Consider the following 115,343-nt stretch of genomic DNA (forward strand, 5'->3'; position numbering starts at 1 on the left):
CGGTAGCATTAGCGGCAATAGAGGATCAACAGTTTTTACAAGATTGTGTGAAGAAAAATACCGAAGGATTAAATCAATATTATGCATTTTGTAAGGAATATAACGTGTTCTATTATCCATCCCAAACGAATTTCATTTTCTTGAAACTCGGTATACCTGGTAATGAAGCTTTCGAACGATTAATGAAAAAAGGATATATCGTTCGCTCTGGTGCAGCATTTGGTATGCATGATGGTATTCGTATTACTGTTGGATTAAAAGAAGAAAATGATGAGATTATTGAATTGCTTACGGAACTTGTAAAAGAACAAGTGAAGAAAGAAGAAACGTATTCTTAAGAAATAGTGAAGGCTCCTATTACAGGGGTCTTTTTCATTTGAGCTGCAATAAGGGGAGTTGTTTGCACGTTCAAGAAATAAAACGTTACAATAGAAGTAGACGTATAAGAAGAACTATTGTACATATAACTTATTTAAAATGTGAGGAGGATACAGTTTGAAACTAGTAGGACGAAAAAATAGTTTGAATGGGAAAATTGTTGTTCCAGGAGATAAATCTATTTCGCATCGCTCTGTTATGTTTGGGGCGATAGCAGAAGGGACGACGAAGGTATCAAATTTTTTATTAGGAGAAGATTGTTTAAGTACAATTGCATGTTTTCAAAAACTAGGTGTCAAGATTGAACAGAGTGGTAACGATGTCACGATTTACGGTAAAGGATTACATAATTTACAAGAACCGAAAGAAGTATTAGATGTGGGGAATTCAGGGACGACTATTCGTCTTATGCTTGGGATTTTAGCTAATACGCCGTTCCATAGTACGATAATCGGTGATACATCAATTGGAAAACGTCCTATGAAACGTGTTACAGAACCGCTTAGTATGATGAACGCTCAAATCGACGGTAGAGAAAATGGACAATATACACCTTTATCTATTCGTGGTGGAAAGGTGAAAGGTATGCATTATCATTCACCAGTAGCAAGTGCACAAGTGAAATCAGCAGTTTTACTTGCAGGTTTGCAAGGAGAAGGTGTAACTACAGTAACAGAGCCTATGCAGTCTCGTGATCATACAGAAAGGATGTTACGTGCATTTGGGTGTACAGTAGATGTTAATGAACGTACCGTGTCATTACAAGGTGGTCAACAACTGAAAGGAGCAGACATAGAAGTTCCAGGGGATGTTTCTTCAGCTGCATTTTTCTTAGTAGCTGGTGCAATTGTTCAAAATAGTAAGCTTGTATTGGAAAATGTCGGTTTAAATCCAACGCGAACAGGGATTTTAGATGTTTTAACAAAGATGGGTGCACTTATTTCTATCGATAATATGAGAAATGAAGAGTTTGAACCGTGCGGGGATATTACGATTGAAACATCGAAACTAAAAGGAATAGAGATTGGCGGATCGCTTATTCCGAGATTAATTGATGAAATTCCTGTAATTGCTTTATTGGCAACACAGGCAGAGGGAATTACCGTTATCAAAGACGCTGAGGAGTTAAAAGTAAAAGAAACAAATCGTATCGATACTGTTGTGGATGAGTTAGGAAAATTAGGTGCGAAAATTGAAGCTACACCAGATGGTATGATTATATACGGTAAACAAAATTTAAAAGGAAATACCGTTAATAGTCACGGCGATCATCGTATTGGGATGATGCTAGCAATCGCATCTTGTATTATAGATGGAGAAGTAAAAATAGAGAATAGTGATGCGGTCGCTGTATCGTATCCGAACTTTTTTGAACAATTAGCTGCGCTATAAGAGAAAGCATAGGAAGAGGCAGTTCATCCAAAAGGTTGCGTTCTTACATTTAGTTGCTTATGATAAATGAACAGAAGAGAAATATTTTTTTGAATTAAAGGAGACGTTTATGCAAAATTTTGAACAAGCTGTTTCTTATATTGAAAACGGTGAAGCAGAAAAAGGATTACAATTATTAAAAGAACAACTACGAGTTGCTAATGATGAAGAGAAGTATGATATTGCTCGTTACTATCATACACTTGGGTTTATGGATGAGGCGTTAGCAATTATAGATGATTTACGCTTGCTATATCCGGAAGAAAGTGAGTTTACGCTATTTTTAGCAGAATTATATATTGATTTAGATAAAGAAGATGAAGCGATCGAGGTACTTCATGATATTCCAGAAAATGATGATTTATATGTTCAATCGCTATTACTTGTTGCGGATTTATTCCAAATGCAAGGTTTTGATGATGTAGCTGAACAAAAACTATTAAAGGCAAAAGAAATGATGCCAGACGAACCTGTTATTACGTTTGGATTAGCAGAATTATATAGTAGTAAAGGTGAAGAGCAAAAGGCGATTACTTATTATGAATCGTTACTAGCAGAACATAAAGTTATGGGTGGTGTTGTCATTGCTCTTCGTCTAGCAGAAACTTTAAGTGCGATTGGAAACTGGGAAGAGGCGATCTCTTACTATGAAGCTGGGCTAGAGGAGCAAAAAGATATTCACTCGTTATTTGGATATGCTTTCACTTTATATCAAGGGGAAGAATATCAAAGAGCAATTGGTGCTTGGCAAGAATTAAAAGAATTAGATCCTGAGTACGCTTCTTTATACATGTATTTAGCGAAAAGCTATGAAAAAGAAGGTATGCTTCAAGAAAGCTATGAAACACTTCACGAAGGAATTAAGGTTGATGAGCTTTCGGTTCCTTTTTATGTAGAATTAGCGAACATTTCAGCGAAATTAGGTAAAATAGCGGAGGCTGAAGAAGTGCTTCAAAAGGCGCTTGAGCTAGACCCAGGACATTTAGGCGCGACATTAAAATATGCGTATATTTTAAAAGAACAAGAGAAATATGAAGAGCTAATTGCAGTTGTGGAGCGTACAATTGACAGTGGAGAACCAGATACACAACTACTTTGGGATCTTGCATTTGCAAAAAAACAATTAGAAATGTATTCTGATGCATTAAAACACTATGAAAGTGCATATACTTCTTTTAAGAATCATCCAGATTTCTTGGAAGAGTACGGTTATTTCTTATTGGAAGAAGGAATGCGAAAAGAGGCGAAAGAAGTATTTACTCAGTTAATACAACTAGACCCGACACAAATTCATATTGAAGAATTGTTATATAATTTAGAGGATTTTTCGTAAGTTGGAAGGAAACTGAATGCCGCTTCTTGAATCTAAAAAGAAAAGAGAAAGACAGAGGAGGGACTTAATCGCTATGAATACCCCTGTTTCTGTAAACGAGAAGAAGGACTTTGTAAAATGGTTTTTGAATAATTACCAACTGAAACAGCGTGAATGTGTATGGATTTTGAATTATTTAATGAGTCACGATCAATTAATGCATAAAGTCCACTTCGTAGAACATGCAAAATATTGTCCACGTGGCTTAGTGATGTCAGCGAATTGTGTGAAAGACACACCGTTTCACTTTTTCAAACAAAATGTAATGACAACAGATGCAGAAAAGTCGTTTCATGATATTCGTTTGAATCGAGATGAGGATATTTATATTCAACTTAATTTTAAGTCATCGTTCCAAAATGCAAATTATGTAGCTGTATTAGAAGAAAACCCATATTTGCCAAAGCACATTGAAGTGAATGAAAAAGATCGATTGCTTGCAGAACGATTTTTAGAAGAAAGTGTATTCTCATTTAGAAGAGATCGTCTTTTGAAACAAATTGATGAAGCCTTGGATAAGCAAGATAAGGAAGCGTTTCATAAGTTAACAGCAGAGTTAAAAACGTTATAGAATTCATTTTAATTATTAAATCTTTACAAATTTCGGTCTTTTTAAGAAAAACTACCTAATAAATAGGTAGTTTTTCTTTTTTTACCTCTTTTAGTATGGTTTAATATATATAAAGTGAAAGTTCTGTCATTTCGAATGAGGGAGGGAAGAAATTTGAAATGGATTGTAAAAGATGTGGAACAGTTTGAGCAAGCAAGAGAGTATGTAGATACAGGGATTATACCCCTTTTGTCTATTTCGACAGCAAAAGAAATGAAAATGGTTGTAGAACAAGGTGAATTTATTGAGGCTTTGAGTATGGAGCTGGAAAGGGAGTATAAAGGAAGAGTGCTTTTACTGCCCGCATTTACGTATTTAGTAGAGAGCCAAAAGAACGAAAAAGATCGTTTGCAAGAATGGACAAATCATTTGCAAAGACAAGGTTTTAAGCATATTGCCTATGTGACAAGTGATTTTTCATGGAAAGAAGATATGCAAGAGTTGCAGGGGGATTTATTTTGGTTTCCATCGTTATCATTAGAGCAATTTAGTGACCAGGCGAAAAGAGAGGTTATTCGTGCCCACATAAAAAATATTATGGTAATGTTGGAAGAAAGATGGGTAAAATAATAATAAACAGAAAGTTCTTATTATTATGAGTAGTATGATATTGACCTATACAAGAGGGTATTATATCATGATAGTGTCCTAGTTTTTATTTTTTATATAATATTTTCACGAGGGGACAATTTCTGATAGAGGGGGGAAATTTTCGTGAGCGAGAAAGAACATCGTGTGTCAAGAAGACAATTTTTAAATTACACACTTACAGGGGTAGGAGGCTTTATGGCAGCGGGTATTTTAATGCCGATGACGCGGTTTGCGCTTGATCCGGTGTTAAGAAAAGAAGCGGGAACAGATATGGTTGCTGTTGCACAAGTAAAGGATATTACAACAGAACCGAAGCGCTTCGATTTTAAGGTGAAGCAGGTTGACGGATGGTACAAGTCTGAAGAGCCAAAATCTGCTTGGGTGCATAAAGATGAAAGCGGAGACATCGTTGCATTTTCTCCAGTGTGTAAACATTTAGGTTGTACAGTGAACTGGAATTCGGACAAAGCACATCCTAATCAATTCTTTTGCCCATGTCACGGGGGACGTTACACAAAAGATGGGATGAACATTAAAGGCACACCGCCTCTTGCTCCGCTTGACGTATACGAATCCAAAGTAAAAGATGGAACACTTTATTTAGGAAAAGCGAAGCCAAAAGGGGGTGCAAAGTAGATGTTAAATAAAATTTATGATTGGGTGGACGAACGTTTAGATATTACACCGATATGGCGTGATATAGCTGATCATGAAGTACCTGAGCATGTTAACCCGGCGCATCACTTTTCTGCATTCGTCTATTGCTTTGGAGGACTTACCTTTTTCGTTACCGTAATTCAAATTTTGTCTGGAATGTTTTTAACGATGTATTATGTGCCTGATATTAAAAATGCTTGGGAATCGGTTTACTATTTACAAAATGAAGTTGCATACGGGCAAATTGTTCGTGGTATGCACCACTGGGGCGCTAGTCTCGTAATTGTAATGATGTTTTTACATACACTCAGAGTCTTCTTCCAAGGTGCGTATAAAAAGCCTCGTGAGTTAAACTGGATTGTTGGTGTTCTTATTTTCTTTGTTATGTTAGGTCTTGGTTTTACCGGATATTTATTACCATGGGATATGAAAGCGTTATTTGCTACGAAAGTAGGGATTCAAATCGCAGAGCAAACGCCGCTCATTGGTCCTTATATTAAAACATTACTCGCTGGTCATTCCGAAATTGTTGGCGCTCAAACATTAACTCGCTTCTTTGCTATTCACGTCTTCTTCTTACCAGCAGCACTTCTAGGTTTAATGGCCTTCCACTTCATCATGATTCGCAAACAAGGTATTTCCGGTCCGTTATAAGAGATTGCTAAATTAAAGGGGAAAGAACAAAAGGAGGGAGATTATGCATCGCGGCAAAGGGATGAAGTTTGTAGGAGATTCTCGAGTACCAGTAGCTCGGAAACCAAATATTCCAAAAGATTATTCGGAATATCCAGGGAAAACAGAAGCGTTTTGGCCAAATTTCTTGTTAAAAGAATGGATGGTTGGTGCAGTTTTTTTAATCGGTTATTTATGTTTAACAGTGGCGCATCCGTCACCGCTTGAGAGAATGGCGGATCCTACAGATGCAGGGTATATACCACTTCCAGATTGGTATTTCTTATTCTTGTATCAGTTATTAAAGTATTCGTATGCTTCAGGCTCATTTACTGTAATTGGAGCATTTATCATGCCTGGGATTGCGTTTGGAGCATTACTGTTAGCTCCATTTCTTGACCGAGGCCCAGAAAGACGCCCGTTGAAACGGCCTGTGGCAACTGGATTTATGCTTTTAGCAATTGCATCAATTATCTTTTTAACTTGGGAATCTGTAGCGCACCACGACTGGGAAGCTGCAAAAAAACAAGGAGCAATTGTAAAAACAGCACCAGTTGATAAAAATGATGACGGCTACAAGTTAATGCAAAAAAATACTTGTTTAACATGTCATGGTGACAATTTACAGGGCGGGGCGGCAGCACCGGCTTTGCAAAACTTAACTTTAAAGCCAGAAGAAATCGCTAAAATTGCGAAAGATGGAAAAGGTTCAATGCCTAAAGGGGTATTTAAAGGTACAGATGAAGAACTGAAAAAGCTTTCGGAATTCGTTGCAAAGTATAATAAAAAATAATCGAAAAGCTGACTACAAAATCTGTAGTCAGCTTTTTATTTTGATGAAGGAAAGTTTGCTATATAATAGAGTAGAGTTCGATGAAAGAATTACTTTGTTTGAAAGGTGTTGGACATGCAGCTTGGTTTACTTGTATGCAATGTTAAGGCAACGTTCGGTACTATTAGTTTTATTGGTTGTTAACATATTAGGTACAATTTACGGATTCATATGGTATGGAAATCAATTAAAAGAAACCTCACCTATATTTTGGCCGTTTGTACCAGATAGTCCTATGGCGAGTCTCTTTTTTGTCTTTGTTCTAATTGCTTTTTTGATAAAGAAGAACTGGGGATTAATAGAGGCGTTAGCGATAGTTACTTTAATAAAATATGGTATTTGGGCTGTTGTTGTAAATGGGGTTATGATTTATGTAAAAGGCCCTATTGGTCTTATGGGATATATGTTAATGTTATCTCATTTTGCAATGGCGGTGCAGGGAGTGTTATATGCTCCGTTTTATCGGATAAAAAAATGGCATTTCATTGTAGCTGGTATATGGACGTTACATAATGATGCAATTGATTATTTATTTTGGCAAATGCCGAGATACGGAATTATGCATTTGTTTGTAGAGAAAATTGGTTATTTTACGTTTTGGCTAAGTATTGCTGTACTGTGTATCACATATTATTATTGCTTACGTGAGAACCGAAAACAGTTTTCTTTATGATGGTGAGGACATTTAGGGGGAGAAAATGAAGAAAAATAAGAGTGGTATAAACATATTGGATCGATTGATCACTTTAGTTGTTTCATATAGCATAGCATTTTCTATTTTCGCTCTCGCGACAATGGTAGTTGTATATGGAAAATGGCTGTATTATTTTGAAATTGATTTCTTAAATATTCCAGACTTAGCGGATATGACGAAAGATGAAATTAAAAGAAACTATGATGTGCTTATTACATATTTATCTCCGTTTTATGAAGGTGCATTACAATTGCCGACATTAGACATGTCTACAAATGGTCGCATTCATTTTGTGGATGTTAAAAATATTTTAGTAAAGATTCAATATATAATGTATGGAACGATTGTAATTGCTTTATTAGGAGGAACGTATTTACTAAAAAAGAAAAAAGAAAAGTTTTTACTTCACGGAGCGATTCTTACAATTCTTTTTCCGATAGCTCTTACGTTACCGATTGCCATTGATTTTGAAAAGAGTTTCGTATTATTTCATAAGCTTTTATTTAGTAATGATTATTGGATGTTTGATATTGAAACAGATCCGATTATTTTAATGTTACCGGAAGAATTCTTTATGCATGCTGCATGTATTATTTTATTATTGATTTTAAGTGGAAGCATACTTTGTTACGGTGTGTATAAATATTTAGTGAAAAAGAAAAGGGTTTCAAAGAAAAAATTCTCTGTTTAAAGAGAATTTTTTTGTTTTCATAGAGATAATATATTTTTTGATTTTGTTCTGTTCTATTCTTGTCCAACTCCACATATTTTGTACTAGTAGTTATAGGGGGGACCGGGATGAAGAGAACATTAATTGGACTGATAGCATTTCTAATTATAATGTTTCCAGTACGTATATATGCTGAAGAGTGGAGTGAACTAACTGGATTGCTAGATGACTCTTTACAGTTAGTAAAGAAAAATGAAGATGAGAAGGCAATACAAGTACTGCACCATTTCTCAGAGCAGTTTCTATCAAAGGAAAATGAAAAAAATTCAAAAGTAACTCCGGGACAAATTAGAGTCGTTTCTTTGGCGTACGACAGGGCGAAACAATCTCTCGCGGAAGATTTAGATAAGCAAGTTAAAGTTGATAATATGTTAGCGTTACAACTTGCTGTTGATGCACAAGTATCTAAATATCAGCCACTTTGGATGGAAAGAGAAAGAAAGATAATGGATGCTTTTTCTCAAGTAGAAAAAGCGATGAAAAAAGAAGATGATGGACAGTTCCAACAGACGCTAAATACATTTTTAAATGAATTTAATATTATTTATCCGAGTTTAATGATTGCCCTGCCAGAAAACGAAGCACAGCGTGTAAATGCACATTTATCTTATTTGGATGAATTTCGTAACGTTATGTTAAAAACGAAAGGTGGACAAATGCAACTAGGGATTATTAAAGGTGATTTGCAAAAAATATTTCATACAGTAAAAAAAGATGAGATTGCTCCCTCTCTCATTTGGTTTATGACTATTACTGGAGGACTTATTTTGTTCACTTTAACGTATGTTGGATGGAGAAAGTATAAAGGCGACAGAGAGAAACGGAGAAGTAACTTGCATTCTAAAGATAGATAATGTGTATAAATAAAGATACGGATTGTAAGGTTTATTTATTGACAATGGTGTAAGAAAAAAATAGAATGAGAAGTACTATAATTAAAACTTCAATGGAGGTTTATGATGTTTTATTTAATTTACTTCGCGATCATTTTGATCATACCGTTGTATGCACAGTCAAAAGTACGTAGTGCCTATAGCAAGTATTCACAAGTTTATTCAACTTCAGGTATGACAGGAGCGGAAGTTGCTCGGAAAATTTTAGATGAAAATGGATTGTACAATGTAGCTGTAGAAGAAACGCCGGGTCATTTATCGGACCATTACGATCCAACTGCAAAAACAGTTCGATTATCAACAGATAACTATTATGGACATTCAGTTGCTGGTACAGCTGTAGCAGCACACGAAGTAGGACATGCAATTCAAGATGCGAAAGATTATAACTTCATGCGTGTACGCCATTCGTTAGTGCCAGTTGCTAATTTTGGTTCAAACATGTCATGGGTTTTTGTACTAATTGGTGTATTTGCACAAATGTCTGGTTTGTTGTTACTAGGAATTATTTTAATGGCAGCAGGTGTTATTTTCCAACTTGTTACATTACCAGTTGAATTTGATGCATCAAAACGTGCAATGCAACAAATTGAAGCACTTGGTATCGTATCGACAGATGAGTACGGTCAAGCTCGTAAAGTATTAAATGCGGCAGCATTAACATATGTAGCAGCAGCTGCTGTAGCAGTATTTGAATTATTACGCCTTGTATTAATTTATACTGGTATGCAGCGTAGCGACGATTAAAGACTATCAATTATGATAGTCTTTTTTTTGTTTCGTGGAATGAATCTTATAACATGTTACAAATGGAAATAATAGAAATAATATGGGGTATAGAACTATTTAAAAAAGTAAGTATCTAATGTTGAAAGAAGGTGACAGACATAGAATATCCAGAGCATTTAGTTAAACAAGTGAGGGAGCGAAGTGCTACATACCAATTAGAAGGTTTTTTAAGTGGACAGGGTCCTAGAGATCCGAAATTAATGCTTGTTGGAGAAGCGCCTGGTGAAACGGAAATTCATAATGGTATCCCGTTTAGCGGGAGAGCCGGAAAACATTTAATGGAGTTTTTAGAACGTATTCACGTTACAAGGGAAGAGGTATATATTACGAGTGCGGTTCGGAGTAGACCTTATAAATGGCGAGAGAAAAGGGAACGAAATGGCGAAATAATACAGAAGAAGTACAATAGAACACCAAATCAAGGAGAAATACTAGCTCATGCACCTTTGTTAGACTATGAGTTGGAACTTATACATCCGCCTGTTATTGTGACACTTGGTAATATTGCATTACAGCGTTTAGTTGGTAAAAATAATAAAATTACGAGTGTTCATGGTGAATTGTTAAAGCAACCCGTGCAGCAATTGAAAGATAGTAGCGATACAGAGTTTATATGGACAGAAAAAGAATATTATATTTTTCCGACCTTTCATCCAGCTTCAATTTTTTATAATCGGAGTTTATTGGAGCTTATTTATGAGGATTTGGAGGAACTTAAAAGGTTTGTAATAAAAAACTAGAAAAGCTAAAGAGCTTTTCTAGTTGAATTTAATTATGTAACGGATTTTTATTTTCATCTAGTGTAAATCCTTCGCCAACGACATCATGTACATCACTTACAGCAACAAAGGCGTGAGGGTCTACAGAAGTGATGATATTTTTTAATTTCACGATTTCGTTTTTTGCAACGACACAATATAGTACATTTCGTTCAACTTTTGTATAGGATCCAACTGCTTTTAAAAAGGTAGCTCCGCGCTCCATTTCTGATAAAATTTTTGCAGCAATTTCATCGTTTTTATCAGAAATAATAGTTGCTCCTTTTGCTGCATAAGCTCCTTCTTGCATAAAATCAATAACTTTAGCCCCGATAAACACAGCAACTAACGTATACATGCCCTCGCGGTATGATAAATATGTAAGAATAGAGACAATAATAACGACCGCATCAAACATAAACATCGTTTTTCCCATACTCCAGCCAACATATTTGTGGGCTAATCTTGCGATAATATCAACGCCACCAGTAGTCCCGCCATATTTAAATATAATTCCAAGTCCTATACCGATAAATGCCCCTGCGAATAAAGCAGCCAGTGTCATATCATTTTGCAAGTTTAAATGTAAGTTGAGTACTTCGTAGCGCTGGAAAATCCATAGGAATAAAGATACGCTAAATGTACCGATTAATGTATATAAAAATGTTGTTCGGCCGAGTAACTTCCAACCAATAAAAAATATAGGGATATTTAAAATTAAGTTTGTATAGGAAGGGTCAAGCGAAAATAGAAAATATAATAATAGCGTAATACCGGTAAACCCACCCTCTGCAAGATGGTTTTCAATATTGATATTTACAATACCGAAAGAAAAAATAGCGGAACCGATTAAAATAAAAATGATATTTCGAATCTTCAAGTTTGCTTTCATATAGAAATCCCCCTAATTATGTAGATTGCATTGCTCCGCTGATACGGTAAAACATAATGATAAGTAATTTCTAGTTGTTAGTAAAAATAGTGCAGGCTGTAAAATCGCAAAAGAAAGTTTCACTTTATTCCTTTAGGCAAGAAGATTCCATCTGATTTGTGTTACGGGTGAAACCCAACAATTAAGGTGGAGAGGAATTGCCGTCAGAAGGTAGACCAAACACTTTTTTTCGTTCATAACAATTTTTTTGAGGGCGAATATTTGTTTCTTTTTATCTTACGATATAATCTGTCGTAGATAAAGAGGGAATATATCGTAAGAAAACGAAATTGGATAATAATAATCATTCGGTTACTTGAATCAAAAGGAATCACGATGAAGACTATGTTCACATTTTGTTCCGTTCAGTTCCAATATTGATTTGTCAATAGTAATGAACCTTCTAAGAAAGGTGGTGAAAACAATGGCTAAAAAGAAAGCAGTGAAAGTATTACGTAAACAAAAGAAAAGTGAAAACCTGCAACGATTCACTCAAAAACAAAATATCGGACGAGCTTGCCTTACTGCGAAAGAATTCCGTTTACTGCAACGCATGTCACATAGTTCAAAAGCATTGCGAAATGTTGGATTGTACACGATTAAACAAAATTATTTGAACCATAATAAAATGGCTACTGTAAAAGAAGTAGACACTGCTATGCAAGCCGATATGAACTACTCGGGCATTCAATCAAACTCTGTTCAAGCGATTCGTAGAGCCTTATTTACAGAAGTGAAGAGCTTTTTTAAAGCATGGGAACAGTGGAAGAAAAAACCTGAAACCTACACAGGTCGTCCTAAGTTTCCGAATTATTCTCGTTCAACTGACAAACGTATCATTGAAATCTATCAAGTTCCAAAAGTGGATGATAACGGGTATTGGATGATTCCGATGAATGTTGCATTTAGAAAAAAATTCGGTTCCATTAAAATACGTATGCCTAAAAACTTAAGAAATAAAAAAATCTCCTACATTGAGATTGTGCCGAAGCAAAAAGGCCGGTTCTTTGAGGTGCATTACACATATGAAATGCACGTTTCTCAAATGAAGAAACACTCCACGACTACTAGTAACGCTTTGAGTTGCGATTTAGGTGTAGATCGGTTATTAAGTTGCGTAACAAATACAGGTGATGCATTTTTAATTGATGGAAAAAAATTAAAATCCATTAACCGGTATTTCAACAAAATGATACGTAATCTACAACTGAAAAATGTGGAAAATGGACTTTCTAAACGCGTTGTAACGAACAAAATGGCTGCACTTTGGCATAAACGGGAAAGACAAATAAATGGTTACATTTCACAAACTGTAGGCCTGTTGTTCAAAAAAGTGAAAGAATGCAACATAGATACAGTTGTCGTAGGGTATAACGCTGGTTGGAAACAAAAATCTGATATGGGAAAAAGGAATAATCAAACATTTGTTCAAATCCCATTTCATAAACTGGTTGCCGCAATTGAGAATAAATGTGTAAAAGAAGGCATCCGATTTTTGAAACAAGAAGAAAATTATACTTCAAAAGCCAGTTTCCTAGACAAAGATAGGATTCCTGTTTGGTCTAAGGATGATAGGACACATTATAGATTTAGTGGCAAACGAATCACTCGTGGTCTGTACCAAAGTAAAGCAGGCACATGTATCCATGCTGATATTAATGGTGCATTGAATACATTGCAAAAATCAAAAGTTGTAGAATTGGATGGCAATCTTAAAGTGAAAACGCCGGTTCTATTAGAAGTACAAAAACGTAAGGCTGTTGCTTCGTGCATAGCTTAGTGGGTGCGTCAACCATCCATGTGTACTCGACTTGTCGGGGCTTGTAGCACACGCCGGAGTCATCTGAGTGGTGGCTTCTTCCATAAGGAAGAACTGCTCTTGATAGACGAAAAGACCTAGCGTTCTAACTCAAGCCTCTACTGAAACGTTTCAACTCAGTGGGAGGAGTTGACTATAGTCTATCCAAAAAAGGGTAGCAAATATGTGTTTTGCGGGGAATAATATTTGTCAAATCGCGATGAATTGGCTAACATGAAAGAGGAAGGAATAAGAGGTGACTAGTATGGAAGCAAAAACGATGAAAGATATGCAGAAGGAAGTAGATGCATATATCGGTCAATTTAAAGAAGGTTATTTTAGTCCGCTTGCAATGATGGCTCGTTTAACGGAAGAAATGGGAGAGCTTGCAAGAGAGGTTAATCATTATTATGGTGAGAAACCGAAGAAAACGACTGAGATAGAACGCAGTATTGAAGAAGAGCTTGGAGATGTATTATTTGTTATGATTTGTATGGCAAATAGTTTAAATATTGATTTAGAAACAGCGCATAACATTGTAATGGAAAAATTTAATACACGTGATAAAGATCGCTGGACACGTATTGATGAGGGAGAGAAAGAATAATGAAAGAAATTAAAGTAATTATCGCTGGACCAAGAGGGCGTATGGGACATGAAGCAGTCCTTCTAATGGAAAGAACAGCGCATTTCAATTTAGTAGCAGCAATTGATTATAAGCATGGCGGAGAAAAAATTTCTGATTTACCTGGAATGCCAGCGCTAGATGCACCTATTTACGCGGATTTACATACTTGTTTAGATGAAGTAGAAGCAGATGTATTGTTAGATTTAACAACACCAGAAATTGGAAAGAAACACGTGACACTTGCAGTTGAACGTGGGCTTCGATCTGTTATTGGTACAACTGGATTTACTGAAGAAGAACTAAAGCAATTAACAGAAAATGCAAAAGAAAAAGAAGTAGGAACAATTATCGCTCCAAACTTTGCAATTGGTGCAGTTCTTATGATGAAATTTTCACAAATGGCAGCGAAGTACTTCCAAGATGTTGAAGTAATTGAATTACACCATGACCAAAAATTAGACGCACCATCAGGTACGGCTGTAAAAACAGTAGAATTAATCCGTCAAAATCGTGTGCCAAAAGAGCAAGGACACCCTAATGAAACAGAACAATTAGAAGGAGCACGTGGTGCAAATGTAGACGGTATTCACATTCATAGCGTACGTCTACCAGGGCTTATTGCACACCAAGAAGTCATGTTCGGCGGAGATGGACAAATGTTAACAGTTCGTCATGATTCATTCAATCGTGCATCATTTATGTCAGGTGTAAAACTATCAATTGAAACAGTAATGAACCTTGATCATCTTGTGTACGGTTTAGAAAATATTATCGACTAAAGGGGAGACAACGGATGAAAATTGCCTTAATCGCACATGACAAAAAGAAAGATGATATGGTTTCGTTTGCGTACGCATATAAACCAATCTTTGAAAAACATGAACTTTTTGCAACAGGAACGACAGGCCTTCGTATTATGGAGGCAACTGGTTTAGTTGTAACAAGATATCAATCTGGTCCTCTTGGTGGCGACCAAGAAATTGGTGCTATGATTGCAAAAAATGAGATGGATATGGTGATTTTTTTCCGGGATCCACTAACAGCGCAGCCGCATGAACCTGATGTCAATGCGTTACTTCGTTTATGTGATGTATACGCCATCCCACTAGCAACGAATATGGCAAGTGCTGAAATGCTAATGCATGCATTAGAGCGGGGAGATTTAGATTACCGAAAGTTAAGAAAATGAGGGGAACAATTATGAGTGGATTACATATATTAGCGTTTGGTGCTCATGCCGATGATGTTGAAATCGGCATGGCAGGTACCATTGCAAAGTATACGAAACAAGGATATGAAGTAGGTATTTGCGATTTAACAGAAGCTGATCTTTCTTCAAATGGAACGGTAGAACTAAGAAAAGAAGAAGCAAAAGCTGCAGCTCGTATTATGGGAGTAAAAACGAGAATTAATTTAGCAATGCCAGACCGTGGTTTGTATATGAAAGAAGAATATATACGTGAAATTGTAAAGGTTATTCGTACATATAAACCGACGCTAATTTTCGCACCATATTACGAAGATCGTCATCCAGACCATGCTAATTGCGCGAAACTTGTGGAAGAAGCTATCTTCTCAGCGGGAATTCGTAAATATATGCCTGAGATTTCGCCGCACCGTGTAGAGTCTTTTTATAATTATATGATTAATGGTTTTCATAAACCGAATTTTTGTATAGATATTAGTGAATACCTTTCTGAAAAGGTGGAGGCGTTAGAAGCGTATGAAAGTCAGTTTTCAACAGGAAGTGATGGTGTTAAGACACCATTAACTGAAGGTTACGTTGAAACAGTAATTGCTCGTGAGAAGATGTTTGGGAAAGAAGTTGGAGTGATGTATGCCGAAGGATTTATGAGTAAGAAACCGGTTTTATTACATGCTGATTTAATAGGGGGATGTAAATGAGATTGAAAATAGGTATTACATGTTATCCTTCTGTAGGTGGTTCTGGTGTGGTTGGAACGGAATTAGGAAAGCAATTGGCGGAACGTGGGCATGAAATTCATTTTATTACATCGGGTGTACCATTCCGGTTAAATAAAGTGTATCCAAACATTTATTTTCACGAAGTAGCAGTAAATCAATATTCAGTATTTCAATATCCACCTTACGATTTAGCGTTAGCAAGTAAAATGGCCGAGGTTGCTCAAAGAGAAAATCTTGATATTTTACATGTGCATTATGCAATCCCTCATGCTATTTGTGCATATTTAGCAAAACAAATGATTGGAGAGCGTATTAAAATTGTTACAACCTTACATGGAACAGATATTACTGTGTTAGGTTCCGACCCTTCGTTAAATAATTTAATTCGCTTTGGTATTGAACAATCTGATGTAGTTACTGCTGTGTCACATTCGTTAATTGAAGAAACGAATGAACTTGTAAAACCAGATAAAGAAATTGAGACGGTATACAATTTTGTAGACGAACGTGTGTATTTCAAACGTGATATGTCTCAATTAAAAAAAGAATATGGTATACGAGAAAATGAAAAAGTGTTGATTCATATTTCAAATTTCCGAAAGGTTAAGCGTGTACAGGATGTTGTGCAGTCATTTGCCAAAATTGTAAAGGGAGTAGATGCGAAATTGCTTCTTGTTGGGGATGGACCAGAGTTCTGTACTATTTTACAATTGGTGAAAAGTTTACATATTGAGGAACGTGTCTTATTCCTAGGAAAGCAAGATAATGTTGCAGAGCTTCTTGCGATGAGTGATTTAATGCTACTTTTATCAGAAAAGGAAAGTTTTGGTCTCGTTATATTAGAAGCGATGGCGTGTGGTGTGCCTAGTATCGGAACGAGGGTTGGGGGCATTCCAGAGGTCATTCAACATGGTGAAACAGGATATATATGTGAAGTTGGAGATACAGATGGAATAGCTAAGCAAGCAATTCAACTACTAGAAAATGAAGAACTTCACCGTAATATGGGGGAGCGGGCGATGAAATCTGTATATGAGCAGTTTCGTTCGGAAAAAATCGTTTCACAGTATGAGGCGATTTATTATGACATACTAAGGGATGACAAGAATGGAAAGATTTAAAAAAGCTAGTTCAATTATTGAGATATTAAAACAGCACGGACATGAGGCTTACTTCGTTGGTGGAAGTGTACGCGATCTTATTATCGATAGACCAATTGGAGATATCGATATCGCAACCTCTGCCTTACCAGAAGAAGTAATGGCTATTTTCCCAAGACATGTTCCGGTTGGTCTTGAGCATGGAACTGTAATTGTTGTAGAAAATGGTGAACCGTATGAGGTAACTACTTTTCGAACAGAAAGCGAATATGAAGATTTTCGGAGACCTAGTAGTGTTCAATTTGTCCGTTCATTAGAAGAGGATTTAAAACGACGTGATTTCACAATGAATGCAATTGCAATGACAGTGGAAGGCGAAATGATTGATTTATTTGCTGGGCAAGAAGCGATTCGTCTGAAGGAAATTACAACGGTTGGAGATGCTGCAGACCGTTTTCAAGAAGATGCACTGCGAATGATGCGTGGTATTCGGTTCGTAAGTACGTTAGGTTTCTCTTTGGAAACAAAGACGAAACAAGCAATTGAAACGTATGGGCATTTGCTCGAACATATAGCGATTGAAAGAATTACAGTTGAGTTCGAAAAGTTATTGACGGGTATGTATTGTGTGAAAGGGCTTCAAGAATTGGTAGAAACGAAGCTATTTTCTCATCTGCCATATTTACAAATGTCAGAAGAAAGGCTCTTGAAAGCTACGCAGTATAAATGGGATTCTTTTGAAACAGATATTGAGGCGTGGGCATTTTTCTTATATTGTATCGGAGAAGAGCATCCAGCTGTCTTTTTACGTCAATGGAAGTTCTCGAATAAAAAGATTAAGGATATTGTAGCGGTTTTATTAGCAATTCGTTCTAGAAAGGAGAAGGAATGGGATACAGTCCTTCTTTATAAAACTGGAATTCACATCGCTGAAATGGCAGAAAGAGTATATGAAGCGATAATAGAAAGTTATAATAGCGCGTCTGTTAAGCAAGTACAATCATTATTTCATGCATTGCCGATAAAAAATCGTCAAGAAATGAATGTGACTGGTAACGATTTATTAAGCTGGGCAGATAAAAAGCCAGGTCCGTGGGTTGCCGAAGTGCTTCAAAACATTGAAGAAGCAATCGTACAAGGAGATTTAGTCAATAAGAAAGAGAATATAAGGGAGTGGCTAGAAAAATGCAATCTACTATAAGAAAGCAGTTATTACAAGTTTTTTCTGAAGCAGATGGTGCATTTGTATCTGGTCAAACACTTAGTGACAAACTTGGCTGTTCGAGAACCGCTGTATGGAAGCATATGGAGGATCTTCGTAATGAAGGGTATGAACTAGAAGCTGTACGCCGCTTAGGGTACCGAATTGCTAGTAAACCAGATAAAGTAACTGCTAATGAGATTCAATTAGGATTACAAACAGAGCGTATCGGTAGAACGGTTTATTTTGAAGAGTCGGTTGAATCTACTCAGCATATTGCAGCAAGACTTGCTTATGAAGGCGCAGAAGAGGGAACAATTGTTGTTGCTGAACAACAAACAGCAGGTAGAGGGCGTCTAAGTAGAAAATGGTATTCTCCAAAAGGAACAGGAATTTGGATGAGTATTATTTTGCGTCCATCTATTCCAGTTCATCACGCCCCGCAGCTTACTTTATTAGCGGCTGTTAGCGTAGCGCAAGCAATTGAAAAATGTACCGGTGTAAACGTAGGGATTAAATGGCCAAATGATATTTTAATTCAAGGGAAAAAAGCTGTCGGTATATTAACGGAGATGCAAGCTGATCCAGATAAAATTAATGCTGTTATTATGGGAATTGGCATTAATGCAAATCAGAAACAAGAACATTTTGATGAGGAAATTCAGCAAATTGCAACTTCATTAGCAATTGAATCGGGTAAGCCGATTGTTCGTGCGGAACTTATGCAACAAATTTTCTTGCAACTAGAGAAATTGTATGAAGAGTATTTAAAAAATGGCTTCTCTGTTATTAAAATTCTGTGGGAAAGTTACGCAGTAAGTATCGGAAAAGAAATTACAGCTCGAACGATGAAGGAAACTATTAATGGGCTAGCAAAAGGGATTACGGAGGATGGTGTATTGTTACTTGAGGATCATCAAGGACAAGTGCACCACATTCATTCTGCCGATATAGAAATTAAGTAAAAGAAGTTCCTATTTTGGAGCTTCTTTTTGTCATTTAGATACTGATAAATTTCACATACCGTAATAGGAATAGAAAATTATTTTTTCAAAAAAATGTAGCAATTCCTTTTCAGAGTTTGCTATAATTAGTTCGAATATGGGCAGTATCAAAGCGAACTGCACCATTATTTTACGCAGTATGAAAAAATAATAATTTGGATTCTGCCTTGATCCAATAACGGACTGGGACAGAGGGATGAATAATGCCGACTAACACACAACCCTTCTGCCCTTTTATGGCCAGAGGGGTTTTTTATATGATTTCGGCCATCTCCTCTCTCCTGCATAAAGGAGGAGTAGTTTTTGAAAACAAAAACAGATTTTTTGAAAATGAAAGAGCAAGGTGAGCCGATTACAATGCTAACGGCGTATGATTATCCATCTGCTAAATTAGCAGAAGAAGCTAAAGTCGATATGATTTTAGTGGGTGATTCTCTAGGAATGGTTGTACTTGGGTATGATTCAACAGTTCCAGTAACAGTAGAGGATATGATTCATCATACGAAAGCTGTACGCCGCGGAGCGAAAGAGACGTTTATTGTAACTGATATGCCATTTATGTCTTATCATGTCTCATTGCAGGATACGATGGTTAATGCACGTCGCATTGTTCAAGAGAGCGGGGCACATGCATTAAAGGTAGAAGGTGCTGGAGAAGTTATATCAACTATTCATTACTTAACGAATGCGGGAGTTCCCGTTGTGGCGCATTTAGGTTTAACTCCTCAATCTGTAGGAGTGCTAGGTGGGTATAAAGTACAAGGGAAAGATGCTGAAAGTGCAAAAAAATTAATAGAAGATGCGAAGAAATGTGAGGAAGCTGGTGCAATAGCACTTGTGTTAGAGTGTGTGCCAATGCAATTAGCAGAACTTATTTCAGAGCAGTTAACAATTCCTACAATCGGAATTGGAGCAGGAAAAAAAGTAGATGGGCAAGTTCTTGTATACCATGATCTTATCTCGTACGGCGTAAATCGTGTTCCGAAATTTGTGAAGCAATATACGTCTGTTCAAGAGGAGATTGTGCGAGGGATTTCGCAATACGTTACTGAAGTAAAGACAGGGCAATTTCCTGAAGAAAAACATTCATTCACAATGAAAGAGGAAGAATGCTTAGCGTTATACGGAGGAAAACAATAATGAAAATCATAACTACAGTGCAAGAGATGCAGCAAATTACAAACGAACTTCGTACAAGTGGAAAAAGTATCGGTTTTGTTCCAACGATGGGGTATTTACACGAAGGGCATGCTACTTTATTACGTAAGGCAAGGGAAGAAAATGAAATTGTAGTTTTAAGTGTATTTGTAAACCCACTACAGTTTGGGCCGAACGAAGATTTAGATCGATACCCACGTGATATTGATAGAGACGAAAATGTAGCAAAAGAAAATGGTGTTGATTATTTATTTTATCCGAGTGTAGAAGAAATGTATCCAGCAGAACAAACGACAACAGTAGAAGTTGTGAAGCGTACCGACGTATTATGTGGCAAACAAAGACCTGGTCATTTCGCTGGTGTTGCGACTGTACTAATGAAACTATTTAATATCACATTGCCAACGCGTGCTTATTTCGGTATGAAAGATGCACAGCAAGTCGCTGTCATTGAAGGGTTTGTTGCTGATTTTAATATTCCAGTTACGATTGTACCAGTGGATATTGTAAGGGAAGAGGACGGATTAGCGAAAAGTTCTCGTAATGTGTACTTATCACAAGAAGAGCGTGAAGAGGCTTCTCATTTATACCGCAGTCTATGTATAGCGAAAGAAAACATTGAGGCAGGCGAACGTAATTCAGAAATCATTACAACTCTTGTGCAAGAGTATATTGAGACATATACGAAAGGCACTGTAGATTATGCTGATTTATATGCATATCCTTCACTACAAGTAATGGATAAAATTGAAGGACGAATCATTTTAGCAATTGCAGTTAAATTTGAGAATGTACGATTAATTGACAATATAACAGTAACGGTTAAATAAGGGGGAGCATCTATGTTTCGCACAATGATGAGAGCGAAGTTACATCGCGCAACAGTAACAGAAGCAAATTTAAATTATGTAGGTAGTATTACAATTGATGAAGATTTAATGGATGCAGTAAATATTGTAGAAAATGAAAAAGTACAAATTGTAAATAACAATAATGGTGCTCGCTTAGAGACATATGTTATTAAAGGAGAACGCGGTAGTGGTGTTGTTTGTTTAAATGGTGCAGCTGCAAGGCTTGTACAGCCCGGAGATAAAGTTATTATTATTTGCTACGGCTTAGTGGCAGAAGAAAATGTTCATAAACAAGAGCCAAAAATTGCAGTGTTAGACGATGATAATCAAATTATTGAAATGTTAGGTGCTGAAAAAGCGGGCACGATATTATAAGTAGGAAGGCTATCTCTATTCTGGAGATAGCTTTTTTGTGCATCTTTTCATTAAGATGAGATAAAACGTGGTATAGTAACATTATATAATTTTGTGTTTGATAGGCAAGAAATTGAGGTGTTACATATATGAGTAAGCGTTATGTCGTTGTTGATTTAGAGACGACAGGGAACTCCTGGAAGGATGGGAAGGATAAAATCACCCAAATTGCGGCTGTTGTAGTGGAAGATGGAGAGATATTAGAGATTTTTTCATCTTTTATTAATCCGAAGAGAGAGATTCCACCATTTATTACAGAATTAACAGGGATTGATGAGAGTTTGGTTAAGCAAGCCCCGTTATTTCAAGATGTAGCCCCGATGATTGTTGAGCTATTACAAGGTGCAGCTTTCGTTGCACATAACGTTCACTTTGATTGGAATTTTTTAACGGAAGAATTAAGGCAGGCTGGATATACAGAAGTACATTGCCCAAAAGTTGATACAGTTGAGTTGGCGCAAATTCTTTTGCCGACAGCTGATAGTTATAAATTACGTGATTTAGCTAAGAAACATGAACTAGAGCACGATCAACCACATCGTGCGGATAGTGATGCTCTTGCAACAGCGGAATTGTTTATACAATTTTTAAATGAAATCGAAAAGTTACCGCTTGTCACGTTGCAATCGCTTTATGAATTAAGTGATGTTTTCCAAAGTGATATAGCTGATGTGCTTTCTGAAAATATTTTAAAGAAAATGATGCATGGTAAAGAAAGGGCAGAGGGGTATGAAGTGTATCGAAATATTGCGCTTCGAAAGCGGAATTATTCTTTAAGTCTCAGTGAAACATGCTCATCTAAATTTGATGCTTTCTTACATAAGACAATGGATAAACTTGAGTTAAGTATGCCAAAGTTTCAAAAAAGAGAAAGCCAACAGATTATGATGAAGGAAATATATACAGCACTAAGAGATTCTAGGTTTTCACTTATTGAAGCAGGAACAGGTACGGGGAAGACACTTGCATATTTACTTCCAAGTATTTATTTTGCAAAGAAAAAAGAAGAACCTGTCATTATAAGTACACAAACTGTACAACTGCAACAACAAATACTAGAAAAAGAAATACCGTTATTACAGAAAATAATGTCATTTTCATTTGAAGTAGCTCTTCTGAAAGGAAGAAAGCATTATCTTTGTCTACACAAATTTGAATATGCTTTGCAAGAGGAAGAGAAAAATTATGATATGGCGCTCACAAAGGCAAAAATTTTAGTATGGTTATTGCAAACGGAAACTGGCGATCGTGATGAATTAAATATTCCTGAGGGCGGCAAGTTACTTTGGAACCGTATTTGTAGTGATGTACATAGTCCAGGCGGGATGCAAAGCAACTGGTATAGTCGTTGTTTTTATCAAAGAGCAAAGAATAAAGCATTATTTGCAGATATCGTTATTACAAATCATGCGTTATTATTTCAAGATTTTTCAAGTGAAGAACCACTGTTTGCTTCATGTGAACATATTATTTTTGATGAAGCTCATCATATCGAGGAAGCGGCGAGTAGAACATTAGGTGAACAGTTCTCATGCATGTATTTTCAATTAGCTTTATCTCGTCTTGGTACGCTAGAAACAGATGATGTACTTTCTAAAGTATATAAAATGATGAAAAAATCAGAGCAAGCATCTCGTTCGACTTTCCGTATGGTGAGTCATAGTTTGAAGGAATTGAAATTTGATGCGGATGAACTATTTCAAATGTTACGGACTTTCGTATTTAAACAAACAAAGCAGGAACAAGGGATGAGCAATATGCCACTCATTTATCGATATAACACGGAAGTAGAGAAAGGTAAGTTATGGGATAGCATTACTGAGTTAACAAATCGATTTGTGTATGATGTAAGAAAGTTATTGACTACACTTGAGAAGCAAGTTGAAATATTGCAAAGTAAATTAGAATGGGAGATGCATGTCGTTACAGGTGAATTTATGCATTTAATTGGGTTGTTGAGAAAGATGGCACAATCTTTACAATTACTCATTTTAGAAAAAAATTCATACGTGACATGGATGGAGACTGAAACGAAGGGAACGATTCATTCAACAGTTTTATATGCGCAGCCCGTTCATATTGGCGAAAGATTTGCTGATGAATTTTTAACCCAGAAAAAGAGTGTTATTTTCACATCAGCAACGTTAACAGTTAATGATTCATTCGACTATATAAAAGAGGAGCTAGGTTTACATGATTTTGCTCCCAATACATTAAAGGTGCCATCACCATTCCGTTTTGAAGAGCAAATGAAATTAATGGTTTCAACGGATGTACCTTTTATTAAGAAAGCAAGTAATGAAGAATATATTGAGTCTATATCGGCACATATTGCGAAAATAGCGAAAGCTACAAAAGGTAGAATGCTCGTTTTATTCACTTCGTATGAAATGTTGAAAGAAGCGTATACGAATTTGAAAAATGATGAGACATTAGAAGGATATTTATTATTAACGCAAAGTGTGAATAATAAGAGCCGAAGTCGTCTAATCCGCAAATTCCAGGAGTTCGACAAATCGATTTTGTTAGGAACAAGTAGTTTTTGGGAAGGGATAGATATACCTGGAGATGCCCTGAGTTGTCTTGTCATTGTCCGTCTTCCTTTTACCCCTCCTCATCAGCCGATGATGGAAGCAAAAGGAGAGTGGTTAAAAAATCAAGGAGAAGACGTATTCGCTAAGTTGGCGCTCCCGCAAGCAATCTTGCGTTTCAAACAAGGGTTTGGTCGTCTTATTAGAACAAATACAGATACGGGAACTGTATTTGTATTAGATCGTCGTTTGACAAGCTCTTCTTATGGAAAACGTTTTTTACAATCAATCCCAACTGTCCCGCTCTATGAAGGTCCTCTAGAAGAATTGTTAGAACAATTAAAGGAACGGCCAAATGAATAAAATTGGAATAAAAATACGCCTGAAGTACATTTAAACTTCAGGCGTAAAAAATGTGGGTAGGAGGAATTTTATTTTTCTTACTTCTTGTATACAAAATGTATTGGTTTTCGACTTGAAACCTTTTTTTGCTGTACATGTCCTGCTATAATAGATGGGTGATGAAGCAGGGGTTGTAAAGAATGTACTCTTATTGTAACCGCATTGCGTTCTTCTATAATTAGAAATTTTTATGTAACGGAGGAGTTTTTTTCATGGATAAGAAAATCGAAGTCCTATCAACGACGCGTATTAAATATTCGTCTGACTTGTATAAAATCGTTGATAGTTTGAATCGTACGTTAAAAGAGCAGGACCTCATGTTCGGATTAGCATTAGACGAAAAAGATAAAGATACAGCTGTATTTACGATTTACAGAACGTAGTGATACAATGAAAAAGTGGATCTTTGCAATCGTTATCGTAATCGTTGCTAGCGGAATATATGGGGCGTATGTTTATAATAAAGCAATGGAAAAGAAAATTCCTAAAGAGGCAAAATCTGTAGAAATTGCTAAAGAAAAAGCAAAGCTTACAAAGGTAAAATCTGTGGATTATTATAATGGAAACTCTTCATATACAGTCGTGCAAGGTGTAGACGAAAAAGGAGAACAAATTATTGTTTGGGTGCCTGATAAAAAAGGAAATGTCCTTGTGAAGAAAAAGAGCGAAGGTATTTCTGAAAAAGAAGCTTTGCAAAAATTGGCTGAACAAGCTACAGGAGAAGGTGCTGAGCCGAAGCCGAAACCAAAAGAAATTATAAAAGTAAAATTAGGTGCTCAAAACGATATTCCATTGTGGGAAATTACATATATTGATCAGGAAGATCGTTATACGTATTACTATTTAGAGTTTCAAAATGGGGTTTATGCTGGACACTACAGCATTGAAAAATAGATGTAGGGGGAACTACAAATGAAATTAGCAAAGCGAGTAGCTGCTTTAACACCATCTGCAACTTTAGAAATTACAGCAAAGGCACAAGCATTAAAAGCAGAAGGTCATGATGTAATTGCATTAGGAGCAGGAGAACCTGACTTTAATACGCCAGAACATATTATGGATGCTGCGCATAAAGCGATGTTAGAAGGACATACGAAGTATACACCAACAGGTGGATTACAAGCGTTAAAACAAGAAATTGTGAAGAAGTTTACTCGTGATCAAGGAATTGCGTATGATCCATCTGAAATTATTGTATGTAATGGTGCCAAGCATGCATTATATACATTATTCCAAGTGTTACTTGATGAAGGAGATGAAGTTATTATCCCAACTCCTTATTGGGTAAGTTATCCTGAGCAAGTAAAGCTTGCTGGTGGTAAGCCAGTTTATGTAGAAGGTCTAGAAGGCAATGAGTACAAAATTACAGCAAAGCAGCTGCGTGAGGCAATTACAGAGAAAACGAAAGCAGTTATTATTAATTCACCGAGCAATCCAACAGGGATGATTTACAGCAAAGAAGAATTACAACAACTTGGAGAAGTATGTTTAGAACATGATATCTTAATCGTTTCAGATGAGATTTATGAAAAATTAATTTATGGTGACGCGGAATATACTTCAATTGCCCAGCTTTCTAATGCATTAAAAGAACAAACACTTATTATTAATGGTGTATCTAAGTCTCATTCTATGACAGGTTGGCGCATTGGATATGCAGCAGGAAATAAGCAGCTTATTAAGGCGATGACGAACTTAGCGAGTCATAGTACGTCAAACCCTACTTCAATTGCTCAATACGGTGCAATTGCTGCGTATGCAGGCTCACAAGAACCTGTAAAAATAATGCGTCAAGCGTTTGAAGAAAGATTGAACATTATTTATGATAAATTAATTCAAATTCCTGGTTTCACTTGCATTAAGCCACAAGGTGCTTTTTACTTATTCCCAAATGTAAAAGAAGCCGTAGCATTAGCTGGGTATGATACAGTTGATGAGTGGGCAAAAGCATTATTAGAAGAAGAAAAGGTGGCTCTCGTTCCAGGTACAGGATTTGGTGCACCAAATAACGTTCGATTATCGTATGCGACATCTCTTGAGCAAGTTGAGAAAGCATTAGAACGAATTCATACGTTCATGAAAAGTAAAGTACAGGCTTAATCGTCTGTTTCTTGTAGTAAATGGCAAAAAACCTCCCTATATATAGGGAGGTTTTTTTGACGAATTGTGGCAAAAAGAAATTGCTAAAGGTGTGTTATACTAGAAAGCGAGGTGTTTGGTGATGAAAAAGAAAATGATGTTACAATGGTTTGAACAGGGAAGCATAGCGATTCCTAAATTGCTTATGATGCATTATAAAAAGCTAGGTTTAAATGAGACGGAATTTATGGTAGTACTTCATGTACACACATTTTTAGAATCAGGTAATTCGTTCCCGACTCCTTCAGAGATTTCAGAACGGATGACGATAACAGAAATGAAATGCATGGAAGTGATTCAGACTTTAATCCAAAAAGGTTTTTTAGCACTAGAAGGTGGACAAAGATCTGAAGCGATGATGTGTGAAAGTTATTCTTTACAACCACTGTGGGAAAAAATATTGCACTTTTTAATGAATGAATCTATAGAGGAAGAGCAAAAAGAACAAAAACAAATTCAAGTAAATTTATATACAGTATTTGAAAAAGAATTCGGAAGACCACTTTCGCCATTTGAATGTGAAACATTAGGGATGTGGGAAGATCAAGATCAACACCATCCAAATTTAATTCAAGCGGCTCTTCGTGAAGCTGTTATGAGTGGTAAACTTAATTTCCGGTATATTGATCGTATTTTGTTTGAGTGGAAAAAGAACGGAATTAAAACGGTAGATCAAGCACAAAATCAAGGCCAGAAATTTAGAGCGAATCAACAACGCACACAACAAACGACAAAACAAGAGACGAAATTTACTGGGAAAGTGCCTTTTTATAATTGGTTGGAGCAGTAGTGTAGGAGGAAAGATATGTTGAACAAAACGCAAATTCGTTATTGTTTAGATACAATGGCGGATATGTATCCAGAAGCGCATTGTGAATTAATTCATGATAATCCATTTGAACTTGTAATCGCAGTGGCATTATCTGCACAATGTACAGATGCACTTGTGAATAAAGTGACGAAAAACTTATTTCAAAAATATAAAACACCAGAAGATTATTTAAGTGTGTCTTTAGAAGAATTACAACAAGATATACGATCCATTGGATTGTTTAGAAATAAGGCGAAAAATATTCAAAAATTGTGCCGGATGTTACTAGATGATTATAACGGGAAAGTTCCAGAAGACCGTGACGAGCTGACGAAATTACCAGGAGTAGGGAGAAAGACAGCGAATGTAGTTGTTTCGGTAGCATTTGGAATTCCAGCGATTGCTGTTGATACGCATGTAGAGAGAGTAAGTAAACGGTTAGCAATTTGTAGATGGAAAGATTCTGTGTTAGAAGTGGAAAAGACATTGATGAAGAAAATTCCAATGGATGAGTGGGGAGTTACACACCACCGTATGATTTTCTTTGGACGTTATTACTGTAAGGCGCAGCGACCACAATGTGAAGAGTGCCGATTACTAGAAATATGTCGTGAAGGAAAGAAACGAATGAAGGGGAAATAAAGGATGGAGCGAGTTATAGAAATACCGAAAGAGTTTCGGTACGTACCATTTTTTAAAAAGAATGCAAATTCGATTACGTATAATACAGACCAGTCTTTTGAAGAAATAATACAAAATACTTACTTTATATTTGATATTGAAAGACAATATGAGCCGTGGAATGAAATTGAAACAAGTATTCCGGCGGTGTTAAATGTATGGAAAAGCAGGCATGAAGAAATTGCTACACTATTTCGAAACCGAAAAAAACAAGAAGCTGAGGGCCCGATGATTCTTTTTGCAGCACACTTGCTATCGGTTGTATATTGGCTAAATGAGAAGCCTGTTCATAGTTTGAATGAGATGCAAGTAAATACGAATGAATTGGAAGCACAACCTGTTAATTTTGTAGAACGATACTCATTTATTACAAAGAAACCGAGTAATTATCATTCATATATTCAATTAGCACAGCTGTATATTGAAATAGAAAAGCTACATGTTAAGAAAATGATAACAAAAAAGAAGTCCTTTTCTCGTTAAGAGTAAGGACTTCTTTTTTGTTATTAAGACTCTGATGTAACAACATCTCCGTCTGCGTGAGGTGTATCTCCTCCGGTATTCTGTTGGTGCTGCTCTTCTTCAGCTTTTTTTCTAGCTTCTTCGTCAGCTTTTCTCTTAGCTTCTTCGTCAGCTTTTCTCTTAGCTTCTTCGTCAGCTTTTTTCTTAGCTTCTTCGTCAGCCTTCTTCTTAGCCTCTTCTTCAGCAGCTTTCTTTTGAGCTTCTTCTTGCTGTTTACGTTGTTGTTCTTGCTGTTGCTGCTCTTGTTGTTTACGCTGATCTTCTTCAGCTTTTTTTGTAGCCTCTTCTTGTTTTAGTTTATCTTCATTGGCCTTTTTCTGGGCCTCTTCGTCAGCCTTTTTCTTAGCTTCTTCGTCAGCCTTCTTCTTAGCCTCTTCCTCAGCTTTTTTCGCATCTGGAGTTCCGCCAGGCGCGGTGAATGATGCACCAATTGCAGGACTTGTTCCAGTACCCTTTTTCGCTACTACAGAGAAGCTGTAAGTAACACCTGGTTTAATACCACCAAGAGTAGCAGTCGTACCGCTTACTGACAAGCTACCACTAGAACCGTCAGTAGCTTTATAGCTTGCTGCGTATGCATCAACATTTGATGATGGTCCAGACCAGTTCAGTGTCACTGTGCTAGCTCCATCGAAAGCGACATTAAGACCACTAGGTGGATCTACTTTAATTTGTTTAATTGCATCTTTCTTCGCACCTTTTACGTATAACTCTCCGTTTATTTCTTGAACAGAAGAAGGACGTTCAAAACGAGAGTTATCTGTAGCGAATTTGCTCATCATTACTTGGAACATTTGCTGTGCAATTCTAGTAGAGCGATCGCCAATGTAATTTTCTGGGCCATCTTTTTCATAACCAGTCCATACAGTCATTGTATATTGTGGGGTATATCCAGCGAACCAGCTGTCTCTGTTTGCGTCATCTGGGATACCATATTTTTTTATAACTGACTTATCAAAGTTTTGTGTTCCGGTTTTACCTGCTACGTCTACACCTGAAACATATGCTGTTGGACCTGTACCACCAGAACCAGGTTTTACTACGTCACGAAGAACGTCAGTAATCATGTAAGCTGTATAGTCGTGCATTGCGCGTTGTTCTTTCGGTTTAAAGCTTTTCTTTTTCCCGTCTGGGAAGATAACTTCTTTTACGAAGTGAGGTTTATTATAAACACCATCATTTCCAAATGCTGCATAGGCACCTGCTAATTCTAATGGAGAACTATCGTTACTACCGATTGCTGTTGATTCATATACCTTTCCTTCTTTAAATGTCATGCCTAAACCTTCAGCAAAGTCTTTTGATTTATTAAGACCAACCGCTTGAGCTGTCTTTAAAGCAGGGATATTTAAAGATTTTTTCAGTGCTTCACGTAGTGAAACGTCTCCTTTATAACTACCTGTAGCATTTTTAATCTTTGTGCCATCAGAGTAAGTATAGTCAGAGTCATTTAATTGATGATAAGTAGACCATTGAAGATTCTCAACGGCTGGACCATAATCGAAAACTGGTTTCATTGTTGAACCAACTTGGCGTTTTAAATCAGTTGCCATATTATGACCTTTGAAAGTAGACTTACTTTCTTTACGCCCAGCACCAATTGCTCGAACTTCTCCAGACTGTGTATCCATAAATACGAATGATCCTTGGAATTGATCGTCCGGATACTTAATAAGGTTGCCATCCATAATTTTGTCAGCGTAATCTTGAGCATCTTGATCAAGTGTTGTATGAATCGTTAAACCATCTGAACCGATATTTACATCCGGATATTCTTTTTCAACTTCTTTTACAACAGCATCTAAAAATGCTTGGTACTTCATTTCAGTCACTTCTGAAGATGGAAGAAGTCCTTGTGTTACAGGGATTTGCATTGCGTCATTCATTTCTTGTTTCGTTATATACCCGTGTCGATTCATTAAAGATAATACGATATTACGACGTTTCGTTGCTCGCTCAACGTTTTCTTCTTTTGTTGGGTCATAAATGTTAGGACCTTGGGGTAAACCGGCGAGCATTGCAGCTTCATGTAATTGTATGTCTTTTAAATCTTTACCGTAATATTTTTTAGCCGCTGTTGAAATACCATAAGAGCGATTACCTAAGTTAATCTTATTTAAGTACATTTCTAAAATTTCATGTTTTGAGTACTGTTGCTCTAACTTATAAGATAAGTACCATTCCTGCACTTTTCTCTTTGCAGTTTTGTCCATCGTTAGAAAATAGTTTTTAACTACTTGCTGTGTAATCGTACTACCACCTTGTGAGCCAAAGCCACCAGTGACATTTTCCATAATTGCCATTCCAGTACGTTTAAAATCAATTCCATCATGCTTATAGAAGCGAGCATCCTCAGTCGCAAGGAATGCACTTTCAATTACTTTGGGAATTTGATCGTAAGTAACATGGGTTCGTTTTTCAGCACCGTATTCATAGAAGAAATTCCCGTTTTTATCAAGGAATTTTGTTGATAAAGGATTGACAAGTTTTGATTTGTCTAATTTCGGAGCGTCCTTTACCATAACAAAGAAAGCCGAAACGCCAGCTACGAGGCCGACGATACCAAGAAGTAGACAACCTATAAGGAATTTCTTGAAAAAGGAACCTTTTTTCTTTGGCTTTTCTTCTTTATGAGTTTCTTTCGTTTGATTTTTTACATGATTTCGTTCTGTACGAGAACGATAATTATCTGACATTATACTTTCTCCTACCTTTCATTCTCTCCCCCAAAAGTCGAAAAAAGAGCCTTAGTGATGACTCTATCACGAAAAATAAACCGTGTCTAGTACGCGGATATAATCAATTCGAGGGTGATAACCGCATGATAATAAAGACCCATGCTCTTCTATTTCTTGTTTTGTAATCGATTTACGTCCACCAGTATTTTGACGATTCCAAAATGCAATAATATGTTTTGCATCTAATAAATAAAATTCATCAAAAAGTGTAAATTTAATAATAACAAATGCAATTCCATTATGAGCGACTACTTGCTTCATATGTTCAATTTGATGAAGGTGGAAGTTTTGAAGTGGAAAACTGGTTTTATTTTTAGTTTCTTTCGCTTCAAAATCGATGTATTTCCCTTTGTATACACCGTTGTAATCTGTTGTAGAAGGTTGTTTGAAATACGCTTCTTTTACCACTGCAGCACTTCGAGCGGGGTAATCTACTTTTACAATTTGAAGAGGTGTAGGTTTTTTATGTACGCATGCAATATTATGGGTTAAGTAATATTGATTGGTTTCATTCAATTCCTCTTCAAGGGACATACCTCTATTACTGTAAGTATGTTTTTTTATTGGTGTCTTATGAGGTTGTGAAGCTTGATCGTACCTTTTTCCATTTGGGTAACGAATGGTCATATTGTGTCCACTCCCAACTTGTTAAGAATTACTTACAAAGGTGATTATATCAAAAAATGAAAAAAGATGTGACCTTTTTCAAGAAAGGTATGGTACTTATTCATGTTTAGCTGGAACGATTACGAAAAAATTAAACAAAACCGTAATGATATTTTGTGTACAGAAGAGGAGAAAGCTATAGTTCTTAATATTAAGGAGAGAACGGATGTAGCTAACGTGGATAACATTTCACGTACACAATCTTACCAAGAATATTATTTGAGAAATAAAGAAATCCGATGGTCTTTTTTAGCAAGTATGGTCTCAAGGAATGGGGGATGGAATATGACAGATTTAGAAGGAGAATATTATTCTAATCTTCTGTCCCAAACAGTTAAGAGGCGATTATTTCTATGTTATGAGAAAGCCAATTGGCTCATTTTCTTAGATGCATTTCCTCAACTATTACTGTATGAAGAAAGTAAAAGGCGATGTGAGCCGCTATTTCATTTGTTACAATTTTTCAACATATCAATTTTTATGGAAAAAGAATGGTCATATTTCTGGGAGAAAAAAGATATCAATAGGCTTATGACGGCACTTATTATTAATGAACAAAATAAAATTCAAAAACCAGTAATCGAGAATACATACTTTCAAAAACATGTATTTGATACGGCAGTGTTCAAATTTCAAGAAATACTTCACATTAGTGCAGTTGTTTTTCCAATGATGGAAGGGAGAATGTATGGGTTTTCAGTTTATCAATTTGAAACGTTACAAAAACGTATAGAACTTGGGAAGAAGTTAGCTTGGTTATTATTTCATTCAAAGTATAAAGATTCTTTTTATAAGTTTGCATTGCAAACTAGGCATACGGGATCAAGGATGGATTATGAATGCAATATAAGAGAGATTAGAAAATCAAGTACACCGGCTCTTAGAGATGTGTACGCTATTGTCGCTCACGAAAAATTAATTGAAAAAGATTGGTTTAGTGAAGGGATGGAAGTGGAGTCGTTATTTGTACTTGAAAAACCAAAGGGAGGAATTAATATAACAGAATGGTATAAAATGAAGAGGGAGCAAATACATACTCTTTCTATATTAAGTAGTTTTGTTAAAAGAATAGATGAGTTCATGATATAATCAAAAAGTCCCGCCTTCCTACATGAAGGCGGGGCTTCTTGATTAAAAGTAATATGTTCTTCAACAAATTACTTTTTACTTCGCTATTTGCTGGCAGTACGACTTTAACCTCAGCACTTATTGAAAGCAAGTAGGGAAGGTTAGACTGGAAATTAGCTATTTGTGGGCGGTAAAACTCCCACCTCAAAATTCGGCTGGAGCAAAGAAGTTAGGTGGAAGCCCTGCTGTCCGTAAACGCTCGATTGGTGAAGGCTAATAATCAGTGGGGATGAACAAAACACTCACTGATTAAAGTTTCACTTTATGTAGCGGGGAAATTTGGACCATCAAGCTTTGGATTACCAGTCTCAGGTTTGTTTTGTTGTTTGTTTTGTTTTTTCTTTTTTTCATTTTTATTTTTTGCCATCGTAATACACCTCCTTTTTGTATTGTTACCATTTCTAAAAATGGCATACAAAATGATTTCTTTGACGAATATCAACTAGTTTTGTCATGTGAGCAGGAGTAACTAATCAATCGGCGAAATTACATGACAAAGGAAAGGCAAAGAAGGGGGCGTTTTAAATATGGCGATGGTTCAGAAGGAAGATGTTATGAAAAAAATGGATCAAATGTTAAGTTCTCTCGATTTGCTGGAAATGAATATTGGGATTAGAATGAATCACGCATTGAAGGATAAAGTTGAAAAAATATGCAATAAGATAGAAATAACAGAAATGCATATTGAGCATATGGAAAATAAATTAGTGCATCACGAAGAAAAAGGGAGCTGGGTAAAGACATTTCAAAACGTCGTAGTCAGTGCATAATAAGGTGGGAATAAAATGAAATATGAAGCATTAATCCAGTCTTCGGAGAAGTTAATGCAGTATAATGATGAAGCCAATGTAAAAAAAAGAGAAATGGATGAATATGATTTTTATAAGGATATGAAGCCATTTGTTGATATGGTAGATACGGAGTTAGAGGTGTGGAAAGAATTAGCTTATATATGGATAAAGGAAGAGCGGCCTAAGTATATACATGTGCAACAAATCGATCAAGTGTATGAGAATTTACAAACTAATGTGCTACAATGTTTTGTTAATAAGGGAAAAGGTAAACGTTTCTTTGAAACTCATCAAGCTATTTCGTATACTTTGCAAAATATCGTAGATCAATGTAAGTAACAAGAGGGGGAAAACCCTCTTGTTTTTTTAGGCTTCTGTCGCTGTTGTAGGTTTTGTTGCGCCGTTTATTTCTAATTCACGTATTAATGTTCGGTAATCTGAGATGCATATTTTTCCTTCGAGATAACAATGTCTCGCAAAGTCTAGCAGTTCATTTGAACTTTCTGTACAGTACCCCTTTTTTTGAGAAAACGCTTGTTTTAAATCCCCTAATACCATGTTGATTCCTCCCCCATGAGAATCTTCTTCCTTATTATCATAGCATGGAAGGGTTTACTTTCTAATTTTTTTAAAAATTTAAACTTCCGACAAAAACAGACAGATACTCCGTCACACATTTTATTTTATAGGTACATATTCTATATGTAGAAACTTATGTGAAGGAGGAGAGTATGCATGTTTCAACAACCTAATGTATATCAGCAAACAAATCCATATGCACAGCAAAATATGTACCAATATAATGAGGATACATATTTACGATATAATATGTATCCTTTCGAGCCTCATTATGGGAACCAAAATTATTATCAACCATTTGAAGTGTCGTTTGGGAATCAACAACAGCAGCCACAATCACAATCACAACAACCCTACATGAATCAGCAACCACAACCACAACAACCCTACATGAATCAACAGCAGCAGTCACAATCACAACAACCCTACATGAATCAACAACAACCTTATATCAATTCGCAATATTATATGCCGCCACCATCTCCCTATGGAAATCAACAAGCGATGTTTTATCCACCAAAACAACCGTATCCAACTATGAATAAACAAAAGCAACAACAGCAACCGAGTCAATTTTCTAGCTTTGTTTCCCAATTTAAAACATCAGATGGCAACTATGATGTAAATAAAATGATGAACACAGCTGGACAAATGATGAATGCGATGAATCAAGTGACGGGTATTGTGAAACAAGTTGGAGGTTTTTTTGGTAAATAATAGTGGGGGGTATCTATAATAGTATTATGTATGAAGTAGGGCAATAGTCAAATTTCTATGAAATAAATGGGTGTATATAACAAACGGCTTTACCTCTTTTCTCATATTGTAAAGAGTAATCAGATTTTCTTTATGAGAGAGGAGAGAAAAACTATGCATCATTGTCATCCTTGTTTTGGAGGGCATAAGCCTGTAGGACCTATTTGTACAACTGCTCCTGTCATTCATCCGACTAAGCAATGCGTAACACATTCTTTTTCAACAACGGTGGTGCCACACATTTTCCCAACACATACAACACACGTACATCATCAACAAATTAAAAATCAAGGCTTCTTCCCACAAACAAACTCGAACGTAAACGTTGTAGATCCTGGTGATCCAGGATTTGGCGGTGGATCTGTTGGTGGATTTGGCGGTGGATCTGTTGGTGGATTTGGCGGTGGATGTGGACCATGCGGTCATGGCCATCATCACCATGGGCATCAAATATCACCATATGGACCAGGACCGAACGTATCACCATATGGACCAAATATCGGACCAAACGTTGGTGGAATGTTTAAAAAGTAAATGATATGTTAGAACTAGCGAAATGCTAGTTCTTTTTTTGTAATTGGAGTGTTGATATGAAAGTCGTTGCTGTAACAGGATATAAGCCGTTTGAACTTGGAATATTTAAAAATGATCATCCAGGAGTAGAGTGTATAAAAAAGGCGCTTCATCGTAAGTTAACTGCTTTTGTAGAAGAAGGTTTGGAGTGGGTTATTATAAGTGGTCAGTTAGGAGTAGAGCTATGGGCTGCTGAAGTTGTTTTTGAAATTCAAGTAGAATATCCAAATTTAAAATTAGCTGTATTTACTCCTTTTTTAGAACAAGAGGAAAATTGGAAGGAAGATAACCGTGAATATTACGAATTTATTCTTTCACAAGCAGATCATATTGATAGTATTACGAAACGGAAGTACGAAAGCCCAGAGCAATTTAAATTAAAGAATCAATTTTTTATTGAAAAAAGCGATGCACTTTTAGCTGTATATGATGAAGAAAAGTCTGGGAGCCCTAAATATATTGTAGAAGCAGCTAAGAAAAAAGGAGAAATAGAAAATTATCACAGTTATTTCATTCTTTTTTCTGATTTACAAGATATAATGGAAGAGGAACAGTGGAATAATGCAGAGTAATATGTAATATAGTACTCGTATATTTGATTGACAAAAGGCGTTGTTTCTGAAAAAATTTAGTTAATGAAAGCTTTGGCAAAAATTTGAGGTGAAGAAAATGATTTCGGATAAAATTAAATTAACAGCGAAAGATATTTTAGAAAAAGAATTTAAAACAGGTATGAGAGGTTATCAACAAGAAGAAGTAGATAAGTTTCTTGATATGATTATTAAAGATTATGAAGCTTTTCATAAGGAATTTGATCAATTAAAACAACAAAATGCTCGTTTGAAACGTGAATTAGAAGAACAAAAAGTAGCGGCAACACAAGTTCCGCAACAACCAGTACAAACACCAGTTGCACAACCAGTATATAACAATACGAATACGGATATTTTAAAACGTCTATCTAATTTAGAAAAAGCTGTATTTGGAAGTAAGTTATACGAATAAATTAGGGTAACAAAAAGGTTAAAGTAGTTTACATAGAAAAAAACATTGCAAAATCTTTTTGTTTCCACTATACTAATGTTTGTCATAACGTTTGGGTAATCGCTGCAACGCCAACGTTGTAGAGGAAAGTCCATGCTCGCACGACCTGAGATGGTCGTAGTGTTCGTGCCTAGCCAAGTCATAAGCTAGGGTATTCTGGCTGTGAAGCTGGTTTAACGGCAGGGAAAAAACCTAAGTCCTTTCGGATATGGTTTGACTACCTTTAAAGTGCCACAGTGACGAAGTCCTTGAAGAAATGATAGGAGTGGAACGAGGTAAACCCCACGAGCGAGAAACCCAAATAATGGTAGGGGAATCTTTTCTAAGGAAATGAACGACGGAAAAGGACAGGTTTTCATAACCTGTAGATAGATGATTACCACCGGAGTACGAGGCGTGGGCCGTTTGCAGTACAAAGGAACAGAACATGGCTTACAGAACGTTATGAACCAACTATGAAATAACTCAGCTCTCCTTTGTTAGAGGAGGGCTTTTTATTTGTATGAAGTTATAAATTATGAGTTAAAATGGTTAATGAGATAATTCTTCGTAAAATGTAATAATTAATAGGACAAATTGCTATTAATTATTGTTTGATTATACATAAGAGGTGAATGCAAATGGGAAAAGTTACTTTAATTGCAACAGCGGCAATGGGTATTGAAGCGTTAGTTGCCCGAGAAGTTCGTGATCTTGGTTATGAATGCCAAGTAGAAAACAGCAAAGTAACATTTGAAGCAGATGAAAAGGCGATTTGTCGCACGAACTTATGGTTACGTACTGCGGACCGTGTGAAAATTAAAGTTGGCGAATTCAAAGCAACAACATTTGATGAGCTGTTTGAAAAAACGAAAGCATTAAACTGGGGAGATTATATTCCGGAGAACGGGGAGTTCCCTGTTATCGGTAAATCTCTAAAATCTGAGTTATTCAGTGTTTCGGATTGCCAACGTATCGTTAAAAAAGCTGTCGTTGAAAAATTAAAAACAACATATAAACGTACAACTTGGTTTGAAGAAGATGGTCCGTTATTCCGTATTGAGATTGCAATGCTCAAGGATATTGCAACATTAACAATTGATGCGAGTGGTGTAGGACTTCATAAACGTGGATACCGCATGGATCAAGGGGAAGCTCCTTTAAAAGAAACATTAGCTGCGTCTTTAATTAAGTTAACAAACTGGAAGCCAGATCGTCCTTTCGTTGATCCTTTCTGTGGATCTGGAACAATTCCAATTGAAGCTGCGTTAATTGGACAAAATATCGCACCAGGATTTAACCGAGGCTTTGCATCGGATGAATGGGGCTGGGTTGGTAAACAAAATTGGCGCGAAGCTCGTCAAGAAGCTGAAGATTTAGCAAATTATAATCAACCATTGCAAATCATTGGATCTGATATTGACCATCGTATGATTCGAGTTGCTCAAGATAACGCAGAAGAAGTTGGATTAGGGGATCTTATATCATTTAAACAAATGCAAGTAAAAGATTTCACGACAAAAGAGGATTATGGCTATGTTGTAACGAATCCTCCATACGGAGAACGTTTAAGTGAAAGAGCGCTTGTTGAAAAATTATATAAAGAAATGGGAGAGGTATTCCGCCCATTAGATACGTGGTCAATGTATTTATTAACAAGTTATGAGGCATTTGAGAAGTGTTACGGAAAAGATGCATCGAAAAAGCGTAAACTGTTTAACGGATTTATCCGTACAGATTACTACCAATACTTCGGAAAACGTCCACCGCGTAATTCATAGTATAAAACTCCTCCAGCGTGCATATACTGGCTATTATGTAATGCGTAAAGGAGGAAGTGATATGGATAGTTTCCAATTATCGATGATTCAAAAAGCTATTCACCGTACGTATGATGAGCTCGGAAAAGAAGTGGATAGTCATGGCGTAATTGTAGATGAAATACAAAAAGCGCAGGAAGAATATTTATCAGCTCTTTCACATGAAACAGCGATTGATAAACGGTATTTAAAGTCATTAATATAGAAGAAAATTTTCCTTTTTCGAAAGGAAAATTTTTTTTCGTGTATTTCTATGTATTGCAACAGGGGAAAGTAGCTGTATACATATGTGTAGGAGCTGCTATATCTTTTTATAGAAAAACTGTTTGGTTGGAGGCTAAGGATGTTTACTGAGAAGAGATTACCATTTGAAGTAGGAAAACAAGACAATTTTTATGATAAGTTGAATGAGTGGATTGGAGATGTGTTTTACGACATCCTTCCGGAAAAAGGCTTTGAAGAGCGTGATGAACAAATTTTTATGGCGTTTCAGTTAGAGCGTGCTTTCCAAGAGAAAAAAGTTATGTTCGCAGAAGCGGGAGTAGGAACAGGGAAAACAATTGTATATCTTCTATATGCAATTTGTTATGCACGTTATACTGGGAAGCCAGCTATTATCGCTTGTGCAGACGAAACGTTAATTGAGCAGCTTGTGAAAGAAGAAGGGGACATTGCTAAGTTATCTGAAGCATTAGGACTATCTGTTGATGTAAGACTTGCGAAATCAATGGATAATTATTTATGTTTACGAAAACTAGAAGATGTTATGAGTGGGCGTGCTCCAGAAGTAATTGAAGACGTATATTATGAATTACCACAGTTTGTATTTGATCATGGTACGATGCAAAACTTTACTCACTATGGTGACAGAAAAGAATTTCCGCTTTTAAATGATGAGGAATGGTCAAAAGTAAATTGGGATTACTTCCAAGATTGCTTCACTTGTGATTCTCGTCATCGTTGTGGACAAACTCTTTCTCGTGAACATTATCGTAAAGCGGCAGATTTAATCATTTGCTCTCAAGACTTCTATATGGATCATATTTGGACGTACGATGCTCGTAAACGTGAAGGACAAATTCCATTACTACCTGAAAGTAGCTGTGTTGTATTCGATGAAGGACATCTTGTAGAATATGCAGCTCAAAAAGCTTTAACGTATCGTTTAAAGCAAACGATGATGGAGCAACTTTTAACGAGATTGTTACAAAACGATATTCGCGAAGAGTTTGCACATTTAGTGGAAGAAACAATTTGGCAAACAGAGCGATTCTTTGATGTGTTACAAGAGAATAAAAAGGAAATTGCCGGTTCTGATCGTTTAGAAATTACTGTGACAGAAAAGGTAACTGCAGAGGCGAATAGACTTTATGCTAAAATCGGTGAAGTCGGTGACGCATTAGTATTTGAAAGTGAAATGCATACAGTAAACACATACGACTTAAATATCGTTGATGAACATTTAGATGTGTTAGAACATTCGCTTCGTCTGTTCATGCACGAGAAAAATGTAATTACATGGGGTGAAGAAGGTGATGGGGCCTTCACGTTAGTTATTATGCCGCGTGCAGTTGAAGAAGTGTTACAAGAAAAAGTATTCTCAAAGAAGATTCCGTATATTTTCTCTTCTGCTACATTATCTAACAACGATTCGTTCGCATTTACAGCAAATAGCCTAGGGGTAAAAGATTACTTATCATTCTCAGTTGCCTCACCGTTTGATTATGAGGAGCAAATGGCAGTAAACTTATTATCGCATACGAAAGAAAATGAATGGGAAAGAAAGTGTCAATATACACTTGAAAATATACAGAAAACAAATGGACGTACACTTGTATTATTCCGTACAACACAAGAGCTTGCAGCGTTTAAAGAATATGTAAGTAAAGAGCAAATGTCAGTTCCGTTCCTATATGAGGGGGATCAAGAAATTAGTCAGCTCGTTTCTCGTTTCCAAAATGAAGAAGAGACTGTACTTTGTGCCGTTCATTTATGGGAAGGTTTAGATATTCCGGGCTCATCATTATCACATGTTATTATTTGGTCATTACCATTCCCTCCAAACGATCCTGTGTTTGAAGCGAAGCGTAAACATGTAAATGATCCATTCTGGGATGTAGATGTACCATATATGATTTTACGTCTTCGTCAAGGGATTGGCCGTTTAATTCGTACGAGCGACGATAAAGGTGCTATATCAATCTTCTTATCTGATACAGAAGATGAGAAAGTGGTAGAAGCGGTGAAAAACGTACTACCAGTAGAAGGTAAAGAATTATAAGGAGAAAGCTTGGCGCTTGCCAAGCTTTTTTTCTATTATAAAAGGAATTTAGATTTCCATGTCGAATTAAGTTTGAGGTAGAAAAAGGAGGTTTTTATACGATGACAGTAGCTACATATGAAGTAGAAAAACAATTTTTAACATATGTGAAGAAGATACAGAATTACGGAGAAGCATTAAGCTTAATGTTTTGGGACTTGAGAACAGGTGCGCCTAAAAAAGGTGTAGACCAGCGTTCAGAAGTAATTGGTATGCTTTCATCAGAAGTGTTTGCCATGTCGACTTCAGATGAGATGGGGAACTATTTAACAGAGCTTGAAGCTTTAATACGTGAAGACAAACTTTCTGAAACGACAAAGAAAATGGTTGAAGAGTGTCGTAAAGAATATGATAGAAATAAGAAAATTCCACAAGCTGAATACGAAGCGTATGTGAAATTAGAAGCGAAAGCGGAGAGTGTGTGGGAAGAAGCCCGCGAAAAATCTGATTTCGAAATGTTCCGTCCGTATTTAGAACAAATAGTTGAATTTAAAAAGAAATTTATTACATATTGGGGTTACGAAACATATAAATACAATACATTATTAGATATGTATGAGCCGGGTATTACAGTAGAAGTGTTAGATCACGTATTTGGTCAACTACGTGAGCGTATCGTTCCGCTCGTAAAAGAAATATCGGAGTCGCAAAAGAGATTAAAGACAAGTGCTTTATCAGAACATTTTTCAAAAGAAAAACAAAAAAACTTTACATTAGAGCTATTAAAGCAATTGAATTATGACTTTGAAGCAGGTCGTCTCGATGAAACGGTACATCCATTTGAGATTACATTAAATAGAGGGGATGTTCGTATTACGACACGCTATGACGAAAGAGATTTCCGTATGGCAGTGTTTGGAACAATTCATGAATGTGGTCATGCTGTATATGAGCAAAATATTGCAGAGAAATTTGAAGGTACACCGCTATGTAGTGGAACATCTATGGGTATTCATGAGTCACAATCATTATTCTTTGAGAACTTTATCGGTCGTAATAAATCATTCTGGAAGAAAAATTATGATTTATTAAAAGAGTATAGCGAGGGTCAATTCAATGGTATATCAGTAGATGAGTTTTATGATGCGATTAACGAATCGAAGCCATCGTTCATTCGTATAGAAGCAGATGAGCTTACATATCCGCTTCACGTCATGGTTCGTTATGAACTTGAGAAAGAATTGTTTGATGGTACATTACAAGTGAAGGATTTGCCAGCGGCTTGGAATGATAAGATGGAAGCATATTTAGGAATTCGTCCAGAAAACGATGCACAAGGTGTATTGCAAGATGTTCACTGGGCTGGTGGTTCATTTGGATACTTCCCATCTTATGCGCTTGGTTATATGTATGCAGCGCAATTTAAGGAAAGAATGATAAAAGACATTCCGAACTTTGATGCATTATTAGAAGTAGGAAACGTAACACCAATTCGTGAATGGTTAACAGCAAATATTCACCAATATGGTAAAACGAAAAAGCCGCTTGAAATTTTAAAAGATGTAACAGGTGAAGGGTTAAATGCAAACTACTTAGCTGATTATTTAGAAGCTAAATATAAAGAGATTTATGAGTTATAACACAGGAGCTGCTTAATTGCAGCTCTTTTTTATGAGGGAGTGTGAGAAATGGGCTATATATTTACAGTAATGTCGCAAACGGAAGCGGAAGAAATTGCATACAACTGGCATTATGAAGGGGAGTATTCTTTTTATGATATAGAGGCAGATCAAGAAGATTTAGCTGAATTTTTACATGATGAGAGTAGAGGGGACGACACATTTGCTGTGAAGGAAAATGGTACTCTTATTGGCTTTTTTAGCTTTTTCAGAATGAATAGTCGAACGGTTGATATCGGACTAGGAATGAGACCTAATATAACTGGAAATGGATTCGGTTTAAAGTTCGTAAAAGCTGGACTAGATTTTAGTGAAGAAAAATATGGTTGTAACTATATAACACTATCAGTAGCGACATTTAATGAAAGAGCAATTAAAGTGTATAAAAGAGCAGGGTTTGAAGCGGTTGGAACGTTTATACAGAAAACAAATGGTAGTTGTTTTGAGTTTTTGAAAATGAATTATATATGTAAAAATGATTAAAAAACAGAGGAGAGCTTCTGTTTTTTATTTTGATGTAGCAATAAATGATGTTTGTTTTTGTGCTCGCTGTAATTGGAGGTTTTGAAATTTTGGAAGAGGATGTGTATGATTGAAGTTTAGTAGTAAATAGCAAGTTTAGTAAGGAGAGGTAGAGATAGTATGATTACAATTAAAACGAAAAACGAAATAGATTTGATGCATGAATCTGGGAAATTACTTGCTTCATGTCATAAAGAAATTGCGAAAATGATGAAGCCAGGTATAACTACAAAAGAAATTGATACGTTTGTTGAAATGTATTTAAGAGATCATGGTGCTACATCTGAACAGAAAGGTTACAACGGGTATCCATATGCAATATGTGCATCTGTAAACGATGAAATGTGTCACGGTTTCCCGAGAGATGTACCTTTACAGGAAGGCGATATTGTGAAAATTGACATGGTAGTAAACTTAAATGGTGCGCTTTCAGATTCTGCATGGACGTATACAGTTGGCGATATTTCTAATGAAGCAGAAAGGTTATTGTTAGTAGCTGAGAGTGCATTGTACAAAGGGATTGATCAAGCGGTAATCGGTAATCATGTAGGAGATATTGGCCATGCCATTGAAAGTTATGCAAATGCTGAAGGTTTTTCTGTCGCAAGAGATTTTACGGGACATGGAATTGGTAAAGAGATTCATGAAGAACCAGCAATTTTTCATTTTGGTAAACCAGGGCAAGGGCCTAAGCTGCAAGAAGGAATGGTAATTACGATTGAGCCGATTGTAAATGTAGGTATGCGATATTCTAAAGTTGATTTAAACGGATGGACTGCAAGAACGATGGACGGTAAATTATCAGCTCAATATGAGCATACAATTGCGATTACAAAAGATGGGCCAGTCATTTTAACGAAGCTATAATAGAGAATGTAAGAGTTTGCAAAACTCGAACGAAAATAGTGTTTTTGTAAAATTTGTACGTGTTTTTTTAATAAATACTTTCCAAATTATAAAAAGTGCGTTATAATCCTTCTATAAAATAAATAGTTAGCTACACTCATATAATCGCGGGGATATGGCCTGCAAGTTTCTACCGAAGTACCGTAAATACTTTGACTATGAGTGAGGACGAATATATTTGCTTGTTTAGCATTCTTTTTTTGCGAAACTCCAAAAGCGCGTCTCTCACTTGTAACGAGTGGTGGCGGCTTTTGGAGTTTTTTATTGCATAAGAGGGGGAACAAACATGAAAGTATTACAAGAAAAGATTTTGAACGAAGGAAAGGTTTTATCTGGTGACGTATTAAAGGTAGATGCATTTTTAAATCATCAAATTGACCCAGTACTTATGCAAGAGATCGGAAAAGAATTTGCTAAACGTTTTAAAGAAGAGAACATTACAAAAATCGTGACGATTGAATCTTCAGGCATTGCACCAGCAGTTATGGCTGCATTAGAGCTTGGTGTAAAAGTAATCTTTGCAAGAAAACGTAAATCGTTAACGTTACAAGATAATATGTATGTGGCGAAAGTATATTCATTTACAAAACAAGAAACGAACGAGATTTCATTATCTCGAAATCATATCGATGAAAATGATCGTGTGTTAATCATTGATGACTTTTTAGCAAACGGCCAGGCTGCTTTAGGATTAATGAGTTTAGTAGAGCAAGCTGGTGCAAGTATTGCGGGAATTGGCATTGTTATTGAAAAAGCATTTCAAGATGGAGGAAAGAAGCTGCGTGAACAGGGTGTTCGTGTTGAATCACTAGCAGAAATTGCATCACTTGATAACGGCACAGTTACATTTGTACAGCAAGAAACTGCGGAGGTGAATTAACAATGAAGCAGCACCCATTTAAAATAGCATCGCTTGGTATGCAGCACATGCTTGCCATGTATGCTGGCGCAATTATTGTTCCTCTTATTGTCGGCGGAGGACTTGGTTTAAATCAACAAGAATTAACGTATTTAGTATCGATTGACTTATTAATGTGCGGCGTTGCAACGATTTTACAAGCATTATCAAATCGCTTTTTCGGTATTGGACTTCCGGTTGTACTTGGTTGTACATTTACAGCGGTTGGACCGATGATTGCAATTGGTAAACAATACGGTGTGTCTTCCATATATGGGGCAATTATTGCTGCGGGATTATTTGTTGTTATTTTCGCGAAATTATTTGGGAAACTTGTAAAACTATTTCCTCCTGTAGTAACAGGGTCTGTTGTTACAGTCATTGGGGTTACACTTGTTCCAGCAGCTATTAATGATATGGCTGGAGGAGTAGGCAGCAAAGATTTCGGAAGTCTTGAAAATTTAGCTTTAGCATTTGGAGTTTTATTATTTATCATCATTATGTATCGTTTCTTTGACGGATTTATCCGTTCAATCTCTATATTACTTGGTCTGTTGTTCGGTACAATTGCTGCGGCATTTATGGGGAAAGTAAGCTTGCAAGCGGTTGGAGAGGCAGATTGGTTCCATGGTATTCAGCCATTTTCCTTCGGTACACCAACATTTGAATTAACACCAATTATTACAATGATTCTCGTTGCTTGCGTAGGGATTGTAGAAGCAACAGGTGTATATTTTGCATTATCTGATATTTGTAATAAAAAGATCGGTGAAAAAGAATTAACAAAAGGTTATCGTGCAGAAGGATTAGCAATGGTTTTAGGTGGAATTTTTAACGCATTTCCATATACAACTTACTCTCAAAACGTAGGACTTGTTCAATTAACTGGAGTAAGAAATCGCGTTATTATTTATACTTGCGGTGGTATGTTAATTGTTCTTGGGTTCATTCCAAAAATCGCAGCTATCACAACAATTATTCCGAAATCAGTACTTGGCGGTGCAATGCTAGCAATGTTCGGTATGGTTATGGCATATGGTATTAAAATGTTAAGCAGTGTTGATTTTGGAAAACAAGAAAATTTATTAATTGTCGCATGTTCTGTCGGAATCGGACTTGGAGTTACAGTTGTTCCAACGTTATTCTCACAGCTTCCTGAAAATATTCGTATTTTAACGGATAACGGAATAGTTCTAGGAAGTGCGTCAGCAGTACTTTTAAATATCGTATTTAATATGGTGCCGCAGCGTAAAGTGAAAGTAAAAGAAGAGCCTGTTTCGATGCAAAGTGTAGTAAGAGAAGCGTAAAAAAGCAAGGTCTCATTATGAGACCTTGCTTTTCTTTTTAAGTGGCATCATCTTACCGTACGTACCAAGGCGCCAAATGTATTCAAGTGGCCCATATTGGTAACGTGAAAGCCACCAGCGGCTAATAAAGATTTGTAACGTATAAAAGCCGATGCAAAATAGTGGTCCCACCCATAATGGAGCGGGATAATAATTTTTGAAAAATAGGCCGAATACAAGTAACGTAACAATCGTATGCGTGATGTAATTTGTTAACGCCATTCGTCCGACATATTGGAACGGACGTAATAATGTTTGCCATCTTTCTTTTTGTAATAAACGCATGAGCGTGAAAATGTAGAATATGAATAATGTTTTTCCACTAAACATTGTAAAGGCCTGCATATAAAATGGTTCATAAGATGGTTTTGATAAGAAGTAACGGACCATGAAGAACCACATTGGTAATGTCAAAATGAACATAATGATTTGCCATTTTTTAAGCTTTGGATCTAACTCTTTCGTGCGGCGGAAAATATCTTTTTTGCCGGCGTATAAACCAAGTAAAAATAGTCCAACTGTTTCTGGGAGCATGAATGCGTTTAGTCCAATTCCTTCAGAATAAAATGCATGGAAACGATTTTGTATTTGTGACACCCAGTCTTCAAGTGGCATGATCGGTAAGGAAAACCCTAACTCTGCCTTTGGTACTAAGGCAACCACTATACTAGCGATTAGCATGAAAAACTGAAAAATACTTAATAAAACGATTGCCCATATTAAAATGGTACGAGGTTCTCTCTTATAAAATAAAAATAAGAAAAATCCAGCGATTGCATAAGTATGTAAAATGTCTCCGTCCCATAAAAGAACGTAATGTAAGAAACCAAATAATAATAAAATAAGTAAGCGACGAACAAATAAAGTTTTTGGGCGATCTGTTTTCGCTTCAGCACGAGTCATAAAAATGTAAAAGCCTAGGCCGAATAAAAACGAAAAGATTGTATAAAATTTGGTTTGAATAAACATATCGTAAAATAGACGGATATAGCTATCTAGCCCCTCATAAACTCCTGAAAGATCACGTGAGTCAATCCCAGCGATAACAGGCCAGTTAACAAGAAAAATACCTAGTACAGCTATTCCTCTAATAATATCGATGGAATGTATCCTCTCGCCTTGTGAAATATTTTGTGTCATTATTTTCCTCCTTGTTAAGTAATTCCCTTTTATTATACAAAATGTAAAGAGGAGGGTATATAGGTAATTTCCAATTTTTAAAGCTGTTAAGTTGTGTATTATGAGATATAATAAGAGTGCACAGCAAGTTTTAAACTTCTTTAAAACAGGCAGTAAAGCTCCTTTTCCCGAAGGAGCTTTCTTTTTTAGAAATTTGTTGATAATGATTCTCTTTAATGATAAAATGTATTCAAAAGTGATAATCATTATCAAAAAAGGTTGGTGTATTAATATGGTGTATGCACTTGTTGCAGGAACGATTGCTATATATGTTGGTGTTACAAAGTATGTATTAAATGGAGTAGGAACAACAAAATGAATAATATTACATAAAATCCCTTTCATTTGTAAAAAGAATGAAAGGGATTTTTTTATTTTTAATGAGAATATGCTGAAAATTTAGTATGATAGTAAAGTGAAACTGTAATCATGGGGATGCTCAGTCTTAAATGATTATTGTCACACAAATAGCGGGATAAAGTATATACATCTTGGATAAAGGGGAACAAGGGGATGACAAACATAGTACAAACAAACGGTATGAAAAAACTTGTTTGTTTTTATGAAGAGTGGCAAAAACATGGAGATGCAGAGAATAGTTTGAAGTTGTTTGAAGTGATTCAAAAATATAAACAAGAACAGCTTATGATAGCTTTTTGTGGTCATTTTTCGGCAGGGAAATCGACGATGATGAATCATCTATATAAAGCGCAATTACTACCGACAAGTCCAATTCCAACGAGTGCTAATGTCGTTAAAATTGAAAAAGGTTCTGATCGCGTTGTTGTTACGATTAAGTCTGGAGAGCAGTATGAATATGACGGCGCATATTCAGCAGAAGAATTAAAACAAATATGTAAAGACGGTGATGAGGTAATTGGTGTTCATATTTATCGAAATGATGCACCGATTCCTGACGGAGTTATGTTAGTTGATACGCCAGGAATTGATTCTACAGATGATGCTCACCAATTAGCAACAGAATCAACACTGCATCTTGCAGATGTTATTTTTTACATGATGGATTATAACCATGTCCAATCAGAAGTAAACTTACAATTTGTTAAAGAATTGAAACAACGTAATAAAACGGTTTATCTTGTTGTAAACCAAATAGATAAACATAAAGAAAATGAACTATCTTTTGAAGAGTATAGAGAAAGTGTAAAACAATCTTTTGCTAACTGGGATATTGAAGTGGATGGTATTTTTTATACATCATTACGAATGATGAATCATCCATACAATGAGATTCAAAGTTTAGAAGTACTAATCTCTTCTATCATGAAAGAAAAAGAGCAGTATGTAAGTAAGGGAATGGAGCGAGAAACAGAATATTTACTGCAAGAACATTTCTCATTTATTCTTTCTGAAAATGAAAAACAGCTTATAAAATATGCGGAAGAATTAGTCTTACCGCTGTCGCTTTCAGAGATTGTTGAAAAGAAGGAAGAGTTAATTGAAAATAAAAATCGAGCATCGAGTAAAGCGTCTGATGTAAGAAATGAATTTATTAAAGGTTTACAAGCTATATTAGATAACGCGTATTTAATGCCATTTGAAATGAGAGAATTGGCAAATGAGTATTTAGAAACGAAATTAACGAAATTTAAAGTTGGTTTGCTATTTGCGAAGGGAAAGACGGAGCAAGAAAAACAGAGACGTGTGGATGCTTTTCATTCCACCCTTCAAAAGACTGTTGAAACGCAACTTGATTTTCATGTGAAAGAATTCATTGTAACCTTCTTAAAGGAAGAGGGATTATTTACAGAGGAAATTGGGAAGGACATATATGCTCTAGAGATTGCTTTCGGGCCGGAATTATTGGCTGAGACAATTAAACAAGGGGCTGGCTTTACTGGTGATTACTTACTTCTATATACCGCTGATGTTGCAAATGAGTTGAAAAAAAGATACTTTATGAAATCTCAGCAAATCTTTGGGAAAAGTACGGGTACATTGCAAAAAAAAGCGAAGATAGAAGTTGCTCGTATTGAAGAAGAGATTGAAAAATACACGATGTTACAAACAGCAAAAGAAACGAAATTACAATACATTCAGGCGTATGAGGAATATGAGAGCTATTTAGGAGATGTTTGGAATGAACATATTTCTATACCAGATGGATTGCGAATAGACGAAATATTACAAAGTGAAAAACAAATTGTTAGTGAGAAGTTTACGCTACAAGAGCAAGAAATCGTAAATGATAACGAAATGGCTAGTGAAGAAGAAATTAAAGGGACGGCAGCTTTAAATATTCAGCGTATATTAGAAAAAGTGAAGAAAGCTGAAACAATATTAGATCCATTGCCTACACTGAAACATTTACAGCAAGAAGTAGTTGGAAAAAGACAGCGTGTAGAAACGAAGCAATTTACAGTAGCATTATTTGGAGCTTTTAGTGCTGGGAAATCATCATTTGCTAACGCATTGCTCGGTGAAAAGGTGCTTCCTGTATCACCAAACCCAACGACAGCAACGATTAATCAAATTTTGCCGGTTACAGAGGAAAAACCACACGGAACAGTAATTGTTCAGTTTAAATCAAAGCAAGCACTATTAGAAGATGTGAAAGCTGTTTATAAGCTGTTTCATTATGAGATTACTACGTTAGATGAAGCGTTAACGCAAATTGATAAAATTATGAAATATCCTTCACCGAGCGGGAAGCAAAAAACAACATTTAGCTTTTTACGAGCGGTACAAAAAGGATATGAGGCAGTTGCTGCTCATTTAGGGGAACAAGTACAAGTAACGTTAGAAGAATTCTCTGATTATGTAGCTAATGAAGAAAAATCATGCTTTGTTGAATATATGGAGCTTTATTACGATTGTGCTTTAACAAGACAAGGAGTAGCTCTTGTAGATACACCAGGAGCTGATTCTATTAACGCCCGCCATACGGATGTTGCATTCCAGTATATTAAAAATGCGGATGCTATTTTATTCGTAACATACTATAATCATGTTTTCTCTCGTGCAGATCGTGAATTTTTAATTCAGCTCGGTCGTGTAAAGGATACGTTTGCGCTTGATAAAATGTTCTTCTTAATTAATGCGGCCGATTTAGCAGAGTCTGAAGAAGAACTTGAAATGGTAAAAGGTTATATTGCAGATCAGCTCTTGCAATATGGTATTAGAAATCCGCGTTTATTTGCAATTTCAAGTTTATGTGCGCTTGAGGAAAAACAAGGGAAAAGTATTGACAAAGAAAAGTATGGCGTCTTACAAAACTCTGGGATTGCTAAGTTTGAAGAATCATTTACATCCTTTATGATGAGAGATTTAATGCTTGTATCTGTGCATGCTTTATATGGTGCATTGCAAGGAGCAAATCAGCTTCTAGTAAATATGATAAATGGCGCAAAGCAGGGAAATGATGAGAAAGTGAAGCAAACAAAAAAATATGAAGCAGAGCGTGATCAGCTACTTCATATTATTTCATCATATAGTGTGCTTGCTGAAGAACAAGCAATGCAAAATGAAGTGAAAGAATTGCTTTATTACGTACAACAACGCTTATTCCTGCGCTATAACGATGTGTTTACTGAATTTATTAATCCAGCATCACTTCGAACGGATGGGAATGTAAAAACGCAGTTGCAACAGTGTGTAATGGAATTAGTTTCATTTATTCAACATGATTTATTACAAGAAATGCGTGCGACATCATTACGTCTTGAAAGATGGATAGATGAAGCGATGAAGCGCGCGAAGGATGAAATTGTTGTGAACTGCAAAGGAGAAAATGAATCGATTTCTATGGGTGGAACAGTAGATTATGAATATAAAGTTATTACACATAAAGAGCCATTTCCTTCAATAGAAATAAAAGATTTCAAAAAGGCACTAGCGCGTTTTAAAAATGAGAAAAGCTTTTTTGAAAAAAATGATAAAGCTTTTATGCAAGAAGACGCTAAAGGAGTACTAGAACCTTTCGTATCAAACTATGTAGCTGATGAAGAAGATTTATTCGTTCATCATTATAAGCAAGAGTGGGATACAAAATGGAATTTATTCCAAAAAGTGATGCAACAAGATGTTGAGAAATATTATGAAAGTATATTATTTGCTTTAGCTGAAACAATTGATGTAACACTATATGAGCAAAGTAAAGAAGAGCTTCAAAAGCAGTTAATAGAAATAGAAAAAGAAATTTATGTTATATAGTCGCTATGAAAAAAAGATTCGTTCAATTTTCTTTTGTAATACAGTATCTAAAGATTTTACGAACCCTGCGAATTCATCAGTAGAAATCATATGAGTAAGAACTAAGCGTCTGCCGTCTGGTGTTTCACCGCATAAGACGAATGAAGAAAACTCATATGTTTTGTTTTCGACTACTAATTTGGGATAGGAATATGTGTCGCTCTTCTTTTTCTTTCCATCAATGGAGATGACGTTGCATTTTTTCTCATTGTTGTCCATGGTGAATCCCTCCTTTCTATTACTTATGGTAGACAAGGAGGGTTTAGAACAATAGAGAAGGGGGAATTTTTATGGATGTTGTATTAAATCGTGTTTCTAAAGATAATGTGCCAAAGTCTTTACTCTTGCTTGCTGATCCAAGCGAGCGGCAAATCGCTACATATATACAGAGAGGAATGGTATATGTAGCTAAAGTAGAGGGGAAAGTGGTTGGTGTATATGTGTTGTTAGAAACAAGACCAAAGACGATGGAAATTATGAATATTGCGGTTGTAGAACATATGCAAGGGAAAGGTATTGGTAAGAAGATGTTGTTGCATGCGATAGAAATAGCTAAAGGATATGACATGCACAAAATTGAAATTGGGACAGGTAATTCTAGCGTTTTACAACTTACGTTATATCAAAAATGTGGATTTCGTATTTTTTCTATTGATTTTGATTACTTTTCAAAGCATTATGAAGAAGAGATTATTGAAAATGAGATTGTATGTCGTGATATGATTCGGCTTGCAATGGAATTGAATAAGAACGTATAACTTATTTAGGGGGAAGAGAAGATGGAAGTACATAAAGCAATTACAGCACATTCTCGTAAACAAAATGAAAGTGTAAAAGCATGTTTACAATTAGATGCGCAGCGTGAAGCAGCTATTGAAGTAGCCGTATCTCTTGCGTCAAAGGGGAAAGAATTTTCGGTTGATGTCATTAATGTTGTAACAAAGCAAATTAATGATCTTGCAAAAAATGGTGTTACACTGCAGCGTAAATTTGTTACAGAAGAAATGGTTATGGAGTATGTAAGTCGTTTGCAAGAGAAAGAAGGTCGTTAAAGATGATAGTTACAGTCGAATGGTTACGTGAACATATAGAAGATGAGAATGTCCGTATAATCGATTGTCGTTTTGATTTAGCGAATCCTAATTGGGGTAGAGAAAAGTATGAGGAAGAACATATTCTTCATGCGTTATATTTTGATTTGAATTTAGATTTATCAAGTCCTGTAACAGAACATGGTGGTCGCCATCCATTGCCGAATATTGAGGAGTTTGCAGACAAGCTTTCACAAGCTGGTATTGGTGAACATACGACAGTAATTGCATATGACAGTCAAGCGGGTGCAAATGCTTCTCGTCTCTGGTGGTTATTAAACTATGTAGGACATGAGAAAGTATATATATTAGATGGCGGATTTCCAGCTTGGAAAGAGAATGGACTACCGATAACAACGGAAATTCCTGTTGCTATACGAAAAACATTCAAAGCAAATGTACAAGATCATATGCTTGTAACGATGGAAACGGTGAGAGAGAATATTCATGCAGGTGCAGATGTTACGTTAATTGATTCTAGAGAGCCAAAACGTTATGCTGGTGTAGAGGAACTAGTTGATCCAAAAGCAGGACATATTCCGACAGCAGTAAACTATTTTTGGAAGGATGGAATTGTACAATCAGGACAATTTAAGAATGAAGCTGGACAACAAGAACGATTCCGAAATCTTTCGAAAGATAAGGAAACAATTGTATATTGTGGTTCTGGTGTTACAGCCTGTCCAAATATCCTTGCATTGAAATTAGCTGGATTCCAAAATGTTAAATTGTATGCAGGTAGCTGGAGTGATTGGATTTCTTATCCAGAAAATCAAATTGCAAAAGAAGAAGATTAATCACTTGCATGCAAAAATAATTTGTATTAAAATAAGGTCACAAGCAAGAGATTGCTCGAAAAAATTTGTATTTTACACATTGGAAACAATGTGATAATATAACGACAAGTAAATAATACATCCTGCGGTGTGCGTAACTTATTTATGTCTAAAACCGATGTTAGTTATACGGAAGCTCAATATTTAGCGACCATCATCAAGCCTTCCTTGTGGAGGAAGATGTACGGTAACTGTGAGGGCATCCACCTGCGAGTAGCGGGTTTTTGGACATTTACGAGGAGCGGCACGTGCGGGGGTCTTATTTCAACTAACATTATATAAAATTCCTACGGTGTACGTAGCTTATGCATGTCTTAAACCAATAAGTTTAATATGGAAGTTCAATATTTAAATGTAGCTAACATGCCGTCTTTTTAAGAAGGAAGTTACAAACATTTGTGAGAGCATCCACCTGTGAGAGCAGGTTTATGGACATCTAGAGAGAACGGCATATGTGGGGCTAAATAAAAACCTTACGTTTTATACGTAAGGTTTTTTTGTTGCATAAATATATCTACTTTATCTGGATTCACCTGTGAAGTTTCCATAATAAATATAGCACTTTCTGTCTTCATCAATCTCTCTTGAATCTAAAGTGAACTCCATATGCATGCCGTCGCGCTGAATATATATAATATCTGAATGAAGAGATGGTAAAATTTCTTCATAGTTCCATATATCTTTACTATCTATTATGCATGAACTCGTTTCACTTAGTTCTCTAACTTCAAAACCGATGTGGGAGTATGTAGGGTCTGAAGGGTCATTTGCAAACTCTTCTTTTTGAATATATATAACTGCTGTTCCGTCTGGATCTACTGAAGTTGCAGTAACAACATATGTATTTTTATCTTTTATAAAATATTCACAAGTCATACGTGCGATGATTTCAGGATTAGAAATATTTGCGTAGTTCCATAAAGCAGGATACCCTTTCGTTTCGTTATTAAGTCGATATTCTAAGCGCATTTTATCCCTCTTCTTCCTTTTTCTTCTACTTTATCATGCCATCCTATATAATAGGAATAGAATTTAAAAAGGGGAGTGCGAAGGTGACAAAAACGAAATGGCTAGTAGGTGGTGTCGTAACGTCTTTAATGACTGGCACTTTATTTGGCTGCGCACAAGATCTTCCCCCAAAACCGAATGATAATAGTTGTTCAGATTGGGATTGGGATGATGAACTTGGGGTATGGCAGTGTGATGATAGTAGTTCAGGTTATCGTGGGCATTACTTCTATGGTGGGAGTTACTATCAAAATAAATCCACTTTTAAAAATTCATCGGCGTTTAAATCTTATCAATCGTCTGCGGAATTTAAAGGTGGAATTGGAAGCGGTTCAAAGGGAGGATTTGGGGGCTAAAATATGTCGCAATACATAAGGGATCGAAAAGAGTTTTATTCGAAATATCCGAATTTTTGGTCGGATTTATATGAAAGTGAGTATAGTTTGTTTCATGTTTTTCCAATAACAGAGCAAACTATGAAACAGTTGCAAGTAGCGACTGAACGAATGGGGGAAATATTTTTTAAGACTGCTAGAATTTTTCGGAGTTTATCTGACGAGCAGCTGTTGGAATTTGGTTTTCCACCTACAAGCTTGCCTTTTATTAGGATGAAAGGACTGTATCCTGAATCTGTTATTTCACGATTTGATTTTGCCTTAACAGATGATAATTGTATTAAAATGCTTGAGTTTAATAGTGATACACCAACTTTTATTGTAGAATGCTTTCAAATGAATGGGGAAGTTTGTGAAGAGTTAGGCTATGGTAATCCAAATGCAAATGAAGAGCGTTTACTGTCTTCTGGTATTACAAAGGCTGTAATGGAAGCGACAAAAGGGATAGAGACTCCAAATGTCGTTTTTACATCTCATCATGAACATATAGAAGATTGGAATACGACTATGTATTTGAGTCAGTTATGTCAAGTTGAAAATAAAGTGATGCCAATGTCGGAGCTTAGAATTACTGATGATGCTTTAGTAGATGGAGATGGTGTACGAATCGATGTTTTGTATCGTCAAACATATCCGATTGAAGATTTGATTGAAGATCGAGATCCGGAAACAGGGGATTTGGTAGGAGTGGAACTTTTGCAACTTGTGAAAGAAGGAAAGCTTTTTATTATAAATCCTGTATCGGCTTTTTTACTTCAGCCTAAATCAATTCAATGTCTTATTTGGGGATTAGCAGAAGAGGGGGTTTTTTACACAAGTGAGGAACAACAGTGGATTAAAGAATACATGCTACCTACATATTTAGAGCCGGATTTATTTTTGGAAAAGAATTCTTTCGTTCAAAAACCTTCGTTTGGTAGGGAAGGGGATACGATTACGATTCGTGATAAAGACGAAAGTATTATAATTCGAAATGTGCATGAAACATATAAAACGTCACTACCGATATTTCAAGAATATACAGAGCTTCCAGTAGTTGTTCTTGAAACTGAAAAAGGGATTGAAGAGCTCTCATATGTATTTGGGGCGTTTTTAATTGCTGGAAAAGCGAGCGGTATCGGAATACGTGCTGGAGGAAAAATTACAGGGAATGAATCGTATTATTTACCGGTAGGTATTAAAAAGGGGGGGAAATAAATGATTAATTTTTTACTATATTTAGGAGTATCACTTGCACTACTATGTATCGGCCTTTTTCTTATGGAAGTAACAACGAAAGTGAAAGAGTTCAAGTTAATGGCTCAAGGAAACAAAGCGGTAAGCTATGTACTTGGAGGAAGAGTACTTGGGCTAGCTATCGTTTTATATTCAACAGCTGCTAATTCTATTTCACTTTTGGATATGGTCTCGTGGGGAGCAGTTGGGATATTAGCACAGATTGTTGTATTTTATTTAGCAGAATGGCTTACACCACGTTTTAACATTAATAAAAGCCTTGAAGAAGATAATCAAGCAGTCGGTCTATTCCTTATGTTTTTATCACTTTCAATCGGAGTTGTAATTGCTGGTTGTGTAACATATTAAAATCCTTACGTTTTAACGTAAGGATTTTATTTTTTATGTGCTAATTTTTTGCAATATGTGTTCAAGTAATTTATCCCGATATTTGTGGGCAGTAAAACTTTTACCTCAAAATTCAGCTGGAGCAAAGAAGTTATTTGGGAGATTAACTGCCCGTAAAAGTCCGATTGGTGAGGGCTAATAATCAGTGGGGGATGAACAAAACCCCCCACTGATTAAAGTTTCACTTTATGTAGTCGAATGCGTATTAGTGTACTTTACTAGAGGTAGTTGTTGTAATAAGGAAAAGTTTCCATACAAAGTGTTGACATCTATTTTAAATAAGAGTAACATTTTCTATGTAATTAAAATAAGTCTCTGTTAGGTGAGGCTCCTGTATAGAGAAATGCTACTGCCCAAAAATGTCGAGAGACGCCAATGGGTCAACAGGAATGATCGAATTAAGGTTTTTCTTAACGTAGCTGGTAATGAACCTATGCTATACAGTGCTAAAACTCGACGAGGGAGAGGTCCGTAGATTTCTAATTATATTAGGAATCGCTTATTTGTGTATGCAATGACCTTTGCTCTCTTATGAGTAAGGGTCTTTTTTTGTTACAAAGCTATGAATAATTTCATAGTATAGATTATAACTAAAAAATAAATGAGGAGGTGAGGAGCATGTCAAATTCTGACTCGGTTCCGTTACCCATATGCTTCAAATCAAAAATGTATGATGTAGGCAGGAAACGACTTGTTCCTCCCTTTATATTTATCATAATGTAGCGTTTATTCGAGTATTCCAGCGCTAGACACTTTCACGCTAAAGTGGATAAATTGAGAAACAAAGCGTTTCTTCCTATGTTTAAAGGAGGAGACGATAATATGTTATATGTAAATAAAAGTGTGGGTAACACTACTTATAAATTAAGTAAAAAAGCAATGAAAGAACAAACAATGCTTCAAAAGAATAAAGATCTATTAATTGAAATCGCAACAAGAGATGTAAAATCTGTATTTGCGTATTTTAAAACAACAAGAGACGGGCTATCTATGAAAGAGGCACAAAAACGTATTCAAGTATACGGGCGAAATGAATTAACTTCAAAAAGAGCACGTATTGCGGAAGTAATGATGAAGCTAAGTGAAATGATCCCAGGTCTTTCAAAACAAAATGTGAGTGATGAATTACAATGTGAAACAGTTACTGTTTCTAGAGTAGAAGCATCTAGCCTACCAGGGCTAAACAATGAATTGAAAATGATGAAGCTACCAGTACAAGAGCTTGTACCTGGGGATATGATTTTTCTTTCAGAGGGCGATACAGTACCAGCAGATGTACGTATTATTTATGCAAATGATTTATTAGTGAATGAATCTATGCTGACAGGAAACGATGCTAGTATTGAGAAATTTGAAAGCTGCTATCATCTAGAACGTAAACGATTTATTCCATTAAAACGGATGAAAGACTATAATCCACTTGAACTTGAAAATGTATGTTTCAAAGGTACGTATATTGTTGGCGGAACTGCAAAAGCTGTAGTTGTTTCGACAGGTAAAAATACGTATTCAGGAATACTTCATACTTGTTGTGGTAGAACGTCTTAATTTGTTAATGATGCTAAATATAAAAAAACAATGTATAATAGACAAAGTTGAACAAAAACGTAGAATGGTAATCTATATATAACCTTACGTGATAACGTGAGGTTATTATTTTTTGTTAGTAGGAGAGGTATTATGAAAAAAGTATTATTAGTTGATGGTATGGCACTATTATTTCGTGCTTTTTACGCAACAAGTGTCTACGGACAATTTATGAAGAGACAAGATGGTACCCCAACGAATGGGATTCATGGTTATATGAAGCATTTATTAACGGCAACACAAGCAATTGAGCCAACACACATTGTAACGTGCTGGGATATGGGAAGTACGACATTTAGAACAGAATCGTTCTCGAATTATAAAGCAAATCGTGCAGCACCGCCGGAAGAATTAATTCCACAATTTGATTTAGTGCAAGAAATGACTGCTAAATTATCAATTCCAGTCATCGGAATGAAAGGGTATGAAGCTGATGATTGTATTGGTACGCTTGCAAAGCAATATTGTAATGAGGCTGAAGTTTATATTTTAACTGGTGATACAGATTTACTTCAACTTGTTGATAAGAACGTTACAGTTATGCTTCTGCGTAAAGGAATTGGCAATTACGAGTATTACACACCAGAGAAAATCATGGAAGAGAAAGGCGTAGAACCGTGGCAAATTGTCCATGCGAAAGCTTTCATGGGGGATACGAGTGATAATTATCCAGGTGTAAAAGGTATCGGTGAAAAAACAGCATATAAGCTTATTCAAGAACACGGAACAGTATCAGCCGTACTAGAAAATGTAGCGTCATTAACGAAAGCACAGCGTACAAAAATTGAAAGTGATTTAGAGAACTTAAATATTTCATTACAATTAGCGCAAATTCATTGTGAAGTTCCAATTTCATGCTCATTAGAAGAAGGATTGCACACAATGGACGAAGAAAAACTACGATTTGTTTGTGAAGAAATGAATTGGGGAAGACCTGAAATATTAATTAATATGCTTTAAAGAGCATGGAAAGGTTGATCAAATATATTTTTGATTAACCTTTCTTTTTTTGTTCACAAAGTTGTCAGAAAATAAACGGAATTTTCATCTGAAGTTCAAATGGAATTCACAACAATCAATTATTATAAGAACACACAGATAATTCCTTATCTTTTATATAAACCATCCCCCAAGGAGGAAAATAAACATGCGAAAAAAAGTGAGAAAATCCTTTAAACAATTATTAATAGAAAATAAACAATCCCTACTAACTAATAAAGAGAATATGAAAGAAATTGAAGAACGGATTGAGAAACGGCATGTAGCATATAATGGTGCTAATAATTAAATAAAATAAAAAAGATAGCCTATAAATAAAGGCTATCTTTTTTATTTTATATTGAAAAAACACTAGTCCTCTCTTTAATTTTGTAAGTATGCAACATATTTTTATAGTGTTTTTCTAACAATATTACCCATTTTTTGAGGTTGAAATTGGCATATACCAATTTTTGAGATTCGCTATTCATAATATTACAAAAAATGTTACAATACACTCAAATTTATACTATAAAATCATTTTAATATGAAAAATTGGAATGAAAAGAAAGGAGAGGAATATGAATAAAGATGTCGCTTTGAAATGATTATTATCATTTCATTAGGAGTTGATGTAAAACGATGGAGAGGCATGAAGAACTGGATTCTATAAGAGGAATTTCTTCATTGGTAGTAATGATTGGTCATCATTTGATGATTTTCTCAGCATTTCAAAATTACAGTTATGAAGATAATAAACCATTTGTTGTATATCTATTAAAAGAAACGCCTGCACGTCTTATTTTTAGTAGTGGTAACGAATCTGTTATTATCTTTTTTGTTTTGAGTGGATTTGTTTTGTATGAATCTATTCAAAAAACAAATAGTGGCTATGGATCATACCTTTTAAAACGTATATGCAGAATATACATTCCGTATATTGTGGCAATAGTCATAGCTATTATATGCCAGACTACAATAAGTAAATATGGTATTTCTTATTTAAGCGAATGGTTTAATCGCTCATGGACGATTGAAAGTTCTTCAAGTCTAATAGCACAGCATGTTTTATTGGTTGGGAAATATAATACAGATACATATAACAGTGTGATTTGGTCACTTGTACATGAAATGCGAATATCTATAATTTTCCCGTTAGTTTTGATGGTTTGTTTACGCAAAACAGTAAGGGGTTCATTACTATCATTGTTTAGTTTTAGTATATGTTCTGTCGTGATATTATTTTTATTTCGCTCGAGTTTAACATTAACAAGCTATGTATTAACGTTGCATTACACAGTGCTGTTTTTACTAGGAGCACTAGTTGCGAAGTATAAAAATAATTTAATAGCTTTTTATAGTAATTGTACTAAAAATACGAAAATTACATGGTTTTTATTTGCGATTTTACTTTATATGTATGAAGGGCTTATTGGAGAAATTAAAGTGCTCAATAATTTTATATTTCGAGACTACGTAGTAGCGATAAGCGCATGTCTATTTGTCATATTAAGCTTGTCAGTATCAACTTTGTCGTCCTTACTGCATAATAAATACTTGTTATATTTGGGGAAGATTTCTTACAGTCTTTATTTATACCATAGCATATCTTTATTTTCTCTTATATACGTGCTCCATGAAATATTACCGTTACCTATTGTTTTAATTTTGTCGCTTATTCTTTCGCTTATACTAGCAACGATTTCGTATGTATTTGTAGAAAAATTTGCATTTAGAGTCGGAAAGTATGTAACAAAGCGAGCGGATAGAGAGAGGAAAGAGTTATTAGTAGAAAATGATGTGCAGGATGTTATTCAGACAAAGGCGGTGAAATAATTGAAGCAAGAAATGAGTATAAAAGATTTTCAACAGTTATTGAAAAGGAGATTCGTAACGATCATTTTGACGATGTGTTGTTTAACCGTTTCTCTAGTTCTTATTTCTATGTATGTGCTAAAGCCTTCGTATCAATATTCAGCGCAAATTCTTGTTGGAAATTTAGATGAGTTTAATAAGGAAAATACAGCGAATAAAACACAAGAAAATAAGCAACTTGTAACATCGTTTGTTGACATTTTAAAAAGTCCACTTATTATTTCGACAGTAAAAAACACTTTGAAATTAGAACAATCAAGTTATGAATTAGCACAAAAAATTTCGGTGTTGAATACGGACAACTCACAAATTGTTACTGTTACAGTAAAAGATTCGGATCCTAAAATTGTGAAAGAAATTGTAAAGTCATTGGCAGAACAATCTCAAAAAAGCTTTCAACAGTATACGAATGTACAGGGGGTAAAAATATTAACTGACCGAGAGTTACAGGAAGAAGCTGAAAAGCTGTTTCCGAAATTTCAACTTATCATTCCTATCTCTTTAATTGTTAGTTTTTTTGTTGGTGTAGGTTTAGCTGTATTTCGAGATTATTTTGATGAACGTATATACGTGGAACAGGATTTAGAGAAAATAACGACAGTCTCTGTTATTGGTCATATAAATATGAAACCGAAAAGAAAAAAGAAACCTACAGAGGTTGATAAGCAATCATCTATATATCGAGGTGAACATGTCGATGTTTAAGCCAAAGAAAAAGCTGCCATTCGATCCGCATGATGCTCTGATGAAAGAGCAGTTTTATACTGTATATCATGAGTTGAAAAAATCTGGAAAACAACTATTCTCAGTTATTTCAACGAAAGACAGAGGCGTCGTTGCCTCGCTTATAGTAAATATGGGGCTAGTGTTTGCGGAAATGAAAAAAAAGGTGTTACTTATCGATGTGAATTTTTCGAACCCTAAACTACACCTACTATTACAAAGCGATCTTGCGATAACAGTAAACGATATAATAAGCTCCCCTCCATGTAATTATGAAACTTTTTCAAGTGATTTGTCTAAATACTTGTATTGTATTCCTGCAAAAAAAACGGTACACAGCGGAACGCCCTTAGTTGCTATGGATGAATTTGATAATGTAATTGCTAAGTGGAAAGAAGATTTTGATTACATTTTCTTTTATGCATCTGAAGTATTTGAGCTTCCTGCTACGCACATTATTGCGGGTAAATGCGATGGAGTGGTCTTGGCAGTCAAAAAACGAAAAGATTCCTTACGTACAGTACAAAAAGTAATAACGGATATAAAGAGGAAAGAATGTGAATTAATCGGTATAGTTTTATATTCTTGAATATGGGGGTAACGATCCATGATTCGTGAAACAAATCAAGCTAAGTTGTATACTATTCCGGCTCAAGAAAAGGATAGCATTTTGAATCGAAGTGTAAAACGCTTGTTTGATATAATATTTTCACTCATATTGTTACTAATAATGTTACCACTTATGTTGTTCTTTTGTATTATGATTGCTTTAGAAACACCTGGAGCTCCAATCTACTTTCAAGAGCGTTTAGGAATAAATGGAAAGAAGTTTAATTTATTTAAATTAAGGTCGATGATAAAGGACGCTGAAAAGAACGGACCGCAATGGGCAAACGAAAATGATTCAAGAATTACAAAGGTTGGATTGTTTATAAGAAAAACGAGAATTGATGAATTACCACAACTTATAAATATTTTAAAAGGTGATATGTCTTTTGTTGGCCCTAGACCAGAGAGGGAGTATTTTTATAATCAATTTGATGCTTATATTCCAGAATTTAAGGATCGTTTAATGGTGAAGCCGGGGTTAACTGGATGGGCACAAATAAATGGAGGATATAATCTTGATCCGCAAGAAAAGTTGAAATTAGACATGGAGTATATTGAACTGAAAACGATTAGGATGGATATTCGTATTTTATGTAAAACTGTTTTAATTGTATTGAATGGGAATGGTGCAAGATAAAAAACATAGTAAATATGTTTTTATACAAATAATAGATGAATATATAACGAATCTAAGTAGGTTACATGCAAAGGAGAACTGGTATGGGTAGATCCATTCTAAACAATATTGTACATCTATTTTATAGTACGATTTTAGCTAATCTTCTTCAAGCCATTAGCTTAATTGCTTTAGCCAACTTTTTTAATGCACAAAATTACGGGATGTTTAGTGTTGCAATCGCATTAACGTTTGTTATGTTATTTTTTACAGATTTAGGACTTAGTAATACATTTCTTCGAGAAGGAGCAAAGGAAGGAGTAGATTTAGAGGCAATTTTATCTTCGTATATAAAGATAAGGATGATTCTTCTAATTGTCATTTCAGTAATTGGTTATATAGCTATTCATTTTGTGTATGAGGATAAGGATTTAATTTATATGATGTTGAACGTAATGTTCTTAATGTTAATAGGACTAACGTGGCAAAATATAGGGATTGCGTATTTTCAGTTGATGGAACGTATGAAATATATAGCCCTTATTAAAGTTGTATCAGCATCTATTGTCATCATAATTACATGTTTCTGTATTTTTGGAGAACTACCAGTGTATATAACGGCTCGTTTATATGGTTTTGGTTATATGATCGGTGGTTTATTTAGTTTTTTCGTAATGAGAAGAAAAACGAATATGAATATGAAAGTAATAGTTCATAAAGGATTATTTTGGCAATTAACACCTTTTATTGTAAGTGGGTTTTTGATAATGAGTACGCCACAATTAGCCCCTATTTTACTCAACTATACATTGTCATTAAGTATGGTAGGTGTTTTCGCGGTTGCTTATCGGATGCCAGCAGCTTTATACCAAGTGCCGGGGGTAATTGCAGGAGCGTTTTTCCCGGTGCTCTTTAAACATTATAACCAAAATAATTTAGATGAGCATACGAAATTAAATATGCTTCAAATGAAATCAATGGCAGTTGTGGGTATATGTATGACGATAGGCTTATATAATTTAGCACCATATTTTATTTCTATATTTTTTCATGAGGAATGGAGTAATGCAGTAGAGCCACTTCAAATATTATCTTTTCTTATTGTGTTACAAAGTATAAATATTGCTATCGCTGATGGTTTAACAACGAGTGGGGGGCAAAAAAAAAGAACTGTCGTGCAGTGTGTTGCTTTAGTGATTGGTGGAATTATGCTATACAGCTTCAGCAGTATCTGGGGAGTTATAGGAGCAGCTTATGCTATGGTTTTATTTGAGATAGTGGCCTTAGTTGGATATATAACAGTAAGTGTAGTGAAGGAAAAAATTGTATTTCAAATTGTAATACCGTATACAATTTATTTTGGTGTAACTTTTATTGGAGTGCAATATATGTTACATACGTACAATTTGATTGCACTTGTACTTCATACATTTATCGTAGTAGTTGGTATATTCCTATATGATCATGAGTTGAAAAAACTTATTCTTTCGTTTATACGAAAGACACGAGAAAAGGATTATATTACGAAACAGGGGATATAGCCTATGGAAAATAATATGCAAATTTCGATGAAATGGATTTTTCTTTTAATCTTGTTTGTTATGTTAAGTAAATACAATATATATATAGGATTTTCCTTGAAAATATATATGATTTTCTTAGTCATTTATTTTTGTTTAACAATTAAAGACTTTCATATTCAAAAGCTATATTTTCATGAAGTGGTATTTTTACTGTTCTATTTCATTTATTGTTTAAGTGGTATTCTTTCTATATATTTAAGTGCTAGTATTCGTATGATTTTTGGCGTATTACTTGTTTTAGGATGTTATTTTATTATGAGGAATTTACTGGGGAACACCGAAATAGTAGTGCTCGAGTCAGCCATTGTCTATGTAGGATTAGTATTTAATATTGTAAGTCTCATACTTTATATAGTCGGGTTACAACATTTTGGATTATCTGGCGGAGAAGAGAGAGAAATTTATGCTGGATTATTAGTAGATAGAGGATATCCGAGGTTAATTGGGTTATTAGATGATCCTAACATTTTTATTTTTTATAATACGATATTTTTTATGTATTATATGACAAATTTATATAACATGACCAACGTCATCGGATTGGTTTTATGTGTTACGACGAGTTTATTAACATTTTCAAGAGGTGGGATTTTAGCAATTGCGCTTGTTCTTGTTGTATATATATGTATGTCCAGCTTTGCTAAAAAAGTGAAAATAGTAATAGGTTTAGTAATATTTAGTATTGTTATTTTTAGTTTAGCGAATGTAGTAATGGGTGGAAAACTAGATGATATATTACATGATCGGATTTCTGATTTTTCGCACGATAATGGGAGTGGCAGATTTACACTATGGGAAGCTGCTTTCAAATATTTTTTATCTAATCCATATATTGGTATCGGCGCTTTTAATTTTTCGAATTATTATGAGTATCAGTTCAATGAAAAACTATATGTACACAATACATTTTTAGAAATTTTATCTGAATCGGGTACAATTGGTTTCCTATTATATAGTGCTTTTTTATGTATTCTAATGGTGAAGTCGACTAAGTATAACTTATTTCGTGAAAAACCATATCTTTTATTGACTATGATTGCATTTTTATTTCAGATGATGTCATTGTCACTTATTATTAACGAAGCTTTCTTTTTATTTTTAGCAGTTGTTGTGAAATACATTTCAACATATGAAGGAAGGGGAATGATAGATGGTAAAGTGTCTATCAGTACATAACGAGGCGCCTTGTGTTTCTATAATAACACCTTCTTATAATAGTTTACGTTTTATTGGTGAGACAATCACATCTGTGCAGAGTCAATCTTATAAAAATTGGGAAATGCTTATCGTTGATGATGCTTCAACGGACCACTCAGTTGTAAAAATTAAAGAGATGATAGAAGGGGATTCGCGAATTCGGTTATTATCATTAGAAGAAAATATGGGTGCTGCTAAAGCTAGGAATATAGCGATTAAAGAAGCGAGAGGAAGGTATATTGCCTTTTTAGATAGTGATGATATTTGGCTACCCAATAAATTGGAGACGCAATTGTTATTTATGGAAGGAACGAATGTTGCGTTTTCGTATACGTCCTATAGTTTAATTGATGAAAATAGTAATGCCCTGAATAAAGAGGTGAACGTACCGGAATTTGTTGATTATCATTATTTAGTAGGAAACACAATTATTGGGTGTTTAACAGTGATGCTTGATCGTGAGAAAATTCCTTGTATTGAAATGCCTAGTGTGCAGCCTGAAGATACAGCATTATGGCTGAACTTGTTAAGTAAAGGATATGAAGCGAAAGGGATACAGCAAGTATTGGCAAAATATAGGATTGTTACAAATTCTGTTTCGAGAAATAAAATAAGGGCGGCCTTCCGATATTGGAAGCTGTTAAGAGCACAAAAACCACTTAATTCATTGCAAACCTTTTTTTATTTTAGTAAGTATGCTTATCATGCTTACAGAAAAAATAAAATCAATGTAGTTGGGAAGACGCAAGTATGAATATATTGTTGATGACAGATAAATTGATAACTGGGGGAGCCGAGAGTTACTTCTGTAAATTGGAAAACAATTTGCAATATGAAAACATTACGGTTTATACAGCTGCAGGTGAGGGAGAATTATATCAATCTCTTACCAGAAAAGAAAATTTCATGTTACTTAGTCGATGGAATCATTTGAGAAATATTTATTACTTACGAAAAGAGATTTATAAACGAAAGATAGAACTTATTCATGCAAATAGTTTGCGAATGGTATTATATGCTTTTCTACTTCAAAAGTTTATTAAAAGAAAGATAAAAATCGTGTATACGAAACATAATGTAACGATACTAGAAAAGAAAATGCCAATTCTTTTTCGTTATGTCATGAATAAATATGTGAACAATATTATTACAGTAAGTGAATTTGAAAAGAATAACTTAATTTCAATTCATGTAGCTGAAGAGAAAGTAAAGACAATATACAACGGTGTGGATATTGAAAAATTTTTATTCCAGCAGAAAAAGAAAGAATCTACTTATAAAGTAGGTATATTAGCTAGATTATCCAAGGAGAAAAATCATCAACTATTTGTTAAAATTGCAAATGTGTTGAAAAAGAGAAATGATTTTATGTTTTATATTGCTGGTGATGGACCAGAGAAAGAATCTATTATGAAAGAAATAGAAAAATATGACTTGCAACAAAGTGTAAAGATGTTAGGAAATATTTCAGAGCCACATAAGTTTATAGGAAATATGGATGTATTACTTTTATTATCTTTTCGTGAAGTGTTTCCAATGGTAGTAATTGAAGCAATGGCTACAGGAACACCAATTGTTTCAATAGATGTCGGCGGAATAAATGAAGCGGTAATAGATGGAGAATCAGGTGTTTTAATAACTGAATATTGCGAATCTGAATTCGCAGACGTGCTGGAGGAATTACAAGGAAATGAAGAAAAGGTGAATGATATTAGAGTGAAAGCGCGAGAAAAAGCGGAAAGAAATTTCTCGTTAACTAAAATGGTAGAAGAAACGAAGGATATATATGAATTAAACAAATGACCGTGGAGGTCGTTTGTTTTTTTTATGATACAAACTTTTAAGAGAGAACTCACATATTATATGAAAAAGGCAATATGAGGAGTGAATTTATTTTGTCAGAATATATTTCTTCACAAGAGGAGTGTGCGCCAGAAAATAGTGTTCATATTGATTGCTTTGGTGCAGTTCCGAATTCAGGAAGTGATAGTTCGTTAGCGATTCAACAAGCGATTAATTATTGTGTAGCGAACCAAATTTCGACGGTAAGAATTACAGGGGTTAATACGTATAAAATATTGAAGCCGATTGTTATTAAATCCAACGTAAGATTAGAGTTAGATCCTACCGTAACGCTGCAAATTGATGGAGATTTTAATGCGTTTGAGTTACAAAGTAATGCTTCTATAACTGGCGGTACTATTCAAGTTATTAATCAAGTATTTCAGTCATCTGTTATTTATGTTTCCGGTTCACAACAAATAGAAGTGCCTAATCAATCTGTCATATCAAATATAAATATAATAAATACCACACCATCATATAAAGGAAAAGCTATACATTTTTATTGTCAAAAAGCGTGGGATTATATTAGTTTCTTTCAAGTTAACTATGTTCAAGTTAAAAATTTTCAAACTGCAATATATTTAAAAACGGAATATGTAGACAATATAAATACACCTTGCTGGATTAACGCAAATGTATTTCAATCTATATTTATTGATGGATGTCAGTATGGAATAGAAGTAGATGGGAATAGTGATTTACCAAATGAAAGTTCAGGAAATACGTTTCATGATATTCAAGTGCAATGTAGACAACAAACGAAAAAAGCAATTCGTTGTTCAGGTGCTTATAATACATTCAATTGTATGATTTGGGATACGTACAGGATGAGTAGTGAACAAATAGTAATTGAATTTTCTTCTAATTCCCATCGTAACTACCTTTTTTCAAATTTACTTTCAACAACTATTGTAGATAACGGACAATACAATGTTTGTAAGTCTACTTATGAAGAATCACTTCGGATTCAGTTACCTTTGACGCTGAATAAACCACATTTAATAGGAAATCAAGATGATATTTTAGTAAATGCCCAGCTGAAGTATAGTGTTAAGCAAGTAAGTGGGAAATTACCTTACGGAGGAAACATCGCTAATTGTTTTAATTTAATAGATGAACAAAGTGTGAATTATATCGATGTTCCAGATAGTAATCCAGTTGTTATTGAATTGGACTTTACGAAAAATCCGATTAAAATGTTGAATTGTATTGGGATGTACTTTGGATGGGGAGAGAGCCCAAAGAAAATTAAAATTGAATATGCATTAAGTGCAACTGGGAGTTGGATTATCGCGGCAGATGTTCCATTAAATGTTGGAGATACAATTATATCGAATATGAAAGCTAATCAGTTATATAAAGTAAGAATTACATTGAATGGTTACTCTCAAGACCATAAGCGTTTTCGAATTAATCGTATTTTTGCAAGGTCTTCTATGGAAAATGGAAATGCTTGGTTAGCGACAACTGGTGGAAGAATGTTTGGAGATATTGAGTTAGAAGCAAGTAAAGGTGTAATTATGAAAACTGCTGATGGAGTAAAATGGAAAGTTACTATAAATGAAGCGGGTCAGCTTATTACAACTAAAATAACTTGAGATGTTCTTCTCTTTGCATAAGTTGTACAAGTATTAGGTGGTGTGATGAATTCGTTTTAAAAGAGGACGTGTAGTCTGTAGAATGAAAAAAGCTTGTAGTTTGAATATTATCAAACTACAAGCTTTTTATTTTTTCGATTACCGCCACCAAATCCAAGGCAAAAGGTAATTTCGTACATTTCGAGGAGTAATGCGTATGAAGCGTTCACCGTCAAAGAAGCAATTTAAATTTGGAAGTGTTTCATTCGGATTTTCTGGAATAAAGGTGACGATGTTTTCGTTACTTGTAACGGTTACTGTGAGTGGTGGATCGGTAGGAGAGACTTGAAGCTGTAAAGAAACGTTTGCCATGTTTTTAAATTCATTATTAACAGGTGGACTTATCACTTGTACTGTGAATAACACGATAATTGTTTCGTTCGGTTCCAAATTAGTAGCGACTAGGAAACCGATATTCGGATTCGCTAGTGGAGAGCGTTCCCCGTTAATGGAGACAGTGCTGGTTATAAATTGTAAACCTGCTGGAATGGTATCCTGTAAAGAAATATTTGAGAGTGAAATCTCGGAAGTATTTGTAATACGCACCGTATAATCAAAATATTGATTTAAATAAGCTGAGCTAATGGAAGCGTTTTTCGTGACTGTTGCAGTAACAAATTGAACTGGTATACGAACAATGTTCGAATTAACAATGAAAGTAATAATTGGGTCCTGTGGTGTCAATTGGAAAGCAGCTGTAACTGTTGCAGAATTGATAATTGTACTGTTTGAAGGGATAGAAGTTACGAGAACTTGAAATGTTATCGTTGCTACTGAACCTGCAGGTAAAGCGCCGATATTAATACCAGTGTCTGGACGAACATTTGGAACCGGAGTACCGTTAATTGTTACACTGTTTTCTATAAATGTTGTACCAGCTGGAATTATATCTAGGACGGAAGTACTGATTGTAGGAATTGGTGAATGATTTATCACTTCTAATGTGAAAGTTATAGTATCCCCTGTCGCTACGATAGATTTATCAGCTGTTTTTTCAATGCGAACCATCGGATCAACTACTGCCGTTGTCACGGTATTTGTTTGCTTTGTAATTGTAATAGGCGGTTCGTTCGGGTCAATGGTAACAGTATAGGAAACAGAGGCATCGTTATTGATTGTAGATTGAAGAGTTGAAGAAGATATTGTTATCTGGAACGTAATAATAACAGATTCATTAGGAGCAAGGTTTCCTAACGTAATACCATTTTCAGGATTCTCATTAGGTTGATTGATTCCGTTAATCGTAACGCTTCCCGTAACGAAGGTCGTATCTACTGGTGCGGTGTCTATGGCAAGAAGATCTTCAATAGTCACATTACCACTATTAGTAATCGTAATTGTATACGTTAAAGTTTGACTAGGTAATGCATTCGTGGCATTAACAGACTTTATGGCAACGACATTATCATTTTGGACAGTTGTTGTGACGGTATTTGTTGTAGTTGTATTTGTAACAGGTACGTTATTTGGGTTGACTATATAGTTAAAAGTAGTAATTGCTTTGTTATTGAGGTCATTTGGTGTTGGAATAGAAGTCACAGTTACTTGGAATGAAGCGATAGCATCTCCACCTACAATTATAGTACCAATTGGTATACCACTTACTGGATTAACTCCCGGAAGAGTTTCACCGTTTACAATGACGCTATTTTCTATAAACGTAGTACCTTGAGGAATAATATCTTGAATGATTACATCATTTGCTGAAACATTTCCAGCTTGATTGAGTGTAATCGTATACGTTAAGGTGTCACCGACCGTTGCAAATGCAAGGTCAACAGCTTTATTACTATTCAAAGTCGCATGATTAATTGCTGTTACGGCAGTTGATGAAATAATAGTTTCGGTAATAGGCGGTCGATTCGGTACAGTGTATTGGTATTCAATTGTACTCGTGTTAGAGATTGGATTTGTTTGTGGAATCGAAGTAACCCGTACTTGGAATAGAATAGTTGCTGTCGTATTAGGCGGAATGTTATCAATTGGTATACCGTTAAGTGGGTTGTCATTTGGACGAGCGTTTCCATTCACAATAACACTACTCTCTATAAAGCTCGTATTTGCTGGGATGATATCTGTAACGATAATGTTTTCAACTTGTATATTTCCGTTATTTATGATTGAAATTGTATAAGGGATGATAGTTTGTAAGTCCGCATATTGGATAGGCGTTGTTTTTGTCGCAATTACATTAGCAGAAATAACTTCAGTGAAGGTAATATTACTAGTTGATATTTGTTCTTCACCATTTATTGTATAACGAGAAGTTGATTGATTTTGAATGCGACCGCTAGCTGGAAGAGCTACGGCGGTAACAGAAAATGTGACTGGGATAGAAATGTTAGGGGCAATCGTTCCTACAAGTATACCTGTACTTGGATTCGCGTTCAGCTGCGGAATGTTATTTACTAAAACGCTACCGTCTATAAAGGTTGTTCCATCAGGGATATTGTCTGTAAATACAACAGCAGTAGCATCCGTATTCCCTGTATTCGTTAAAGTTGTTGTATAAGTTAAAATGTCACCAATCGTTACAGAAGTCAAATCAACAGTTTTAAGTGAAACGATATCAGCATCATTAATTTGAACGAAAGTAGTATTGGAAGTAGTAGATTTTTGAATTGGTGCAAAGTCAGGATTGAAGATAAAGTCGTAGACGATGTTTGCAGTATTAGGTGTTGGATTTACAGCAGGTAAATTCGTAACGGAAACTTGGAATGTAATTGTTGTCGATTGACCTGACGCGATATTAGCAATGGAAAAGCCGATATTCGGATCTGCTGCAGGAAGTACAGTATTGTTAACTATCACACTTCCTGGAATAAATACTGTTCCATCCTCTATAGTATCTGTAAAAAAGATGGAGTTAGTTGTAGTGGATCCGTTATTTTGGATTAATACTGTATATTCAAAGATTTCATCAATATTAGCTAATACTTTATTAGCGGATTTTGTAGCGATAAGAATAGCGTCAATAAATTGTATATTTGTACTATTGGAAGAGGTCGTTTCTGAAATTGGTGGTGAGCTTGGATCCGGTTGATATTCGTAGTGAATGACAGCGATATTATTAATATTATTTTGTGAAGGTATAGAGACTACATTTACTTGGAACGTAACGATAATCGTATTATTTGGAAGGATAACACCAAGGGTAATTCCAGTAATTGGATTTTCGCCAGGTCTTGGTACGCCATCTACAAGGATGCTATTTGGAACGAATGTAGTGCCAGCAGCAATTGCGTCAATTAGGAGAGCATTTGTAATAGGTACTGTACCAGCGTTTGTGACTGCGACTGTATATGTGATAATTTGACCGATGCGTGTAATAGATCTGTTAGCGGATTTAATTGCACTAACATTTGCCGTCCGCACTTCAGTATTTACTGCATTTGATAATGATCTACGCTGAATAGTAGGGGAACTAGGGGCAATTTGGTATTCATACGAAGTGTCTGAAATGTTAATGACTGTGTTGCCAGAAGGGATACTTGTAAGTTGTACTTGGAATGAAATAGTGACTGTTTCATTTGGTTGTATCGTGCCGAGAGTTACTCCATTTTCAGGGTTCGCACCAGGCTGAATCACATTATTTATTGATAAGCTATTTTCAATGAATATAGTACCTTCTGGAATGTTATCAATGAACACAATATTGTTAGCTGGAATGGTTCCTATATTTTGTAGTGCATTTGTGTAGGTAATATTTTGCCCGATTGATACGAAAGTTACATCCGCCCTTTTAACAGAAATAATATTTGCATTTTGAAGTGATGTTGTAACGATATTAGAATTTGCAGAGCGATTTACTGGTGGAGCTGTAGGAATACTTACATATTGATAAGTTGCTGAAGATTGATTTATAATTTCGGTTTCAGTAGGTGGATTGTTTGTTCGCACTTGAAATAGTATTGTTTTGGAACTGTTTGCTGGAATCGTTCCAATTGGTATGCCATTTTCTGGATTTATACCTGGCTGCAGGACATCGTTAATTGTGACACTATCGAGAACGAATGTAGTCCCAGCTGGAATAGAATCTGTGAAAATAATATTTATTGCGTCAACATTGCCGGTATTTTTCACTTCAGAAATATAAAGTATAGTTCCGCCGATATCTACAGTTATTGGGTTGGATGTTTTTTGTGATTGTCAATTGTGCTTGCACAAAATTTGTAATAACGATGTTACTTGTAGAGGTTTCAGTAATTGGTGGTTGCCCAGGATTCGGTTGGATTGTATATGTCGTGTTAGATTGGTTTTGAATAGAATCTTCCGAGAATGAATTGTTAATAAGAATTTGGAACGAAATAAGATGAGTAGCGTTTGCTGCAAGGTCAGGCAAAGTAACACCTACATTTGGATTTGCACCAGGTATAGTAGTTCCGTTAAGGGTAAAACTATTTTCTACGAATGTAGTACCATCTGAAGTAGAATCTAAAAATGAGAGATTGGTTGTCGGGATATTTCCACTGTTTTCTAGTGTAATCGTGTAGGTCAAAATATCGCCAGTTGTTGCTTGTTGTGCATTGACTGCTTTTAAAGAAAGGATATTTGCATCCGAAATTTGCGTGAAAGCTGGATTAGATGTAATTGTTCGAGAGATGCTAGGAGCAGTTGGATCGGCGACAAAAGTATAGTCAATACGGGCTGTATTAGAAATTGGATTAACGCTTGGAATGGATTGAACGATAACTTGGAATGTGACGGTGACGATTTCTGATGGTGCGATGGAGTTTAATGGTATTCCTACGTTTGGATCGGCACCTGGAACTGAAACGGCATTAATGGTAACGCTATTAGGAATGAATGCAGTTCCTTCTGGGACCAAATCTGTTAAAGTAACTGTATTTGCAGTTGTATTTCCGTTATTTTGAATGACTACTGTGTAAGTGATTGTACCGTTAGTAGATTGTACGAGAGAATCTGTATTTTTAGTTGCGGATAATGATGCATCAATTACAGCTGTACTCACAGAATTAGAGGAGGATGTTGCTGTAACTGGGGGTTGACTTGGATCGACAATATACGTGTAATTTGTAATGGCTTGATTTATAATCGCTCCTTGCGGTGGAATAGAACTAGCAAGAAATTGGAACGTAATAGTAGCAAAATCGCCTGGTGCAATAATACCAACTGGAATACCGAGAGCTGGACTTACATCTGGAAGTGAAGTTCCATTTAGCGTAACGCTATTTGGAACGAATACTGCACCTAAAGGAATTCCGTTTATGAGTAATACAGAATTTGCAGGGAAGTTTCCAGTATTCGTTAATGTTGCAGTGTACGTAATTACATCTCCAATAGATACGATTGTTCGATTTGCTTCTAAAACAGTAGTAACAGTAGCGTTATTTATTTGTGTTGAAGCACTATTAGAGTTTATTGTGCCTGTAATAGGGGGGGCTGCCGGATCAACAATAAATGTGTATTGAATAGATGCAACGTTTGTGATTGGATTTGAAGGTGGAGTAGATGTAACTATAACTTGGAAAGTAACAGCTAAGGAATTGCTGGCGCTAACGGTTCCGATATTAACTCCGTTATTTGGATTTGCCCCTGGAATGGTACTTCCATTTACAGCAAAACTATTTTCAACAAAGGCCGTTCCAGCTGGAATAAGATCTGAGAAATTTAAATTCGTAGCGGTTGTATTGCCGCTATTTTGAATAAGGACAGTGTAAGTGATTGTGTCTCCGATATTTGCAAAGGCTGTATTAGTAGTTTTTACAGCTGAAAGTATCGCTGAATTAATAGAAGTAACGAAGACGTTCGTTTCCACATTGCCAGGCTGAGCTTGTAATGTGTTTCCTACGTTATATTGGAAGTTAACAAATCCTAAGTTTTGGAGTTCAGGTGTGAAAGTTGTTGGATTGCTTACGATTTGCACTTGGAACATAATTGTTACGATTTGATTTGGAGTTATTGTATTTATGCCAACACCGTCAATGATAGAAGCGGATGATAATGAAGTGCCATCAACAATGACTGACCCTGCAACAAATTGTGTCCACGATGGTATCGGGTCTGAGAAAATAACGTTATTAGCAGGAATATTTCCTGTATTCGTAATCGTAGTTGTATACGTAATCGTATCACCAATCGTTGCAAAAGCTTTATCTCCTATTTTAATAGTGTTTAAAATAGCACTTTCAATTGTTGTTGTAACACTATTTGAAGTGATGTTTTTTGAAACAGGAGGATTAGCTGGATTGACGATATGTTGGAAACTAACACTAGCTTGATTGGTAATTGGATTTATAGGCGGAATTTCATCGGCATTAATATGAAATGCTACGATGACAGACTGGTTTGGCGCGATATCACCAATTGGAACGCCTGTAATTAGGTCTGCATTTGGGATGGTAGTTCCGTTAAGTGTAAAACTATTCGGTTCAAAGGAAGTTCCGTCTGGAATTAGGTCGGTAAAAATAACATTCGTCGCACTAACATTTCCGCTATTTGTAATCGTAACTGAGTAAACAATATCTTGCCCAATATCTACTGTTTCCACATTTGAATTTTTTTGTGCAGTAAGGATAGCGCTATTAACTTGTGTTGTCGTTGTATTAGATTGATTAGAAGTTGAAATGAACGGCTGATCTGGATCAACAATATAACGGTAAGTGGTAAGAGCCGAATTAGAAATAGGATTGTTGATTGGGAGGGTTGAAACGATGGCTTGGAATGTGACAATTGATGTGTTTCCACCATTAATTGAACCGATATTTACACCAGTAGATAAATCAGCGTTTGGAATGGTTTGCCCATTAACTGTGAAACTGTTTGGAACGAAACTTAAATTGCTATCAAGTATATCGATAACAGTAACATCAATTGCAGCCACATTCCTAGTATTAGGAAGGTTAATTGTAAATGTTATTGTATTACCAACATCTGCAAAAGTAAGATTTGCTGTTTTTGTACTTATAATATTTGCGTTATTTATTTGGAGAAGCGTAGTGTTAGAATTAGCTGTGCTTGAAACGGGAGGATTAACAGGATCAACAGTAAAATCATAAGTCGTGGATGCTGTATTCGGTGCTGGATTAATAGGTGGAATGCTGTTCACTGTAACTTGAAAAACGATACTATATATTTCATTTGGTGGAAGTGCTGCAAGTAATACACCTGTATTTGGATCCGCATTAGGTTGTAAAATGCCATCGACAGTTAATGTGTTAGGAACAAATGTGAGTCCGCTTGGTAATACATCTGTGAATACAATATTAGTTGCATCCGTATTGCCTACATTGGCAATAGAAGTAGTGTAAAAAGCAGTTTGCCCGATATCTACAAAGGATACACTTTCATTTTTCGTCATAGATAATATGGCTTCTCTAATTTGTGTTGAAACAGGATTACTAATTGAAGTTTCTGCATCAGGCGGTGAGACTAATTGGTACGATGTCGATGAAAAATTTACAATTGGATTTTCAGTTGGTAATGAGGTCACGTTTACTTGGAAGGAAACATTTACTGTAGACCCAGCTGTTATAGGTCCGATATTTACACCGTTCACTGGATTTGCACCACTTTGAGGAATTCCATTAATAGAAAATGTGTTTGTAATAAAAGTAGTTCCGCTTGGCACAGTATCTGTGAATATAACATTTTGTGCGGAGGAATTTCCATTGTTTGTTAAAGTGACAGTATAGGTGAGTGTGTCTCCGATGCTGCTAAATGCTTTATCAACTTGTTTCGATGAAAGAATGGTAGCTGTATTAATTGTAGTAAACGTTGTGTTTGAAGTAGCATTTCTTGAAACAATCGGTGCATTTGGATCAGCGATAAATGTGTAAGATGCAGTCGCGGAATTGGCAATAGGATTTTGGACTGGTGTAGAAGTAGCGGTAACCTGGAATGCTATAGAGATGGAGCTGTTAGGACCAATTGATCCAATTGTTATACCAGTATTAGGATCGAGTCCGATTTGTGTGATGCCATCTATTGTAACGCTATCGGTAATAAACGTTGTACCATCTGGTATAAGATCAGTGAAAGTAATAGTAGTTGCATTTGTATTACCGTTATTCGTTAAAATTGTTGTATAGGTAATCGTATCACCTAGTGTTACAAGCGTTTGATCGACCGATTTTACCATCGTTAACATAGCATCTAGTACTGGATTTGTAACGATATTTGTTGAAGTAGAAGTTGTCGCAGGGGTTCCGTTTGGATCAACAGTATAAGAATATAAAATTGTGTCATTACCCATAATCGAACTTGAAGGGGGAATAGAAATAACATTTACTTGGAAAGTAACAGTTACTGTTTCACCGGGTGCGATATTTGGTAAATTTACTCCAAGTGCTGGTTGCGCACCAGGTTGCTGAACTCCATTTACTGTAACTGAATTTGGTATGAATGTAGTGCTAGCTGGAATAGCGCTTGTGAATGTTATATTAGTTGCTGGTGTATTTCCTGTATTCGTAATAGTCGTTGTATACGTAAGTGTATCACCGACGGAAATAATAGATTTATCAACAGTTTTTGTTGTATTTAATATTGCGCTATTAATTGTTGTTGAAACTGCATTAGATACATTCGTTTGTGATACGGCAGGTTGGCTAGGATCGACCACATGTGCAAATTGTACAGAACTAAAATTAGAAATTGGATTTATACTTGGAATGTTTGTAACAAGTACGTTGAGAGTAATAATGGCCGTTCCACCTGGATTTATATTTTCAATCTGTATCCCGCTAGCTGGATTTCCAATTTGCTGTGTACCAGAATCGCTTGTAAGAGTCCCGGAAATAAATGTTGTTCCGTCAGGTAAAATATCTGTGAAAATTATATTTTGTGAAGTGACATTTCCAGGGTTACTTAATGTAATTGTATAAGAAATTGCATCGCCGATCGTCGCGAAAGTTTTATCTGCAGATTTAATTGCCACAATTTCCCCAGAATTTATTTGTGTCGAAACCGGATTGGATGTTGTACTTCTTGAAACTAGTGGCAAATTAGGTCCTGTCATAAATTGATAATTAATAGAAGCACCATTTATAACCGGTGAGTTTGGTCCCCCAGGCCCAATTGTGAAAATTGGATTTGGAATACTAACTACATGCACGCGGAAGGTGACGTTTATAAAATCTCCTGCAATAATATCCCCAATTGGTATCCCATTTGCTGGATTTACCCCAGGTAATAAAACCCCACCTACTCGAACGCTATCTTCTATAAATACTGTATTATTTGGAATCGGATCTGTAAAAATGATATTAGTAGCAGTCACGTTCCCGATATTTTCTAATAAAACTGTATACGTTAAAAATGAATTTCCAGGCGCGATGTCAGAAAATAGACGATCCACACTTTTCGTTGCTTGAATAATTGCTTCATTTATTTGAACTAAGACGGGGTTACTAGTAGCTGTTTCTGTAACAGGCGGCTCGGTAGGATCAATAATAATAGAGTATGTTGTGCTAGATTGGTTCATCGTAGGGTTTGAAGCTGGTATTGAACCGACAATGGCTTGGAAACTAATGGTTGTCGTTCCTCCAACTGGAATTGGGTCTAAAGGAATCCCGCTATCTGGCCTAAATCCAAGTTGTGGGATGGTATTAATTTGTACGCTATCAGGAACGAATGAAAGTTCAGGTGGCAATATATCGATAAAAACAGGTGTGTTTGCGGTAGTATTTCCGCTATTAGCGAGAGTAGTTGTATACGTAATTGTATCTCCGACAGCAGCAAATGCACTACTCGCAGTTTTTGTTGCGATAACGGAAGCAGTATTTACTTGTGTAAAAGTTTTATTGGATTTAACTGTTCGTGAAACAGGTGGTTCATTAATATCTACAATAAAACTATATTGAACCGATGATTTATTAGGGCTTGGATTAGGATTTGGAATCGTTGTAATGTTTACTTGAAAGCTGAGTATAACTGATGCATTTGAATTTATGTTACCGATATTGATACCATTTTGTGGATTTGCATTAGGAATAGTTGTTCCATTTACTGTAAAACTATTTGGAATAAACGCTGTACCATCTGGAATTAAATCTGTAAAAATAACATTGTTTGCGGTAGTGTTACCGGAATTAGTAATGGTAGAAGTGAAAGTAAGTGTATCTCCAATAGTAGCGAATGTTGAATTGACAGTTTTATTTATAGATAGAGTAGCATCAATAATTGGAGTAACCGTTGTGTTTGTAATTGTACTACCAACAGCAGGTGATTGGTTTGGATTCACTGTATATTCATAATTTACAAGGGCGTTATTTGTTAATGTGCCACTAGGCGGTATCGCTAAAATTTGTGCTTGAAAAGCAATAAATACAGTATTACCTGGTGGAATATCTGCTAAGTGAATACCAAGTGATGGATCTAATCCTGGTTGTGGAACATTATTGATAGTTACGGAGTTTTGGATAAATGAAGCTCCTGCGCCAAGCCCATCCGTTAAAACATTTGCACTAGCAGGGATATTTCCAGTGTTCGTAACTGCAATCGTATAGGTAACGATATCTCCAATTGCAGCTGTCGGTGTATTCACTGATTTAGTAGCGACGATCGTAGCGTTATTAATTTGAGTTGTTATTACGTTACTTAACGCATTGGCGGATGTTGGAGGTAAGTTAGGATTTACGACATATTGGTATGCTGTATTACTTTGATTAGGGATTGGATTCGGATTCGGGATGGAATTTACTTGTACTTGGAACGAGATGATTGTATTTGTATTCGGATTTATTGGATCAATTGCAATTCCGCTTGCTGGATTTACATTAGGGAGTGTAGTACCATTTATCGTTACACTATTTGGAATAAATGACGTCCCACTTGGAATGGCATCTGTAAATACTACATTTGATGCAAGTGTGTTCCCGTTATTCGCTAAAGTAGTTGTGTACGTAATAATTTCATTTACGTTAACAAACTGTTTATCTGCAGATTTTGTAGCGACAATTGAGGCGCTATTAATAGTTGTCTGTACAGTGTTAGAAGCAACCATTTGCATGACAGCTGGTTTGGATGGATCATACGTGTATTGGAATGAAGTGTTTGATTGATTCGTAATCGGATTTACTGCGGGAATAGTTGGTACAAAAACTTGGAATGAAACGGTACGTGATGAGCTCGCTCCTATCGTACCTATAAAAATACCATTAGCAGGATTTGCGTTGGCTATAGGGACACCGTTAATCGTTACAGTAATAGGAAGGAAGATGGCACCAGTTGGAATGATATCTGTAAACGTTACATTAGAGGCAGGGATATTGCCGTTATTCGTTAAAATCGTTGCATACGTTATGACATCGCCAACATCAGCGAAATTTGTGCTCGTTAGTTTCGTAGCAACAATATTGGCAGTATTAATTTGTGTAGTTACTATATTACTAGTAGCGTTTTTCACAACAGCAGGTAAATTTGGATCAGCAATAAAGCTATATTGAAGTGAAGCGCTATTTTGAACTGGATTTGGTGAAGGTATCCCATTTGCACTTATTTGAAAAACAATCGTTGTAAAACCACCTGCAGGAATGGAGCCGACTTGAAGCCCGGTACTTGGGTCTGCGCCTAGCTGTAAAGCACCACCGATAAAAATACTATTTGGTACGAGAGTTGTACCAGCAGGAAGTATATCGGTAACAATAACATTATTTGCTGTAGTATTGCCAAGGTTAGCTAAGGAAATTGTATATGTGATTGGTTGCCCAACATCAGCAATAGTTAGATCTACCTGTTTGACAATAACTACATTTGCTAAGTTAATTTGTGTACTTACAGTGTTACTTAAAGATGTTTCTATAGTTGGCGGATCGCCTGGATTTAGAATAAAACTATATTGTGTACTAGATGAATTTGTCGTTGGATTTTGGACTGGTAAAGAGGTGACAGTTACTTGATAAGAGACCGTAAGTGAGGCGTTAGCAGGAATGGCAGGTAACGGAACACCTATATTTGGATCTGCATTATTTTGAAGTACACCGTTAATAAGGAAAGTGTTTGGAATGAAGGTAGTGCCATCTGGATTTGTATCTACGAAAGTTGGACTATCAGCAGAAACACTTCCTGCATTCGTTAAAATAACGGTATAAGTTAATATATCTCCAACGGTAGCGAACTCTCGATCCACTGTTTTTGCAGAAATGACATTTGCATCGTTTACTTGAGTAAATGTAGTAGTTGAAGTTGTATTTTTACTTACAGGTGAAGCATTTGGATCAACAATAAAGTTATAGGAGATGGAAGCGCTATTTGAAATTGGATTTGGGTTTGGAATACTAGTTATTAATACTCGGAATGAAGCTGTAATTGTAGTATTAGCATTGATGCTACCAATATTAACGCTAGCTGGTGTTGCGCCCGGCTGAGTAACACCGTTAACTATAACACTGTTCGGTACAAAGGAAGTACCATTCGCAATGGAATCGGATAGTAATACGTTGTTCGCTGCAACGTTTCCATCGTTTGTAACAGAAAAGGTGTAAGTTAATTCATCTCCAACTTCCGCAAATGTTTTATCTACAGATTTAATGGCATGAAGATCTGCTAGTCTAATTGTTGATGTAACAGAATTAGAATTTGCTGTTTTTGAATTTGGTGGCAGGCTTGGGTTTACAATGTAAATATAAGAGGCAAAAGCGTTATTAATGATAGGATTTTGTGCAGTAATATTGATGACTGTTACTTGGAAGGATAAGTTGAAAGTAGCTCCACCAGGAATTGTGCCGATAGGTAAGGCAATGAGAGAATTTACATTTTGCAAGACGCCGTTTAGCGTTACAGTACCAGGAGTCAATATTGTTCCATTTGGAAGTGGATCTGTTAGTTGTACGTTATTAGCGGCTGTATTTCCACTGTTTGTAATAAGGATTGTATAACTTATCGTTTCGCCAATTGTGGCAAATTGTTTGTTAGTTGATTTTGTTAATGATAAATTCGCATTGTTAATTTGAGTAGAAACGAGATTAGAAGAAATGTTTTTTGTAACGGGCGCTTGGCTAGGGTTGACGGTGTACTGATAAGAAGCGCTTGATCCGTTAGATACGACATTTGACGCAGGTATTGTATTAACTACTACTTGAAATGAAACGTTTTTGGTTGTGCCAGTTGGGATGGATCCTATATTCACACCGTTAGCTGGATTTGCTCCAACTTGTGTCGTACCATCTATTGTTAAACTGTTTAGGACAAAAGTTGTTCCTGTAGGAATGACATCTGTAAAAATAACATTGTTCGCATTCGTATTACCTGTTCCTGTAAAGGCAACGGTATAAGTCAGTGTATCGCCAATATCTGCATAGTTTTTATCTACTGCTTTCGTCATTGTTACAGTAGTATTATTCACTTGAGTGGAGACAATATTTGTCAAATCAGTCCCGCTTACTGCCGGCTGATTTGGTACAGGAATGTATTGATATGTTGTTGTACCACTATTTAATATTGGATTTGTTTGGGGGATAGAAGGAACGAATACTTGAAATGAAATGGTAGTAGTAGAATTTGCAGCAATAGATCCAATTGATATACCATTAGCAGGATTTGCTCCCCCTTGAGTAACCCCGTTAACAGTTACGCTCCCTGGAATGAAAGTAGTCCCGCTAGGAATCGGATCCGTATATTTAACGTTCGTTGCAGCGATATTTCCTATATTAGCTAAGGCAATACTGTAAGTTAATGTTTCGCCAATATCGGTAAAAAGTTTGTTAACTGATTTTGTCCCATTAATATCTGCGAGGTTAATTTGTGTTCCTGCAGAGTTACTTGTTGCAAGACCGTTAAAAGTCGTTCCTCCGGCAATTGGTGTATATTGAAATGTAATATTAGCAGTGTTAGAGATAGGATTTTGACTTGGAAGAGAAACGACAGTCGCTTGGAAAGCTACTGTACGAGAAGAGCTATTATTAATTGTCCCAAGAGATATACCGGCAGCAGGATTTGCGTTTGTTTGTGGTACGTTATCTATCGTTACGCTTCCAGGTATAAAGGAAGTACCGTTAGGGAGAACGTCTGTAAAAGTAACGTTATTTGCAGGAAGAAGCCCGGTGTTAGGAACAGTAACTGTATAGGTTAGAATATCTCCAATTGTAGCGACACTTTTATTCACGCTTTTAGTTGCTTGTATATTAGGTGAGTTTATATTGATTTGTAAACCGACTGTATTTAACATATATGCATCTCCGTTAGTAGTTAAACGGATTGCGGCAGATACTTGGGAGTTTGTTAAATAAGGAGAAATATCAATGGAAGTAATGTCCCATCCTTGTCTTCCAGCGGAGATATTTGTACCTGTAGAGGCACTCTGGTTTCGCGTTCCAAATGTACCAGTTGTATCTAAGTTTCCTGCAGCATTATTAATTTGAGAACCGAAGAAATTATTAACAGCATTATTTGGCCCAGATAATGCATTTAATGAACTGAAATTTGGTCCAAATAAAGCTTGATCCCCAGTTAAATCAGCATCCCCTTCAGTAGAACTTAAAAATAATCTCCCGCTTACAGGTCCCCCGGCAGGTGTTAAAAACCCTGAGACAGATACATCTGCACTACCGGTTTCTACAGAAACACGGTTACCAGCTACGTAAATTGTTAAATTTCTTGCGGGTAAGGAACCGTTTTGATAAGCGACAATAAGCGTCCATCCTGCAGAATTAATGGCTCCATTAGAAGCGTCTAAAGGATCTACAAGTCCAGGAACAGAACCTGTTGTATAAGAGCCAGATCCAGCAGCTTGAACGAGTGAGGTTACATCTGCTGAACGTGTATAAAATCCAAATGTGACAGATCCAGAAACGAAAGTTTGATTTGAAGCTGTAACAGCCGAAGGGGTAATTGAGTATGTTGACACAGGTGTTGTAAAAGAAACGGGGTTTCCTAATACACTCGTAATGTTTTGATCCCGAGATAAATAGTTTCCACCCCAAACGAGTTCTGCGTAAAGAATAGTACTACCAGCAGGGATATTTAAAAGAGCGGTAGAACTATTTTGTGTATAGTTTAATGTTGTACCAGCAGGAAAAGTAGGTACTTGTAAAGCGGTATTCGTAGTTACGAATGCACCAATTGCACCGATTGTACCAGCACGGTTTAGATTGCTAATTTTACTTAAACCTAGTGTGTTTCCTGTAATAGCGAGTGCGCCGTTAGTGGTGGTAGAAAATCGATTCGTAATGGGCATGTTGTCACCTCATTTACAATATAGTCTTGGTCAAAATAGGATATGTGTGTGACTGGTAAAGGGAAACATGTACAAGTTGATTCGGAAAGAATGATGCAAACGTCTAAATATGGAGATGGAAAATGAGTGAATTGGAAATTAGAGTGGAGCGTCTTAGGAAAGGAAAAATAGAGGATATTGTAGCATTATCTTCTTATATTGGCTGGGATTACAGCAGAGAGGAAATTGAGACGATTTTGAATACGGGTATAGTATATGGTGTAGTAAATGAGAGGGAAGAGCTTATTGCTAGTACAGCAATTATACTATACGGGGAGACATTAGCCTCAATTGGAATGGTAATTGTACATCCAGATTATAAAGGAAGAGGGATTGGAAAGATAATAACGGATTCATGTGTTAAAAGCGTATCAACTCAAACCCCCATTATGCTTATTGCTACGGATGAGGGAAAAATTTTATATGAAAAACTAGGATTCAGGGCTGTTAGTTATGTTTCTAAATACATATGTAACTCGTACAATGCGAATGATCATTGTGTAGGAAATGAAGATTATATGATGAATTATGAAGAGTGTGATTTAGAAAAAATAATAAAAATAGATGAATATGCGTTTGGAACAAATAGAAAAGCATTTTTAAAGAAAAGAATTATCCAAAGTGAACAGTGCATCGTTGTAAAGGACAACAAACAAAATGTATTAGGTTACGGTTTAAGTATACAAACACCAGAAAATAAAATATTAGGACCAGTCGTTGCTAAAAATGATGCGATGGCAATGAGAATTGTACATTATTTAGCAAGAGAGCATCATGGTAAATTAAGAATTGATGTACCAGAAGGAAAGAAAGGTTTCATGAAAGCATTAGAGATTACTGGTTTTCAAAAGGTTAATACACCACCAATTATGATGAAAAATAGTGATCAATTTTTGAGAAGAAATGGGGAACTATACAGTATTGCAGCGCAAATTTTTGGATAAAAAAGAATCCTTCTGAATGAAGGATTCTTTTTTATTAATCACGATATTGGTCGTGAGTTGGTTGAAAGAGGTCTTCTTCGATATCTCTCACCATAGAAAAATGATCAACATTATAATGTCCATGTAGAGTTTTATTATGATGACCAATAATTTGCTCTGCAGATAATACGTTAGAATCAGTTGTTGAATGACCATTTTTAATTAATGTAACGTCAAATCCTTGTACAGTAGCTGTTCTAACAGCGGTGTCGATACAATATTCTGTTTTACATCCACCGATAACGATATGGTTAATGTTTTCTTCTTTTAAAAGTTCAAGTAAAGAAGTGCCATAGAATGAGTTTGTTGCTGCTTTATTAATAAGGATTGCAGACTGAGGTACTTTAATTTCATTATGTACTTCAAATCCTTCTCCACTACCAGAAGCAACATCGATATCTCTTACGAAAACAATAAGGGCATTTGAATCTATTGCTTTCTGTACGGCTGTATTTAGTGTAGATAATAGCTCGGTTTTATGAAAAACTTCATTTTCTTGTTCATTTCCATCCATTAATTCTTGCTGAGCATCGATAATTAATAGTGCTTGTTTCATCGTGTCGCCCCTTTAATATGAAATAAGTTCTACTATACATATTCATTCATAGTGTAGGGAAATCCTCTATCGTCTACGAAGTAGACGATAGATTTACAAAGTTGTCAAATAAATTTCATTCTCATAGGGTGTAAAAACATGTATGATAGGAAGTGGAGAATTTTTGAGTAGGTGGGAATATCATGCAAACAGTAGAAGATTATCTTTCATTCTTACATACGAAAGGATTTAAGTTATCAGAGGAAGCGCAAGGGTTTATTATGTTCGGACAAGGATATACTGGCGCATCTGATGGAATTGTGAACGCAGCAATAGAAGCGACGATTAAACATCAATTACAGTTTGATGGTAGTTATTTTGTTGCTTTGTTAGAGCGATTGAAAGAAGAAGATATTAAAGATAAAAAAAGCGCTAAGGCTTTTATGCGGAAGTTACAAGCGTAACTTCACGCAGCCTGCGCTTCTTTTTTTGTTTTGGAAGGTAATTCAACAAAAACCATGCCTAGGAAAATACATAGGCATCCGATAATAGCAGAAATGGAAAGTTGTTCGTTTGCAACGAGAACGCCTGTTAATGCAGCAAAAACGGGCTCCATTGCGAAAATAATTGCTACTCTCGTTGGAGACGTATGTTTTTGTGCCGATGTTTGAATGAAAAAAGCAATGGATGTCGCGAATAGGGAAGTTAAAAATAGAGCAAATAAAAAAGAAGAATTCGTCCATAGTGCTACTGAAAATAATTTTTCCCAATCTTCAAACAAAAAGGCGCAAATAGAAGAAAACATACCGACAGCTAATACTTGCGATGTGCTTAACAATAAAGGTGATATTTTCTTAGAAAAGAAGCCGTTAACAAGAATATGGGCAGCGAAAGCAACTGCACAACCGAGAACGAGTATATCTCCAATGTTTAATTGAAAAGAATCACCAGCCGTTAATAAGTATAAGCCTGCTGTTGCTACAGCAATACCAAGTACGATAAAAATGGTAGCTTTTTGTTTTAAAAAGATAAAAGACAAAATTGGTACCATAACGATACTAAGCCCTGTTAAGAAACCAGCTTTTGAAGAAGTTGTATAAAGTAAGCCGAATGTTTGTAATACATAGCCAACGCATAAAAAGAATCCAACGATTAATCCAGCGAGGCTACTCTGTTTTATATCCTGTTTTGAAGATTTTTTTGAGAAAATCATTTGAACGAATAATAAAATAATTCCAGCGAATAAAAAGCGAATCCCATTAAAAGTAAATGGACCAACGAAAGACATAGCATTTTGGACGACAACAAACGTAGCTCCCCAAATAAAAGAGACAAATAATAAAGCAAGAGGAGCAATCCAATCTTTTTTCACACTCATACCCCCGTTAATTTTGTAAGATAGCTTTTCTAGCTAATTCATCAGCGACTTTATTTTGACTACTTGGAATCCACTTAATAAAAAAGAGATCGAAACTTTTTATGTACTGCAGTGCTTCCTCTAATAGTGGTGCAAACATTTTATTTTTTGCGTATTCTTTTTCAACAGCTCGCTCGACAAGTTGCGAATCGGTACGAAAAGAGACAATGTTATAATCATGTTCCGTGCAATATTTTAATGCCGCAAGTAAAGCGTGGTATTCTGCTTCATGATTGGACATTGTCCCAAGGGGCAATGATAACTGTACAGCTGGTTGAACCCCTTTAATAAACACTCCTGCACCAGAAGGACCAGGATTTCCTTTTGATGCACCATCAATATATACTTCAATCAAAATGAGAAACCTCCAAATTATAAGATGATCCCCTACTTATATGTTTCTTTAAAGTAGGGGATAGAGTAACTTAGCCGATTGTAATACTATAACGACATGTAAATGTTTCATTCGCTTGTAAAGATTGAATTCCTTTTTTTTCCTTGAAATCTTTTGCTGGATTTATTTCATCAGCAATCCCGTACCAAGGTTCAATACATAAGAAAGGTGCGTTCTCGCCTGGTGTCCATACGCCGACAAATGGGAATCCGTCAAATTCTACTTTTACAAATTTATTATGTTTATGAGAACGAATAGAGATTTCATCCGTATTCATATTTTCAAAAATAAGTGCATCATTTTTGAATAAATCGTATGTAAGTGGTAATTCATTCGTATTTTCAGCGATTAATTGCTTTTTACTTGAAAGATAAGGTCCTTCTAATACGCTTGTTTCTAAGCGTTCAGAACCATTAAATGATAAATGATAATCTGTAAATGATTCGCCCTCTAATAAGGGGAAGTTGAAGCCAGGATGTGCTCCGATTGAGAAGAACATCTCTTTTGAAGTAGGGTTATTTACTTCATATGTTACATGAACGATTTGTCCGTCTAGCTCATAAGAAACGAGTAATTCGAATTCGTATGGGTATTTTTTTAATGTTTCTTCATTACTAGTAACAATATAAGTGATTTTCGTTTCACTTTGTTCTTTTACAGAGAATGTAAGATCACGAGCAAAGCCGTGTTGTGTTAAAGAATATGGTTTACCATCTACGTAGTATGTATTATCTACTAATCGGCCGACAATTGGGAATAAAATTGGTGCGCGGCGCCCCCAATAAGTAGAATCGCCTTGCCATAAGTATTCAGTGTTATCTTCTTTTAAGCGAACGCTTTGTAATTCTGCACCTTTGTCAGAAATGGAAACGATCACTTTTTCATTTTGAATTGTTGCTGTCATGAAGTGAAACCTCCTAAATCTTTCATATGTTTTATTATACGTTGTCCAAAAGAAAAAAGGTAGTAAATGATAGGAATCTATTGACGAAAGAGTGCCTATTGCGTAAAATATAATCTTGTTGCTTAAAAACGAATAACGTGGTTCGAAACCATCCCACGTAAAAAAACTAAGGAGATTTTGTCATGAATATAAGAACATTAGTCGGTAATGGTATTTTAGCGGCATTATATATTGCTGTTTCTATGCTTATTCAGCCATTTGGCTTTACGAATGTACAGTTTCGTATTTCAGAGATGTTTAATCATCTCGTTGTATTCAATAAGAAAGCAATTTACGGGATTGTATTAGGTGTATTTTTAACGAATCTCTTTTTCTCACCTATGATCGCTTACGATTTAGTGTTTGGAGTAGGACAATCGATTCTTGCACTACTTGCAACTATTATTTCTATGCGCTTTATTAAAGGTGTTTGGGCTCGTATGATTTTTAATATAGTTATTTTTACAATTACAATGTTTATGATAGCAATTGAACTTCATCTTGCATTTGATTTACCATTTATGTTGACTTGGTTAACTTGTGCAGTTGGTGAATTTGTTGTAATGGCAATTGGTATGCCTGTAATGTACTGGATTAATAAGCGAGTGCAATTTGAAAGATTTATGTAATAGATGAAAGAGCCGTTCCTTACTTAGGAGGGCTCTTTTTGTATATGATTAAATTGTATATAATACTGTGACTCTTGATAAAATATAATAAAATAAAGTGAAACTTTAATCAGTGGGGGACCCCGGCTGATTATTAGCCCGCACCAATCGGGCATTTACGGACAGTTGATCTCTTCGCTTCGCTAAATTTTAAGGTGAGAGTCTTACTGGCCGCAAATAGCGGGATAAATATAAGAAGTCTTATAAAAGGGGAATCTATTATGAAATATAAAATACATTGGTTGTATAAAACGAAGCGTGGTTTACAAACTGAATTAACAACAGATTATATGAACATAGAAGAAGTACTTCAATTTGCGGAGGATTTTGAGAAAACAGGTAGGGTGAAAGAACTGTTATTTTTCGATGAAATGGACGCGGAATGGTCATTAAAAGAAATGAAAAAACTGAGTAAGCAAGTGGAGGAAGATCCTCAAGAAATTCAAGTTTATTTTGATGGTGGTTATGATGTACAGACGAAAGAAGCTGGGGTTGGTATATGTGTATACTATAAAAAAGGAAATACAAATTACCGAATTCGTCGCAATGCATACATAGAAGGCATATATGATAATAACGAAGCGGAGTATGCAGCATTATTATACGGGATGAATACACTCGAGGAATTAGGAATTAAATATGAACCGGTTACACTTCGGGGGGATTCTCAAGTTGTACTGCAGCAATTAGCTGGTGAATGGCCTTGCTATGATGAACATTTAAATCATTACTTAGATCAAATTGAACAAAAAGCGAAGCAAATGAAATTAAAGCTTGTTTGTGAACCGATATCAAGAAAACAAAATAAAGAGGCGCATCAATTAGCAACGCAAGCTTTAGAAGGGACAGTCATTGATAGTCATAAAGAAATAACCGAATAGAGAGGTGCAAAAGTGGATAAAAAGCAACTCATTACAGAGGTGAATGACTTATTAGAAACGTATTGTGAAGGATGTTTTTTGCGAGAACATAATCGAAAAACAAATAGTAAATATTATGCCCATTCATTTTGTATACGACAATGTACAGTTGGAGAAACGTTGAAAAAATATGGAGAACAGTTGTCATAAAAAAAACATCCAGAGAAAACTCTCTGGATGTTTTTTAGTGCTTTGCTTCATGTAATTGATGCTCGCACTTACTTAATTTCTTTTCCTCATTCATTAAAAATGGCTCATCTAAATCTGTTGCAACAGATTTCATAATTTCAAGCTGAGAGCGAGCTGCTTCTACTGCAGTAGAAGCATGCTCTAATGTGTCCGGATCCATTGAAATCGTTGCAGAACCTACCATTTTTTGTGCAGTTTCTACACGGAATTTTACTTCTTCAAAATCATTTACATGTGAACCCATTGTTATTGCCTCCTTTGTATTTTGCGCATTTCACATAGTTTTTGCTCTGTAAAACGGAAATATACAAAGGAATAACAAAGGAGGTTACCAAGTTAGGTAACCTCCTGTCATATGTTGGATTAAAGTTTTACTACGTTAGCAGCTTGAGGTCCACGGTTTCCTTCAGTAATGTCGAAAGATACTTCTTGACCTTCCTCTAAAGCTTTGTAGCCGTCACCTTGAATAGCAGAGAAATGTACGAATACATCATCAGAGCCGTCCATTTCGATAAATCCAAAACCTTTTTCATTGTTAAACCATTTTACTTTTCCTTGCATGTTACAATTCCTCCTAAAAAACGATTACTTTTTTCATTTAGTGAAATTCATTAAAAAGAAAATATAATTTAAAAATGCTATATTCTAGAATATTCTGCTAAATGATTAATTTAAATATACACGAATTGGTAGAATTTAGTCAAGTAAGCGGTTTTATTTTTTGTATTTTTAAATAACTTTCCGCTCAAATTTTTAATAAGGTATAGGACAAGCCGCGTATGTAATATTCTTAAATGAAAGCTGTACATAATGAGGTGAAAGAATGAATGAGTCTTATTTATTAGATAATGAAGGAATGAAAAATAGAGTCGACATACCGAATTGGGTTGCAAAAGAATTTCATGATTTTTCGAATGTCGTGCTAGAACCAACTTTTCCGTGTTATTTTGGTTTAACAGCTTTGAAAAAGAATGAACTTCGTTATTCATTTCTCTCTCATAATGATTGGGGGCATTTACCCAATACAATGTTATCTTTTTTGGAGTTAATGAAAGAACGGCCAATTGTAAGAAGAGGATTTTTTCTTTTTGTAGAACCGGAATGTGAAGAGAAATCAATCGAATATTATCGAGATTATTTTTGGAAAGTACTACAATATTTACATGAAAACGATGATCAAACATGGCCGAAGCAAATTCCAACAGATCCAGATCATTATTTATGGGAATTTTCATTTGGTGGTGAACCGATATTTGCGTTTGGAAATGCACCGGCTTATAAACAGCGAAAGACTAGGCACTTAGGAAATTCTCTCGTTATTGGATTCCAGCCACGAACTATTTTCGAGGGCTTAGAAGGAGATCGTCCTAAAGGCTCATATTCGAGACAAATGGTTCGTGAGCGAGTGGAAAAGTGGGATCAGCTGCCGAAGCATCCTAACATTAGTCACTATGGCGATCCTAACCATCGTGAATGGAAGCAATATTTTATTGGAGATGATATAGAACCGATTAAAGGTAAATGTCCTTTTCATCATAGGATAGAGAAATAAGAGCCATCAACTGGATGGCTCTTTTGTATATTTTGGATAAAAAAGGGTATTGTATTAGTGAATAATTTTTATGAAAGCTAGTCTATTTTCTATATTTCCATCATTACTTAGTAGTAAAAGAAGTAGAAAGGATAGAGCGATGTTTGGAGCAATTATACAACAAATAGTATTGGGTATTTCATTAGCTGCACCGGTAGGTCCAATTAATATTGAAATGTTAAAACGTGGAATTGAACGTGGGTTTTGGCATGCGTGGATTGTTGGAATCGGAGGCATGACTGCTGATATTTTGTTTATGCTTCTTATTTATTTTGGTTTATCTTCTGTGTTTATGTATACATATGTACAAGCTTTTATGTACTGCACTGGGTTTTTCCTGTTATTTTATTTAGGATTTCAAAGTGTAAAACAAGGAATCTCCCACTCGAATATGGAATATAACAAAGAAGAGGTAGGTGGACTTAAACAATCCTTTATGGCGGGATTTTTAATTGCGATATCCAACCCATTAAATCTCGTTTTTTGGTTTGGCATATACGGAAGTACACTTAGCTCATTGCTTACAAAGGTAACGAAACAAGAAGCTTTTTTGTACAGTCTTTGCATTATTATTGGTATTATTTTGTGGAACTTAAATATTGCTTTTTCTGTACATTTTGGAAGAACTTTATTAAAACCAAAAGCACTTGGCTATATTACAGCCGGAGCAGGTATTATTTTAGTAGGATATTCTATCCATTTTGCATACAAAGCTTTACAGTTGTTCACATAAGATTGAAGGGGAGATTTTTATGTATCGAACCACTATTGACGGAAAAGAAATTATCATCACACTAGCACCAAAAATCCGAAAAGAAATTACTGACAGGAACCCATTATATGAAGCGGTATTTAAAAATGCAGCAAGGTTGCTGCAAACGAAACAACCAACGTTTGCGGTAAATCATGAAATATTTGGGCTTATTATTGGAGAAGTACAAAGGGGTGAAGTAACAGTGTTTGCAGTAGAACACATTATCCCTAAGCAAAATATATTTGGTCCGAACACTTTTTTCTCGACAATAGAACAGCAGGCAAATTTGTGAAGTGAATAGAATAAAATAGAAAAGAAATAGTCGTAACGATATGTTGCGGCTGTTTTTTTTGGAAAAGGGGGAAGAAAGATGAAGAGAGTGGTAAAGGAGTTCTTTTTGCAACATGATATTGTTATTATGTATAGTATTTTATTAATTTTTATCATTATTTTAAAAATGCAATTTTTTACATGGATCGGTATGTTAGCGTGTGTGTTTGGGATTGTTTTTTATACGTTTAACGAATATATGACACATCGTTTTTTATTCCATTTAAAGCCGCCTAAAAACGCATTTTTATTAAAAATGTTAAGAAGATTACATTATGATCATCACGTATATCCAGATGATTTGAAACTTTTATTTTTGCCTGTATGGTTTAGTATACCTAGTTTTACTATATATTTACTTATATCATATGGTATTACAAAAAGTGTTACTGTTACACTTTCATTTGGAGTCGGAATGATTATCATGCTCCTCGTTTATGAATGGAAACATTATATTGCACATAAGCCGATTCGTCCCTTCACTAAGTTTGGAAGATGGTTAAAAAAACAGCATATATTACACCATTATAAAAATGAAAAGTTTTGGTTTGGTGTTTCAAATCCAGTATTCGATTTTATATTTGGAACGCTTAAAGATGGAAAAGAAGTTGAATTAAGCGAAACAGCTCGTAATTTAGAAAAAGAGAAAAAAACAGAAGTAGTGCGATAAGCACTACTTTTTTTATCCCGATTGGTGTGGATTGAAGTACTCGGATTTTATGGTGAAAAAGTATATTAAAAACTTAGGGGAAAATGCCGAAAAATGTCTATCGAAAAATCTTTGCAGGAATGTACGGATTGTCTAAAATTAAAATAAGTTTCTGGATATTTATAAAATTTAGTCTTTAGGTATGCAAGGGGGAAGTGCATTTCAAGTAAGAGAGGGGACCAGAGAATGAAACGAGATGATACGTCAGCACGTAAGTTGCAAAATGAGGTGAATTATACAGAGGTTGTTCAGTCAGAAGAGTTTCAATTGCTATTAAATAAGAAAAAGAAGTTTATCGTTCCGATGAGTATTTTCTTTTTAAGTTTTTTTATTACATTACCTATTTTAACATCCTATTCAAAGGTGCTTAATACACCGGTGTTTGGTGATGTTACATGGGCGTGGGTATTTGCATTTGCGCAATTTATAATGACGTGGGCATTATGTATGATTTATAGCAAAAAAGCAGAATCCTTTGATGAAATCTCGCAAAAAATTCTGCAAGATATGCAAAAAGGGAGGGGCTGAATTTGAATACTACTGCGTTTGCACTATTCTTAATTATTGTTCTCGGTACGCTCGTCATAACCTATTTTGCATCGAAAAAAACGAAAAATGCGAGTGAGTTTTATACAGCTGGTGGGGGATTAACTGGTTGGCAAAATGGCCTGGCCATTGCTGGAGATTACATGTCTGCTGCGTCATTTCTTGGTATAGCCGGAGCAATCGCATTAACTGGGTTTGATGGATTCTTTTATAGTATCGGTTTTTTAGTTGCTTATTTAGTTGTTCTATATCTTGTTGCAGAACCGCTTAGAAATTTAGGGAAGTACACGTTAGCGGATATGATTGCAGCACGTTTCGATGCGAAAAAAGTTCGCGGAGTTGCAGCACTTAATACGATGACGATTTCAATTTTTTATATGATTGCACAATTAGTTGGTGCGGGTGCACTTATTAAATTATTATTAGGCATCGAATATACGACATCTGTATTAATCGTCGGCACACTTATGACCGTGTATGTTATTTTTGGAGGTATGACAGCTACTAGCTGGGTTCAAATTGTAAAGGCTGTACTACTTATGGCTGGTACATTTATTATTTCTGTTATCGTTTTCTCCAAATTTAATTTCAGTGTGACTGAAATGTTCGCTCAAATGAAAACTGCTACTCCATTAAAAGATTCGTTTTTAAATCCAGGAGTAAAGTATAAGGATGGTCTTGATACACTTTCTTTAAATTTAGGACTAGTTCTTGGTACAGCAGGATTACCACATATTCTTGTTCGCTTTTTCACAGTACGTGATGCAAAAACGGCACGTCAATCTGTTGTATATGCGACGTGGTTAATTGGCGCGTTTTATATTATGACGATTTTCTTAGGGTTTGGAGCAGCGGCGTTTGTAGGAAATGAGGCAATTATTAAAGCAAACCCTGCTGGTAATATGGCAGCACCTTTATTAGCTAAAGCGTTAGGTGGAGATTTCTTATTTGCTTTCGTATCGGCGATTGCTTTTGCGACTATTTTAGCAGTAGTGGCAGGCCTAGTATTAACAGCAGCATCAGCATTCGCACATGATTTTTATAATGAAATTATTCGCAAAGGAAAATCAACGGAAAAAGAGCAAGTGTCAATGGCTCGCTATGCGTCTATTGGAGTAGCGATAGTATCTATTATACTCGCTTTATTTGCGCAAACATTGAACGTAGCATTTTTAGTTTCATTAGCATTTGCAGTTGCTGCTAGTGCAAACTTACCAGTCATATTATTCACAATTTATTGGAAGCGTTTTAATACAACGGGAGCGATTTGTGGTATGATTGTCGGTCTTGTGTCAGCGATTGTACTTGTAGCGTTAAGTCCAAACGTTTGGAACCCTGTAGCTGGAAAAGCTATTTTTGTCGGGGAAGCGATATTCCCATATACGACACCTGGAATTATTTCGATTCCGCTCGGGTTTCTTGCAGCATATTTAGGAACCGTTTTCTCTAGTAAGAAAGAAGATGCAGCGAAGTTTGATGAAATTCTCGTGAAATCTAATACTGGTCATGGTATTAGTGATGCATCTTCACATTAAAAAAGAGGAGCTTTTCGAATTAAAAGAAAAGCTCTTTTTCTTTTGTCATTTTCTTATAAATATTACTGTGTTGTAAGTAGGATTTGTCAAAATTTTGTGGAATGAAAATAAGCAGGGAGAAATTTAAATCATCATGGCACCAGCGCAGCTTTTGTGAAAAATAAGTTGTTATGGAAGGTGGAAGAAATGATGAAAACGAAACAGACTGATGAATTATTAGCAAAAGATGAGCAATATGTTTGGCACGGAATGCGTCCCTTTAGTCCAAATAATACAATGGTAGGGGCAAAGGCAGAAGGGTGCTGGGTTGAAGATACACAAGGAAAAAGATACTTAGATGGTATGAGTGGTCTTTGGTGTGTGAATAGTGGATATGGCAGAAAAGAGCTCGCAGAGGCGGCTTATAAGCAATTACAAACATTATCATACTTTCCAATGTCACAATCACATGAGCCAGCTATAAAGCTTGCTGAAAAGTTAAACGAGTGGCTTGGTGGAGAGTATGTTATATTCTTCTCTAATAGTGGATCAGAAGCGAATGAAACAGCTTTTAAAATAGCAAGGCAATATTATGCTCAAAAAGGTGAACCGCATCGTTATAAGTTTATGTCACGTTACCGCGGATATCATGGAAATACAATGGCGACAATGGCAGCGACAGGACAAGCGCAGCGTAGATATCAATATGAGCCGTTTGCTTCAGGATTTTTACACGTAACGCCTCCAGATTGTTACCGTATGCCAGAAATGGAATCACAAAATATTTATGATGTAGAGTGTGTAAAAGAAGTCGATCGTGTCATGACATGGGAATTAAGTGAAACGATAGCAGCATTTATTATGGAGCCAATCATTACAGGTGGAGGTATTTTAATGCCGCCACAAGACTATATGAAAGCTGTTCACGAAACATGTCAAAAACACGGGGCACTACTCATTAGTGATGAAGTTATTTGTGGTTTTGGGCGTACAGGAAAAGCATTTGGGTTTATGAACTATGACGTTAAGCCTGATATCGTTACGATGGCAAAAGGTATTACGAGCGCATACTTACCATTATCAGCAACAGCTGTGAAAAAGGAAATTTATGAAGCATTTAAAGGAACGGGAGAATATGAATTCTTCCGCCATATTAATACATTTGGTGGAAACCCAGCGGCTTGTGCATTAGCGCTTAAAAATTTAGAGATTATGGAAAATGAAAATTTAATCGAGCGCTCTGCACAAATGGGTTCACTTTTATTAGAGCAATTAAAAGAAGAAATCGGAGAACATCCACTTGTTGGGAATATTAGAGGGAAAGGGCTATTGGTTGGGATCGAACTAGTAAATGATAAAGAAACGAAAGAGCCAATTGATAATGATAAAATCGCAACTGTTGTAAATGCCTGTAAAGAAAAAGGACTTATTATTGGGCGTAACGGCATGACAACAGCAGGATATAATAACGTCTTAACATTGGCACCGCCGCTCGTTATATCAAGTGAAGAAATTGCTTTCGTTGTTGGTACGTTGAAGACGGCGATGGAGCGTATTTAATTAAGCGAGCTGTAATATACAGCTCGCTTTTGTTTATTACGTGAAATAGGATAGTTTTTTAAAGGGAGGGATATGAATGGAGAAATATGATCCTAGTAAACATTATCACATCGGATATTATGAAGATGGATATGATTTAGAAGTGACAGCGTATAAAAGAATAAATGAACCAATTTGGGATGCCTATATTCCACACTATGAGGTAGATGATTTTTACAAAAAAGTGGAGGGAATGAAGCTAGGTGAATATATAGATGACTATGGCATTAAGGTGTATTCATTTAGTAATGATATCGATGATGAAGAAGCGCGAACTATGTTTGAAAACTGGTTAAAAATGAATGGAATTGTTTAAAGATAAAATGAAAAAGGAGATTACTATCTTATTAGATAGTAATCTCCTTTTATTATATGAAACTTATTTACTTGCTTTCATTGCTTTATCTTTTGCACCAAAAGTGTATTTTAACATTGGTGGTGTAATCATTGTAGTTAAAATAACGACAATAACGATAGCTGTAAAGTAATCTTGTGCTAATAGGCCAGAAGAAAGTCCTGTTCCTGCGATGATAAGAGCAACTTCACCACGAGAAACCATACCAGCGCCGATAATTGCCGAAGACTTTGCGTCAAATCCAGTCATTCGTGCACCGAATCCACAACCAATTAGTTTTGTTAATACAGCGATTACTGTTAATGCTAGGATGAACCAAATTTGATTGCCAATACCGTCAAATGTAATATTCATACCGATACTAACGAAGAACACTGGAACGAACATAGCGTAAGCAATTGGTTCTACTTTCTTTTCTACTTCATGTTTGTAGTTCGTTTGAGAAATAGCGATACCAGCTGCGAAAGCACCGATAATACCAGCAATTCCTAATAGTTCGCCGAAATATGCGAATGAGAAACAGATGATAAGAGCCGCGCTCACGATAGACTCAGATACGCGTAATGGTGATAACCAGCGCATGATCGCAGGAACACCTTTCCATCCGATTAAAATAATAGAAGCGAAGAATACAACTTTCTTCAAGATAACCATTGTTAAGTTAACATCGTCTGTACCTAAGAAGCTCATTGCAAATGCTAATAAAATAACAACAAGAATGTCATCAAATACAGCTGCTCCAAGCATTGTTGTACTTTCACGTGTTTTCATTTTACCTAAATCACGAAGTGTTTGAACGGAAATACTAACACTTGTCGCACATAGAAGTAATCCTAAAAATACAGCGTTCCCTTGTTCCATTCCGATAACAAGACCGGAAACGTAACCACCTACGAATGGAAGAATGATACCTCCGAGTGCAACTGCTAAAGAAGAATTACGATTTGCGTTTAATTCTTCTAAGTCTGTTTCAAGTCCAGCCATGAACATTAAAAGAATAACCCCGACGTTACTTAATTGTGTTAGAAGCTCTGAATTTTCAATCCAACCGAATACAGCTGGACCGATAACGATACCAACAATTAATTTACCTAGTACAGAAGGTTGACCTAATCTAACACTAAGATCACCAGCAAGCTTTGTACTTAATAAAATAAGTGCAATTTGAAAGAAAAATTCGAATTCCATCTGATCATCTCCTCATCATTTTTATTTTTATCATACGATTTCTCGGAATTTGCCTAATGAAAATATGTAAAACCCATTAAACAAAGGGTCTTATTACAAGTTCTTTTGAACTCGTAATTTGAACCTGTAATTAATATATAATAAAATTTATTAAAAATCAATGAAAAAATAGCAGATTTTCATGAGAGGATTCGTTTTAGAAATGGGAGATATAGATATATAATAAGAAGTAATAAAGTTTACACATAATGAATGGAGAAAGAAAAATGTTATTAAATAAACGTTTTACCATTGGAGAAATGGCAAAAATGCATAATATAGCGGAATCTACATTACGTTATTATGACGAGAAAGGAATTTTTCATCCGTCAATTGTTGATCCGCAAACCAATTATCGCTATTACACAATCGATCAGTTTTCACTATTAGATACAATTAAATTTTTACGCCAATTAAATATCCCATTAAAGGAAATAAAAAAATATATTGATGAACGGAATCCGTCTTATGCGCTGAATTTACTAGAAAAACAACAAGAAATGATGCGAAAAAAGCAAAGAGAAATCGAGTATGCTTTGGCAAAAATGGAACATAAAATTCATTTAATGAAGAAAGCGACGAAAGCGGAAACAGATCGAATTGTAATTAAAAAGATATCAAAGAGGAAAATAACAGCAATTGCGGTTGCCCCCAATACAACAGATGATATGTTTGAATATTATATCCATTCGCTGCAAAAAAATATGAAGCAAATTGATAATAGTGTATTTTCAGGAGATATCGGTGTAACAGTTTCAAAAAAAGCATTACTTCAAAATGAGTTTCAAGCGTATAGTAGTATTTTTATTCTTTTGGATTATATGCCTTTTCAAGTTCAGACTTCTGATGAAATTAAAGAAGGTTTATTTGCTTGTTCTTATCACCATGGACCATATGAAGAAACAGACGCAACGTATACGGAATTATTAAAGCACATTGATAACGAAGGATACGAAGTAAGCGGAGATGCACTTGAGCTTGCGCTAATTGACTGGTCTGTAACAGAAAATCCGAAGGAGCAAGTAACGGAAATTCAAATACCTGTTGTTAAAAAATAAATAAAAAATAGGCTTATATATTTTTTGATTCTCTATTGACCTTCAAGTAACTTGAAGGTTTAAACTGTGAACAGAGCATTGAAAAAGGAGCATTTATATGATGGAAACAACAGAAAAATTAAGAGAAAAACCAATTAAAAGTTTATTTATTACTTATTTAATACCAGCTGTTCTTGGGATGGTATTAATGTCGGTTAATATTGTGATTGATGCGGTCATGATTAGTAGAGGAGTTGGCGCAAACGGCTTGGCAGGAGTAAACGTAGCTATTCCAGCGTTTTCAATTTTCTTCTCTATTTCATTATGGATTGGAATGGGCGGAGCAACGTTATATTCCATTGCACTAGGGGAAAATAAACTGGAAAGAGCAAGGTCTATTTTTACTCAATCTATGACAGTGGCAGTTATTATCGTAGCTGGTTTAGCAGCTATTTGCTTATGGAGAATAGAAGATATAGCATACTTATTCGGTGCAAATGAAGTGATTTTACCATATGCGTTAGACTATTTACACGTGTTATTAACATTTGGAATGATATACGTGTTAGAAAATATTTTAAGTACATTTATACGAAATGACGGAAATCCTAATTTAGCAATGGCAGGTCTTGTTGTAACGGCTGTATTAAATATAGTGTTTGATTATATCTTTATTTTCATCTTTGGATGGGGCGTAACAGGTGCTGCTTCAGCGACTATTCTTTCAGCAGCGATTGGTTTCCTCGTATTATTATCTCACTTCTTTAGAAAAAGTAGTATTTTAAAATGGAAGAAATTCCATTTTGAATGGGATACGATTAAACAAATTATGGTGATTGGTTTCCCGAGTTTTACAGCAGAAAGTACAGTAGCAATTGTAACAATTGGTTTTAATATTGCATTCGTTCAATATGCAGGAGAACTAGGTGTAGCTTCTTATGCGATGGTGAATAGTATTCATGCAATGACATTACTATTATTCTTCGGTGTTGGTGCAGCGTTACAACCAATTGCTAGTTTCCATTATGGTGCAAATTTATCAGAAAGATTACGTGAAGGATTGCAGTTCGCTGTAAAAATTGTAGTAGTACTCGGAGGTATTGCAATTGTTATCGGTTTATTCTTCGGGAAATATATTATTGGTTTATTTGATGTTCAATCGCCAGAACTACTGGAGTTAACGTTAACAGGTATTAGTTTATTCTTTATTCAATATGTATTTTTAGGCTATAACATTGTATATGGAGAGTACTTCCAATCAGTGCGACAAACGAAAAAATCAGTACTTATCATAATGAGCAGAGGTTTACTATTTATTATTCCATTGTTATGGATTATGCCGAAATTATTTGGTATAAACGGAATTTGGCTCGTTATGCCAGTAGCGGAAGTATTGACAGCAATTATCGTATTTACGATGAATCGTATGAAACATCCTGTTCCGTTAAACATGGCGAGAGAGAAAGAAGCAATATAGTGAAGAAAATCCCCTTGAACAAATAAGGGGATTTTTTCATTCTTTTAAACTAACCGCAAAAGATCCATCTGTCTCCTGCACAGAAGCGAAAGCAACGTTTTTAATATTTGTAACGCCTTTCTCCTTTAACTCTGCATGTAACCATTTTTCGTTTTTATGGATTAACTTTAAGTTATCGTATTGAATTTGTGAATCAACGATAAGAGCAATTGGTAATCCTGCATACTTAACATCTATATTCATATCTTTCGGAGTCAATGGTACGAGTTCTCTCTTTGGCAAAATACTTATAGATCCATTGGATTCTAAAATTGCATATTCAATTTCATGAACACTTGGATATCCTGCCACTCGGAGGTTTGAGAGTAATTCAGCAATTGGATATCTACTTTTCTTTAAGTTCTCAAAAATAATATCCCCATGTTTTATTAAAATAATGGGGTGCCCGAGAATGAAACGATTTAATTTATTTAATAAGCTTAGTTTTGTAAGAAGTAGATGTAAGCATGTAATGGTAACCATGCCGAAAAATGCTTGTAAAGCACCGTCGACTGGTATCGCTTGAAAGGCTAAATAAGATAAAAAGATAATAGCGCCAAAATCATGAGGAGTTAGTTGTGCTAGCGCGGATTTACCTAATAACTTAAGCGACATTAAAAATAAAATAAAAAAGAATGATACATTACATAAAAAAACGAGCAATATGTACACTCCTTCGTGCGAAGTTGTACTTACTATTCCCAAAGATATGATTAATATTACTTTAGAGGGTAATTTATGCTGAACTGGAATTTATCTGTATACAAATGAATCAGTGGATATTATGATAAATAAATAGAGAAAATAGGAGTATATATGAATGTTAAAGAAAAAAATTATAAAGTATAGTGTAGTAATCTTGATGATTGGTGCTGTTTATGCAGGTTTTTTGCAATATAATATTTATAAGTATGGACATATGAAAGCGCCTGATGATGCTGATTACATTATTGTACTCGGATCGAAAGTAAATGGAACGAAACCGTCTTATTCATTGCAATATCGTATTGATAAAGCAGCTGAGTATTTAAAATTACATGATAAAACAATTGCTATCGTATCTGGAGGCCAAGGAAAAGGTGAAGATATTACAGAAGCATTAGCGATGAAACAAGGATTAATGAAACAAAACATTGAAGAAGACCGCATTATAATGGAAGAACGTTCGACGAGCACAGATGAGAATATTAAATTCTCAAAACCTCTTATCCCTGAAAATATGAAAAAAGGGATGATTGTAACGAACGATTTTCATATGTTCCGAGCGAAAAAGATTGCAGAAAAACAAGGATTGACATTAGAAGGTCTTCCGGCGAAAACACCGAAGCCAATTGTTATTAAATCGAATGTTCGAGAATATTTAGCGATCACACAATATTGGTTATTAAATCGAATATAATGAAACTCAAACGAAAACCCACCTGATTCCAGGTGGGTTTTCGTTTGAGGAAAATCTTACAAAGATGTCATGTTCATGAAAGGTAAAGCGATAGTTTCTAACAGGGTTTCCTGACATAATGAAGATAACAAAAAACTTTAGAGGTGATTCGGTTGAAAGGAAATAATATTTTATCTTCGCTATGTTACTTTAGTATCTTTTTTGCACCATTTTTACTACCAATTATCGTATACTTCGTTGCGGAAGATGAAGTGAAATATCATGCGAAAAAAGCATTTTGGTCACATATTTTCCCATACGCAATTTTATTTGGAGGATTAGCACTATCAGGAGTATACGGTTTAAGTTTCAATCAGTCTGAGAGCGTTGGAATTGGGATGGTTATAACGTATGCAGTGTTTATTTTAGTAGGGATTTATTATTTCATTTGGAATATCGTAAAAGGCGTTAAAGTTTTAAAAACGGCGTAACAATAATAGAGTACGGATTTCTCGGTAGTTTCCAGTAAGTTAATATAATTTCATTTACCGTAATAAAAGATACTTAAAAAAGAGTAATTCAAAAAGAATTGCTCTTTTTGTGCTTATAAGTTGTGAATATTGAAAAAGATATGTTAATTTTTCATTATGAAGAGAAAAAAGGAGTGACTTTCATGAATGAGATGATACATAAAATGGAGCAACACGTTTCAGTTCGTAAATATAAAGAAGAACCAATTTCAAAAGAGGTAGTAGAAAGAATGGTGCAAGTTGCACAACATGCGGCTTCCTCACATTTTGTACAGGCGTATTCTGTTATATATGTAACAGATCAGGAACTAAAGAGTAAACTAGCTGAATTATCCGGGAATCGTCACGTGAAAGACTGTGCAGCATTCTTTGTTTGTTGTGCAGACTTAAAACGACTTGAAATGGCGTGTGAAAAACATGGTACAGAGATAAAACATGAAGGAGTGGAAGACTTTATCGTTGCGACGGTAGATGCTTCACTTTTTGCACAAAACTTAGCGCTTGCAGCTGAATCTTTAGGATACGGTATTTGTTATATTGGCGGAATTCGTAATAACCCGAAAGAAGTGAGTGAATTGCTTCATTTACCGGATAAAGTATATCCGGTATTCGGAATGACATTCGGCGTACCAGATGAAGAGCATGGAGTAAAACCACGATTACCGGTAGCAGCAATTCTTCATGAAAATGGATACGATGAAAAGAAATATGATGAATTATTAAACGAATATGATGAAACGATGAGTGCGTATTACAAAGAAAGATCGTCAAATCAAAAAAACGTAACATGGACAGAATCAATGAGTTCATTTATGTCCAAAGAGAAAAGAATGCATATGAAAGAGTTTTTAAATGAAAAAGGATTAAATAAGAAATAAGTAAAAAGGCAAACCTGTAATGCGGGTTTGTCTTTTTTTGGAGGAGAAATGTGATTGTTTTCGAATAGGTATAGAGGGAGGCGATAACATGAAGAAAGCTTTAATCTTTTTATTCGATGGATTTGCAGAATTTGAAGTGAATGTAGCGAGTTTGTTTTTGAAAAGTAAGGAATTTGAAATAATAACAGCAACTGTAGACGGAAAAGCAGTTACAGGAGAAGGCGGATTTTTGTGTCAACCACATGTCTCTATAGAGCATATTGAAGTAGTCGACTATGAAGTGTTTATTGTACCAGGAGGGCATATTTTTCACCATTTAGAAAATGAACAACTGTTATCTATTGTAAGTGAATTACATAAGCAAAATAAATGGATTGCGGGGATTTGTGCAGAAACAGCCTTACTACATGCAGCTGGTGTGCTTAATATGAAGAAATTCTCGACATCATTAACTTCAGATGAAGAACAATTAGCGCATCTACATGAATGGAAATATAAACAAAAGAAAGATGTAACTGTGGATGGTAAGGTCATTACAGCGGTAGGGTCTGCATATGTTGAATTTGCAGCTGAAATAATGAAGCAGCTTAATTTGTTTAATGAAGATGAAGTGAATGAGAACTTGCAATACTTTAAAAATGTAACAGAGTTTTGTGATGAAACTTTAGTATAAGTTAATAGCCTTAACAAAATACCTAAGTTCAGAAAGCTGTCTATTCTTTCTGAACTTAGGTATTTTGTTTGTTATCATATACATAGAAATAAAAATTAATAAATTTTTACAAAAGTGATAGAAAATGAGAATGAAATGCCAATAGTAAGTAAAAGCAGCTGCTAAAGGGGAACTGAGGAAGGATGATGTTTATGATTTTCGATTCTGAAGAGGATTTAATTATAGCTATGAAAAAACGCGATCAAGATGCTTTGAAAGAAGTGATTGATCAATATGGAAAATTAATTTTGTACATTATTCATAAATCATTAAGTACCCCTATTGAAAAACAATATGTGGATGATTGTTATAATGATGTATTTACTATCATTTGGTTTAATATCGAACAATTTGATATAGAAAAGGGAAACTTAAAATCTTGGATGATTGGTATTACTAAATTAAAGGCATTGGAATATAAAAAGAAAGTATATAAAGAGAATAAAATCGATAAAGACGTAGAAATAGATACAAGTGTCCATGATAGGTATGAAATAGAACAAGAAGAAGAGATTATGGAAATAGTTCAAGATTTAAATAAGAAAGATCGATATATCTTTTTAAAGAGGTATATTGATGGGTATTCCATTGACGATATTGCGAAAGAATTAAAAGTAACGGCGGATTATATATACAATCGAATTTCGCGTGGGAAGAAAAAACTTCAAAAACTGTGGAAAGGGAGTGTGTAATATGGATAAAAGATTATTATCGATGTTAAATGAGCTCCAATATTCAGAAGAAGAAATTACACGCTTAGAGAAGGAAGCGAATGAGTCTATAAATATAGATAAGTATTATGTGAGAAATGGAGAGTTATTAAAAAAATTAACTTTACAAATGTTAGAAGAGTCAATTGGCAATGAATTACAAGATGGTGAAGAAATTGAGAAGGAACTGTTAGTAGACGAAGGGGGTATGGTAAATAATAAAGTCATACCCAATATATTATACGCAGGAGCTACCTTTTATTATTATATCGTTTTAACAAATAAAAGGGTGATCATGAAAGGGTTAGATTGCTATTTTAAAAAGACAAATGAACATAGCATGCCAATAAAGGATATACAATCCGTTTCGCAACATAAAAAAATGAAAAATGTCTTTGAGATTAAATATAATAACAATTATATACAATTTGGAAGTGTTGCGTATGCACATGAAATCGCAATGATTATTATAGAGTTAAAAAAACGCGGAGTTAAGGTAGGAAAGTATACAGATTTAGAAAAAGGTTGGATGATTTTTTTCAGTGTATTTGTAATAGCAATGGGTAGTCTCCTTGCTTTACCATATTTAATATAAAAATAAAAAGCGGCATAATAGCCGCTTTTTATCGTTTAGTTAATATTCTATTGATGGTCTTCTAGCTTTAAAATATTTGTCTTATGAAAGAACGATGATTGGTATTACTAATTGTAAACTGACCATAAAGTTATTTAAGTTTTGATATAGGATACTACCTCGTACTTAAAAATATAGCAATAATTTCGTTTAAACTTATCTGTTATTGTACAATCTAAAACACCTTCTATAACAAATTCAAACTTTCAACAAGAAGATAAATACCTGTACAACTCAAAAGGATATATGTGAAAAGTTTAAAAATTCGTTGATTAAGCCATTTGAAAATAATTTGTCCTATAAACAAACCTAAAAATACAATTGGAATTGCATAAAAACTTGATTCCCAAATTGTTTTGTTCGTTCCAGTAAAGAGTATTTGAGTTATTAGACTAATGAAATATATAAACAGATAAAAAGCTAAAGTAGTTGCTCTCAACTTCTCTTTTTCAGTATTAGTTCCTGTAAAGTAAAGTAACAGGGGAGGCCCTGGCATACCGATACTTGTCGTTAAAAGCCCTGATAATCCACCAACTATAAAATCTCTAAATGGTGTTGATTTAACCTTAAAGTTGCATATTAGCATCAATGTTAATAGTAAGAGCAGGATGCTAATTGCTAATTTAAAAGCGTTTATGTTAATGGAAATGAAGAGTAAAATACCAAAAGGTACACCAACTATACCTCCAATAGTTAACCTTTTCAGTAGAATAAAGTCAATGTCCATTCTTATTTTCCAAATGAGTGATATTGAAATAATTAAGGATAGAATAATATTAATTTGTATAGCTTCTTGTGGTAAGAATAACATTAGTAAGAAAGGTGTTGCCATTATGGAAAAGCCAAAACCTGTACTTGTTTGCAAAACAGAAGCCACCAATATAATACATATGAAAATTAAAGTGATTCCCAAAATAGCCCTCCTATTTAATCAAATTCAATAAATATTTTAAGTCTAAAATCTAAGTGCAATCCTTCACAAACTTATTTATATTTTAACATAAATACTTAGTTTCTTCTCAAATAGCATTCACGTATAGGGCCCATTAACGAATATGGTTGACATTTTTAAATAATTGTATTGTTACGCAGCGCTAATAAATGAGATCAAATAAAATTTAGTGAAGAACCTATTGATTATCAATAGGTTCTTCACTAAGTTCCCCGCCATAAAACAAGAAAAGCCATATAAAACTAACAAAAATACAGCATATAGCTAACAAGCTACCAATTACTTGAGGAGAAAGGATTTCTAAAAGCCATCCTGTAATAAACATAGATAATTGAATAAACGATCCGTAGATGGAATAATGAAATGAAAAAACTTTACCAATCATGCTTTCTTGCGTATACGTTTGTAGTAATGTCGTATCAAGTGGAACGATGATTCCCCCTGCTATACGCATACAGAGTAATGTAATGATACCGATAATAAGTTGATCGGATAGAATGAATCCGAGAAAGAAAATTCCTTGTAGTAAATAGGCCCAACCAAATGCTCTTTTCATTTTGTTTTCATTTTTAGACATATAAAGATTAACGAGGAGACTGCCAATCATAAGCCCAGCCCCTTGAATCGTATATAAAATACCAATGTTAGTGTGGAAGATTCTTTCGGCATAGATTGTTAGCAGTAACTGATAGGCACCTCCAATAATGCCCCATGAAATGCCGACAAGAATTAATGTTAAAATAATTTTGCTTTGTAATATGTATGTATAACCATCTTTTATATCAGTAAAAAATGCTTTTTTCGTGGTAAAAGTATCACGAGCAGGAATACTCATTTTATAAATAATATAGGCTGAAATAAAGTATGATAGGCTATTAATAAAAAAGGCAATCTCGATACTTAAAGATTGTGCAATGATCCCACCTAAAGAAGCTCCCATAATAGACATAAAACCATTGATTGTACTAGAAAGAGAGTTAGCGGTTATTAAATGCTTTTGAAGTACGATATTTTTTAGAGTTGATTGCTTAGCAGGCTCGAATAAGCAAGAGAGTACTGATAAGCATATATTAGAAATGAAAATAATTTCAATTTTGTAGACTGCTAATAAATAAGTGAGGACGATAATTCCTCGTAAAATATCGGTGAAAATCATAATTTTCTTTTTTGAAAAACGGTCTACAATTCCGCCAATGAATGGGCTCAGAAGAAGTTGAGGTAACCCCTTGCTCATAAAGGTGAGTGCTAACATAAATGAAGATTCTGTTATGCTATAGACGAGTATTAATAAAGCGAAAGTATGAAACCAATCCCCAAGTACACTTAATGTTTGACCATAAAATAGTTTTTTAAAGTTTTTATTTGTTTTAAGCAGTATGGAATACGACATGGATTGTGTTGACATAAATAATTAATCCTGATCTATTGGTGATGTTTGTATATGTTTTTTCCATTCATTTAAATACATTTTTACTTCTATAAGTAGTTCAACATATAAGTGTACTTCGTAAAAAACTGTAATCATTGTAATCCTCCTTAGTAAAAATGTTTCTTATTCCATAGTAAACGATTTCTTGTTAGTTGAAATCACAAAAAAGATGGACATAAATTCATACGAAAGTATGAAAAAACAGCTCAAATATGAGCTGTTTTCGTATAGTTTTTAGTTAACATATTTTATTCATTTAGAGTTTAGCGAAAAGGATACGTATTATATTTAAAACCCTCCGCCGCCACCCCAACAGCTACATCCGATAATGATTAGAAGGATGAATAGCACGATGAGTAAAGCAAATCCACCGCCGAAACCAGCGCAACTACCACCAAAGCTCATGTTTTTTCCTCCTCTTTAGGAAATTAATCTATATAACTAATGGATTACTTTATAAGATATGTTTTTTATTTGGAAAAGGAGCAAGTCTTACTTTTAATTAGACAAGAGCCTGTGAGCCAATTTAGATATGACATACAATTAGTTTCATAGCACTTTTTGAAAGGGTAAAACAATATGGAAGCGTATAATAGGGGGACGTAGCTTACAATTACATTAAAATTTCTTTTCATAAATATAAAATTTGTAAAAAAAACCATTTTTTTATTTTTTTATTGGTAAAAATGTACTATAATTTTACAAGTAATATTATGGGAAAAGGGAGTTTTAGTATAGAGATGGAGATGGGGAAATTACACAATAAAATAGAACACAAAAAGAAAGAGTTAATTCAACTTGTTGCTAGGCATGGATTGGATCATGATAAAGTTTTGTTATTTAGTCGGGATTTAGATATACTAATTAATAAGTTTATGAATATAAAAGACAAAGTATATAAGTAATTGATCTTTAATTTTTTATATTAGGATTATTTACTGGTAAAGGAGAGGACAGTTATTGGAACATTTACAAGAAGAGTTGTATAAACAAATAAAAGAAGAAAAAGGTGCAGTTACTATATTCTTAAAGAGCGGAGTAAGAATAGTAGGGGAAGTAGTTGGAGTAGATAGATTTACAGTATTAATGTTAGTAGATGGAAAACAACAACTTATTTATAAGCAAGCAATATCAACAATTATGAAATAAGACACTCGAAATGAGTGTCTTATTTCATAATTAAATGGTTACTGCTTGCATGCTTCAACGTCAATGCCAGCAGCGAGTAATTTTTTTTCTCCGTCTTGTTCAATGATTTTTTGTAATTTAGATAAAAAAGAGTCAAAATCTGTATGTTTACCAACTTGGAAAGTCATTTTATGCTCAATTGGTAGCCAAGTATCAATATCAGCTTCGTTATGCTGAATTTTCACTTCAAGTTTATCAAGCGCGTTAGCAACTTTTGCTTCATACGTTTCTTTCGCTTCGAATTCCATCCATAAATCGTATAATTCCTCGCCAAGAGAACCTTCTAGTGTACGTTTAATATTTAAAATAGCCTCTTGTTCGTTTTTTTGTTTTTGTAATTGTAATTCACGGCTATTCATCGTATCAAAGGCGGGGATGTCACCAGCTTCTGCTTCAACAAGATCGTGAATTATAACCATTTTAAGTAATTTTTCTATGTTTACTTTTTGATCCAAATAAGGCTCAACTAAGATAGCCATTAAGGACATACGCCACGTATGCTCTGCAACACTTTCTTGACGTCCGTTTGAAAGCCAACTGTGTCGCATTTCGTATTTTAGTTTTTCTGCTAATGCAATGACCTGTAAAATATTATGTTCCATAGGAATCCTCCTCACATTGCTATAGTATAATTCTAGTATAGAAATGAAATGTGTCAATTTTATTAGTATATTGCGATAAACAGATTATAAGCGTATAATGAATATCATATGCGAAAACGCATTATTAAAATAAAAAAATGTTTTATAAAAATGAAAAGGAAGGTCAGGAATATGGGAGATGAAAATCAAGTATTAGCTAGACTACAAAGAAAAAAAGGAAGTTTGATATTTCTAGCCCAATTGGCATTATAGTAGGTTTTGCGAATGTAATAGCGGCAATCATGTTTGGCGGCGGTGGAATAAAAGGTTTTAAAAACTTCTTAGATGTTTCATCTATATTAATTGTCGTAGGGGAACAACAGCGACAATCGTTGTGGCATATAGATTTGGAGAAATAAAAAAATATATGAAAAGTATTTTTAATGTTTTACATAGAATAGAAGAAGATTTAGGACAGTTAACTGATTTGTTTGTTGATTTTTCAAAAAAATCGAAAAAACATGGGTTGCTTTCATTAGAAGTTGATGGAGAGCAAGTAGACAATTTTTTATTCAAAAGGGAATTCGTTTAATGTTAAGCGGCTATGATAAAGTGGAATTAAAAGTAATGTTAATGAAAGATGTTGAAACTGAAGTATATGAGTTAAGAAAAGGAGCAACATTATTAGATTAGATTGGTGATTTCGCTCCAGCATGGGGCATGATAGGAACGTTAATAGATCTTATCATTATGCTTCAAAACTTACAAGATACTTCACAAATGGGTAAAGGGTTGGCCGTTGCAATGTTGACGACATTATATGGATCTATTATTGCAAATATGATTGCAATACCGCTATCTGAAAAAGTGTATCGTGGTATTGAGGGTTTGTATACAGAGAAGAAGTTTGTAATAGAAGAAATTTCAGAGCTGTACCGATGACAAATTCCTTCCAAATTAAAGTTGAAACTCGATACATACGTGTATGAAACGAAGATAAAAAAAGAAAAACGAGCAGCCTAGCAGTTTGAGGAGTGACATGATGAGAAAACGACCGCAAAAAGGATCGCCTCGTTGGATGACGACTTTTACTGATTTAACGATGTTATTGCTAATTTTCTTTGTATTACTAGTTGCGACTTCAAAGCAAGATACAGTAATATTATCAAAGATATTTGAAAAGTTCAGTGATGTAGAGCAAGTAGGTGCAAAAGTAACGGAAAATACAATGCCAGATATTTCACATGAAAAAATGATGAAAAAGCAGTTGCAAAAAAGCACATGGATGAATTGTATAAAAAGTTAAAAGCATATGTGGATAATAATGGTGTTAGTCAAGTGAATGTATACCGAGAAGATACAGGTGTTAGCATCGTTATAGTAGACAATTTAATATTCGATACGGGTGATGCGAATGTTAAGCCGGAAGAGAAAGAAGTAATTAGTCAATTAGTAGGATTCTTCCAATCGGTACCAAATTCAATTTTTGTAGAAGGACATACAGACAGTAGACCGATTCATAATGAAAAATGCCCTTCCAACTGGGAATTATCTTCAGCGCGTGCAGCTAATATGATTCACCACAAAATTGGGAGAAGAACCGCCGCGTTGTAATATATATTAAGGAATAATATATTTATATTTTAGTAATAAAATAATAAATATACAGAATTTCTTTTAAAAAATATTAAATTTTATCGTTTTATTTTGTATAATGAGTGAGAATGATAAGGTGAAATATTAAGATATTTTTATACATAGTAAGGAGAGAACCGAAAAGAATGGCACATAAAATTTTAGTTGTAGATGATGCGATGTTCATGCGAACAATGATTAAAAACTTGTTGAAAAGTAATTCTGAATTTGAGGTTATCGGTGAAGCAGAGAATGGGGTAGAAGCAATCCAAAAGTATAAAGAGATTCGACCTGATATTGTAACACTAGATATTACGATGCCTGAAATGGACGGACTTGAAGCATTAAAAGAAATTATGAAAATTGATTCGAGTGCAAAGGTTGTCATTTGTTCCGCGATGGGACAACAAGGTATGGTATTAGATGCAATTAAAGGCGGGGCAAAAGACTTTATTGTAAAGCCATTCCAAGCGGATCGTGTAATCGAAGCTTTAACAAAAGTAGCAAACAGCTAATATAGAAGGGGTGCCACAAGGAATCAAAACAATGATAGTAGATAGATATGTGGACCCCTTTTTCTTGTTTTAAAACACTAAATCGTTATACATAAATGAAATGTTTGTTAGACAGATAGGGGATTAAAATGCAAACAGATCTATTAAATATATTTTTTGAAGAAGCAGAAGAACATTTACAGTCGCTAAATGAAAATGTGCTAAATTTAGAACGGAATCCTGCCGATATGGAAGTCGTAGGAGAAATATTCCGCTCAGCTCATACATTTAAAGGTATGTCTCAGGATTCTTTTCGGAATAATAGTTCGATTTGTATTTTGTATCTTTAATATGTGGATTATACGAATTTAATCTATTCTTTATTCTAAGTCGTATTATTTAAAGATTAACTATAAATGATATATTTACCAAGTTGTAATAATTTTTTAGAGGTGTTACATTTTGAAATACAAATTAATTGCTACAGGAATTCTTGCTGGAAGTCTACTATCCTATTCATCTAGTGCATTTGCAAATACTCATAAATTCCCAGATGTTCCTGCATGGGCTGACAAATCCGTTAATTATTTAGTTGATAAAAAAGTATTGAGTGGTTATCCAGATGGACCTTTTGGTTCAAGCGATACATTAGATAGAGCTTCTGCGGCAACAATTATGACAAAGGCCCTTGGTATACATATTGACTTAAATGCAAAACCATCTTTTACAGATTCACAAAACCACTGGGGAACGCCATACATTGCCGCAGCTGAAAAAGCAGGAATAATTAAAGGTGAAGGAAATGGAATATTTAATCCTTCTGGAAAAGTTACTCGTGCTGCTATGGTTACCATGCTAGTGAATGCATATAAACTACAAAATATAAGCACTAGCAATGGACAAAGTAAATTTGAAGATTTAAAAGGGCATTGGGGTGAAAAATCCGCCAATATTTTAATTGATTTAAAAATTTCAGTTGGTACAGATAACGGCTGGCAACCAAATAAATTCATAACACGTGCAGAAGCCGCACAACTTACTGCCAAAACAGATACCCTTCAATCCAGTCCGAAAAATCCTTTAGAAAATAAAACAATCATTATTGATCCTGGACATGGTGGCGAAGATCCTGGAAAAGCCACAAAGGGATTGCCTGAAAGTAAAATTGTATTAGACACTTCCTTACGCCTACAACAATTACTTGAAAAACATACACCATTTACAGTTTTATTAACTCGTAAATCTGATACTAGACCTGGACATGATCAAAAAAGCTCTTTACAGGAACGTGTTAAATTTGCTAAGCAAAATCAGGGGGATATCTTTATAAGTATTCATGCAAATGCTTATAATGGTAATGCAAAAGGAACAGAAACATACTATTATAAATCTTCTGAATCCGAAAAAACAAATCCGCATGTGGAAGAAAGTCATGTGTTAGCGGAAAAAATCCAAGCGCGTTTAGTAGAGGCCCTTCAAACACGTGATAGAGGCGTTAAACATGGAGATCTTCATGTTATAAGAGAAAACGGCATGCCAGCTGTGTTAACGGAACTGGCTTTTATAGATAATGGTATCGATTACAGTAAACTATCTACGGCAAACGGTAGACAGATTGCAGCACAAGCCATTTATGAAGGGATTTTAGATTATTATGAATGGAAAGGAAATAATGTATCCGAATATAGGTTGTAATAAGTACAAGGAAATTTAGTAATTCTAGGAATAAGTAATTTATAAATTGCTAAAGTATAGTTTTGTTATTTGAAATGTGTTTTAGTTTTATAGTGTATACTGGCGCCGACTTATTAAGGATTATAAATAAGTCGGTGTTTAAGTTAGCGTACTTAATGAATACTATAGAAGTTATGAAGAAAAAAAGATAAATAGATAGGGGCATACACCTACATTCATTATTTTTACGTGAAATTTTAATTTGAAAATAGTTAAGTTATATGATTCAGATGGGCAGTATACAATGAGTTCAAAGAAAACATTCTTTGAACTCATTAGCTATTAAATAAACTTGTTACATAAATAGTTCGTATAACAATAATTGATAGTGTTAAGGCCATAGCTGTTCATATTTTTTTGTAATTCCTGTTATGGAATTGTTAAATATTTGCAGGTGTAATGTAAGGCTGCTTTATTTTGAAAGAAATCTTTTGAAATGGTCATAATATGAATAATAATTAGAAACACATTTTTTAAAAATGATGAAAGACTTAAGAAGGTGAATATATTGCTTAAACATTCACATTTGCAATTTATTTTATTAACAATAGCTCTAATATTCTATATAAGCTTTTGTTTTATATTTTTATTTGTTTTCCCGAATCATTATTTTGTATCAGATTTTAATATCCGCCTATCATCCTTAGTTGTTGAAACTACTGTATTTATCTCATTACTTTATTCTATATTATCCGGAAAAATTAAGTTAGGAGTATTCTGGGTTTGCATTACTATTGCAATAGGGTGTTTCTTGATAGGGAATTTTATATCCGCTTTTCAAGTACTTAATGTAGAATTGCCGATACAAAATTTTAATATCTCTGATGTGTTTTTGTTGTTTTTCTTATTCTTCTTTCTCATTGCATTCTTTTATAAAATCATTATGGAATGTAACAAGTGGGAAAA

Annotated in this window: 112 protein-coding genes, 3 other RNA genes, 4 pseudogenes and 3 riboswitches (2 of these 122 cut by a window edge); of the genes and pseudogenes, 98 read left to right on the plus strand and 21 right to left on the minus strand. The window is 35.1% G+C overall.

The annotated features are described in order from the left end of the window. From hisC to MRBLBA3_RS11325, 13 genes are all read left to right on the plus strand, one after another. Window positions 1–338 carry the 3' portion of a histidinol-phosphate transaminase gene (gene hisC, locus MRBLBA3_RS11265; protein ID WP_363381271.1) on the plus strand. Its footprint begins 775 nt before the window's first position, so 338 of the gene's 1,113 nt are visible here — the last part of the coding sequence; its start codon lies off the left edge, out of view; it ends in the stop codon at window positions 336–338. Window positions 339–495: 157 nt separating this feature from the next. Continuing rightward, the gene (gene aroA / locus MRBLBA3_RS11270) at window positions 496–1,770 is read left to right on the plus strand and encodes a 3-phosphoshikimate 1-carboxyvinyltransferase (RefSeq protein ID WP_363381273.1); all 1,275 of its coding nucleotides are present in this window, start codon (window positions 496–498) and stop codon (window positions 1,768–1,770) included. Between the two features lie 109 nt (window positions 1,771–1,879). Beyond that, a complete protein-coding gene (locus tag MRBLBA3_RS11275) occupies window positions 1,880–3,142 on the plus strand; it encodes a tetratricopeptide repeat protein (RefSeq protein WP_001178812.1) in 1,263 nt (420 codons plus the stop codon). Between the two features lie 73 nt (window positions 3,143–3,215). Beyond that, window positions 3,216–3,752 carry a ReoY family proteolytic degradation factor gene (locus tag MRBLBA3_RS11280; RefSeq protein WP_001095921.1) on the plus strand — a complete coding sequence of 179 codons (537 nt, stop codon included), beginning with the start codon at window positions 3,216–3,218 and terminating at the stop codon, window positions 3,750–3,752. A gap of 135 nt (window positions 3,753–3,887) precedes the next feature. Then, complete coding sequence (locus tag MRBLBA3_RS11285; RefSeq protein WP_139265888.1) at window positions 3,888–4,361, plus strand: YpiF family protein; 474 nt, start codon at window positions 3,888–3,890, stop codon at window positions 4,359–4,361. Between the two features lie 144 nt (window positions 4,362–4,505). Next, complete coding sequence (gene qcrA / locus MRBLBA3_RS11290) at window positions 4,506–5,018, plus strand: menaquinol-cytochrome c reductase iron-sulfur subunit (protein ID WP_001290419.1); 513 nt, start codon at window positions 4,506–4,508, stop codon at window positions 5,016–5,018. After that, entirely contained in the window at window positions 5,019–5,693 is a 675-nt protein-coding gene (qcrB, locus tag MRBLBA3_RS11295; protein WP_000932700.1) for a menaquinol-cytochrome c reductase cytochrome b subunit, read from the plus strand. Window positions 5,694–5,736: 43 nt separating this feature from the next. Next, window positions 5,737–6,504 carry a menaquinol-cytochrome c reductase cytochrome b/c subunit gene (qcrC, locus tag MRBLBA3_RS11300; RefSeq protein WP_000554601.1) on the plus strand — a complete coding sequence of 256 codons (768 nt, stop codon included), beginning with the start codon at window positions 5,737–5,739 and terminating at the stop codon, window positions 6,502–6,504. 121 nt (window positions 6,505–6,625) lie between these two features. Beyond that, window positions 6,626–7,216 (plus strand): DUF1405 domain-containing protein, encoded by a 591-nt coding sequence (locus tag MRBLBA3_RS11305; RefSeq protein WP_363381274.1) that lies wholly within the window; start codon window positions 6,626–6,628, stop codon window positions 7,214–7,216. Window positions 7,217–7,241: 25 nt separating this feature from the next. After that, window positions 7,242–7,928 carry a TIGR01906 family membrane protein gene (locus MRBLBA3_RS11310; protein ID WP_000739732.1) on the plus strand — a complete coding sequence of 229 codons (687 nt, stop codon included), beginning with the start codon at window positions 7,242–7,244 and terminating at the stop codon, window positions 7,926–7,928. A gap of 107 nt (window positions 7,929–8,035) precedes the next feature. Beyond that, entirely contained in the window at window positions 8,036–8,821 is a 786-nt protein-coding gene (gene ypjB / locus MRBLBA3_RS11315; RefSeq protein ID WP_242399756.1) for a sporulation protein YpjB, read from the plus strand. Window positions 8,822–8,926: 105 nt separating this feature from the next. Beyond that, window positions 8,927–9,607, plus strand: a complete 681-nt coding sequence (locus MRBLBA3_RS11320; RefSeq protein WP_000499538.1) for a zinc metallopeptidase — start codon at window positions 8,927–8,929, stop codon at window positions 9,605–9,607. 140 nt (window positions 9,608–9,747) lie between these two features. After that, window positions 9,748–10,389, plus strand: a complete 642-nt coding sequence (locus MRBLBA3_RS11325) for a uracil-DNA glycosylase (RefSeq protein ID WP_363381659.1) — start codon at window positions 9,748–9,750, stop codon at window positions 10,387–10,389. 28 nt (window positions 10,390–10,417) lie between these two features. Here MRBLBA3_RS11325 and MRBLBA3_RS11330 read toward each other — a convergent pair whose 3' ends face one another. After that, the gene (locus MRBLBA3_RS11330) at window positions 10,418–11,299 is read right to left on the minus strand and encodes a YitT family protein (RefSeq protein WP_000646622.1); all 882 of its coding nucleotides are present in this window, start codon (window positions 11,297–11,299) and stop codon (window positions 10,418–10,420) included. 463 nt (window positions 11,300–11,762) lie between these two features. Between MRBLBA3_RS11330 and MRBLBA3_RS11335 the strand changes: the two genes are divergently transcribed. The 18 genes from MRBLBA3_RS11335 (at window position 11,763) to MRBLBA3_RS11420 (ending at window position 28,465) form a co-directional block, all read left to right on the plus strand. Beyond that, on the plus strand, window positions 11,763–13,118 hold the full coding sequence (locus tag MRBLBA3_RS11335) for a transposase (protein ID WP_363381276.1): 1,356 nt from the start codon (window positions 11,763–11,765) through the stop codon (window positions 13,116–13,118). 283 nt (window positions 13,119–13,401) lie between these two features. Next, window positions 13,402–13,743, plus strand: coding sequence for a nucleotide pyrophosphohydrolase (locus MRBLBA3_RS11340; protein WP_000387646.1), 342 nt, complete (start codon window positions 13,402–13,404; stop codon window positions 13,741–13,743). Next, complete coding sequence (gene dapB / locus MRBLBA3_RS11345; RefSeq protein WP_000658792.1) at window positions 13,743–14,543, plus strand: dihydrodipicolinate reductase; 801 nt, start codon at window positions 13,743–13,745, stop codon at window positions 14,541–14,543. Before MRBLBA3_RS11340 ends, dapB begins: the two co-directional genes overlap by 1 nt. 14 nt (window positions 14,544–14,557) lie before the next feature. Next, the gene (gene mgsA / locus MRBLBA3_RS11350) at window positions 14,558–14,953 is read left to right on the plus strand and encodes a methylglyoxal synthase (RefSeq protein ID WP_000684753.1); all 396 of its coding nucleotides are present in this window, start codon (window positions 14,558–14,560) and stop codon (window positions 14,951–14,953) included. Window positions 14,954–14,964: 11 nt separating this feature from the next. Then, window positions 14,965–15,669, plus strand: a complete 705-nt coding sequence (gene bshB1, locus MRBLBA3_RS11355) for a bacillithiol biosynthesis deacetylase BshB1 (RefSeq protein WP_363381278.1) — start codon at window positions 14,965–14,967, stop codon at window positions 15,667–15,669. Continuing rightward, the gene (bshA, locus tag MRBLBA3_RS11360; RefSeq protein WP_128855279.1) at window positions 15,666–16,811 is read left to right on the plus strand and encodes an N-acetyl-alpha-D-glucosaminyl L-malate synthase BshA; all 1,146 of its coding nucleotides are present in this window, start codon (window positions 15,666–15,668) and stop codon (window positions 16,809–16,811) included. The genes bshB1 and bshA overlap by 4 nt, the downstream gene beginning before the upstream one ends. Continuing rightward, window positions 16,798–17,991, plus strand: a complete 1,194-nt coding sequence (locus MRBLBA3_RS11365) for a CCA tRNA nucleotidyltransferase (protein ID WP_363381280.1) — start codon at window positions 16,798–16,800, stop codon at window positions 17,989–17,991. The genes bshA and MRBLBA3_RS11365 overlap by 14 nt, the downstream gene beginning before the upstream one ends. Next, on the plus strand, window positions 17,976–18,956 hold the full coding sequence (locus MRBLBA3_RS11370; RefSeq protein ID WP_363381282.1) for a biotin--[acetyl-CoA-carboxylase] ligase: 981 nt from the start codon (window positions 17,976–17,978) through the stop codon (window positions 18,954–18,956). Before MRBLBA3_RS11365 ends, MRBLBA3_RS11370 begins: the two co-directional genes overlap by 16 nt. A 342-nt stretch (window positions 18,957–19,298) precedes the next feature. After that, complete coding sequence (gene panB / locus MRBLBA3_RS11375; protein ID WP_078204382.1) at window positions 19,299–20,135, plus strand: 3-methyl-2-oxobutanoate hydroxymethyltransferase; 837 nt, start codon at window positions 19,299–19,301, stop codon at window positions 20,133–20,135. Continuing rightward, window positions 20,135–20,983, plus strand: a complete 849-nt coding sequence (panC, locus tag MRBLBA3_RS11380) for a pantoate--beta-alanine ligase (protein WP_363381285.1) — start codon at window positions 20,135–20,137, stop codon at window positions 20,981–20,983. The genes panB and panC overlap by 1 nt, the downstream gene beginning before the upstream one ends. A 12-nt stretch (window positions 20,984–20,995) precedes the next feature. Next, window positions 20,996–21,379, plus strand: coding sequence for an aspartate 1-decarboxylase (panD, locus tag MRBLBA3_RS11385; protein WP_000490180.1), 384 nt, complete (start codon window positions 20,996–20,998; stop codon window positions 21,377–21,379). A 128-nt stretch (window positions 21,380–21,507) separates the two neighbouring features. Then, window positions 21,508–24,312, plus strand: coding sequence for an ATP-dependent DNA helicase DinG (gene dinG / locus MRBLBA3_RS11390; RefSeq protein ID WP_363381287.1), 2,805 nt, complete (start codon window positions 21,508–21,510; stop codon window positions 24,310–24,312). A gap of 251 nt (window positions 24,313–24,563) precedes the next feature. Continuing rightward, entirely contained in the window at window positions 24,564–24,734 is a 171-nt protein-coding gene (locus MRBLBA3_RS11395) for a YpmA family protein (RefSeq protein WP_363381289.1), read from the plus strand. Between the two features lie 7 nt (window positions 24,735–24,741). Next, window positions 24,742–25,245 (plus strand): DUF5590 domain-containing protein, encoded by a 504-nt coding sequence (locus tag MRBLBA3_RS11400; protein ID WP_097831706.1) that lies wholly within the window; start codon window positions 24,742–24,744, stop codon window positions 25,243–25,245. An 18-nt stretch (window positions 25,246–25,263) separates the two neighbouring features. Beyond that, window positions 25,264–26,451 carry an aspartate transaminase AspB gene (aspB, locus tag MRBLBA3_RS11405; protein WP_363381291.1) on the plus strand — a complete coding sequence of 396 codons (1,188 nt, stop codon included), beginning with the start codon at window positions 25,264–25,266 and terminating at the stop codon, window positions 26,449–26,451. A 121-nt stretch (window positions 26,452–26,572) separates the two neighbouring features. Continuing rightward, window positions 26,573–27,280: a DNA replication protein DnaD gene (dnaD, locus tag MRBLBA3_RS11410; protein ID WP_000728545.1), complete on the plus strand. Its 708-nt coding sequence runs from the start codon at window positions 26,573–26,575 to the stop codon at window positions 27,278–27,280. 15 nt (window positions 27,281–27,295) lie between these two features. After that, window positions 27,296–27,943, plus strand: a complete 648-nt coding sequence (gene nth, locus MRBLBA3_RS11415) for an endonuclease III (protein WP_000933020.1) — start codon at window positions 27,296–27,298, stop codon at window positions 27,941–27,943. 3 nt (window positions 27,944–27,946) lie between these two features. After that, window positions 27,947–28,465 (plus strand): YpoC family protein, encoded by a 519-nt coding sequence (locus MRBLBA3_RS11420; RefSeq protein WP_363381294.1) that lies wholly within the window; start codon window positions 27,947–27,949, stop codon window positions 28,463–28,465. Between the two features lie 23 nt (window positions 28,466–28,488). Here MRBLBA3_RS11420 and MRBLBA3_RS11425 read toward each other — a convergent pair whose 3' ends face one another. Together MRBLBA3_RS11425 and recU are read right to left on the minus strand one after the other, a co-directional pair. Then, the gene (locus tag MRBLBA3_RS11425; RefSeq protein WP_363381296.1) at window positions 28,489–31,200 is read right to left on the minus strand and encodes a PBP1A family penicillin-binding protein; all 2,712 of its coding nucleotides are present in this window, start codon (window positions 31,198–31,200) and stop codon (window positions 28,489–28,491) included. 66 nt (window positions 31,201–31,266) lie between these two features. Then, a complete protein-coding gene (gene recU / locus MRBLBA3_RS11430; RefSeq protein ID WP_000155584.1) occupies window positions 31,267–31,869 on the minus strand; it encodes a Holliday junction resolvase RecU in 603 nt (200 codons plus the stop codon). 102 nt (window positions 31,870–31,971) lie between these two features. Here recU and MRBLBA3_RS11435 point away from each other — a divergent pair, with 102 nt between their 5' ends. Continuing rightward, window positions 31,972–32,997: a DUF2515 domain-containing protein gene (locus tag MRBLBA3_RS11435; protein WP_363381298.1), complete on the plus strand. Its 1,026-nt coding sequence runs from the start codon at window positions 31,972–31,974 to the stop codon at window positions 32,995–32,997. Between the two features lie 301 nt (window positions 32,998–33,298). On the opposite strand, the gene MRBLBA3_RS11440 is transcribed toward MRBLBA3_RS11435, so the two are convergent. Further along, entirely contained in the window at window positions 33,299–33,478 is a 180-nt protein-coding gene (locus MRBLBA3_RS11440; RefSeq protein ID WP_079999100.1) for a phage portal protein, read from the minus strand. An 85-nt stretch (window positions 33,479–33,563) separates the two neighbouring features. On the opposite strand from MRBLBA3_RS11440, the gene MRBLBA3_RS11445 reads away from it, so the two are divergent. Together MRBLBA3_RS11445 and MRBLBA3_RS11450 are read left to right on the plus strand one after the other, a co-directional pair. After that, the gene (locus MRBLBA3_RS11445; protein ID WP_001252038.1) at window positions 33,564–33,806 is read left to right on the plus strand and encodes a hypothetical protein; all 243 of its coding nucleotides are present in this window, start codon (window positions 33,564–33,566) and stop codon (window positions 33,804–33,806) included. A 15-nt stretch (window positions 33,807–33,821) separates the two neighbouring features. Continuing rightward, window positions 33,822–34,166 carry a YppE family protein gene (locus MRBLBA3_RS11450; protein ID WP_000872965.1) on the plus strand — a complete coding sequence of 115 codons (345 nt, stop codon included), beginning with the start codon at window positions 33,822–33,824 and terminating at the stop codon, window positions 34,164–34,166. A 27-nt stretch (window positions 34,167–34,193) separates the two neighbouring features. Here the strand turns inward: MRBLBA3_RS11450 and MRBLBA3_RS11455 are convergent, their stop codons facing one another. Further along, a complete protein-coding gene (locus MRBLBA3_RS11455; RefSeq protein WP_000242654.1) occupies window positions 34,194–34,385 on the minus strand; it encodes a YppF family protein in 192 nt (63 codons plus the stop codon). Window positions 34,386–34,562: 177 nt separating this feature from the next. Between MRBLBA3_RS11455 and MRBLBA3_RS11460 the strand changes: the two genes are divergently transcribed. The 13 genes from MRBLBA3_RS11460 to pbuX all read left to right on the plus strand — a co-directional run bounded on the left by MRBLBA3_RS11460 (window position 34,563) and on the right by pbuX (window position 46,150). Further along, the gene (locus MRBLBA3_RS11460) at window positions 34,563–35,123 is read left to right on the plus strand and encodes a YppG family protein (protein ID WP_363381301.1); all 561 of its coding nucleotides are present in this window, start codon (window positions 34,563–34,565) and stop codon (window positions 35,121–35,123) included. A gap of 153 nt (window positions 35,124–35,276) precedes the next feature. Then, the gene (locus MRBLBA3_RS11465; RefSeq protein ID WP_363381303.1) at window positions 35,277–35,696 is read left to right on the plus strand and encodes a CotD family spore coat protein; all 420 of its coding nucleotides are present in this window, start codon (window positions 35,277–35,279) and stop codon (window positions 35,694–35,696) included. A 56-nt stretch (window positions 35,697–35,752) separates the two neighbouring features. Beyond that, complete coding sequence (locus tag MRBLBA3_RS11470; RefSeq protein ID WP_000869387.1) at window positions 35,753–36,307, plus strand: DUF1273 domain-containing protein; 555 nt, start codon at window positions 35,753–35,755, stop codon at window positions 36,305–36,307. Window positions 36,308–36,404: 97 nt separating this feature from the next. After that, window positions 36,405–36,740, plus strand: coding sequence for a cell division regulator GpsB (gene gpsB, locus MRBLBA3_RS11475; protein ID WP_000622426.1), 336 nt, complete (start codon window positions 36,405–36,407; stop codon window positions 36,738–36,740). A gap of 87 nt (window positions 36,741–36,827) precedes the next feature. Further along, an RNA gene (rnpB, locus tag MRBLBA3_RS11480) (RNase P RNA component class B) lies at window positions 36,828–37,219 on the plus strand. Between the two features lie 180 nt (window positions 37,220–37,399). After that, complete coding sequence (locus MRBLBA3_RS11485) at window positions 37,400–38,539, plus strand: THUMP domain-containing class I SAM-dependent RNA methyltransferase (RefSeq protein WP_000521228.1); 1,140 nt, start codon at window positions 37,400–37,402, stop codon at window positions 38,537–38,539. A gap of 61 nt (window positions 38,540–38,600) precedes the next feature. Then, the gene (locus MRBLBA3_RS11490) at window positions 38,601–38,783 is read left to right on the plus strand and encodes a DUF3921 domain-containing protein (RefSeq protein ID WP_000376894.1); all 183 of its coding nucleotides are present in this window, start codon (window positions 38,601–38,603) and stop codon (window positions 38,781–38,783) included. Window positions 38,784–38,921: 138 nt separating this feature from the next. Continuing rightward, window positions 38,922–40,859: an ATP-dependent DNA helicase gene (locus MRBLBA3_RS11495; RefSeq protein WP_000493719.1), complete on the plus strand. Its 1,938-nt coding sequence runs from the start codon at window positions 38,922–38,924 to the stop codon at window positions 40,857–40,859. A 101-nt stretch (window positions 40,860–40,960) separates the two neighbouring features. Next, window positions 40,961–42,478: a carboxypeptidase gene (gene ypwA, locus MRBLBA3_RS11500; protein ID WP_363381306.1), complete on the plus strand. Its 1,518-nt coding sequence runs from the start codon at window positions 40,961–40,963 to the stop codon at window positions 42,476–42,478. Between the two features lie 48 nt (window positions 42,479–42,526). After that, window positions 42,527–43,000 (plus strand): GNAT family N-acetyltransferase, encoded by a 474-nt coding sequence (locus MRBLBA3_RS11505; RefSeq protein ID WP_212089902.1) that lies wholly within the window; start codon window positions 42,527–42,529, stop codon window positions 42,998–43,000. A 159-nt stretch (window positions 43,001–43,159) separates the two neighbouring features. Beyond that, window positions 43,160–43,906, plus strand: a complete 747-nt coding sequence (locus tag MRBLBA3_RS11510; RefSeq protein WP_363381308.1) for a type I methionyl aminopeptidase — start codon at window positions 43,160–43,162, stop codon at window positions 43,904–43,906. A 116-nt stretch (window positions 43,907–44,022) separates the two neighbouring features. Beyond that, window positions 44,023–44,124: riboswitch (purine riboswitch) on the plus strand. Window positions 44,125–44,231: 107 nt separating this feature from the next. After that, window positions 44,232–44,825: a xanthine phosphoribosyltransferase gene (locus tag MRBLBA3_RS11515; RefSeq protein ID WP_000866479.1), complete on the plus strand. Its 594-nt coding sequence runs from the start codon at window positions 44,232–44,234 to the stop codon at window positions 44,823–44,825. 2 nt (window positions 44,826–44,827) lie between these two features. Beyond that, a complete protein-coding gene (gene pbuX, locus MRBLBA3_RS11520) occupies window positions 44,828–46,150 on the plus strand; it encodes a xanthine permease PbuX (protein ID WP_363381310.1) in 1,323 nt (440 codons plus the stop codon). A gap of 15 nt (window positions 46,151–46,165) precedes the next feature. Here the strand turns inward: pbuX and MRBLBA3_RS11525 are convergent, their stop codons facing one another. Continuing rightward, window positions 46,166–47,329: a DUF418 domain-containing protein gene (locus MRBLBA3_RS11525; RefSeq protein ID WP_212089904.1), complete on the minus strand. Its 1,164-nt coding sequence runs from the start codon at window positions 47,327–47,329 to the stop codon at window positions 46,166–46,168. A 100-nt stretch (window positions 47,330–47,429) separates the two neighbouring features. Here MRBLBA3_RS11525 and MRBLBA3_RS11530 point away from each other — a divergent pair, with 100 nt between their 5' ends. Together MRBLBA3_RS11530 and MRBLBA3_RS11535 are read left to right on the plus strand one after the other, a co-directional pair. Further along, window positions 47,430–47,687: a hypothetical protein gene (locus MRBLBA3_RS11530; protein ID WP_363381682.1), complete on the plus strand. Its 258-nt coding sequence runs from the start codon at window positions 47,430–47,432 to the stop codon at window positions 47,685–47,687. Window positions 47,688–47,881: 194 nt separating this feature from the next. Next, entirely contained in the window at window positions 47,882–51,541 is a 3,660-nt protein-coding gene (locus tag MRBLBA3_RS11535; protein ID WP_363381312.1) for a dynamin family protein, read from the plus strand. A gap of 3 nt (window positions 51,542–51,544) precedes the next feature. Here the strand turns inward: MRBLBA3_RS11535 and MRBLBA3_RS11540 are convergent, their stop codons facing one another. Beyond that, complete coding sequence (locus tag MRBLBA3_RS11540; protein ID WP_000369740.1) at window positions 51,545–51,799, minus strand: DUF3931 domain-containing protein; 255 nt, start codon at window positions 51,797–51,799, stop codon at window positions 51,545–51,547. Window positions 51,800–51,870: 71 nt separating this feature from the next. On the opposite strand from MRBLBA3_RS11540, the gene MRBLBA3_RS11545 reads away from it, so the two are divergent. From MRBLBA3_RS11545 to ssrS (MRBLBA3_RS11565), 5 genes are all read left to right on the plus strand, one after another. Then, window positions 51,871–52,338, plus strand: coding sequence for a GNAT family N-acetyltransferase (locus MRBLBA3_RS11545; protein WP_363381314.1), 468 nt, complete (start codon window positions 51,871–51,873; stop codon window positions 52,336–52,338). Between the two features lie 21 nt (window positions 52,339–52,359). Continuing rightward, complete coding sequence (locus MRBLBA3_RS11550) at window positions 52,360–52,632, plus strand: YpbS family protein (RefSeq protein WP_363381316.1); 273 nt, start codon at window positions 52,360–52,362, stop codon at window positions 52,630–52,632. A 2-nt stretch (window positions 52,633–52,634) separates the two neighbouring features. Beyond that, complete coding sequence (locus tag MRBLBA3_RS11555; RefSeq protein WP_212089907.1) at window positions 52,635–53,468, plus strand: sulfurtransferase; 834 nt, start codon at window positions 52,635–52,637, stop codon at window positions 53,466–53,468. 116 nt (window positions 53,469–53,584) lie between these two features. Next, window positions 53,585–53,767, plus strand: a non-coding RNA gene (ssrS, locus tag MRBLBA3_RS11560) — 6S RNA. A 21-nt stretch (window positions 53,768–53,788) separates the two neighbouring features. Then, a non-coding RNA gene (ssrS, locus tag MRBLBA3_RS11565) (6S RNA) lies at window positions 53,789–53,972 on the plus strand. 54 nt (window positions 53,973–54,026) lie between these two features. Here the strand turns inward: ssrS (MRBLBA3_RS11565) and MRBLBA3_RS11570 are convergent. Further along, on the minus strand, window positions 54,027–54,476 hold the full coding sequence (locus MRBLBA3_RS11570; protein WP_001235545.1) for a hypothetical protein: 450 nt from the start codon (window positions 54,474–54,476) through the stop codon (window positions 54,027–54,029). Between the two features lie 83 nt (window positions 54,477–54,559). Here MRBLBA3_RS11570 and MRBLBA3_RS11575 point away from each other — a divergent pair, with 83 nt between their 5' ends. From MRBLBA3_RS11575 to MRBLBA3_RS11645, 15 genes are all read left to right on the plus strand, one after another. Further along, window positions 54,560–54,871: a hypothetical protein gene (locus tag MRBLBA3_RS11575; protein ID WP_000169032.1), complete on the plus strand. Its 312-nt coding sequence runs from the start codon at window positions 54,560–54,562 to the stop codon at window positions 54,869–54,871. 3 nt (window positions 54,872–54,874) lie between these two features. Then, a complete protein-coding gene (locus MRBLBA3_RS11580) occupies window positions 54,875–56,107 on the plus strand; it encodes a glutathionylspermidine synthase family protein (RefSeq protein ID WP_363381319.1) in 1,233 nt (410 codons plus the stop codon). Further along, window positions 56,108–56,494 (plus strand): DUF350 domain-containing protein, encoded by a 387-nt coding sequence (locus tag MRBLBA3_RS11585; RefSeq protein WP_000606866.1) that lies wholly within the window; start codon window positions 56,108–56,110, stop codon window positions 56,492–56,494. A 346-nt stretch (window positions 56,495–56,840) separates the two neighbouring features. Continuing rightward, window positions 56,841–57,006: riboswitch (M-box (ykoK) riboswitch) on the plus strand. Window positions 57,007–57,355: 349 nt separating this feature from the next. Next, a complete protein-coding gene (locus MRBLBA3_RS11590; RefSeq protein WP_000967616.1) occupies window positions 57,356–58,081 on the plus strand; it encodes a cation-transporting P-type ATPase in 726 nt (241 codons plus the stop codon). Between the two features lie 132 nt (window positions 58,082–58,213). Further along, a complete protein-coding gene (locus MRBLBA3_RS11595) occupies window positions 58,214–59,080 on the plus strand; it encodes a 5'-3' exonuclease (RefSeq protein WP_000757066.1) in 867 nt (288 codons plus the stop codon). Between the two features lie 187 nt (window positions 59,081–59,267). Then, window positions 59,268–59,408 carry an FbpB family small basic protein gene (locus MRBLBA3_RS11600; RefSeq protein WP_001228050.1) on the plus strand — a complete coding sequence of 47 codons (141 nt, stop codon included), beginning with the start codon at window positions 59,268–59,270 and terminating at the stop codon, window positions 59,406–59,408. A gap of 332 nt (window positions 59,409–59,740) precedes the next feature. Then, window positions 59,741–60,934 (plus strand): acyltransferase family protein, encoded by a 1,194-nt coding sequence (locus MRBLBA3_RS11605; RefSeq protein ID WP_328022910.1) that lies wholly within the window; start codon window positions 59,741–59,743, stop codon window positions 60,932–60,934. Further along, entirely contained in the window at window positions 60,935–61,678 is a 744-nt protein-coding gene (locus tag MRBLBA3_RS11610; protein WP_000807067.1) for a YveK family protein, read from the plus strand. It abuts the gene before it with no gap. Continuing rightward, window positions 61,665–62,285, plus strand: a complete 621-nt coding sequence (locus MRBLBA3_RS11615; protein ID WP_363381323.1) for a CpsD/CapB family tyrosine-protein kinase — start codon at window positions 61,665–61,667, stop codon at window positions 62,283–62,285. The genes MRBLBA3_RS11610 and MRBLBA3_RS11615 overlap by 14 nt, the downstream gene beginning before the upstream one ends. An 18-nt stretch (window positions 62,286–62,303) precedes the next feature. After that, window positions 62,304–62,942, plus strand: coding sequence for a sugar transferase (locus MRBLBA3_RS11620; protein WP_212089914.1), 639 nt, complete (start codon window positions 62,304–62,306; stop codon window positions 62,940–62,942). 83 nt (window positions 62,943–63,025) lie between these two features. Beyond that, a complete protein-coding gene (locus MRBLBA3_RS11625; protein WP_328022912.1) occupies window positions 63,026–64,462 on the plus strand; it encodes an oligosaccharide flippase family protein in 1,437 nt (478 codons plus the stop codon). Window positions 64,463–64,465: 3 nt separating this feature from the next. Beyond that, the gene (locus MRBLBA3_RS11630) at window positions 64,466–65,680 is read left to right on the plus strand and encodes an O-antigen ligase family protein (protein ID WP_363381325.1); all 1,215 of its coding nucleotides are present in this window, start codon (window positions 64,466–64,468) and stop codon (window positions 65,678–65,680) included. Beyond that, entirely contained in the window at window positions 65,655–66,455 is an 801-nt protein-coding gene (locus tag MRBLBA3_RS11635) for a glycosyltransferase family 2 protein (RefSeq protein ID WP_212089917.1), read from the plus strand. The genes MRBLBA3_RS11630 and MRBLBA3_RS11635 overlap by 26 nt, the downstream gene beginning before the upstream one ends. Continuing rightward, window positions 66,452–67,504 carry a glycosyltransferase family 4 protein gene (locus MRBLBA3_RS11640; RefSeq protein WP_363381327.1) on the plus strand — a complete coding sequence of 351 codons (1,053 nt, stop codon included), beginning with the start codon at window positions 66,452–66,454 and terminating at the stop codon, window positions 67,502–67,504. Before MRBLBA3_RS11635 ends, MRBLBA3_RS11640 begins: the two co-directional genes overlap by 4 nt. Window positions 67,505–67,596: 92 nt before the next feature. Next, entirely contained in the window at window positions 67,597–69,144 is a 1,548-nt protein-coding gene (locus MRBLBA3_RS11645; RefSeq protein ID WP_363381329.1) for a hypothetical protein, read from the plus strand. Between the two features lie 138 nt (window positions 69,145–69,282). Here MRBLBA3_RS11645 and MRBLBA3_RS11650 read toward each other — a convergent pair. Next, a pseudogene (locus MRBLBA3_RS11650) lies at window positions 69,283–84,316 on the minus strand (DUF7507 domain-containing protein). A 122-nt stretch (window positions 84,317–84,438) separates the two neighbouring features. Between MRBLBA3_RS11650 and MRBLBA3_RS11655 the strand changes: the two are divergent. After that, window positions 84,439–85,299: a GNAT family N-acetyltransferase gene (locus MRBLBA3_RS11655; protein ID WP_363381331.1), complete on the plus strand. Its 861-nt coding sequence runs from the start codon at window positions 84,439–84,441 to the stop codon at window positions 85,297–85,299. A gap of 34 nt (window positions 85,300–85,333) precedes the next feature. Here MRBLBA3_RS11655 and MRBLBA3_RS11660 read toward each other — a convergent pair whose 3' ends face one another. Continuing rightward, window positions 85,334–85,894, minus strand: coding sequence for a cysteine hydrolase family protein (locus MRBLBA3_RS11660; protein ID WP_363381333.1), 561 nt, complete (start codon window positions 85,892–85,894; stop codon window positions 85,334–85,336). Between the two features lie 182 nt (window positions 85,895–86,076). On the opposite strand from MRBLBA3_RS11660, the gene MRBLBA3_RS11665 reads away from it, so the two are divergent. Continuing rightward, window positions 86,077–86,337: a DUF6123 family protein gene (locus tag MRBLBA3_RS11665; RefSeq protein WP_002149252.1), complete on the plus strand. Its 261-nt coding sequence runs from the start codon at window positions 86,077–86,079 to the stop codon at window positions 86,335–86,337. Between the two features lie 2 nt (window positions 86,338–86,339). Here MRBLBA3_RS11665 and MRBLBA3_RS11670 read toward each other — a convergent pair whose 3' ends face one another. The 3 genes from MRBLBA3_RS11670 to MRBLBA3_RS11680 all read right to left on the minus strand — a co-directional run bounded on the left by MRBLBA3_RS11670 (window position 86,340) and on the right by MRBLBA3_RS11680 (window position 88,588). Then, window positions 86,340–87,245: a DMT family transporter gene (locus tag MRBLBA3_RS11670; protein ID WP_363381335.1), complete on the minus strand. Its 906-nt coding sequence runs from the start codon at window positions 87,243–87,245 to the stop codon at window positions 86,340–86,342. Between the two features lie 13 nt (window positions 87,246–87,258). Further along, window positions 87,259–87,645, minus strand: a complete 387-nt coding sequence (locus tag MRBLBA3_RS11675) for a reverse transcriptase-like protein (RefSeq protein ID WP_363381337.1) — start codon at window positions 87,643–87,645, stop codon at window positions 87,259–87,261. Window positions 87,646–87,715: 70 nt separating this feature from the next. After that, window positions 87,716–88,588 carry an aldose 1-epimerase family protein gene (locus MRBLBA3_RS11680; protein ID WP_000127413.1) on the minus strand — a complete coding sequence of 291 codons (873 nt, stop codon included), beginning with the start codon at window positions 88,586–88,588 and terminating at the stop codon, window positions 87,716–87,718. Between the two features lie 131 nt (window positions 88,589–88,719). Further along, window positions 88,720–88,764, plus strand: a riboswitch (PreQ1 riboswitch). A gap of 6 nt (window positions 88,765–88,770) precedes the next feature. On the opposite strand from MRBLBA3_RS11680, the gene MRBLBA3_RS11685 reads away from it, so the two are divergent. From MRBLBA3_RS11685 to MRBLBA3_RS11695, 3 genes are all read left to right on the plus strand, one after another. After that, window positions 88,771–89,256: a QueT transporter family protein gene (locus tag MRBLBA3_RS11685; RefSeq protein WP_363381339.1), complete on the plus strand. Its 486-nt coding sequence runs from the start codon at window positions 88,771–88,773 to the stop codon at window positions 89,254–89,256. A gap of 260 nt (window positions 89,257–89,516) precedes the next feature. After that, the gene (locus MRBLBA3_RS11690) at window positions 89,517–90,176 is read left to right on the plus strand and encodes a ribonuclease H family protein (protein WP_000875540.1); all 660 of its coding nucleotides are present in this window, start codon (window positions 89,517–89,519) and stop codon (window positions 90,174–90,176) included. A 12-nt stretch (window positions 90,177–90,188) separates the two neighbouring features. Further along, entirely contained in the window at window positions 90,189–90,365 is a 177-nt protein-coding gene (locus tag MRBLBA3_RS11695) for a zinc-finger domain-containing protein (RefSeq protein WP_000358801.1), read from the plus strand. A 34-nt stretch (window positions 90,366–90,399) separates the two neighbouring features. On the opposite strand, the gene MRBLBA3_RS11700 is transcribed toward MRBLBA3_RS11695, so the two are convergent. After that, window positions 90,400–90,648 (minus strand): DUF2564 family protein, encoded by a 249-nt coding sequence (locus MRBLBA3_RS11700; protein WP_000534728.1) that lies wholly within the window; start codon window positions 90,646–90,648, stop codon window positions 90,400–90,402. A 119-nt stretch (window positions 90,649–90,767) separates the two neighbouring features. Then, window positions 90,768–90,965: a cold shock-like protein CspB gene (gene cspB / locus MRBLBA3_RS11705; RefSeq protein WP_001161729.1), complete on the minus strand. Its 198-nt coding sequence runs from the start codon at window positions 90,963–90,965 to the stop codon at window positions 90,768–90,770. 262 nt (window positions 90,966–91,227) lie between these two features. On the opposite strand from cspB, the gene MRBLBA3_RS11710 reads away from it, so the two are divergent. The 8 genes from MRBLBA3_RS11710 to MRBLBA3_RS11745 all read left to right on the plus strand — a co-directional run bounded on the left by MRBLBA3_RS11710 (window position 91,228) and on the right by MRBLBA3_RS11745 (window position 97,763). Beyond that, window positions 91,228–91,956 carry a YqcI/YcgG family protein gene (locus MRBLBA3_RS11710; protein ID WP_001005931.1) on the plus strand — a complete coding sequence of 243 codons (729 nt, stop codon included), beginning with the start codon at window positions 91,228–91,230 and terminating at the stop codon, window positions 91,954–91,956. Between the two features lie 139 nt (window positions 91,957–92,095). Next, entirely contained in the window at window positions 92,096–92,728 is a 633-nt protein-coding gene (locus tag MRBLBA3_RS11715) for a LysE family transporter (protein ID WP_000466555.1), read from the plus strand. 19 nt (window positions 92,729–92,747) lie between these two features. Continuing rightward, window positions 92,748–93,041 carry a hypothetical protein gene (locus tag MRBLBA3_RS11720; protein ID WP_000286371.1) on the plus strand — a complete coding sequence of 98 codons (294 nt, stop codon included), beginning with the start codon at window positions 92,748–92,750 and terminating at the stop codon, window positions 93,039–93,041. Between the two features lie 78 nt (window positions 93,042–93,119). Next, complete coding sequence (locus tag MRBLBA3_RS11725) at window positions 93,120–93,749, plus strand: sterol desaturase family protein (protein ID WP_363381343.1); 630 nt, start codon at window positions 93,120–93,122, stop codon at window positions 93,747–93,749. 225 nt (window positions 93,750–93,974) lie between these two features. Beyond that, on the plus strand, window positions 93,975–94,316 hold the full coding sequence (locus MRBLBA3_RS11730) for a DUF485 domain-containing protein (RefSeq protein ID WP_000817363.1): 342 nt from the start codon (window positions 93,975–93,977) through the stop codon (window positions 94,314–94,316). A gap of 2 nt (window positions 94,317–94,318) precedes the next feature. Then, window positions 94,319–95,869 carry a solute symporter family protein gene (locus MRBLBA3_RS11735; RefSeq protein WP_212089936.1) on the plus strand — a complete coding sequence of 517 codons (1,551 nt, stop codon included), beginning with the start codon at window positions 94,319–94,321 and terminating at the stop codon, window positions 95,867–95,869. Window positions 95,870–96,058: 189 nt separating this feature from the next. Then, entirely contained in the window at window positions 96,059–97,408 is a 1,350-nt protein-coding gene (locus MRBLBA3_RS11740; protein ID WP_363381661.1) for an aspartate aminotransferase family protein, read from the plus strand. 76 nt (window positions 97,409–97,484) lie between these two features. Then, window positions 97,485–97,763 (plus strand): DUF3986 family protein, encoded by a 279-nt coding sequence (locus MRBLBA3_RS11745; protein ID WP_000417073.1) that lies wholly within the window; start codon window positions 97,485–97,487, stop codon window positions 97,761–97,763. A gap of 63 nt (window positions 97,764–97,826) precedes the next feature. Here the strand turns inward: MRBLBA3_RS11745 and MRBLBA3_RS11750 are convergent, their stop codons facing one another. After that, window positions 97,827–98,990: a cation:proton antiporter gene (locus MRBLBA3_RS11750; protein ID WP_363381346.1), complete on the minus strand. Its 1,164-nt coding sequence runs from the start codon at window positions 98,988–98,990 to the stop codon at window positions 97,827–97,829. A gap of 266 nt (window positions 98,991–99,256) precedes the next feature. On the opposite strand from MRBLBA3_RS11750, the gene MRBLBA3_RS11755 reads away from it, so the two are divergent. Together MRBLBA3_RS11755 and MRBLBA3_RS11760 are read left to right on the plus strand one after the other, a co-directional pair. Further along, a complete protein-coding gene (locus tag MRBLBA3_RS11755) occupies window positions 99,257–100,087 on the plus strand; it encodes a MerR family transcriptional regulator (RefSeq protein WP_000925938.1) in 831 nt (276 codons plus the stop codon). A gap of 100 nt (window positions 100,088–100,187) precedes the next feature. Continuing rightward, complete coding sequence (locus MRBLBA3_RS11760) at window positions 100,188–101,543, plus strand: MATE family efflux transporter (protein WP_363381663.1); 1,356 nt, start codon at window positions 100,188–100,190, stop codon at window positions 101,541–101,543. A gap of 36 nt (window positions 101,544–101,579) precedes the next feature. Here the strand turns inward: MRBLBA3_RS11760 and MRBLBA3_RS11765 are convergent, their stop codons facing one another. Beyond that, entirely contained in the window at window positions 101,580–102,245 is a 666-nt protein-coding gene (locus MRBLBA3_RS11765; RefSeq protein ID WP_363381348.1) for a DUF421 domain-containing protein, read from the minus strand. A 157-nt stretch (window positions 102,246–102,402) separates the two neighbouring features. On the opposite strand from MRBLBA3_RS11765, the gene MRBLBA3_RS11770 reads away from it, so the two are divergent. The 6 genes from MRBLBA3_RS11770 (at window position 102,403) to MRBLBA3_RS11795 (ending at window position 106,385) form a co-directional block, all read left to right on the plus strand. Further along, window positions 102,403–102,981 carry a YdcF family protein gene (locus tag MRBLBA3_RS11770; RefSeq protein WP_363381350.1) on the plus strand — a complete coding sequence of 193 codons (579 nt, stop codon included), beginning with the start codon at window positions 102,403–102,405 and terminating at the stop codon, window positions 102,979–102,981. A 152-nt stretch (window positions 102,982–103,133) separates the two neighbouring features. Next, window positions 103,134–103,451, plus strand: coding sequence for a DUF4870 domain-containing protein (locus tag MRBLBA3_RS11775; RefSeq protein ID WP_098218785.1), 318 nt, complete (start codon window positions 103,134–103,136; stop codon window positions 103,449–103,451). Window positions 103,452–103,633: 182 nt separating this feature from the next. Then, window positions 103,634–104,368: an oxygen-insensitive NADPH nitroreductase gene (gene nfsA, locus MRBLBA3_RS11780; protein WP_363381352.1), complete on the plus strand. Its 735-nt coding sequence runs from the start codon at window positions 103,634–103,636 to the stop codon at window positions 104,366–104,368. Window positions 104,369–104,456: 88 nt separating this feature from the next. After that, complete coding sequence (locus MRBLBA3_RS11785; RefSeq protein WP_363381354.1) at window positions 104,457–105,041, plus strand: DJ-1/PfpI family protein; 585 nt, start codon at window positions 104,457–104,459, stop codon at window positions 105,039–105,041. A gap of 185 nt (window positions 105,042–105,226) precedes the next feature. Further along, window positions 105,227–105,772: a sigma-70 family RNA polymerase sigma factor gene (locus MRBLBA3_RS11790; protein ID WP_328023085.1), complete on the plus strand. Its 546-nt coding sequence runs from the start codon at window positions 105,227–105,229 to the stop codon at window positions 105,770–105,772. Between the two features lies 1 nt (window position 105,773). Further along, window positions 105,774–106,385 (plus strand): PH domain-containing protein, encoded by a 612-nt coding sequence (locus tag MRBLBA3_RS11795; RefSeq protein WP_212089947.1) that lies wholly within the window; start codon window positions 105,774–105,776, stop codon window positions 106,383–106,385. 226 nt (window positions 106,386–106,611) lie between these two features. Here the strand turns inward: MRBLBA3_RS11795 and MRBLBA3_RS11800 are convergent, their stop codons facing one another. The 3 genes from MRBLBA3_RS11800 to MRBLBA3_RS11810 all read right to left on the minus strand — a co-directional run bounded on the left by MRBLBA3_RS11800 (window position 106,612) and on the right by MRBLBA3_RS11810 (window position 109,210). Further along, window positions 106,612–107,337, minus strand: a complete 726-nt coding sequence (locus MRBLBA3_RS11800) for a sulfite exporter TauE/SafE family protein (RefSeq protein ID WP_363381356.1) — start codon at window positions 107,335–107,337, stop codon at window positions 106,612–106,614. Between the two features lie 217 nt (window positions 107,338–107,554). Continuing rightward, a complete protein-coding gene (locus MRBLBA3_RS11805; protein ID WP_363381357.1) occupies window positions 107,555–108,781 on the minus strand; it encodes an MFS transporter in 1,227 nt (408 codons plus the stop codon). A 312-nt stretch (window positions 108,782–109,093) separates the two neighbouring features. Beyond that, window positions 109,094–109,210, minus strand: coding sequence for a YjcZ family sporulation protein (locus MRBLBA3_RS11810; RefSeq protein ID WP_000007805.1), 117 nt, complete (start codon window positions 109,208–109,210; stop codon window positions 109,094–109,096). 281 nt (window positions 109,211–109,491) lie between these two features. Between MRBLBA3_RS11810 and MRBLBA3_RS11815 the strand changes: the two genes are divergently transcribed. Further along, window positions 109,492–109,710, plus strand: a complete 219-nt coding sequence (locus tag MRBLBA3_RS11815) for an aspartyl-phosphate phosphatase Spo0E family protein (RefSeq protein WP_212089950.1) — start codon at window positions 109,492–109,494, stop codon at window positions 109,708–109,710. Window positions 109,711–109,765: 55 nt separating this feature from the next. Beyond that, window positions 109,766–109,954: an RNA chaperone Hfq gene (gene hfq, locus MRBLBA3_RS11820; RefSeq protein ID WP_000400656.1), complete on the plus strand. Its 189-nt coding sequence runs from the start codon at window positions 109,766–109,768 to the stop codon at window positions 109,952–109,954. Between the two features lie 38 nt (window positions 109,955–109,992). Here hfq and MRBLBA3_RS11825 read toward each other — a convergent pair whose 3' ends face one another. Further along, window positions 109,993–110,595 (minus strand): HD domain-containing protein, encoded by a 603-nt coding sequence (locus MRBLBA3_RS11825; RefSeq protein ID WP_000400778.1) that lies wholly within the window; start codon window positions 110,593–110,595, stop codon window positions 109,993–109,995. A 171-nt stretch (window positions 110,596–110,766) separates the two neighbouring features. On the opposite strand from MRBLBA3_RS11825, the pseudogene MRBLBA3_RS11830 reads away from it, so the two are divergent. The 6 genes and pseudogenes from MRBLBA3_RS11830 to MRBLBA3_RS11855 all read left to right on the plus strand — a co-directional run. Beyond that, window positions 110,767–111,597: pseudogene (locus MRBLBA3_RS11830) on the plus strand (MotA/TolQ/ExbB proton channel family protein). A 19-nt stretch (window positions 111,598–111,616) separates the two neighbouring features. Further along, window positions 111,617–112,205, plus strand: a pseudogene (locus MRBLBA3_RS11835) (flagellar motor protein MotB). Between the two features lie 150 nt (window positions 112,206–112,355). Then, window positions 112,356–112,724: a response regulator gene (locus MRBLBA3_RS11840; protein WP_000940574.1), complete on the plus strand. Its 369-nt coding sequence runs from the start codon at window positions 112,356–112,358 to the stop codon at window positions 112,722–112,724. Window positions 112,725–112,852: 128 nt separating this feature from the next. Further along, a pseudogene (locus MRBLBA3_RS11845) lies at window positions 112,853–113,005 on the plus strand (Hpt domain-containing protein); the annotation flags it as partial. A 160-nt stretch (window positions 113,006–113,165) separates the two neighbouring features. Further along, window positions 113,166–114,398 (plus strand): N-acetylmuramoyl-L-alanine amidase, encoded by a 1,233-nt coding sequence (locus tag MRBLBA3_RS11850; protein ID WP_363381361.1) that lies wholly within the window; start codon window positions 113,166–113,168, stop codon window positions 114,396–114,398. 547 nt (window positions 114,399–114,945) lie between these two features. Next, window positions 114,946–115,343, plus strand: the 5' portion of a protein-coding gene (locus MRBLBA3_RS11855; protein ID WP_363381363.1) for a sensor domain-containing protein. Its footprint extends 2,338 nt past the window's final position; 398 of the gene's 2,736 nt are visible here — the first part of the coding sequence; the start codon lies at window positions 114,946–114,948; its stop codon lies off the right edge, out of view.

Source organism: Bacillus sp. LBA3-1-1.1 (assembly GCF_040676495.1).
In the GTDB taxonomy this organism is placed as follows: Bacteria; Bacillota; Bacilli; order Bacillales; family Bacillaceae_G; genus Bacillus_A; species Bacillus_A nitratireducens.

Excerpts from the sequence above, each read along its gene's own strand:
- MRBLBA3_RS11330 (WP_000646622.1), bottom strand. The coding sequence starts at position 11,299 with ATGAAAGCAAACTTGAAGATTCGAAATATCATTTTTATTTTAATCGGT.
- MRBLBA3_RS11420 (WP_363381294.1), top strand. The coding sequence starts at position 27,947 with ATGGAGCGAGTTATAGAAATACCGAAAGAGTTTCGGTACGTACCATTT.
- recU (WP_000155584.1), bottom strand. The coding sequence starts at position 31,869 with ATGACCATTCGTTACCCAAATGGAAAAAGGTACGATCAAGCTTCACAA.
- MRBLBA3_RS11665 (WP_002149252.1), top strand. The coding sequence starts at position 86,077 with ATGCAAACAGTAGAAGATTATCTTTCATTCTTACATACGAAAGGATTT.
- gpsB (WP_000622426.1), top strand. The coding sequence starts at position 36,405 with ATGATTTCGGATAAAATTAAATTAACAGCGAAAGATATTTTAGAAAAA.
- MRBLBA3_RS11600 (WP_001228050.1), top strand. The coding sequence starts at position 59,268 with ATGCGAAAAAAAGTGAGAAAATCCTTTAAACAATTATTAATAGAAAAT.
- MRBLBA3_RS11655 (WP_363381331.1), top strand. The coding sequence starts at position 84,439 with ATGAGTGAATTGGAAATTAGAGTGGAGCGTCTTAGGAAAGGAAAAATA.
- MRBLBA3_RS11525 (WP_212089904.1), bottom strand. The coding sequence starts at position 47,329 with ATGACACAAAATATTTCACAAGGCGAGAGGATACATTCCATCGATATT.
- MRBLBA3_RS11795 (WP_212089947.1), top strand. The coding sequence starts at position 105,774 with ATGGATAAAAGATTATTATCGATGTTAAATGAGCTCCAATATTCAGAA.
- MRBLBA3_RS11485 (WP_000521228.1), top strand. The coding sequence starts at position 37,400 with ATGGGAAAAGTTACTTTAATTGCAACAGCGGCAATGGGTATTGAAGCG.
- MRBLBA3_RS11450 (WP_000872965.1), top strand. The coding sequence starts at position 33,822 with ATGAAATATGAAGCATTAATCCAGTCTTCGGAGAAGTTAATGCAGTAT.
- MRBLBA3_RS11720 (WP_000286371.1), top strand. The coding sequence starts at position 92,748 with ATGTATCGAACCACTATTGACGGAAAAGAAATTATCATCACACTAGCA.
- panD (WP_000490180.1), top strand. The coding sequence starts at position 20,996 with ATGTTTCGCACAATGATGAGAGCGAAGTTACATCGCGCAACAGTAACA.
- MRBLBA3_RS11455 (WP_000242654.1), bottom strand. The coding sequence starts at position 34,385 with ATGGTATTAGGGGATTTAAAACAAGCGTTTTCTCAAAAAAAGGGGTAC.
- MRBLBA3_RS11625 (WP_328022912.1), top strand. The coding sequence starts at position 63,026 with ATGGGTAGATCCATTCTAAACAATATTGTACATCTATTTTATAGTACG.
- MRBLBA3_RS11700 (WP_000534728.1), bottom strand. The coding sequence starts at position 90,648 with ATGGGTTCACATGTAAATGATTTTGAAGAAGTAAAATTCCGTGTAGAA.
- MRBLBA3_RS11540 (WP_000369740.1), bottom strand. The coding sequence starts at position 51,799 with ATGGACAACAATGAGAAAAAATGCAACGTCATCTCCATTGATGGAAAG.
- MRBLBA3_RS11570 (WP_001235545.1), bottom strand. The coding sequence starts at position 54,476 with ATGCGCTTAGAATATCGACTTAATAACGAAACGAAAGGGTATCCTGCT.
- ypwA (WP_363381306.1), top strand. The coding sequence starts at position 40,961 with ATGACAGTAGCTACATATGAAGTAGAAAAACAATTTTTAACATATGTG.
- cspB (WP_001161729.1), bottom strand. The coding sequence starts at position 90,965 with ATGCAAGGAAAAGTAAAATGGTTTAACAATGAAAAAGGTTTTGGATTT.
- MRBLBA3_RS11640 (WP_363381327.1), top strand. The coding sequence starts at position 66,452 with ATGAATATATTGTTGATGACAGATAAATTGATAACTGGGGGAGCCGAG.
- MRBLBA3_RS11590 (WP_000967616.1), top strand. The coding sequence starts at position 57,356 with ATGTTATATGTAAATAAAAGTGTGGGTAACACTACTTATAAATTAAGT.
- MRBLBA3_RS11535 (WP_363381312.1), top strand. The coding sequence starts at position 47,882 with ATGACAAACATAGTACAAACAAACGGTATGAAAAAACTTGTTTGTTTT.
- MRBLBA3_RS11530 (WP_363381682.1), top strand. The coding sequence starts at position 47,430 with ATGAGATATAATAAGAGTGCACAGCAAGTTTTAAACTTCTTTAAAACA.
- MRBLBA3_RS11785 (WP_363381354.1), top strand. The coding sequence starts at position 104,457 with ATGAAGAAAGCTTTAATCTTTTTATTCGATGGATTTGCAGAATTTGAA.
- MRBLBA3_RS11805 (WP_363381357.1), bottom strand. The coding sequence starts at position 108,781 with ATGTCAACACAATCCATGTCGTATTCCATACTGCTTAAAACAAATAAA.
- MRBLBA3_RS11810 (WP_000007805.1), bottom strand. The coding sequence starts at position 109,210 with ATGAGCTTTGGTGGTAGTTGCGCTGGTTTCGGCGGTGGATTTGCTTTA.
- MRBLBA3_RS11630 (WP_363381325.1), top strand. The coding sequence starts at position 64,466 with ATGGAAAATAATATGCAAATTTCGATGAAATGGATTTTTCTTTTAATC.
- MRBLBA3_RS11550 (WP_363381316.1), top strand. The coding sequence starts at position 52,360 with ATGGAAGTACATAAAGCAATTACAGCACATTCTCGTAAACAAAATGAA.
- MRBLBA3_RS11730 (WP_000817363.1), top strand. The coding sequence starts at position 93,975 with ATGAAACGAGATGATACGTCAGCACGTAAGTTGCAAAATGAGGTGAAT.
- MRBLBA3_RS11690 (WP_000875540.1), top strand. The coding sequence starts at position 89,517 with ATGAAATATAAAATACATTGGTTGTATAAAACGAAGCGTGGTTTACAA.
- nfsA (WP_363381352.1), top strand. The coding sequence starts at position 103,634 with ATGAATGAGATGATACATAAAATGGAGCAACACGTTTCAGTTCGTAAA.
- MRBLBA3_RS11460 (WP_363381301.1), top strand. The coding sequence starts at position 34,563 with ATGTTTCAACAACCTAATGTATATCAGCAAACAAATCCATATGCACAG.
- MRBLBA3_RS11275 (WP_001178812.1), top strand. The coding sequence starts at position 1,880 with ATGCAAAATTTTGAACAAGCTGTTTCTTATATTGAAAACGGTGAAGCA.
- MRBLBA3_RS11470 (WP_000869387.1), top strand. The coding sequence starts at position 35,753 with ATGAAAGTCGTTGCTGTAACAGGATATAAGCCGTTTGAACTTGGAATA.
- MRBLBA3_RS11400 (WP_097831706.1), top strand. The coding sequence starts at position 24,742 with ATGAAAAAGTGGATCTTTGCAATCGTTATCGTAATCGTTGCTAGCGGA.
- MRBLBA3_RS11815 (WP_212089950.1), top strand. The coding sequence starts at position 109,492 with ATGTACTATAATTTTACAAGTAATATTATGGGAAAAGGGAGTTTTAGT.
- MRBLBA3_RS11340 (WP_000387646.1), top strand. The coding sequence starts at position 13,402 with ATGGAAGCAAAAACGATGAAAGATATGCAGAAGGAAGTAGATGCATAT.
- MRBLBA3_RS11710 (WP_001005931.1), top strand. The coding sequence starts at position 91,228 with ATGAATGAGTCTTATTTATTAGATAATGAAGGAATGAAAAATAGAGTC.
- MRBLBA3_RS11745 (WP_000417073.1), top strand. The coding sequence starts at position 97,485 with ATGGAGAAATATGATCCTAGTAAACATTATCACATCGGATATTATGAA.
- MRBLBA3_RS11760 (WP_363381663.1), top strand. The coding sequence starts at position 100,188 with ATGGAAACAACAGAAAAATTAAGAGAAAAACCAATTAAAAGTTTATTT.
- bshB1 (WP_363381278.1), top strand. The coding sequence starts at position 14,965 with ATGAGTGGATTACATATATTAGCGTTTGGTGCTCATGCCGATGATGTT.
- MRBLBA3_RS11365 (WP_363381280.1), top strand. The coding sequence starts at position 16,798 with ATGGAAAGATTTAAAAAAGCTAGTTCAATTATTGAGATATTAAAACAG.
- MRBLBA3_RS11545 (WP_363381314.1), top strand. The coding sequence starts at position 51,871 with ATGGATGTTGTATTAAATCGTGTTTCTAAAGATAATGTGCCAAAGTCT.
- qcrB (WP_000932700.1), top strand. The coding sequence starts at position 5,019 with ATGTTAAATAAAATTTATGATTGGGTGGACGAACGTTTAGATATTACA.
- MRBLBA3_RS11320 (WP_000499538.1), top strand. The coding sequence starts at position 8,927 with ATGTTTTATTTAATTTACTTCGCGATCATTTTGATCATACCGTTGTAT.
- dapB (WP_000658792.1), top strand. The coding sequence starts at position 13,743 with ATGAAAGAAATTAAAGTAATTATCGCTGGACCAAGAGGGCGTATGGGA.
- MRBLBA3_RS11335 (WP_363381276.1), top strand. The coding sequence starts at position 11,763 with ATGGCTAAAAAGAAAGCAGTGAAAGTATTACGTAAACAAAAGAAAAGT.
- MRBLBA3_RS11465 (WP_363381303.1), top strand. The coding sequence starts at position 35,277 with ATGCATCATTGTCATCCTTGTTTTGGAGGGCATAAGCCTGTAGGACCT.
- MRBLBA3_RS11425 (WP_363381296.1), bottom strand. The coding sequence starts at position 31,200 with ATGTCAGATAATTATCGTTCTCGTACAGAACGAAATCATGTAAAAAAT.
- MRBLBA3_RS11285 (WP_139265888.1), top strand. The coding sequence starts at position 3,888 with ATGAGGGAGGGAAGAAATTTGAAATGGATTGTAAAAGATGTGGAACAG.
- MRBLBA3_RS11740 (WP_363381661.1), top strand. The coding sequence starts at position 96,059 with ATGAAAACGAAACAGACTGATGAATTATTAGCAAAAGATGAGCAATAT.
- MRBLBA3_RS11825 (WP_000400778.1), bottom strand. The coding sequence starts at position 110,595 with ATGGAACATAATATTTTACAGGTCATTGCATTAGCAGAAAAACTAAAA.
- MRBLBA3_RS11370 (WP_363381282.1), top strand. The coding sequence starts at position 17,976 with ATGCAATCTACTATAAGAAAGCAGTTATTACAAGTTTTTTCTGAAGCA.
- aspB (WP_363381291.1), top strand. The coding sequence starts at position 25,264 with ATGAAATTAGCAAAGCGAGTAGCTGCTTTAACACCATCTGCAACTTTA.
- MRBLBA3_RS11310 (WP_000739732.1), top strand. The coding sequence starts at position 7,242 with ATGAAGAAAAATAAGAGTGGTATAAACATATTGGATCGATTGATCACT.
- panC (WP_363381285.1), top strand. The coding sequence starts at position 20,135 with ATGAAAATCATAACTACAGTGCAAGAGATGCAGCAAATTACAAACGAA.
- MRBLBA3_RS11770 (WP_363381350.1), top strand. The coding sequence starts at position 102,403 with ATGTTAAAGAAAAAAATTATAAAGTATAGTGTAGTAATCTTGATGATT.
- MRBLBA3_RS11755 (WP_000925938.1), top strand. The coding sequence starts at position 99,257 with ATGTTATTAAATAAACGTTTTACCATTGGAGAAATGGCAAAAATGCAT.
- MRBLBA3_RS11515 (WP_000866479.1), top strand. The coding sequence starts at position 44,232 with ATGAAAGTATTACAAGAAAAGATTTTGAACGAAGGAAAGGTTTTATCT.
- MRBLBA3_RS11660 (WP_363381333.1), bottom strand. The coding sequence starts at position 85,894 with ATGAAACAAGCACTATTAATTATCGATGCTCAGCAAGAATTAATGGAT.
- MRBLBA3_RS11635 (WP_212089917.1), top strand. The coding sequence starts at position 65,655 with ATGGTAAAGTGTCTATCAGTACATAACGAGGCGCCTTGTGTTTCTATA.
- ypjB (WP_242399756.1), top strand. The coding sequence starts at position 8,036 with ATGAAGAGAACATTAATTGGACTGATAGCATTTCTAATTATAATGTTT.
- MRBLBA3_RS11580 (WP_363381319.1), top strand. The coding sequence starts at position 54,875 with ATGTCGCAATACATAAGGGATCGAAAAGAGTTTTATTCGAAATATCCG.
- mgsA (WP_000684753.1), top strand. The coding sequence starts at position 14,558 with ATGAAAATTGCCTTAATCGCACATGACAAAAAGAAAGATGATATGGTT.
- MRBLBA3_RS11680 (WP_000127413.1), bottom strand. The coding sequence starts at position 88,588 with ATGACAGCAACAATTCAAAATGAAAAAGTGATCGTTTCCATTTCTGAC.
- MRBLBA3_RS11585 (WP_000606866.1), top strand. The coding sequence starts at position 56,108 with ATGATTAATTTTTTACTATATTTAGGAGTATCACTTGCACTACTATGT.
- MRBLBA3_RS11605 (WP_328022910.1), top strand. The coding sequence starts at position 59,741 with ATGGAGAGGCATGAAGAACTGGATTCTATAAGAGGAATTTCTTCATTG.
- pbuX (WP_363381310.1), top strand. The coding sequence starts at position 44,828 with ATGAAGCAGCACCCATTTAAAATAGCATCGCTTGGTATGCAGCACATG.
- MRBLBA3_RS11840 (WP_000940574.1), top strand. The coding sequence starts at position 112,356 with ATGGCACATAAAATTTTAGTTGTAGATGATGCGATGTTCATGCGAACA.
- bshA (WP_128855279.1), top strand. The coding sequence starts at position 15,666 with ATGAGATTGAAAATAGGTATTACATGTTATCCTTCTGTAGGTGGTTCT.
- nth (WP_000933020.1), top strand. The coding sequence starts at position 27,296 with ATGTTGAACAAAACGCAAATTCGTTATTGTTTAGATACAATGGCGGAT.
- MRBLBA3_RS11280 (WP_001095921.1), top strand. The coding sequence starts at position 3,216 with ATGAATACCCCTGTTTCTGTAAACGAGAAGAAGGACTTTGTAAAATGG.
- MRBLBA3_RS11615 (WP_363381323.1), top strand. The coding sequence starts at position 61,665 with ATGTCGATGTTTAAGCCAAAGAAAAAGCTGCCATTCGATCCGCATGAT.
- MRBLBA3_RS11725 (WP_363381343.1), top strand. The coding sequence starts at position 93,120 with ATGAAGAGAGTGGTAAAGGAGTTCTTTTTGCAACATGATATTGTTATT.
- MRBLBA3_RS11510 (WP_363381308.1), top strand. The coding sequence starts at position 43,160 with ATGATTACAATTAAAACGAAAAACGAAATAGATTTGATGCATGAATCT.
- MRBLBA3_RS11445 (WP_001252038.1), top strand. The coding sequence starts at position 33,564 with ATGGCGATGGTTCAGAAGGAAGATGTTATGAAAAAAATGGATCAAATG.
- MRBLBA3_RS11685 (WP_363381339.1), top strand. The coding sequence starts at position 88,771 with ATGAATATAAGAACATTAGTCGGTAATGGTATTTTAGCGGCATTATAT.
- dinG (WP_363381287.1), top strand. The coding sequence starts at position 21,508 with ATGAGTAAGCGTTATGTCGTTGTTGATTTAGAGACGACAGGGAACTCC.
- MRBLBA3_RS11620 (WP_212089914.1), top strand. The coding sequence starts at position 62,304 with ATGATTCGTGAAACAAATCAAGCTAAGTTGTATACTATTCCGGCTCAA.
- MRBLBA3_RS11715 (WP_000466555.1), top strand. The coding sequence starts at position 92,096 with ATGTTTGGAGCAATTATACAACAAATAGTATTGGGTATTTCATTAGCT.
- MRBLBA3_RS11595 (WP_000757066.1), top strand. The coding sequence starts at position 58,214 with ATGAAAAAAGTATTATTAGTTGATGGTATGGCACTATTATTTCGTGCT.
- MRBLBA3_RS11750 (WP_363381346.1), bottom strand. The coding sequence starts at position 98,990 with ATGGAATTCGAATTTTTCTTTCAAATTGCACTTATTTTATTAAGTACA.
- MRBLBA3_RS11490 (WP_000376894.1), top strand. The coding sequence starts at position 38,601 with ATGGATAGTTTCCAATTATCGATGATTCAAAAAGCTATTCACCGTACG.
- MRBLBA3_RS11395 (WP_363381289.1), top strand. The coding sequence starts at position 24,564 with ATGGATAAGAAAATCGAAGTCCTATCAACGACGCGTATTAAATATTCG.
- MRBLBA3_RS11505 (WP_212089902.1), top strand. The coding sequence starts at position 42,527 with ATGGGCTATATATTTACAGTAATGTCGCAAACGGAAGCGGAAGAAATT.
- qcrC (WP_000554601.1), top strand. The coding sequence starts at position 5,737 with ATGCATCGCGGCAAAGGGATGAAGTTTGTAGGAGATTCTCGAGTACCA.
- MRBLBA3_RS11495 (WP_000493719.1), top strand. The coding sequence starts at position 38,922 with ATGTTTACTGAGAAGAGATTACCATTTGAAGTAGGAAAACAAGACAAT.
- MRBLBA3_RS11555 (WP_212089907.1), top strand. The coding sequence starts at position 52,635 with ATGATAGTTACAGTCGAATGGTTACGTGAACATATAGAAGATGAGAAT.
- dnaD (WP_000728545.1), top strand. The coding sequence starts at position 26,573 with ATGAAAAAGAAAATGATGTTACAATGGTTTGAACAGGGAAGCATAGCG.
- MRBLBA3_RS11435 (WP_363381298.1), top strand. The coding sequence starts at position 31,972 with ATGTTTAGCTGGAACGATTACGAAAAAATTAAACAAAACCGTAATGAT.
- MRBLBA3_RS11790 (WP_328023085.1), top strand. The coding sequence starts at position 105,227 with ATGTTTATGATTTTCGATTCTGAAGAGGATTTAATTATAGCTATGAAA.